The sequence below is a fragment of the Leptospiraceae bacterium genome (genome assembly GCA_016708435.1).
In the GTDB taxonomy this organism is placed as follows: domain Bacteria; phylum Spirochaetota; class Leptospiria; order Leptospirales; family Leptospiraceae; genus UBA2033.
This window is the reverse complement of the sequence record JADJFV010000004.1, coordinates 288,357-403,699: the sequence shown is the minus strand read 5'-3', so window position 1 is coordinate 403,699 and position 115,343 is coordinate 288,357. Positions and strand designations below refer to the sequence as shown.

Below are 115,343 nucleotides of genomic sequence, written 5' to 3'. Positions count from 1 at the left end.
ATCAGATTTTTGAAAAAAATGATAAGTCTTGGAATGAATACTTTGTTGAATTAAAAAATCAAATCGAACAAGGAAATTTCAAATCTACAGATGAGAATGGAAGGGTCACTAAATTATATAAATGGTTTACGCGGCAAAAACAAAATACAAAGAAGGAAAATTAGAAAAAGAAAAAATTGATCTTTTAAAAGAAATTGGCTTTGATTTAGAAAATGATTCGGCGAAAGAAAAGTTATGGGATGAAAATTTTATAGAACTAAAAGATCAAATTGAGAAGGGAATATTTAAGTCTGCTGACGAAAATCGAAATCCTACAAAAATTTATGGTTGGCTAATGCGGCAAAAGGCAAAGCATAAAGATGGAATGCTTGAGCAGGATAAAGTTGAAAAACTAAAAGGGTTAGGAGTGATTTAGTGAAAGGAAAGTAAGTATACTTTAATTCAATTAAAACGAACTCTGGAAATAGATAAAATATGGGAACTCCCAAGCCTCACCTTAAGATGCTCGGCAGCAGCAAAATCCTGCCAATCCTATAAATCCTGATTCAGACAATGAGTTTAACAACCGAGATAGAGTAATTCTTTTCCCATATTGCTAAGAAAAGAAGAGAAAGAATAAACCTATTCAAAATATTTCAAGTGATTCAATAATCCGCCCTGGTGTAAATAAATTCCTTTTCCTTTGAGCTTTTGCTTCTTGATATAATCAGTAACGGTAAATAGTGTTTTGCCGGAGTAGACTGGCTCTAATGGGATTTGTTTTTCTTTCCATACTTTACGAATCCAGTCTTCGAGTGTTTTATTCTTACTTGCAAAGGCGGGTGAAGTAGTTGGCTCTAGGATTTTTAGTTTTGAGATTATTGATTTATCTAAGCCTAGCTTTTCTGCATTAGCGGCTAGATCATTTGGTATCTTATCTATTTTATTTCCGATTGCGACACCAATTAATTGAATCTCTTTTTCTTTGAAGTATGCGAGTGCGGATAACACAGTAAATCCGGTTCCAATATCAAAGAACAAATAGTCAGGTAAGTTTGTTTCTTCCAAATCCTTCCAAAGGAGGTTAAGTCCCTTTAGCCCCGCTTCATGAATTCCAAATTCAGGAATTACAAATCCATTCGGAAATCCTTTTTTAAATTCATTGATATAGAACTCTCGATTTGACTTAGAGCCGGTATGAATTACCGTATCTGAAAATCGTTTACTTAAAATGGAATCAGCAGTGATTAGATTCCGATCATTCGTGTAGAATAAAGTATGAACCGTAAATCCTTTTTGTTTAAATACAGTAATGAATGTCGCCATAAAATTAGAATGTGGATTTCCATAGATAAGCACATCTTTGATATGACCGCGCTCTAAGAATTGAATCAGTCCGTATATCTTCTTTAGCTTCACTCCAAAACCTGCAAAGGTCTTGTCTTCTCTTTTGATATAGAGTTCAAAACTTGGATAAGATTCGAAAAGTTCTATAGGAGTTTTCTTAAAATAGTTTATCATCTTACTTCAAATACCACTTCGTCTAAAATTTTGTCCTTTTTATTTTTAATGGATAATTTGTATTTGCCTGTCTTTGGATGCCAGAGATAAATCCCTTTTACTTCTTCAAGCTTTTTACCATTTAACACCCAGTAAACGCTTTTATCTGTTTTGCTTGATTCAAAAAATATAGCCTGGTTGTTCTCCGGTATATCAGGATCTACCGCAATAATAGTATGATTTGCTGGATACGTAATTCTCATCAGGCTAGTTTTATTTTGAATTTCTGATTTAATAAATACATTCTCGCTCTTAGGATGTTTCGTTTGTTCTACTAAGATTTCTCCTTCAGAAAGCCGATTCATTATATCGCGCCAAGCAGGAGCTGCTCCCGTAACACCGCTTACATTCCACATAGGCTCACCTGAAAAATTTCCTACCCATACTCCCACCGTATACTTATGATTATACCCAATACACCAATTATCTCTCATATCTTTGCTAGTTCCCGTTTTAACACTGCTAGTATGTCTTGTTACGAGAGGGTTTTCTAATCCAAAGCTAAGCGCCCTTGCTTCTTTGTCAGAAAGAATATCACTGATTATTTCCGTTGCTTCTTTGGTAAAAATTTTCTTCGTTACACTCTTAGGATCATCTTCTTTAATTCGAATTTCAGAATAGACTCCTCCATTGGCTAATACTCGATATGCGTTCGTCAATTCCTTTAAGCTAATATCTAAAGAACCTAGAGCCAAAGACAAACCATAATAATCCGCTTCTCTTAATTCAGTAAATCCCAACTCTCCCAACTTAAATACAAATTCATCCAGGCTTAACATTCCCAATACTTTCACAGCAGGAACATTCAAAGAAGAAGCAAGAGCTATTCTAGCAGAAACATCTCCGTGAAAAGCATCCTGATAATTCGAAGGACTATAAATTCCTGTTCCTACATGTATATCAACCGGATTGTCGTTTAATATCGTGTTATCCGTTATGATTTTATTTTGTAAGGCAAGCCCGTATATAAAAGGTTTGAGCGTAGATCCAGCCTGCCTTCTTGATTTTACTCCGTCAATTTCATAGGCAGAGGAAGTATCTCTTCCTGCTCCACCAACATAGGCAAGCACATTACCGGTGTTATTCTCTAATACCAATACTGCTCCGTCTTTTACGTTTTTACTTTTTAGATTTAGTAATTGTTTACGAAGAATTTCTTGTGAAAAGATTTGAATGTCTTTATCAAGTGTAGTCTTTAACTCTTGCACACCTGTTTGATTTAGTTCGTGCGCAATATGATAGGTAAAACCATTTCGAGGTTTTATATAATATGTCCTCGAAAATATTTCTCGCACTTTTCCTTTAATCTTATCACAGTCTAATTCTTTTTCTTGCTCTCTTGCAATATAACAGGCTCTCTCTACAATGCGAGATTCTTTTCCCGAAGGAGATTTAAAAAAAGACACAATGATGCTAGATTCTATTTCATTTAATCCATGCGCTTCTTTTTGAAAGAGTGCGCGAGAGGCTGCATCGATTCCAACTAATTCTCCTTTAAAGTTCACCAAGTTTAAATAGGCTTCTAAAATTTCTTCTTTCGTCCATGCTTCTTCGATCTCTTGCGCATAACGGATTTGGTCCCACTTCTGAGAAATAGATCTACCTCCCGCTTTTCCTTTTAGCCTTATATCAAGAATGGAAGCGAGTTGCATTGTAATCGTGCTACCTCCCCTTTTGCCTCGAAAGGTAAAATACCGTAATGCGCCATCGGTAATAGCTTTCCAATCCACACCTTTGTGTTCAAAGAAACGTCTATCTTCTGCAATGAGTAGAGAATGAATGACTGCCGCAGAAATGCCATCTAGACTCACCCAATTCATTCTACGGCTGATTTTATTATTTCGTATTTCATGGAGCGGCTTACCATGCCTATCCAAAAGTATCAATTCAGAAGATCGAACAGATTCCTTCACAGTTCCAAAATCAGGAATGTCCTTTGATAAAATGGATTGAACAACAATCAAACATACAAAGCCTATTCTAGGCAAATACTTGGGAGTCATAGCCATAATAGTCATCTATGGACTTTGCCAGCTTTTTCCAATCCATTTTCTAAACTATTCACCCTCCCGAGTAATTACAATCGAAAGGAAACGTTAATTTTGCTAAAAAAGTTCTGGAAAAAGTTTGTATTAGTTTTAAAACTATCTTTTGTAGAGGAAATATTGAATATTTTAGATTATTCGAACACTAAAGAATATCCGGTTGCAATAGAATTTTATGAAGCAGGTGGTCCGGTTGCATCTGGGTATAAATATCTCACGCAAGTTAAAGTATTCAGCAAAGCGGAGAAGATTTTTTTGAGCTATAAAGAGGTGAGAGACTTTGTAAGTCCGAAGCCTCGGCTTGTTGTTTCTAATGAGAAAGAACTTTCGCTCGAGGTGTATAAAGAAATTTTAATCGATCTAATGAATCACCAAGTAACGAGCCTTAACCACAACTTTATCTCTGATCTATCAATTGAAGTGAAACCAAATTTCTTTTCCTTTACGTTAGGCGATACTATTAACGTTCGATTTGATTACTTACTCTCTCATAAAGACACTCCAGAGTTTGAACCATATGAGGATATAATCCAATCCATGAAGAATCTACTCTTTTCCAATTTAAGATAACGCTTATAAGAAAGGCCTATGTCGAAAAATGGTTTGTCCCCACAAGCTAAGACCTTAGTTTTCAAGTCGATTTGAATTTTTAATTGAAATCTGAAAGTATAGCATTAGCTAGTTGTTAATCTAAGAACAATTACATTGATTAAAAAAAAGAAAGGAGGAGATATTGAATTTATCTTTTCTCTTTTGCATGGAAGGAGTGATTTATGAAATTTATTCAAAAGCATACTTTATATTTTTTTATTGCATTTCCTATAGTAAGCTGCATACCGAATTTGTCTCCTGATTTGGCTAATATCGCTTATCTTTCATATCTCCTTCGGGTTCCTACATCTGTTTCGAGTTCAAGTTCAGCTCCTCTTACGCAAACTGCTATTCCAGGCAGTATTACTCTTACGCCCACAGCAGGACTTATTACAACGGAATCAGGACTCACTGCGAGTTTTACAGTCGTATTAGATTCTCTACCAACAGCTAATGTGGTAATTCCAATTTCTAGTTCCAATACCGCAGAAGGAACAGTTAGCATAACGAGTCTAACTTTCACACCGGCTAATTATAATACTCCACAAACAGTTTTTGTAAATGGAGTCAATGATGCAATTGCCGACGGAAGTATTTCTTATAAAATTTTGACCGGAAATGCAATTAGCACAGATGCAAACTATAACGGATTAGATCCATCTGATGTAGATGTAATTAACGCCGATAACGATTCTATTGGAATAACTGTAAGTGCCATCAGTGGAAATACAAATGAGTCTGGCCTCACTGCAAGTTTTACAGTTCGACTAAATTCTGCGCCGACTGCCAATGTGACCATTCCCATTTCTAGTTCCAATACCGCTGAGGGAACGGTTAGCACTGCAATTTTAACCTTCACACCGGCTAATTACAATACTCCACAAACAGTTTTTGTAAATGGAGTTGATGATTCCGTTGCAGACGGAAATATTAATTACAACATTGTGATTGGTAATTCAACCAGTGGTGATGCGAGTTATCATGGACTCAATCCAGCGGATTTAACTCTTACAAATATGGATGTAGGAGAAAAACGAACATTTATTTCTTCCTCTACTTTGAATGGAAACTTAGGTGGAATCGCAGGAGCCGATGCACTCTGTAATTCAGATGGAGCAAAGCCTTCCATTCTGCCGCATACATACAAAGCAATGATTGTGGATGGGACGAATCGAAAGGCTTCCAATACAGCAAATGCAGGCGATGGTCAAGTTGATTGGGTTTTTTACCAAATACTAGTTATTTTAGAACTGACGGAACAACTCTAATTAAGACAACCAATGCAAATAGTATTTTTGTGTTTCCTTTGACAAACTCCTTTGATACTCCGGGCATTCCTTATTGGACTGGTCTTAATACAGACTGGACAACTTCGTCAAACCGTTGCGCTACTGACTGGACATCGACAACGGGTAATGGGCAAGCTGGTCAAGCAACAATGCTCACAGTCGCAAGTATCAGCGGAGGTGGTCCCCCACCATGTAATGCAGCCCTCCCACGTTTACTTTGCGTCCAGCAGTAAACAACAATTATCCACTAATCCTCTTCTAAACCAAGTAGGTCTTCCGGAAGTGCTTTGCTTCCCTTGCCACCTAGGCTTTCAATCTTCCGTGCACGATTGATTAGATTTCCTTTTCCCGTAGAAAGTTTATTAAAGGCAGAATGGTAAACTTTGTCTGTATTCGCAATAGAGTCTCCGATTTTTTTCATGTCCTCTACAAATCCTTGAAACTTATCTAGCATTCCACCTGCTTCTTTTGCAATTTCATTTACGTTTCGATTTTGTTTCTCTTGTTTCCAGATAACACTGATTACGCGCAAGGCTCCGATTAAAGTTGTAGGAGTCACGAGTAAAATATTTTTATCAAAAGCATGATTGTAGATTCCTGGGTCTTCATGCATAGCGAGTGAAAAGGAAGGTTCTATTGGAATAAACAATAAAACGAAATCAGGAGTGTTGAGTCCTTTTAGTTTAAAGTATTCTTTTGCGGAAAGCATTTTAATCTGATTATATAAAGAATCAATATGATCTTTTAGGTATTTGGCTTTTTGTTCTTTGTCGTCTGTGCTACAATAATTATCATAAGCAACAAGAGAAACCTTGGAGTCGATAATCAGATTTTTGTTGTCGGGAAGATTTACAATTACGTCAGGGGTATAACGCTTTTCATCTTCAGAACTAAACTGTTGCTGGATAGTATAATCTCTTCCTTTTTCAAGTCCTGATTTGTCTAGAATTCTTTCTAAGATTCCTTCCCCCCAATTTCCTTGAGCTTTATTATCTCCTCTGAGCGCATTCGTTAGATTACGCGCTTCTTCTGTCATGGAGGTATTCAATTTCTCCAAAAGAGAAATCTGCTCTTTTAGAGAACTAGTTTCTTTTGCTTGCTCTATACGAGTGCTATCTACTTTCTTCTCGAATTTCTCTAGATTCTCTCTGAGCGGTTTCAGGATAGTATCCAGTGTTTCACCCGTTTGTTTATTAAAGGAAGAAGAATTATTCAGTAAAATTTGATTTGCAATACTCTTAAATTCATCATTGAACTTTGTATTTAGTTTTTCGATTTCTTCTTTTTGTTTTTTCATACTCTCTTCGAGCGTTTTAAATTCTATATTTCTGCCTGAAAGATTTTTCTCTAGTTCAATGGATTTAACCTGAAGCGATTTGAATTCAGAGGTTAAAGAATCATATTTTGCTTCCAATTCTTTATTGCGATCATCGGATGATTTTAACTCAGAGCTTCTAGTTGCCAAATCCTTTCCGAGGTTGCGAGTCATATCCTCTTCTGTTTTAAGAAGACGCTCTTTATCGTTTAAAGACAAAGTCGCCTGCTCTAGCTTAGTCTGTAAAACGGCATTATCATTTCGAAGGGCATTTAACTCTTCCGGGCTAACGCCATTTACTGCTTGGTATTTGAATTTGGCTAAATAAAAGCCTCCTAGACCGAAAATGATCATTACAATCAGGTTTGTGATGAGAACTAGTTCCAAGTATTGCTCCTTTTTATGTCATATTAGTAGGGTATAATCTCTAAAAATACAATTTTTTCTATTATAAAGCTATCGCCGGACAAATTAGAACTTAAAATGAATTTTTTTTGCAACTTTTTGCTCTTAGTTTGCATCTCAAGGAGAAGACGAATAGGGTTAACTAACCCTGTTCAGTTTAAATAGATATAAAAGGTGGGATTAATGGAAACCCAAATAGTAGAAAAAAGCAAAGTAGGATCGTATATTTCATTGGTTGCATTTATACTGATTTCATCATCGGTTTTATTCGTATTCACCGTTCCTTTCACATGGGGACTTTTCTGGTTAGCGGTTGCATCTTATTTCGTAAGAATGTTTGCCGTAACCGGAGTTTATCATAGATATTTTTCGCACAACGCATATAAGACATCGCGGGTAATGCAGTTTATCCTTGGATGGCTTGCTTGCACAACTCAACAAAAAGGTCCACTCTGGTGGGCAGCTCACCATAGAATGCACCATAAGTATTCTGATACAGACAAAGATTTACATTCTCCTAAGCTAACAGGATTTTGGAATTCTCATATGCTATGGTTTCTAAAAATGGAAAATGACGCGTATGATATTAAGCTTGTTAAGGATTACGCTAAGTATCCCGAGATTGTTTGGTTGGATAAATACCACTGGGTCCCAGCTTTAGTATTCGCAATTATACTTGGAATGTTTGGCTTTCCAGCTTTAGTGTATGGATATGCAGTCGCTACTTTTTTCTTAGGACATGGAACTTGGACAATTAATTCTCTAACTCATATCATCGGTAAACCAAGATTTGACGCTGGTGACGAAAGTAAAAACAATTGGTTCTTAGCTATCATCACTATGGGTGAAGGCTGGCATAACAATCATCACTACTATAGACATTCAGCTAACCAAGGATTTTATTGGTATGAATATGATTTTACGTATTATATTCTTAAGCTAATGAGTTTTGTAGGACTAGTTTGGGATTTGAAAAAACCTCCCGTGCATGTATTAGAAGAAGGAATGAAACTAGACGCTTTGAGAAAAGGAAAGAAAGAATTCAAAAATCTTTCTGGAGAGTGGGTTCCTGTTACAGTTAGAATTCCAACAGCGCAAACGTCTGGTTAACCCCTATACATATATTCCATAACCGTATCCACGCTGCCGCTAAATAATAAGAAACGGATTACCAGGCGAAGGCGAAGGTATGGAATACTTGGAGCGAAGGGTGCACTGTCCCCCCTTCGCTCCAAGTATTCGCGACAAACGCCTTCGCATGTTCATCGGTGGTAATCTTCAAAAATTCAACTTATTATGAAAAAATGTGGGTAAAGTTATATGGGAAGCCGGGGAGAGGTCATAGGTCAATATTCTCAGGATAAATTTCTTCAGGAACAATATAAGACATTCTAAGCTTCGGATCTCTCTTAATTGAGATTTTAGATTTTGTGATCACCTTTTTGGATTCTTTCTCTTTCGAATCATCCTCTTCTTTCTTTGTAGTCTCTATTTTAGTTAATGTTTCCATTTTTTTCTGCCTACCTCAATAAGGCGGAAATCATTCTATTCATTATGTCAAATTAGTCAACATAAAATTGTCTATAATTTATTGACTTGGTAGGTATTTTTATTACTTATTAAAAGTCTCTTGAATGCTATGAACATGATTTATAGGATTTTTCTGCTCGAAATATAATACTATTCTATTAAGAATATAATAACTAATAATAATTTTTTTACTAATTCTTTTCGTCATATATGAATAGGAAATATATTATGAAACGCCGCTTCTTAGAATTATATAAATGGACTTCACTAATTTCATTAATTTTAATTCCGTATTATATTCACAGCGCGCGTATTGATAGAATCCTAAACAACTATACTCAAAAGTCTAATGCAATTTATCTGATAGTAAAGAGTCAGAAATCTACTTCCATTGATATGAATCGAAGTATAGAACTTATTCATTCAGAAACCGGAAGCATAAACCATTTACAAATAATCATTTTTTATTCTATTACAGAAGAATTTAAAAGTATTTCTCGCACTCGAACTTTCTACATAAACTCAGATATTCCACCTCCTCCTTCCTTCGTTTGATTCATTACAATTAGCTTAGCCTCAATTTACCTTATAACGTTAAGGACAGGGCACATCACGTAAATCAAATGCATAGGAGTTACCAATGAATTCATATCCCTTGAGAAAAACAAAAAAATATTCTCATACACAAACTATCAAGAAAGGAATTAATTTTGCCTTTATCCTCATCATAGGCTTATCATTTTCCAATTGCACTGCTTGGCCAGCTATAGCAGCCCTAATTGGATTAACTGGCAAATCCAGTAGCACTCCGCCTCTTATTTTTCCTCCGGGTAGTTCATCCACTAGTCCCACAGGAAATGCAAATACTCCAACGCCGGAGAATCCGACTACGACAACGCCAGCTACACCAACAATACCTTCCAATACTCCAACACCAGCACCAGAAACTCCAACGGTTATTACAACCCCAACAGCGCTACCAAGTAATATAAAACTTGCGACAACTGCGACTACCGGGTATTTTGCGGAAAATGCAACAATAAATATAACCGTTCAATTCGCCGAAGCAGTTACTGTCACAGGAACCCCCCGTTTAACATTAAATAATTCTGTGAGTATAAACTATCTTTCAGGAACTGGAACCGATACATTGACTTTTACCTACACTGTGCAGGCAGGAAATGGAGAAGATATTGTAGGACTAGATGCAGCAAGTCAAACTGCTCTTAGCCTGAACGGAGGCACCATTCAATCAGTAGCGACTAATACTGATATGACTCTAACTCTCCCTGCTCCCGGAGCGACCAATTCTTTTGGAAATGGTAAAATTATAGTAATCGATACAGCCGTCCCGTTTATTACGGGTATAACATCAAGTTCATCTGACGCAGTATATGGATTAGGCGCTATTATCACAATTCAAGTATTATTCTCAGAAGTAATCAATGTTGCGGGAGGAACACCGCAGTTAACATTGGAAACTGGAACAACCGATAGAACAATTAATTGTAGTTCTGGAACAGGAACAAATACTCTTAGCTGTATCTATACAGTTCAAGCGGGAGATGCAAGCGCAGACCTAGACTATATCGCTACAAATTCATTTTCTTTAAACGGCGCGACTATTCGAGATGGAGCATTACATAATTCAGTTTTAACATTAGCCACTCCAGGTGGGACAAACTCGCTAGGTGCAAACAAAGCAATTGTGGTTAATACAAATTTACCTTCTATTGTAAACGTTTCATCTTCTCTGGCTAATGGTGCTTATACAATAGGACAAATTATCCCAATACAAATTACATTCAGTCAAGCTGTGAATGTAACAGGAACTCCTCAATTGACTTTAGAAACTGGTGCAACAGATTCTATTCTTAATTACACTTCCGGAAGCGGAACAAATACACTTACCTTTAATTACACTGTCGCGTTAGGTCATGGAAGTCTAGATTTGGATTACATTTCTACCTCTGCTCTAACACTAAACGGTGGAACAATAAAAGATTCTGGAAATGTAAATGACGCAATATTAACATTAGCCGCACCCGGTGCAGCAAATTCTTTAGGAGGAAATCGATCTATTATAGTAGACACAAATAGTCCAGCAGTATCTGGCGTAACGTCCTCTACACCTGACGGAAGTTACAGAGCAGGACAATCCGTTTCAATTCAAGTCAACTTCAATGAAAGTGTAGTAGTAATTGGAACTCCGCAATTAACTTTAGACAACGGAGCAGTCGTAAATTATTCATCCGGTAGCGGAACATCTACATTAACCTTTACTTATACAATCGGTGCAGGACAAACTTCAAACGATCTAGATTATCAGTCATCCACTGCACTTTTTCTCAATGGGGGAAGTATTTCTGATTCGGCGGGCAATGCTGCTAGTTTGACATTAGCCGCACCAGGATCTACAAACTCTCTAGGATCAAATAAAGCAATCTCAGTAGACACAACTTCAGCCGCTGTGACTAGTGTTAATTCTTCTACCTTAGACGGAAGTTACAGGTCAGGTCAAACTATATCTATTCAAGTAAATTTTTCAGAAAATGTAACTGTAACAGGAACTCCAAATCTAACTCTTGAAACAGGAGGAACTGACGCTGTTGTTAACTACTCCAGTGGCAGCGGCACATCGACATTAACCTTTACATACACAATTGGAGCAGGACATACATCGAATGATTTGGATTATGCATCGAATGCAGCACTAACCCTATCAGGTGGAACAATCAATGATTCAGCGGGTAATAGCTCTAATCTCACACTCCCGACACCGGGAACGACTAATTCTCTTGGTGCAAGCAAAGCAATCGTTATTGATACGACTTCCCCTACAGTAACAAGCGTTAATTCTTCAACTCCAAATGGGACATACAAAACGGGAGACGTAATTTCAATACAAATAAATTTCAGTGAGAATGTAACAGTAACAGGAACTCCTCAGCTCACACTGGAAACAGGTGGAACAGATGCAGTCATAAATTATGCAAGTGGAACCGGCACATCATCATTAACCTTTACCTACACAGTTGTCGTAGGCAATGCATCGAGTGATTTGGACTATGTAAACACGACCTCACTTGCCTTAAACGGAGGAACAATAAGCGACGCTGCCAGCAATGCTTCTACGTTGACATTAGCCGCTCCCGCAACAGCAAATTCTCTCGGAGCAAACAAAGCAATTATCATAGATGCAACCTCTCCAACAATTACAAGTGTAAATTCCTCTACCGCAAATGGAACTTACAAAGTAGCACAAACGATTTCGATTCAGATAAATTTTTCAGAAAATGTTACCGTAACAGGAACTCCCCAAATTACTTTAGAAACCGGCACTACAGATGCTATTGTTGATTATGTATCCGGTAGCGGCACATCGGCATTAACCTTTACATATACAATTGGAGCTGGGCAAACGTCCAATGACTTAGACTATCAATCGACAACAGCCCTAGCATTAAACGGAGGAACAGTTAAGGATAGTGCTGGTAATGACGCAATATTAACATTAGCCTCACCATCAGCAGCTAATTCCCTAAGTTCAAATAAGGCTATCGTAATCGACACATCTTCTCCGAGCATAACCGGTGTTACTTCATCCACAGCAGACGGGACTTATGGAGTTGGACAAGTAATTTCAATCCTAGTTAGCTTTAGCGAAGCTGTAACAGTAACAGGAACTCCCCAGATTACACTCGAAACAGGAACTACAGATGCAATTGTAAACTATGCTTCTGGTAGCGGCACATCTACATTATCCTTTACCTATACTATCGGAACAGGACATGCCTCTGGCGATTTAGATTATCAATCTACAACAGCTTTAGCGTTAAACTCAGGGACAATTAAAGACACGGTTGGCAATGACGCAATATTAACATTAGCCACACCAGGAGCGGCAAATTCTCTTGGTGCAAACAAAGCCCTTGTAATAGATGCAGTTTTCCCAACTGTGACAGATGTAACTTCCTCTACAGGGAACGGAATGTATGGGATTGGACAAAGTATTTCGATTCAGGTATCATTTAGTAAATCTGTTACAGTCACAGGCACACCTCAATTAACTCTCGAAACAGGTGGATCTGACGCAGTAATAAATTATGCAAGTGGAAGTGGAAGCAATACATTAACATTCACTTATACAGTAGCCTCCGGACATACTAGTGCAGATTTAGATTACCAATCTACAGCAGCTCTTACACTTAACGGTGGAACGATTCGAGATAGTGCGAACAATAACGCAACATTAACATTAGCCGCCATGGGTGGATTAAATTCATTAGCCGCAAACAAAGCTATAGTAATAAATACTACTACACCCGCAGTTTCCTTTTCTGCTGCAACGTCTTCCGCAACAGAGACAACAACAACTGTAACAATACCTGTGATTTTATCAGCAGTATCCGCATTATCTGTTACTGTAAATTATACTGTAACTGGAGGAACTGCAACAGGGGCTGGAACAGATTATACTCTTGCAAATGGAACCTTAACTTTTGCACAGGGAGAGACTTCGAAGGACATTACAATAACAGTTGTAGATGATGCGCTAAGAGAAGCGGATGAAACAATTATTCTAGGAATTTCAAATCCCGCGAACGCAACCCTAGGTGCTACCACTTCTCATACATATACGATTAACAACGATGATCCGCTACCAACCGTTCAATTTTCCGCTGCGACTTCTTCTTCGGGAGATGAATCTTCCACCACTCGAACTGTAGAAATAACTCTTTCCGAGGCTTCCGGGCAGACAGTTACAGTATCAGTTTCTGATTCAGGTGGAACAGCAACTTCTGGAACAGACTATACTTCTCTTGGCTCTCCGGTGACAGTAACTTTTAGCGCAGGTGTGATAGCGCAAAATATAAATATTCCGGTATTACAAGACTTAGAGTATGAAGGCAATGAAACGATTCAATTAACTTTATCCGCACCTTCGAATGCAACGCTAGGAGGAACGACTGCTCATACTCTTACTATAACAGATGATGATGTAGGAATTGCTTCCGCCGAAACAATGGATGCGGATAACGACGGTAAGATTGATCATTACAAGCTAACCTTCTCAGAAGCTGTAAATGATTCAACATTTCCTGGATATGCTTTGAATAGCCTTGGAACTGCTCAAACTAATTGGTTAGTTACCGGTTACTCAGGAGTAGTCTTAGCGCATGGCTCTGCTGCACCAGAAGCAGATTCTTTAAATGATTCGATAATTTATTTAAGGTTTAACGAAGGAGCGATAAGCGATACAGACGCAAAGCCAAATTTAACAACGACAGCGACCCCCAATCTTATAACTGCTGGCAGCAAAACAATTGGTAGAATCTATACTGCAACCGTAATAGAAGCAGATAGAGCAAAACCAGTATTAGTCTCAGCAAACGGACAAACTGGGACAACTTTAATAACACTAACCTTCTCTGAACCGATATGGACGGCAACTGGAATGCCTGCTTGTGGAGCGGGAGGGGAATTAGGATCGGCTGATTTTATTTATAATAATGTGAGTGGGAATAATGCTTCTAGTTTGGTTAGCATGGGTGCGGATACTTGCGGAACTGATTTGGTTGTAAGCGTAAATTCAAATTCAGCCTTAATGCCAGCGGATAACACAGATACTATCGTAGCGACCTCTGGAATTTTTGATGCAGCGAATAATAATGGTAATCCGACCGTTAGAGCAATAGTAGTAACTGGCGGGCCAACCATTAGCAGTATCGACTTATATGATACAAATAAAAATGGAAAGATCGATCAAGCAAAGATTACATTTTCGATTAATGTAAATGATGCAACGATAGACGACGCCGATGCTTCTCGTTTTACCGTTGGGGGCATTGCTGCAATCAAAGTGGATACCGCCACAAGTGGAACAGGACTCAATGCTTCTCCCAATAATGATACAGGAACTCCAAATGATTCTGTTGTCACAATTTTTACAGATGACTTCACACTTTCAGGAACTGACCTAAAATCGATTAGTTTCTCACAAAATACAGGAAGGTGGATGGGCAATGGCACAGAGTTAGCAACGGTTGCCATTTTAACATCTGTAACTAACGACAAAGCTCCTCCTGTTATTCTAACCGCAGTAGCAGCAGAGAATACAATCGCATCTGCTAGTGTAGACAATGATGATACTTTAGTGATTACATTTTCAGAAAGCACAAACAAGCCTACAATTAATTCTGGAAATATTGCCAGTATCTTAAATCTTTCTAATTCGCATGTCTGGGGTAATGTAACTTCCGCAACTTGGAATGGTCCGGGCGATATACTCACTCTTACGTTTGCAGGCACAGGGAGTCCTACGGTTGCAGTTGGAGACTATATTACAATTGTTGGAACGATAACCGACACAGCTACAGTCCCAAATACATCTGTAAATATTCCATCAGTAAATCCAATCAGTGGAAACTTTAGCGTGCAAGCACCTTCTATAAGCTCTGCTTCTTCTACTAGCGCTACTACAATCCGTGTTGTATATAACGAGAATGTTAATAATGCAGAAGCAACTACACTTGGAAATTATAAAATAGCATTATCAAGCGCAGTTACTGGAAATTGTAATGACAATTCAAATTTCTCATCTGCTGCCAATTTAACATTTTCTGCCATTGTGAAAGTCGATGATAAAACCTATGATTTCACTACATCTAATCAAACAAGTGGAACAAGCTATACAGTCTTAGCAAATAAGAACAATATACATCATAAAGATTATCCTTCTTATACTATTACCTGTCCTAACAATGCAAACTTTATTGGTCAAGAAAAATTACGAGTAACAAGTGTTACCTGCTCATCCCTGACTTCTCTTGTGGTAACATTTTCGAAGCCAGTAAATTCTGGAATGAATGTATCTGGCTCTGCTGAATGTAATACAACAACAGAGTGCAACAAACGTTATGTGATAAAAGGTATCGTAAGTGGCACAGAAGTTGGCAGCATGTCACAGGCAAAGATTTTAGATGGAACAGTGTGTGGAGGTCAAACAGCTAGTAGTTCAAAAGTTTGTATTACGCATTCTCTAAATCAGAATGGAAGTATTTATACACTTGTAGCGGCTAACGCAATTGATAGCGATGGATTTAATGATTCGGCTTGGAGTGCAATTCAGTCTACAGCAGAAAATTTACAAGCAAGTCCAAAAGATAGAGCAAGTTTTACTGGATGTGGAACTACTCCGCATAATTTCGTTGACGGTCCTGTTGTCACAGATCCGTTTGGAGATGGAACTACATTTGGATATTTGAACAAATACCAAAATAAAATTTACATAGGACCCAACCAAAAAGGAAATGGAGCAACTCGGTTCGAGGCGGATGACTCTTCTCCTGAGAACCTAACCTTTGAATTATTAAAAGATTCTACAGGCTCTAGAACGTCAGGTAGCACAGCATCAGCACCATTTGCTAGTATTGGTTATACAGGTTGTACGGCAGATAATTCCTCTGCGGTAGGATGTGGACCTAACGATGAAAACGGTAGGGGCTTATTTGCTACTGGAACTTTTGGAGGAACGGAGTATTTATTTATAACCGGTGCAAATACGGCGGGTAATAATGATTATCTGTATTTTACACCTGACTTAGATTCAGTTCTAAACTTTAATTACATAGATGCAAGTTGGGTGTTTGACAATTATGATCCAACTTGTAATGCAACTTGGAGATCTAATGTAACACAAAACCAAGTAACAGAATCCATTCACGTGTTTAATGGTAAAGTGTATTGGAGTGTTCCTGGAGATGGGACTAACAGACCATTTGCCGTTACAATAGGATCTCTTACAAATGAGGTTACTTGTAATAATTCGACTAATGCCTATTTGAATATGCGTTATATGTCAGGGGTTGGAAGACTCCACGCAACTAAACCGGCACAAGCAGATATTATGGGTGGGATTTTTAATTCCTTTAATGATCGTCTTTACTTTGCAAATTCGGGATCCATTTCTTATAATAAAGCATCCTCTCCAGTTTGTATTGAAGGAAGCACTTACTCTGCCGGAGTATGTGAACAGACAGGTGGAATTGTTCGATCTATTAATAATAATCCTGCTGGATGTACGTCCGCAGGCGGTTGTCCTGATTGGGTTGACATTACTCCAAGCTCAGTCGATTACAAAAAGTATTTTACAATTGGACTCGAGGCTATTACCGATTTAATCCCAGCACAAAAACCAATTCCAAATATGGAAACATACAAAAACAATTTTTACTTCATTCGAAATGCATGCACGCAAGCACTTTGGGATGATGGAACTGCCACTGGTGGTGATTCCAATAATAATTGTGGATTTAATGCTTCTTGTGGGACAACAAATAAAAATGATAAGGTTTGTCCACTTGGAGCAGAAATTCCTCAGTTATGGAAATGTGTTCCCAATCTTAGTGGATCAGCTACTGAATGCGATGCGGATGATTGGTCGTTAGTCGCACAAAATGGGACAACAGGTAAAACAAACCTCGGTGATGCGAATAACACAAAAGTTACTATGCTCAGTGCAAATGGAGATTATCTTTATGTAGGTTTTGATAATGCTACCACAGGAATCGAAGTATGGAGAACAAATCTAGCAAACCCTTCTAGTGTAGGAGATTTTTCTCAAATAGGCGGGGACGGTTTTGGAGCAGGAACATCGATTACGGAAGTGTATTCTCACGTTTCCCTTCAAAGTGGATCTATCTATTACTTGTATCTCAGCGTAGGAAAAAATAGTATTCCTGTTCGGGTGCATAGACAACAAAATGAGGCTCCAGTAGTATTTGCTATTGAGTCTATCAATACTATGCTAGCCTACATAAATCAAGGGAATAATGCACAGTATTCGATTGGTTTGGGATTTTTGATATTGGGAATTCTAGCTTTCTTTACATTCAGAAGATTTTTTGGAGAGCTAAATCATGAATAGTCAAATCAAATTTTTAAAACTTTCTCTCATGTTTTGGGTAATACTGGTTAACTCCTTTTACTGCACGGGAGAGAGCGAAGATAGAGCAGACAATGAGAATAGACAGCTAAACTTAGATCCAGCAAGTAGGTCAATATCTCCCCAAAAGGAATACACAAAAGATAAACCGGCAGAGTGGGCTCAAATAGCTAATGACCATTTGCCTGAAATTGTTTTTGAAAAATCAAAATCCAAAGACAATGTAAAGGTAAAAGTCCTTGGTCGGAAATTTTCCGAAAGGCATTATATTGAAATCATTGGACTAATGGACGAGCATAAAGCGGACATTGACATCAAACACTTTGAACGAGGCAACAACCCAATTGCTATACTTACGCTCAACCAAAAAGAGCATAATCCAGAAACAGTAAAAGTTTTTGCTAAATGTAATTTGCACGATCTCTGGACAGTTCCCTTGATTTCAAAAGAAGAATAAATACTCAAGCCCTCATTCCATTAAATAAAACATCTCCCAAAATTTTAATAATACGGGAGTTGTTTTCTGAAATCCATTTGTTTCTCTTCTCGATTGTTAATAGCGACAAACCGTGAATTGCCGACCAGGCAACTAAAGCGAGTTGAATTGCATTTGCTTTTTTTACGATGCCTGCTTTTTGACAGTCCTTAATAGTTTCAACTAAGAGACCAAATGATTTTTCAGAAACTTTTTTGAGGCTCGCATACTTCTTGTAATCCTCTAATACATTGCCAAACATAACCTGTAGGTGATTTGGATTTTCGACAGCAAATTGAACGTATGCTTCTCCAATTGCATAATGTCTCTGGAGTGGATTATTCGGATATTTGGCAATGCCTGCTTCTAGTTTTTGAATAAGCCTAAGAAAACCTTCTTCAGCAATGGCGGCGAGAAGTGCATCTTTGTCTTCAAAATGTCGATAGGGAGCCGTATGACTTACTCCTGCACGCCTGGCTGCTTCTCGCAAGCTTAGATTCTTGATTCCTTTTTCACTCAGTATTTCTACACCTGAATCAATCAGTGCTTTCTTTAAATCGCCGTGATGATAAGAAGAAATGGATTTTGTTTTTTTCATAATGTTTTAATGTTGACAAGAGTAACATAAATATTTACATTGTCAACATTAAACTAGATTTCACAAGGATAAGAAAAAGTCAATGGAAAAAGAAAATCATTTTGATGCAATTATAATCGGTTCCGGAATGGGTGCTCTTACTACTGCTAGCATTCTAGCAAGGCTCAAAAACAAAAAAGTTTTAGTTTTAGAAAAACATTTTAAGCTAGGCGGTTTTACACATACATTTAAGCGAGAAGGAAAATATCTCTGGGATGTAGGTATACACTATGTAGGCGACATGGGCAAAGAAGAAATGCTCCGCAAACTTTTTGATATTGTAACGGAAGGAAATGTAGATTGGAAAAAAATGAACGATCCATTTGAAAGGTTTATGTATCCCGAAATCACATTCGATCAGTATAGCACGGAAGAAAAATTTCGTTCTGATTTAATTGAAACCTTCCCATCCGAGAAAGTAGCTATTGAAAATTATTTTTCCGATGTAAAATCTTTTTCGAATTGGGCTACTCGTCAGTTTACGCTCAAAGCAAAGCCTGCTCTTCTAAATTCAGAATCCAGTAGCTTTAAATTAATCGGAGCAAAAAGTCCCATGCTCACCACCAAAGAATATATGGACACAAACTTCAAAGACCCGGTATTAAAAGCAGTGCTTGTGTCTCAATGGGGTGATTATGGTCTTCCTCCTTCTGAAAGCGCATTCTATATGCACGCTGGACTCGTGGTTCATTATCTGCGTGGCGGCTACTATCCCGTAGGCGGTTCAGGAACGATAGCCGAAAGCGTGAAGCCTATCATTGAAAAGAACGGCGGTGAAATGCATATATTCAGTGAAGTGACAGAAGTCATTCTAGAAAACGGAAAAGCAATAGGTGTAAAAGTCAAACAAACAAAGGGAAAAAGCATTCTCGACAAAGAATTCTTTGCACCCGTGATTGTCTCAGATGCAGGAGTATATAACACTTATACAAAACTCATTCCTAAAAATATTGATCTTCCCAATCGAGATAGTATTTCCAATTTTGTAACGGGGGCAAGTAGTGTTACCCTCTACTTGGGATTTAAAGACGATCCCGCAAAACTAGGATTCAAAGGAGAAAATTACTGGATTTACAATTCTATCGATCACGAAAAGAATTTTGCAGAAAAAGACAATCTACTTCTAGGTAAGCCTACTGCTTGTTATGCGTCCTTCCCTTCTCTCAAAGATCCGAAAGCAGAATCCTTCACAGGGGAAGTCATAAGCTTTGTAAACTATGCTCCCTTTGCCAAATGGAAGAATGGAGAATGGAAAAATCGTGGCTCTGAATACAAAGAATTAAAGGAGAGGATAACAGAAGGTATGCTTAACTTCATGGAAGAGCGCTTCCCCGGTTACAAAGATATGGTAGCATTTAAAGAACTCTCTACTCCTCTGACCAATGAATACTTTACAGACCACAAAGCAGGAACGATATACGGAATCCCCTGCACACCGGAACGTTATACGAAAGACTGGATGGGCGTCAAGACTCCAATCGAAAATCTTTTTATCACTGGGGCTGATGCTTGTTCACCTGGAATCTCTGGCGCTCTTATGGGTGGCTTCGCTGCGGCTACTGTAATTCTAGGATATAACAGCATGATGGGGGTAATGAAAGATTCCGCTAAGCTGTAGAGTGACATCACCAATGCTTGCTCTAAATAACAAGAAACTGATTACCACCGATGAGCACCGAGAGCACCGATAAAAGATACGATAGATTGTCATTCCCAATATGTTTCGACCCTTAGAGAGAAGCATTGAGTTTCGTTTTCTGTCTGGGACATCAATCATTAGATATCCCAGACAATAGCTCGGTTTCTTAAGAGCAAGAGCGATGGGTGGGTGACACTTAGTTTGAATCCATATCTTTTTTTATCGGTATGCATCGGTGGTATTCTTTGAAAGCTTCCTCAACTTGAGTGGCGATAGACGATGCATCAAAGATACTCTAAAAAAACTAACAGTATTCTTCACAGTATCTTTGACAGTATTCTAGACAGTATCTTTCAAACAAAGACAACTAATTGGCAACGGTAAGTGAGCTAGTTTTTTTAGAAATTTGAATTTCCATTGAAGCTTTACTGGTGATTCCATTTGACAAGTTTAAAAGCTTTGATTTGATAGAGATAAATCAAATTGGTCAATTCAATGATTTTTCTCCAAAGAATGAAAAACTTTATACCGAATAACGATGGAATCGACTAAAAAACATTTAATTCTAATCGTAGACGATACCATCAAAAACATTCAGGTATTAGGAAATATGCTTCGTAACAAAGGATATAATATTAGTATTGCTGTTTCCGGCAAAGAAGCACTCGAGTCTGTCAAAATAAAATCTCCCGATTTAATCTTGCTAGATATTCAAATGCCTGAAATGGATGGATTTGAAGTCTGTAAAATTCTTAAATCAAATCCTGAAACAAAAGAAATTCCTATCATGTTTTTAACAGCAGTCACTGATCCAGAAAAATTAGTGTATGGCTTTGAACTCGGTGCAGTGGATTATATTACTAAACCGTTTAATCCTGCCGAATTGTATGCACGAGTTGCAACACATCTAGAAATAAAAATCTCTCGTGAAAAACTCCTTGACCTTTATAATAAAATGGATAGTGACTTGAAAATTGCTACGAAAGCACAAGCTTCTTTGATAACCGATAAATTTCCCATATCAAAATTATTTCGATTTAGTAGTTTTTATAAACCTTTCTATAAAATTGGTGGTGATTTAATTGCCTATGAAGACTATCCATCTGACACTGATCAAAGGATAGATTTATTATTTGGAGATATTTCTGGACACGGAGTTTCTGCTGCTCTCATGTCTGGAATAATACTACTTGCCTTTAAAATTGCTTCCGCTAAAGAAACTACACCGGCGGAGGGGCTATCCATTATTAACCAATTAATTACATCTCTCATTGCTCCCTACTTTTTCTCTGGAGTTTATCTAAAATATTATGTGCATAGAGGAGAATTACATTATTCTTATGCTGGTCACCATCCAATTGTTTCTATGGAAGGGGATGAAATTGTAAATCTATCAGGAAGAGGACCTGTTCTTGCATTAAAACCAAATGCAACATTTAATAATTATACTTTTAAATTAAAAAAAGGAAATATACTTCTTTTATATTCTGATGGAATGTTTGAAGTTTTCGACTCGAATCGTCAACTTTATGGCTTAGACCAATTCAATGAAACTATCAACAAGTTAAAAAATATATCCGGCAAAGAGTGCTTAGCCGAACTTTATGAAAACATTCATAAGTATTGTAATGGAAACTTGCAAGATGATATGACAATGCTTATGCTAGAAATTCTAGAAGAGACATCCAATAAATCCTAATCAAAAAAAACTTAGTCTTCCATATATAATGCTTACAACCATGATTTTATTGAGAAAATTCCATCACAAAATAGTAATTATCCTGTTATTGTTATTTCTATCAAACATCCGTTTATTCGCTGACCAAACAACTGAATCTAGGATTTTATTTCAAAATGAATCAGACCTACTCGTAGTAGGAAAACAAACTTATTTTTTAGAAGACAAAGAAGGAAAACTCTCAATCGAAGACATTTTGAAACCAGAAATGCAAAGCCAGTTCCAACTAAATCAAAATACTGTCTTCACGAAAAGACCAACGTCCAGTGCCTACTGGTTAAAACTCTTACTCGAAAATCAATCAGGAAAAGAAGCATGGCTAGAACTAGGAAGCACCTTTTTATGGACTATTGATTATTATGCAAATCGTAACGGCAAATATGAATTAGTCACAGAAACGGGATCCATACGTCCTGATGCAAACAAAGCATATCCGAGTAATTTATTTTGGCTGCCTTTGGGAAATCAAAAAGAGCAGCAAATCGTATATATCCGCATTTATACCCAAAGACCGATTGCAGTTCCGATTCAAGTCGGAAGCATTCGAACTTTAGGACAGAATAAAACAACGCAAGATTTTTTAATTGCCAGTTTCATTGGACTCATGTTAGGCATGTTTATATACAATCTATTTCTGCTTTCTGTTACAAAGGACATTACCTATCTATGGTATGCCATTTATGTATTTTTCACTACTCCTGCCATCACCTACATCAGCAATTACCCGTTCTTGAAATTTGCATTTAATCCAGAAATATACTCCTTTCTAAACACTCATCCCTATGTTTGGGTCAATTTAAGCTTTGTATTTAGTGGTATTTTTGCGATTTATTTTTTAAACCTAACGCTAAGAAAAAAATATAAAATCTTAGTTCAAGTTATGAGCATATACTCAATGCTCATTATCAGCGTTCTAGATGGTTTTTCTATAGTGCCTCATTTCAAACTGGTAATTCCATATCAGATTCTAAGTATATTGGAAATATTTACAATTTTTTTTATGAGCCTTTATTTAGCCTTTAAAGAAAATAAAAATAATGCCCTTTTTTACATTCTTGCGTGGATATGGATTTTATTTGGATTAGCATTCTACTTCCTGACTATGAATAATATAATTGAATATGCATTCCTAACTCGAAACTCTCTACTAATTGGTGTTGCAATGGAGTCATTGATGTTCTCTCTTGCGTTAGGCGATAGAATCAATATTATGCGAGACGAAAATTTACATCTAGTAAAATCACAAAAAGAAATATTAGAAATGAAAGTAGAAGAAAAAACAAAAGAACTCATTGCAGATATTTCAAAACGGAAAGAAGTTGAGAAGATTCTTTTGGATTTTAAATTTGCCTTAGACAATCATACCATAGTAGCTATTACGGATGTTTCCGGTAAAATAATATACGCTAATGAGCAGTTTTGTGCTATTACGAAATATTCAAGGGAAGAACTTATTGGAAAAGATCATAGAATTATAAATTCTGCGTATCATCCCAAAGAATTTTTTCAAACTCTCTGGGAGACAATCAAAAATAAAAAAGTATGGAAAGGAACCTTTCGTAACAAAGCAAAGGATGGGTCATTTTATTGGGTGCAAAGCACAATAGTTCCTTTTTTAAATACAGATGGAAATATCACTCAATATCTGTCTATCCGCACTGATATTACTGAGCAAAAACTAGCCGAAGAGGAAGTCGTAAAAGCAAAGGATGCAGCCGAAGCGGCTAACAAGGCGAAGTCGGAATTTCTTGCTAATATGAGTCATGAAATCAGAACTCCACTCAATGCGATAGTAGGCTTCTCAACTATATTGCAGGAGAAATTGGAAGGGAATAAGGTATTTACAGATTACTTAATTAATATTATCCAAAGTAGTAATGTGCTTCTTAATTTGATTAATGATATATTAGATATATCTAAAGTAGAAGCAGGTCGTTTAGTTGTAAATCCACAACCTATAAATTTAACTACTCTCATGAAAGAAGTTCAATCTATCTTTTTAATGAAAGCAACGGAAAAGGGAATTGATATAACTTTTACTATTTCGCAAAATACTCCTAAAAGAATTCTGATAGATGAAAAATATTTAAGGCAAATATTATTTAACCTCATTGGAAATGCTGTCAAATTTACACATAAGGGAAGTGTAGAAATAAATATTAAAACTTTTGATGATCCAGAAGACACCAGTAAAATAACCTTACACCTCTCTGTTACTGATACAGGAATTGGAATACCAAAAGAAGAATTGAATCGCATCTTCGAACCCTTTACGCAAGTGGCTAATCAAAATTATACTCTTTACGGTGGAACTGGACTTGGATTAACTATCACTCAAAGGTTAGTAGAGATACTCGGTGGAAATATTTCATTGGAAAGTGAATATCAAAAAGGAACTACTTTTATTGTATCTCTTTTTAATATCCCGGTAGGAACTTTAAACTTTGAAGAAGAAACGAAACAGAATAAGAGTTGGCTAAAAGAAATTCAATTTAAAAATCCGCTTATCATAATCGCAGAGGATATTTCTATCAATCGTAAATTATTGAAAGATTACTTGAAACCATCTAATGTTACAATTATTGAAGCAGAAAATGGAGAAGAATGTATAAGCATTGCCCGCAAAAATCGTCCTGATATAATTCTCATGGATATGCAAATGCCGATTATGGATGGTTACACGGCATCTAATATCATAAAGTTAGACAATGATTTAAAGGACATTCCAATTATAGCAATTACTGCATCGGGCAGTCAATTAAACAAAGAAAAGTTTAATAGTATAGTAAATGATTTTTTATTAAAGCCAGTTTTCAAATTTGACCTTTTAGAACTTCTCATAAAATACTTACCATATGAAAGAATAACTGAAAAGAATGGCGATGTAATTGATAATAGTCTAATATCTATTAGCTCCGAAGAAATCTTACCGAAAGAGGATAAGACTGAATTACTTCAATCTTTTATGCCCCAAATTTTAAGAATACAGAAATCATTAATCCTTGATGAATTAACCGAATTTGTTAATAGATTAGAAACATTTGCGGATAATAAGAATAATTCAAAACTAAAAGAATTCTGTTCACGATTGAACATTAGTATTGAGACATTCAATGTAGAAGATATCTACAAAATTTTAGGGCAATTAACTATCTACCTAGGCAAGGAGTAAATATGGGATCAACCAAAAATATTCACATTTTATCATAGATGATATTATAAAAAATCTATCAGTATTCTTAACAGTACAGAAAACAATAACTTATCCAAATTAAATTGGCTATTAATTCACATATGAGCCTATTTTTATAGCGAATCAATTCTTTCAGCTACAAACGCAATCGTTTCCAATTGACAAGCAGGCAAGCTTTGATTTGATAGAGATATACCAGAATTGGTTAATTCAATGATTTTGCAGCAAAGAATAAAAAGCATTATACCGGCTATCGCATTTTTTTTATTGTTTTCATTCGGAGATAATTTATTTGCAGACCAGACCACTGAAAATGCAATCCAATTCCAAAACGAATCAGACCTACTATTAGTAGGAAAACAAACTTCCTTCTTAGAAGACAAAGAAGGAAAACTTTCCATCGAAGATATTCTGAAACCAGAAATACAAAGTCAGTTTCAGTTAAATCAAAACACTGTATTTACGAAAAGACCGACCGACAGCGCGTTTTGGCTTAAACTGAATATCGAAAATCAAACAGGTAAAGATGCATGGTTAGAACTAGGAAGCACATTTCTCTGGACCATAGACTATTACGCTTATCGAAACGGCAAATATGAATTAGTCACAGAAACAGGTATCCTGCGTCCTGAGGCTAACAAAGCATATCCTACAAATTTATTTTGGTTGCCATTGGGCAATCAAATAGAAATGCAAATTATTTATATCCGTATTTATACCCAAAGACCAATTGTAGTTCCCATTCAAGTGGGAAGCATTTTATCATTAGGTCAAAATAAAACCAAGCAGGATTTTTTAATTGCAAGCTTTATTGGATTAATGATTGGTATGCTTTTATACAATCTATTTCTACTCTTTGTTACGAAGGACAATACCTATTTATGGTATGCCATGTATATTTTTTTCACTCTCCCGTCCGTTGCTTTTATTCATAATTATTCTCTTCTGAATTTTGTTTCCAATAAAGAAATCTATACTTACCTAAATTCTCATTCCTATGTTTGGATCAATTTTAGCTTTGTCTTCAGTGGTATCTTTGCCATTCATTTTTTAAACTTGAATCGAACACCTATTTTTAAATTTGTAGCTCAATTGTTGAGTATATATTTAATGCTCATTATTGTATTTCTAGATGGTTTTTCAATTATCCCGCATTTCAAATTGGTATTACCTTCTCAAATTCTTAGCTTATTAGAAATATTTATCCTATTTTTTATGAGTGTATATTTATCAGTTAAGAACTCGAAAACGAACTCTCGTTTTTACATTTTCGCTTGGATTTGGGTTATAATAGGTTTAATGTTTTACTTTATGACAATAAATGGAATTGTCGAATATAATTTTTTTAATAGAAATGCACTTATATTTGGCATTGGAATGGAGTCCTTGATGTTTTCGATTGCGTTAGGCGATAGAATTAACTCAATGCGAGAAGAAAATTTACATCTCGTTAAAAATCAAAATCAAATTTTGGAAAGGAAGGTAGAAGAAAAAACAAGAGAACTTATCGAAGATATTTCAAAGCGCATGGAAGTAGAGAAAATACTTTTAGATTTTAAATTTGCATTGGATCACCATACGATAGTTGCAGTAACAGATACTTTGGGCAAGATCACTTACGCAAACGAACAGTTTTGTAAGCTTTCGAAATATGCAAGAGAAGAAATTATTGGGAAAACCCATAAAATTGTAAATTCAGGATATCATTCAAAAGAATTTTTCCAAGATCTATGGGAGACAATTCAAAGTAAAAAAATTTGGAAAGGAATAATTCAAAATCGAGCAAAGGACGGATCTCTTTACTGGGTTCAAAGCACGATAGTTCCTTTTTTAGATCAGAATGGAAATATTGCTCAATACTTTTCTGTCCGCACGGATATTTCAGAGCAAAAGCAAATAGAGGATGCGTTACGTGATAGCGAACAAAAGTTTCGCATTCTAATAGAAAAAATGCCAATTGCTATGGGTCTTGCAAATTCTAAAGATGAACTCTTTTTTATCAATGAACGATTTAAGTCCACATTCGGTTATACTCTCGAAGATACTCCCAATTTCGAAAAATGGTTGGAACACGCCTATCCAGATTTGGAATACCGAAACTGGGTTATGAACACTTGGCTAGCCGCGTCTCTAAAAGCAGAGAAAGAAGGGACTGACATCGAGCCTTTAGAGTATAACGTTACTTGTAAGGATGGAACTGTGCGCACAATGGTAATTTCCGGTATGAGTCTAGCTGATAGCAGAATTCTTACATTCGTAGATGTAACCGAAAGAAAGAAAGCAGAAGAAAAACTACAGGCTGCTCTGCAGAAAATAAATACTCTCATTTCGAATCTAAATTCAGGTATATTATTAGTAAGCGAAGAAGGTCGAGTTGAATTTGCCAATCAATCCTTTTGTGACCTATTTGATTTGACAGATTCGCCTGATAGTTTGCTGGGACTTACAGCAAAGGAAATATTTACTAAAACTAGAAATATAACAGAATTTCCCGATAAATCTTTTGCCCGTATTCTTGAATTAGTAAATCAGGGATTGCCAATAAAAAATGAAGAAGTCGCTATCAGTGGTGGAAGATTTTATGTTCGGGACTATATTCCTATCTATATAAACGGTAAAAGGTATGGCCGAATCTGGCATCATATTGATATTACTTCTCGTAAGAAAGCAGAACAGGAAATTCTGAAAGCGAAGGAAGATGCTGAATCAGCGAATAGAGCCAAGAGTGAATTTCTTGCTAATATGAGTCATGAAATTCGAACACCGCTCAATGCTATTGTAGGTTTCTCTACTCTCTTACAAGAGAAAGCAGAAGAAAATATAGTTTTTACAGAATATTTAAATAATATTATTCAAAGTAGCAATGTTCTTCTAAACTTAATAAATGATATATTAGATATATCTAAAGTAGAAGCTGGTCGGATTGTTGTAAACCCGCAACCTATAAATTTAAATACTCTATTAAAAGAAGTGCAATCTATTTTTCTAATGAAAGCAACAGAAAAAGGAATTGGCTTAACTTTTACTGTTTCACAAAATACTCCTAAAAGTATTCTCATAGATGAGAAATATTTAAGGCAAATACTATTTAACCTCATTGGGAATGCTGTAAAATTTACTCATAAAGGTGGTGTTGAAATAAATATTAATACTAATTTTAAAGAAGAAGACACAAGTAAGGTTAATTTGAATTTCACTGTTACTGATTCAGGAATTGGAATACCAAAAGAAGAATTGAATCGAATCTTTGAACCGTTTACACAGGTGGCTAATCAAAATTATACTCTCTATGGAGGAACTGGTCTTGGATTGACTATCACTCAGCGATTAGTAGAGATTCTAGGTGGGAAAATTTCAGTGGAAAGTGAATATGGAAAGGGAACTACATTCCTTGTTTCTCTCATTGATATTCCGATTGGGAATCTAAACATCGAAAAAGAAACAGAACAAAATAAAAGTTGGCTAAAAGAAATTCAATTTAAGAATCCCCTTATCTTAATCGCAGAAGATATTTCTATCAATCGGCAAGTTTTACAAGGGTTTTTAAAACCATTTAATGTTACAATGATTGAATCAGAAAATGGAGAAGAATGTATTGACATTGCCCGCAAGCGTCGCCCAGATTTAATTCTAATGGATATGCAAATGCCCGTTATGGATGGTTACACAGCAGCGAATATTTTAAAGTTGGACAATGATTTAAAAGATATTCCAATTATCGCAATCACTGCCTCTGGAAGTAAATTTAAAAAAGAAAAATTTAATAATGTAGTAAATGATTTTTTATTAAAGCCAGTTTTCAAATTTGACTTATTAGAACTTCTAATAAAATATTTACCTTACGAAAGAAAAGCAGAAAAGAAAGAGAAATCAATCGAAAAAGAATTAATCTCTATTAGCTCCGATGATACCTTACTAATAGAGGATAAGACTTATTTGCTTCAAACCTTTATGCCCCAGATTTTAAGATTACAAAAATCATTAATCATTGATGAGTTGGTTGATTTAGTAAAGAATCTTGAAGTATTTTCGGAAAATAAAAATAATACTCAATTGAAAGCAGCATGCAAAAAACTAAATGAAAGCATTGCTACATTTAATATTGATAGAATTTTCGAAATATTGCAAGAGCTATCAGAATATATTAGTAAATAAGAATGCCTAAGAAAATAGTGTTCCAGCGTGGCATTTTTAAGCGAGGTAGCTACAATAAAATGAAAGTATACGGACGAATTATTAAAAAATGAAAACTATGAAAGAATCCTCTATTGTAATTCCTGATCCACTGATAGAAAAATGGCAAGAACTAGCTGATCTATTAGCTGAGATTGTAGATGTTCCGGCTGCTCTAATAATGAAAATGGAAAACGAATCTATGGAAGTTTTAACTTCTAGTAAGTCAAAGAATAATCCCTATCAAGTCGGTCATGAAGAAAAATGGTATGGACTATATTGCGAAACTGTAATAAAGACTCAAAAGAAGTTGCTCGTCCCTAATGCTTTAATGGATAAGAATTGGGACAAAAATCCTGATATTAAACTTGGAATGATTAGCTATCTAGGCTTTCCTATCAATCTACCCGATAATCAACCGTTTGGCACAATTTGCGTTTTAGACAATAAGGAGAATTATTTTTCATCGCAGAATGAAATGCTATTGTTACAATTCAAAAAAGTAATCGAATTGGATTTGTCCCTGTTGCATTCTAACAAAAACTTAAAACAGAGCAATCTAAAATATGAAACAATGAATGAGGAACTTTTTGAAGCAAAAGAAAAATACAGACTGCTTGCAGAGAATATTTCTGATGTAATTTGGATTCAAAATCATACACAAAACAAAATGACTTATGTAAGTCCATCTAGTATTCATCTATCTGGACACACTGTTGAAGAAGCAATGCAATTGAACATTGAGAACAGTTTAGAAAAAGAATCAGCTGAAGCAACTAATAAGCTTTTGCCCGAATTGCTAGAAGAATTTTTACGAAACCCAAATCAAAAAAAATACAAAACTATTGAAGTTCATCAAAAATGTAAAAACGGAAACAACATTTGGGTTGAAATTACTGTGCACCTTCAACATGCTTCTAATGGCGATATTGAATTAATGGGAATTTCTAGAAATATTGAAAAGCGAAAGGAACTCGAAAAAGCTCTTTTAGATTCTAATTCTGCATTAGCTCATAGTAATATTTTTAACATCAGCATAATCGATTCCCTTTCCCAACACCTAGTTGTGCTTGATTCAAACGGTTTTATAATTACTGTAAATAAAGCATGGAAAAAATTTGCTCTTGAAAACGGATGCTCTCCCAAAGTCAATTTTATTGGTATTAATTACATTGATGTATGCTCCAAAGCTCCCGATTACGCAAACGGAGAAGAAGCTGATGAGGCTAATAAGGGAATCCGCTCAGTAATGAATGGGGAATTACCCGAATATAGTTTAGAATATCCCTGCCATTCACCGATTGAAAAGCGTTGGTTCTTAATGCGTGTGCGTCCCATATTAGGTCAAGGAAAAGGTGTGGTAATTACACATGCAAATATCACAGAGCGCAAACTAATTGAAGAGTCTCTAAAAAAAGCAATGAAAGCAACCGAAGCGGCTAATAATGCGAAATCTGAGTTTCTTGCAAATATGAGTCATGAAATTAGAACTCCTATGAATGCAATTCTGGGATTTTCAGAATTACTTCATTCTAAACTAGAAGATAAAAACCTAGCATATTATGCAAATTCAATTTCAATCACCGGTCAAATGCTATTGCGGCTAATCAATGATTTCCTCGATTTATCGAAGATTGAATCTGGTAAGATTGAAATGAATTATAATCCATGCAATCTAAATAGAATTTTGGAAGAAATGAAAATCATTTTTTCTTATAATATCTCTCAGAAAAATATCAGTCTTGCAATTGAAATCGAACCAAACGTTCCAAAGACTCTCCTTCTAGACGAAACAAGATTAAGACAAGTTCTATTAAATCTAATTGGAAATGCAATTAAATTTACAGACGTTGGATCTGTAAGAGTATTCATCTCGGCGGAATCTGAGGAAATCAAACCGGAGACAATTGACTTAATTATTAAAATTGAGGACACTGGAATTGGAATCCCGAAAGATGAGCAAGATGAAATTTTTGAATCATTCTCACAAGTTAGAGGACAGAATTCTAAAAAATATGGTGGAACAGGACTTGGACTTTCTATTTCAAAGAAATTAATTCATTTGATGGGAGGCAATATTTCATTAACCAGTGAAACCGGAAAAGGAACAACGTTTACTCTTACTCTGCAAAATGTAAAAGTAGTCTATGATTTTATAAAGAGCGAAGAACCATTAAGAAATACTGTAATTTCAAAAAAGGAATTAGGACTTTTCGAAATAGAAGATTCTATACTTTTGCATGAATACAGAACAGCTCTAATGCAAAAATTTTTACCCAGAGTTACGAAACTGAAAAAAGTATTAGTCATTGATGAACTGATTGATCTTGTAAAAGAATTGGAAGCATTTGCGGATAATAAAAATATTCCTCAATTGAAAACATTCTGCCAGCAATTAAGAGAAAGCACCACAACATTTAACATAGACAGCATTTATAGTATTTTGGGACAACTATCAATTTATATAAGTAAGGAATGACAATGGAATCAAAGAAAAAGCCTTTAATTTTAATTGTTGACGATACAACAAAGAACATTCAAGTATTGGGCAATATGCTTTATAGCAAAGGCTATAATATAAGTGTTGCAACCTCTGGCAAAGAAGCACTCGAATCAGTAAAAGCAAAAACTCCCGATTTAATTTTACTTGATATCCAAATGCCCGAAATGGATGGATTTGAAGTATGTAAAAATCTAAAGTCCGATCCTTCAACAAAAGAAATTCCTGTAATATTCTTAACAGCAGTCACTGAGCCAGAAAAAATAGTGCATGGTTTTGAACTCGGCGCAGTGGACTATATTACGAAACCTCTTAATCCTGCTGAACTATTTATGCGAGTAGCCACTCATATTGAAATAAAAGAATCTCGAACAAAACTAGAAGAACTCAATGCTACAAAGGATAAGTTTTTTAAAATAATTGCGCATGATCTGCGTAATCCATTCGCCGGTATAATGGGATTATCCGAAATCATGGAAAATGCATTAAAAGATAGTGAAAGGCTAAATGAGTCAACTTTCTTACAATATAGTCAACTGATATTCAGTTCCGCAAAATCAGCGTTATCTCTTATTGAAAATTTAGCGCAATGGGCAAAATCACAAACAGGCGAAATAGTCGTTAGCCCAAGAAACTTGTCTTTTAACAAACTTTTATGCTCTACCATTCCTATTGTTACTAGCAACGCATTTAACAAGAATATTACCATCGAAAGAAACCTCACTGATCAAGATACTGTGTTTGCGGATGAAGCTTTATCCAATACGATCGTTCGCAATCTATTAACTAATGCAATCAAGTTCACTCATCCTGGAGGCAAAATAATAGTATCCACTAAAATAGAAGGAGATTTTTTAGAAATTTCCATTTCAGATACAGGTATAGGAATTAGTCCCAAAAATCTAAGTAAAATCTTTAGAATAGATTCTAAATTTAGTAGTCTCGGAACGGACAAAGAAAAAGGCACAGGACTCGGACTGATTCTATGTCAAGAATTCGTAGAAATACAAGGTGGAACGATTCGCGTAGAAAGTGAACTAGGCAAAGGATCTACGTTTACTTTTACTTTGCCGCTAGGAAAAGAATAATAGTTTACCATTGATGTTTTAAGAAAGCGAAATTTGATAATTTCACCTTTATATATTTCGCTTCACTTTTGTTCTTCCAGCACTACTACTTTGTCATATACATCATTTAATTGTAAAATACAATCTATCGAGGCTAATTTGATTATACCCGAATCATCTGATTCAGAAAACATCCATTTGTCAACCAATGATTTAGTAAAAACTTCCACTTATTTATGCTTCTGAATCAAAATAACCAGTCTATGTTTACTTGCCTTCTAGTTTTTTCATGAGTTCTTGGATCAGTCTGTCTTTTTCTTCGATTGTCCTTTCTTTTTCTTCGATTGTCTTTCTGCTTTCTTCAATTGTCTTTCTGCTTTCTTCGATAGCCCTTTCCTGATTCTCAATTTTTCTTTCTAGGTCTTGAAGCTCCATTAGAATTTCTTCTTCCAAATCCATTTGACGCTTCAGTTTTTCATCGGATGCGGCATAATTGAGTCGGCGCACAATCTTCTGTTGGAGTTCATCATCGAGAGGATAATCATAATATACTATATGATCTTTCAACTTCTCCGCCGCCTGACTAAAAATGCTGAGAGCTTTTTCTAGACGATTTCTCATTTCTGTCTTCAATTCATAGAGCTGGATTACAAACGAGTCATGAGTTAGACTGTCGATAAATTCATTCTTTTGTCGGTCGGCTACATTTCCAGTCAGACGATCACGGAACATGCGGGCAACTTCGATTACCTTCGGAAGATTTCTGTCAAATGCATAACCGATAAAATAAATCGTAATGATTGGAAGAGAGTCTTTGCTGTATTGTTCACCTAGGTATTTTCTAAAACGCATGATGTCCGTGGAAAGTTTCGCCTTTTGCAGTTCAATTAGAACTTTCTTTACGCCTTCGCTCGTTTTGATTTCTGCTACGAAATCTAATCGATATACTGTGAGAAAAGATGTGTGCTCTCTATGTTCTTCTTGGACTTCATTTTTTTCGGCAACGCCCGATTGCTTTTTGTCTACTGTGACCGTGCTCTCTTGTGGCTTTACTTCAATGGAAAGTATTTCCTGATGGATAATTTCCGAGATAAGTTCGCGTGCAATGTCCATATCTTCCAGAAGGAATTTGAAAACAGTGTCATAGATTGGATTTGCTAGAGCGATTGCCATAAAGCGAGTCTCTCGGATGTCAGAAGTTTTGTCAACTGTCTTAGTTTAGCTGAAAGTGGAATTACATGGAATTTATTTACCGTGCCTTTGCTTCAAAGCGTGGTTGTGGAAAAATCCCCCGTTGCCGCTTGGGGGATTTAGTAAGGAAGGAAAACTTATTTCTTAATGCTAACTAATTCAGATTTGTTAATCTCCATTGTTTTACCGTCTTGCGCTGTAATTAAGACAGTAGTTTCTTTGATAGTTGCTTTTACATTTCTGTAAACTATTCCGTTCTTTAGAGTAACGGTATCAGAGAAACCTTCAATCGGGAGTGGACTGCTTGGATTAATGGTATTAGCCGCTGGAACAACTGTATTTGTGTTTGGAGTTACAGTATTTGTAGAAGAAGGAGCAACAGCGTTTTCTTGTCCAACTGTATTAACAGGAGGAGCTGGTGTTAAGGAATTACCAGAAGCATTTACTCCACCTATAAGAGGTTTAATCACTTCTGTGTTGATTTGGAAATACTTTGGTATGCTTACTAAGTTCCATTCTCTATAATTGAGTTTTGCTTTTTCAACATCTACAACAGAAGATGCGATTTTAGTTTTTTCCCCTTCTAGAGTTGTTCCTGTCTTAATAACAGTCGATCTCATTTTGTCTTTGAAGGTTTGTATTTCAGAAGCTGTTAGAACAAATTTCTTAGGACTTTTTTTATCAACTGGTGCTTTGTCGTTGTTCTTTTGGTATTCCGCAATGATTGCATCTAGCTTTTTCTTGTTAGCTTCTCTTACATCTTTTCTAACAACTTCGTCTACAAAACTGCAAGGCTCTTTTGTCTTGCTGTTTTGATTACAGATTTGTTGAATAAATGGCTCAATATAAACTAATTCTAAATTGATAGAAATATAGGAATTATTTTGAGGAAGCTCGTTTAATTTGATAACTTGTGGAACTCTTTCTTTCTCAGTATAAATTTTGCTTTGGTAGCTTGTAGAAACTTCTGGATCTAATTCTCTTTTGCCAGATTGAGGACGAACAGGAGTTTCAAAACCATCTTTGGTTCTTACAATCTCTTGTGTATTCTGATAAATCTTTTTCTCTACAGTCGAAAAGGCTTGAAAGTTTACAACATCCGAGCCGATGATTTTTCCTGTGTTATCGCGAACGATAATATTGTTATCTAAAATCTCTCCCGCTTTAATGGCTTCAATAACGGAAAGTCCAGAATTTTCATAGTTCAAATTCAGGAATAGATAGTTGTTTCCATCTGAGCCTTTGTAAACACCCAGCGGCTCGGTTGGCAATTCATTGATTGACTCAACTTTCACTTCACTGAGATTGATTTTTTCTGGGTAAATTCTTGGTGCTACATAAGCAGGAGGAGCTGGTGGTGGTGGACTTGCGAAAAATTTAGAAAAGGTGGAACAGCTTGAAAAAAAAGGAGCGAGTAGAATGAGTAGTAATAAAGAGTTTTTCATTATGATTTTTTCCTCGTAATTGGTGACGAATTTTAAATTAAAAATGGTTAAGCTTATTGGCAACCCTTTTTTGTCTCCTTGTTACAACAAGTTAATAAATTTACTATTTACAAAAGCACTTACTAGCTATTCATTGAACAATATACTCAAAACAACTCTCCTATTGGAGTGAATTCGACTAGCTGACAAAAAAAATAGGTTGTCATTTGGAATGTGCATAACATGAATTTCTTTGTTTTTACACATTCCAATTTAAAATTCTTAGGCAACTACTTGCAAATCACGCGTTGCTGAGATCGAATTGACTGAAGAAAAAGAGATATTAGTTTAGAGTAAATTCCTAATAAGGTTATTGTAAATGAAACGTATACCTAAACTTTGCTTTCTCTTTTTATTCTCCTACTCCTTTTTATACGGAGACGCGAACACAGATTTATTGGAGTCTGCTAGCAGTGGAAATTTAGATGGAGTAAAAAAATCACTCTCAGAAAAAGCAAATATTAATTATAAAGACTCTCTCGGAACAAGCGCGCTAATGTTTGCGGCAAATAATGATTATTTCCCAATTGTAAAATTTCTAGTCGATAACAAAGCAGATGTGCTCGCTAAGAATACAAACGGTTGGACGGCGGCAATCATGGCAGCGGCGAGAGGAAATAGAATCATCAAAGAATACCTGGAGAGCGAAGAGCAAGCTGTTAAGAAGAGCGGTGCAACGGCAATCGTCTTGACTGTAGTGGGAGATGTTTCCTCTGAAAACAAAAAACTACATGTCGGTGATATGGTATTAGAAAATCAAACCATCTATGTTGGAAAAAAATCCAATTGCGAAATCCAGGTAAAACAATCTCAATCAGAATTTATCATTCGACTCAGAGAAGAAACTCTTGCAACTTTGAAATTTAAAGAAACACCCGAAGAGAATATTTTTTCTGGTTTTGTTAAACAAGGCTCCGCATTATTTAAAGTAGAAAAAGTATTTACTGGCGAGAAGATACAGGCGATTACCCCCACAGTGACGGCCGGAGTAAGAGGAACAGCATTCGATGTAAACGTAGCACCAGATGGTGGAACTAAGATTGAAGTATGAAGGAGTGGTTCAAACAAGAATAAGAGCACCCGGAATAGAAGAAGATGAGGTAATAGAGAATACCCCCGAAATTCAAAAATTAGTTTCTAACTTAGAACATAATTCACAAAATGTAGGTGCAGGAAATTCCATTGAAGTAACACCTAAGCGACAAGCAGATATTCTAGAAAAAGCAGATGCAGAAGGTTTAAGAAGAAGAGCAATGCGCACAGAATACTCCACAGCACCTATTCCAACTTTAAATCTCCGATGCTCAGAAAAGCCTTCTGTTAAAAAAGCCGAGCCAACAAGCGAAGCAGATGCTACAGCTAAAAAAGTTGAAATGGATAATTTAGTTGGAGTCGAGGGAGCAAAGTTACGCAATACATGGGAAACACCTGAAATACTCACTCTCATTGATAACAGAAAAGAAGAGAAAGCAATTCCTAATCTTCAGCCCGAAGTATTAAAACTTCCTGACTTTCCAAAGCAACCAGAAGCTGCCTTATTAAAAAACGGCACTCTTATAAAAGGTTCGATTTACCAAATGGGAAAGAAATATGTTATCTTTACTAACTCCGGCAAACAGGTAGTAAACGAAGAAGATGTGGATAGATTTATCTTTCAATAAGGCTCTGCTATGAGATTTATAAAATGTCTTTCTCTTTTTTTTCTTGGAATTAGTTTTCAGGGTATAGTAGCTGAAAGCATTTCAACAGATCCGATCCTTCGAGTCAATGCAGGAATGCACACTGCTGTCATTCGAAGGATTAGTGTGGATAGAGACAATCGCTTATTAGCCACAGCATCTACTGATAAGACTGCAAAGATATGGGAGCTATCAACAGGAAAGCTCATTAAAACAATTCGTGTTCCCGTTGCTGCGGGACATGAAGGAAAAGTAAACGCTGTTGCTCTTTCGCCTGACGGTAAAACTCTCGCAGTAGCAGGCTGGACAGGTATGGAAGAAGCTGATGGATACTTTATTTATATATTCGATACAGAAACAGGAATTTTAAAGAGAACCATTCCTTCTGTAAATGAAATCATTTTTCATATGGCGTATTCTCCCGATGGGAAATACCTAGCCGCCAATTTAAGACTTGGATTTAAACTCTACAATGCAACTAATTTTAACTTAGTCGCAGAAGATTTAGATTACAGAGATAGAAGTTACGACACAGGATTTATTCTACACAATGGTTCACTTAAAATCATAACAATCTGCCTGGATGGGTCAATTCGTTATTACGCGCTAGAAAGTGGAAAGTTAAAATTAGTAGATAGGAAAACAGGCCAAAATGGAAAAACACCTATCTCGATGAGAGTATCGGGGGACGGAAGTAAACTTGTTGTTGGATATGAATTTGGAACTCTAGTTGAAGTATTTGATATTACAGCAGATAGCATCAACTATGCATTTGCCCCTTCTACTTCTGGAGTAAGCAATGGAGATTTAAGCAAGGTCACCTGGTCTGAAGATGGACAATCTTTGTATGCAGGAGGAATGGCGCAGAGAAATGGTAAATTCCTGACACACCTGATTTTAGAGATGGACAATCCAACTTTTTAGTTTCCGAAGATGGAAAGAAAGTTCAATTTGGATTTGCTCAATTCGGAAGAGAACTCGCTCAATTCTCCATTATTGACAAAAGGTTATTTTAGATGAGCTAGATACAAGTGGAATGGATGCACCCGACACAAGTTCCCTTAGAGTATCCAACTGGAAAAATAATACAGCCCTCAAATCAAAGGCAATCGAATTGTATTGGAAGACCATGAAACATCTAGATGTCTTTCCATTCGAGATGATAATTTTATTCTAGGAACAGAATGGAATTTGCGTTATTACAATAAATCAGGACAGGAGATTTGGAAAGCGCCTGCACCCGGAATTGCATGGGAAGTAAACCTTACCCGTAACGGTAAATTTGCAGTAGCCGCCTTTGGAGATGGAACGATTCGTTGGTATAAAACAGAAGACGGAACAGAATTACTTTCTTTATTTCTGCATAAGGATAAAAGAAAATGGGTAATCAGCACTGCTTCCGGTTACTATGATACAGCCCCTGGAACAGAAGAATTTTTAGGATGGAATGTAAATAGAGGAAAAGATCATGCTGCCGATTTCTTTCCACTCGCTAAGTTTAGGACCAAATACTACCGACCAGATATCATTGACAAAATCTTAGACATTGGAAATGAACAAGAAACTATTTCTAAAATGAATGAGGATTCCGGTAGAAAAAATGAAACAAGTAAGTTAAATGATCATTATCCGCCAGTGGTAGAAATCATTTCTCCGAAGAGTGTATTTAAAACGGCAAATAGACATTTAACCATTCAATACAAAGTAAGAACTCCTTCCGGAAATCCAGTTACAAGCATAAAAGTATTAATCGACGGAAGACCAATCTCGGGAACAAAAGGTATGAATCTAGTCTCGATAGAAAAAGACAGTCCACCAAAAACTATTACAATTGACATTCCGCCGCGCGATAGTGTTGTTAGCCTCATCGCACAGAGTAAATACAATACTAGCGAGCCAGAAAATCTAATAATTGACTGGGAAGATAAATCAGAAAAACAAATTCAAAAACCTAGACTATTTATTCTTGCAATTGGAGTAAGTGATTACAATGAATCAGATTTAAAATTACAATTTGCTTCGAAAGACGCTACTGATTTTGTAAAGACAATGGAAAAACAAGAAGGCAAAATGTATAGTGATATTACAGTAAAGACATTGCTAGACAAAGAGGCGAATACGAGTAATATACTAGATGGTTTGGAATGGATTCAAAACGCAACGAAGGTAAATGACTACGCTATGATTTTTATTTCAGGACATGGAGTAAACGATGCCTTGGGTAATTACTATTTTCTTCCATCTAACTTTGATCCAAACAAATTTAAAAGCACTGGCGTTTCCTATTTAGAAATTAAGAATACACTAAACTCAATTCAGGGGAAGGTAATCTTCTTTGGAGACACCTGTCACTCGGCGAATGTTTTCGGAAAAGGAAATCCATCTGATATTACCATTTTAATCAATGAACTATCCGACGCAGAGAACGGCATAGTAGTGTTTACCTCTTCGACAAAAAACCAACTCTCTCTAGAAGATAAAAGTTGGGGCAACGGGGCATTTACCAAGGCTCTAGTAGAAGGGTTAAATGGAAAAGCAGACTACTCAAAAAAAGGGCGAATTACTATTAATATGTTAGATTTGTATTTATCAGAAAGAGTAAAAGAACTCACAAAAGACAAGCAAACGCCGGCAACTTCTAAGCCTGATACCATTGCTGATTTTCAAATTGTAGATTTAAAATAAAAAGGAGAACAAATATGTTTCAATTAATTGGAATGATTATAATAGGAGCAATCGCTGGTTATGTTGCAGGGCTTTTATTTAAAGGAAAAGGTTTTGGATTTTTAAAGAATATGCTCTTAGGTATTGCTGGCTCCGTTGTTGGTGGATTTCTCTTGCGGCTAATAGGCTTTGCCTCCTTCGGCATCATTGGCAGTCTAATCTCAGCCCTACTCGGCGCACTCGCACTTCTATGGGTATTCAATACCTTTTTGAATAAAAAATAACTTTTAAAAGATTACCACGGATGAACGAAAAAGGATTTTTACAGTCATTTCGAACATCGCTTGCAGGCTGGATTTGCGGCTAAGCAAAAGGGTTGATGTGAGAAATCTATTTTGCTTAAAACGATACCATTAAGTAAAATAGACCTCTCACGATTTTTCCGCCCTGCGCTTGATCGCGCCCTTCGCCTTCGCATGTTCGAGGTGACAGGGGTAAATAACTCTTATCCCATTTACATTAAATGAAAACAGTTTTAATCAGTTATTATTAAAATACAATGAACTTATTTACTCAAAAAGGGGCTTATAATGTTTTGCCGTATGATGGGATTGCGGAATACTATGGAGTTATATTCGATAAGATAGAGGCAAATGAGTATTTAACCAAGCTCCTAAATACTATCGAGTGGAAAAACGATGAAGTCATTATTTTCGGAAAGCATATCACCACTAAAAGAAAAGTAGCCTGGTATGGAGATGCAGGTTTCAACTATTCCTATTCAAACACCGAAAAGAGAGCATTGGAATGGACAGAGGAGCTAATTATACTTAGACGCAAAGTTGAAGAATTATCCGGTATCAAATTTAATTCCTGTCTTCTAAATCTATACCATGACGGAGACGAAGGAATGTCCTGGCATAGTGACGATGAGAAATCGCTTGGGGAAAATACTTGTATTGCGTCATTAAGTTTTGGGGCAGAGCGCAAATTTTATTTTAAACATAAAAAGACTAACCAATCTTTATTCGTAACACTTGAGCACGGAAGCCTGCTGGTAATGAAAGGAACAACCCAAACAAATTGGCTACACGCTCTTCCCAAGTCCAAAAGAATTCATAAACCTAGAATTAATCTAACCTTTCGAACCTTTGTCCATGTTTAAAATTACCATTGACATTTGGGAATTGGTAATTAGATTGGAAGTGTTATGAATGAGAATAAAAATATATCTAAGGAATCAAAAGAAAAATCTTCCGTTCGTAAAAAGAAGAATTTCCTAGTTGTATCTTCAGATTGGATTGGTGAATTCGATCCAGTAAAGCTAATTCAAAAAGCACGCAAAAAAAGAGAAATTACCATTTCCAAATAAAATCCATTTGCAAAACCTAGAAGAACAATTATCATCCGTATTTCGCCTATCGTCCTTTCGAGATGGACAAAGGGAGGCTATTAATGATTTGCTTTCGGGCAAAGATGTAGTAGCCGTTATGCCGACAGGCGGAGGAAAGTCCCTACTCTACCAACTTCCTGCTAGCATAAAAGAAACAGGCGTATCGATAGTAATCTCTCCCCTGATTGCACTTATGAAAGACCAGGTGGAGTCTCTCAATCGAATCGGTGTCCCTGCTCTATTTTGTAATTCCTCTCAGGATGAACTAGAACAGCTTACAGCGATTAGCCGAGCAGTGACAGGAAAAATCAAACTACTTTATATCTCACCAGAGCGGGCGCTTTCCTCATATTTCACAACGATGCTAAAGAAAATGAAGGTTAATTTCTTTGCTGTAGATGAAGCTCATTGTGTTTCACAGTGGGGACATGACTTTAGACCGGAATATAGAGAGCTTCACCGGCTACGCCTCATTCACCCAAAAGCTCCTTTTATTGCACTGACTGCAACTGCAACAGCAAGAGTTTTACAGGATATACAAAACTCTCTCAATCTAAACAATCCTTCACTCATTAAAAAAAGTTTTCTTCGACCCAATCTTTCTTTTCAAATCGAATACCTACGAACAGAAACTGAAAAAGATACAAAGCTTTTAGAAATTCTTGAATTGGAAGAAGAAAAAAATCACAAAGGAAGAATTATCATTTACTGTGCAACTCGGAACAAAGTAGACGAAGTTTGTAAATATCTACTGGATAATGGTCATAAGGCGGCGAGATACCACGCAGGTAAGACCGACTCCATGCGCGAAAAAACACAAAATAATTATTCATCTGGAAAAGTAAAGATACTTGTAGCTACTAACGCATTTGGAATGGGACTTGATGCACCTGACGTGAGACTGGTTTTGCATTATCAGATTCCGTCTTCGGTAGAATCGTATTACCAGGAAGCAGGACGTGCAGGTAGAGATGGGAAGCCTTCTAGATGTATTTTATTTTTTCAAAATGGAGACTTAGCAGTTCAGAGTTTTATCATCCGAAAAGAATCCAACCGTAAGGGAGGAGAAACACTATTAGACGCAATCAAGGCTTACGCCTACTCTACCGTTTGTAGGCAAAAATTTCTATGTGACTACTTCGGCGAAGTAATTGAATCCTGCGGGATATGCGATATTTGCCGCTCTAAGACAAAAGATACAAAGCATTCTTACTTAGAAGAATTAGAAGACAAAAAACAAAAGAAATTAGAGAAGAGCAAATACGAATTTACCGCTGATGAACTAAAGACAATCAAAGAACTATTGGTTTATTATCCGGGAGTATTTGGCAAAAAGATTTTAGTAGGAATTTTGCGGGGATCAAAATCAAAAGCAATACTCAGAATGAAAGTAGACAAGTCTCCTTTTCATGGAAGGCTATCTAAAATTCCAGAAGAAGCAATTCTTGCAAAACTAGAAGACTTAACTTTTACAAAAGAAATTAAAATTGCAGGGCAAAAATATCCAAAGCTTTATTTGGCAACTCATCCGCCGATTTCTAAAAAAGAGAAAATAGAATCCGAGATTGCGTCTGGCACAAGAGTCCGTAAGATTCAGACTCCAAGCCAAGCACTCGTGAAGGCGTTAAAAAATTACAGAGATAGAGAAGCAAGAAAATATAGGTGGAAAAAATTTATGGTTCTGCATAATGCAGTCATCACGCGAATTGCAAATCTAAAACCTGAAACCAAACAGGACCTAATTCATATCAAAGGTCTTGGCGACGCTAAGATAGAAAAATTCGGAGATGGAATTTTGGAGACAATAAGAAAATATGGCTGAAGAATCAAGATTTAATACGTATAGAAAAAGAGTAAAAAACTTCCTTACTTTTAAAAACTTTAACAACCTTCCGAATTTCATTGAAATACTCGAAAAGGGATTAGAGAAGGAACTTTCCTTTAGTGCTTCTAAATCAGATACTCCCATTCCAGTAGAAGAACTTCCAATCGATTTAAGTTTACGCAAATCAGGTATTATCCGCAAGGTATATGAAAAAATATTTCCAGTTACCCATGTATTTCAGATTTCTTATAAATTCAACGGTGTGTTTATGGAAAATTTCATGCCGATTACAAATGATGATTTCATAGGGCGAGGTGGATATAAATTCGTTTACAAACTCCCTTGGAACCAAGTAGTAAAGGTAGGCAAATCGAAATTAGGCTCTGATCCACTATTCGGTTCCTTATTTAAAGAAGTTTCTAAGAACTTAGAAATGTATTTAAAGCCAGAAGAGATGGAGCTAAAAAATTATCTACAGAGTAGATGCTTTAAACATTCTTCGAAAGAACTTCTAGATTTTAAATTCAAACGACTCGGTCTAGAAAGACTTCATTACTGGAAAGTAAAGACTCTACTTCCTGATTTAGTATTGCCGACAAAATTTTTCATGGGACTTAGAAGCAGACGAACGCCAGTCGGTATACCGCAAACTACGATTACCCCCTGTGATAATCAAATACTCATTCCAGGAAAGCATCTTAAAGAATTTGTAAAGCTAACCGAAAAAGTAAAACAAAATCCGCTCGAAGATAAATTTCTACCGAAGTGGAAATTAAACTTTGATACACATAAATTTGGAAATGTTCCTGTTTCTAAACTGAAAAAAATTGCATTTAACTTTCATCGAGTCATAGAGGCTACTCGGTATTTGGCTCAAAAGGAAAAATTAATCCTAGACTTACATTCCGAAAATATTATCATCATGCTTCCTGAATTTGAACTTCGCATATTTGACTTCCATGTATTCGATGAGCATTTGTATGATCCGGGCGAAAATGGATTATCGCCCGAAGAAGAGCACATCAATACAATCAATGAATTTATTAATTCGTTTGAATTAGGGAAACATCCAGAGGAGTAGTGCCGTCATTAACTAAGCACGCTCAAAAGCTTTCGTTTGAGAATTTCGCATTCCTCATCCGTTAGGCGATCTCGCTCTGGTGTGCATAACAAAAAACTATCGCGTATCTCTCGACTTCCTGTCTTTGCAGTGAAAGAAATAATATTCACATTCATCAGATAGAGAAGTTGTGATATTTCATAAAGAAGCCCCGGTCTATCGAGAGTTCGAATATCCAATACAGTCGAATCAATCGACGGCGGATTAAACAGATTAACCGTAGAATTGAAAGGTTGCTTATACGAGTCAACGTCTTTGCCGGATTTTTCGAGATAATCAATGACAGACATCCCTTCATAAAAAAGGGAATTTAACTCCGCTTTGATTTGATGCAAAGCCTGTTCTGTCATCTTCTCGCCTTGCAAATTTCGAATGATAAACACATCCTTCACAAGTCTACCGTCTACCGTCTCCGCAACAGCTTCTTCAATGTCCCAACCATGTGCAAAAAGAACAGAGGTCACTTTATAAATAATCCCCTTCTCATTATGAGAAACGGTAACCTTTAAAAGGTAAGAGGAGTTTCCTTTGTTTGTGCAGGTCAAGTCAATCGTTTGCATATTTTTTTTATACAATGTGCTCATATTTTAAACTTCCTTTCTTAAAATTTTACCCTTAATCAGGAATAACGTTTGTATAGATAATATATGCAATAATTGTGCGAGACGTATTGAGTATAACGGAAGTAGTTCGGACATAGAAGCGACATAGAAGCCAAATTCGGCTTCTATGTCGCTTCTATGTGGCTTTTAGATTGGTATTATGTAAAAGGAAAGGATGTCTTTATCTTGTAGAGTCTCGTTCCTTAGCTACTCTCCAGCGATTAATAAGATGTCATTGTAAGTTTCTTTAGAAATTCTAAAACCAAGTTGAACACATAAGTCTTTCATAAACCTGATTCAAAGTATCCATTTTATTTAATTGAAATAAATATTGTAATGGAGATGTATTTACAATAACTTTAGGCATTATTCAAATCAGAAATCAATTCTTCTTTTGTTAAGTTAAAGGTCTCAATTCCATAATCATTGTATTTCCGACGTAATTTCATTTGTCAGACAATTTTAGTGCAAGTAGCCTTTCGTCTGGTATTGGAATTGTTAGGGATTCTTTGACCCCAAAACAAACATAGGATGACTTGACTAAATGAAAGAGTTGTAAAATCTAATCCTTAATATGGCAAAAAAGAAAACGGTAACAGCGCCCACTCTATTTGGGTATTCAATTTTTCATCCTTTGAATTTGATCTTACTTATGAACTGCATTGTGTTTTTAATGCAGTTGAGTGAGAATTTGACGATGACTTATCTTTTTGCACTAACCCCAAATTTATTCTTATCCGGTAGCTATTGGCAGATTTTTACTTATGGTTTTTTACACTCTACTTATTTTGACATAATTCCTTTTCATATTCTCATGAATATGTATGGTTTCTATATGCTTGGCAAATACATTGAACCAATCATCGGAAAATCGAAGTTACTATCTCTTTACTTTCTAGCTCAATTAGGCGGTGGAATTTTTATCATGGGAAATGCGTTAGTCATGAAGTATATCATAGTTCCTGAGAACGTTGAGATGCTAATGAAAATTCCAACAGTCGGCGCAAGCGGTGCAGTATTTGGTCTCCTTGCAGTATTTGGACTCTTATTTCCCGAAGAAGAGTTAATCCTTATTATCCTCCCTATTCGAGCTAAGAACGCAGTATTTGTTTCCCTCGTGATTGGATTTCTATTGGAATTTTTCTATTCTGCCCCCATTAGCAACCTCGGACATTTAGGTGGAGCTATTGTAGGATTTGGTTTTTATTTCTTCGTTATTAAAAGAACAGAACAAAAAATTGTATTTAAAATTACTCTAACCAAGGATGAATTTGCAAAGGCGATAGAATCTAAAAATGAACCTTTCAAAGATCAAATTGCACAAAATGTTAAAATTAGAGAAAGCATTAAAAAAATAAACAACCTAGCGGATAAAGAAGAGTATCTGCAACCGTATCAAATCCCTAATGCAAATATTTGTAGTCCTGCCACTTATAACACAGAAGATGATTTTTGTTTAAGATGTGAATGGTTTGGAAATTGTATGCTTAGAAAATCAAAAATGGAGAATTAACTATGCAACTAAATAACCCTCGTTTAAAAGTTCTACTGAGTCTTCTACTTGTCGGCTTATTGGTATTTGTCCCACTTCTCAGTGAGTCTCTTGAGATTCTCACCGATGATGACAAAGATGGAATCAGCGATGCACTAGAAAAATACGCAGGACTCGATCCCAAAAAAGATGAATGTGATCCAGCCGGTTGCAGTGGATTCTATGGAGATGAGTATTTAGTCATGATACTAGATCAAAGTGGTAGTATGGGTGAAAAACTAGGCGATGATACACGCATGGAAGTTGCCAAAAGAGTTTCTCTTAAGTTAATCGAAAAATTCCCAAATACAGCCGCAGGACTTGGATTTTATTCTTATGGAACTAAATTACCAGAAGGCGAAGAACAAGGAGGAGAGGATAATGGCTGTAAGTCTTTTACAGAATTACAATCTCCATTTCAAAGATTTAATCGCAAAGGTCTAAAAGAGCATATAAGCAATATGAAGCCAGAGCTTGGAACGCCTCTTGCCTATTCTCTTTTAAAATTTAGAGAATCCATTTTGGACAAAAAAGGGAAGTTCAATCTAATCTTAATTACAGACGGTGGAGAGAGTTGCAATGGAGACCCGGTCGAAGAAGCAAAGAAATTAGTGATGCTAAATAGCAAAACACTTGCTATTAAACTTTCTGTCATCGGCTTTGGTGTTGACGATAAGACAGCAGAAGAATTGAAAAAAATTGCTATCGCATCAGAAGGCACATACCAGACAGTAGCCTCAGAAGAAGGACTCGAAGATATTTTCCAAAAGCCAATCAAAGACATCATCGCAAGCTTCCAAGGGATTTTATGTTTACATAAACAATTAGACAAATTACTGTTATGCGAACAAAGCAGAGACAACAAATTGCGAGCAGCATTTAACAGGCTGAACTCCCCTATGTCGAGTCCATTTTCAGACGAAGAGAAGCAAACTCTAATCAAATACTATCCACAAACAGAAAAATACATTCACACAAGAATCCAGGCATACACAAAAATTAAAAAAGAAGGAACGGAAAGTTACATCAAGCGAATTGACGAGATGAGCAAATTGATAGTAGCCCCTATTGACAGAATTAAAAAGAAGAAGTAAATGCTTTTCGTGAAATCCTTTTTTAAAAGGAAGCTAGTTCGCTTTCTGATAATACTGATTATTCTCTACAAGCTCGTATTCAATGCGTATACGGGCGAGTTTTTAATTAAGAAAGGATTTTCCTCTGCGTCTACCGGCTCTATCTCTCTCGATGTAAAACGTTTTTCTCTTTTCTTTGGAATTATCATAAATGATATACTGATTGCATCGGGAGATGACTTTGACAAAAAGCCAATCTTAAAATTAGAACGCTTAGCGGTTGCTTACAATTTGCCGCTACTCTTTACAGGTCGATTAAAGCTAACAGAGATTTCTCTCACCAAGCCAGAAATACATGCATGGCAAAAAAATGGAAAGTGGAACTATGAGACTTTATTTCCTCCCGGTGAGGAAATAAAGGAAGAAGAGAAAAAAGAAGAAACGGAAGGTTCAAATGAACTATCTCTTCCAATTCCAGTCAGTGCTTATTTGAATTTTTTCATTCATGATTTAAAAATCGAAATAGAAGCCGAGAAAGGGGAAAAATACTTTTATGCGTTCCTTGATAATTTTAGTTTTTACTTTCTGTTGAATACAAAGCGGTTTTCTACTCTACCTTATTCGACAAAAGCAATTTCAATCATAGACGAATTAAATATCCAACTCAATCCTACTGATGATATTCAAATCTCGATGAAGGATAATATCGCTTCGCTGCAAACAGATTTAAAACTTTCGCTTCTTCTAAATAATAACAATTCAGGCGATGTGCCAATGCTAAGTTCTAGCTTAAACATTGGCTCAGAGCATATCCCAATCAAAATGAAAACGGGAAATATCCAACCGTTTAATTTTAAAATCGGTTATGATCTAAATTACACACCCGACACCGATAAGGTAGAATTAAAAGATTTAATCATTTCTTTTGCTGGCGAAAAATTCCTAGTGGGCAAGGGGGAAATTCTAGATGCATTAAAAGAAAATCCAGAAGTTCATTTTGAAGTAACTGAATCCAAGATAGATTTGGATAAGGTAGAGCGGATAACAGACACTGTTCCCATTATACCAGCTATGAACTTGAGTGGTATTTTTAGTTTAAAACCTTTAAGCGTAAATGGTAAACTAGACAATCTAAAAGTAGATAGCGGAATTCATGGTAAAAACATTATTGTCGAATTGTTTGGTGCTATTCACAATATGCCAATCATCGACTTAGATGTTGTAGCTTATTTGAATTTACTTACCAAAGAAATATCTTCGCATAATAACCTTTTGCCCATACTTACCAAATTGGAAATTCACAACCTAGAAGGACAATACAATGGAATCGTTCTCAAGATTAAAGGAGAAGTCTCTCCGCAAGAAAAAGTAGAAGTAAATTTAGATTTAGATAAAGTTATCATTGAAAAATTTGTTCCAGACGTTATGGGACGAGCCCATTTATTTATCAAGGTTACAGGAACGAAACTGGCATTGCTTAACATTGATCTCAAAGCCGGTTTACGAGGCTTGAGATATAAATTGGGAAGAGGACTTTCTGGAATCAACGAAATAGAATTGAAATTAAAGACGTTAGTTGACTTCGATGGCGGATTTCAAATCGAAACACTAAAAGTAGAACCACTGACACTAACGGTTAAAAATGAAAACAAAGAAATCGCAGCAAGTATTGATTCTGTTCTAGATTTGGATATGACAAAAGGCACAATCGCCAAGCTCGACAAATTGAAAGTAAACGCTAACGTCACTCACCTAATTCCTACAGTGCCTGTTGCTCTTCGCGGAACAATTGCGGGACTTCGAAATAGTCTAGGAAATCTATTGACTCTAAATGGAAACGCTAACTACAAAGAAGACAAATCCAAGAAAAGAATTGATATTGGGTTAAATGCAAGTTTGCCGGCACTAGAACTGACTGACCTAAGTATTGCGAGCATAGTCGAAATTGCAAAAGACGAAAAGGAAACTCTTACTATAGACAATATTACTCTCTCTGCTTTTCAGAATAAATTCAAAGGACTCTTTAAGGGTAATTTTTATAAGCCGCGCACTGCAAGTCCTCCTCTTGGTGAATATGCTGGAGAGTTAAACGGAAATTTAACCCTAGAATCGGATATTTTCCGTTATGTGCTAAAAGGAATGTCTTTTAAGGGAGACCTGGATATTGACATCAATGTAAAAGACAATCTAATCAAAGGTGCGCTACGCTCGAATGATTCTTCTATTGTCTACAAGACAAGCACCTGCCCCGGAAAAGGTTGTCAGGTGTATGAAGTCAACGGGCTAAAGATGAATATCCCCTTCTTGCATGACATCAACGACAAGACAACAGAAGATCTTTTGAATGGAAATAAAACTAATTTCGTAAAGACCTATGGACAGGATGCACTACCAAATCTATCTATTCAGTCCATTACAGGAACTCATCCTTCTTTAGAAAATGCAAAACTTGATTTTGTAAAACCTATTGCGGATAATCCTGGTTTTGTGGCACGAATAGATTATATCGAAAATTATTTGACAATTGACAATATGAAAATTAGTTCGATGAATGGATTTATTTATGGAAAGGATATTTTATTTAACATCGGAAATGGTGATCCGTCTAAGATTGAGTATACTGCAGTGCTACAGATTAGAGACATTGACTTAGGAGAGCTTTTACCCAAAGAAATGCAAAAGAAAATTGATGATGGAAAAATAAAACTAGATTTGAATGTTTCTGGAAAAAATCTAAATGACCCAATTGAAAATTTAGATCTTTTTTTTAGCACCTTTTACATTGGAGAAGATTTTGGTAAGAGCGCAATTCGAATTGTAAGTCCGAGAATTGGATGACTGATCGGATTATTAATAGTTACCGCGTTGATAAAATTGAAGTCGAGCTTACTAAGGGTCTAGTCTACGCAGTAATCAAATTTCAAAAATCAGTGTTTAACACTCTGGTGTTTAACGTTGAGAAGGATATGATTTCACAAGAAAGAATTCCGCTTGCCAGTTTTTTAAAGCGGACAGAAACGGAATTATCTACCTACAAATGATAATAACTGATTCTTACTGATTAGCACGGATGAATACAGATGAACATGGATAAAAGAAAGATAAAAATAGCATGGAAGCAAATACAAATATTTAGATTCACTTTACGGGACTTTGTAAAAGCACAGATTTTTCAGCGCATAATGCAGAGAAGTCAAACTCTGTGCCTCTGTGGCTCTGTGGCAATATTGTTACTCAGTTCCAATTGCACTACACTTAGACCACCAGCTATTACATTCACCCAATCCCAAACTGCCGCAGAGAGACAGATGATCGGAGAAGGAAAAGACTTAGAGAAAGATGGGTGGATAATATCGTCTATCCGCACATCAGCTTCCGGCTCGGACATCTGGGAAAAAGAAATATTAGACAAAGAAATTCCAGAAGGTGAATTAGACGAGGCAACTTATACTGCTTTAAAAAGAATAGCATACCTTTCAAAAGATGTAAGAAATTTCAAAAAGAAAGATTTCATCGGAGAAGCATTAGATGGGCAAATCAAGATTAACCCATTGGTTAATGAATCTAGATTTAAAAAGGAATTTCCAGAAAATAAATCTAAAATTGAAGAGCTATTAAAATTAGTCAATGAATCTAGGAAAATTATCTACGAAAATAAATTACAACGATTATCCAGTGCAAATCTGAAGGAACAAGAACTAATCAAGAAAAAGGACGCTCTCCTACTTACGTATTTTCAAACCGTTGAAGACGGCGAATACTACGAAGCCAAACGCGGCAAATGGGGACGCAAAGAGTAATGGAAAAAGATTACCACGGACTTGCACTGAGCCCGTCGAACGTGTGGACACCGATGAGCACCGATGTTATTTTTGATATTTTAAAGAATATGATAACAGTCACCTCGAACCATCTATTGCGTTGGATTAAATCTCTGAAAATAAATGGTGAGAGGTCTATTTTGCAAAAAAACGACAAAGCTAATTTATTTGTTCTAAGAAAAATAGATTTCTCAATCATTTTCACAGTGATTATATCCGTGTAGCCAAAGCTCGCGAAATGACAGTAAAACCTCTTCTTTCTTGTTTGTCAATGTTCTCTCTTGACCTATCGCACTTCCGAGGTGAAGCAGAATGAATTTCAGTATACAAATATCAGCAAAGCACATTTCACGCCTAACAATGAAAAGCCGTTTCCGCTAACGGTGCGAAGGGGAAACAATATTTACAATTCGAGTAACACCTGACGGCAAATACTTGTTCTTCGCAAGTGACTCTTCTGGAAACTTTGACTTATATTTGAGAGACCTACAAAGTTCTGCCGTATTGCCTGTAACAAGCCATCCAGCACCACAGTATAAACCGGCTATTAGCCCCGATGGGAAACGACTTGCCTTTGTTTCCGAGCGATATGATTCCGAGGGCGACATCATGGTCATCCAAGTTAATCCTGACGAGATGGTAAAATCCCTTCTGAGCGGAACGTATACAATCGAAAACTATAAACAAGATGTAATTACAAACCCCAATTTTGAAAATGCTTCTAAGATTGAACGAGTAATGGATAGTGATCCTGATTGGTCCCCAGATGGAAGATACATTGCATTTACCACAAAACGATTTGGTGGAAAGTTTCCGAACATAGGAATTATTGATACAAAAAATAAAAACACAATTACACAAATTACTCAGGGTGGAGGAGCTACTCCGCGTTTCTCTCCAGATGGACGTAAGATTTATTTCCTCTCGTTTAAAGATGACCCGTTAGGCGAAATATACTCTATTGATATAGCAAGCAAAGTAGAAAAAAGACTTACCTTTGATAAATTTATGGACTTTAGCCCTTCTGTCTCCTTTGATAATAAATATCTATACTACACTTCCATTCGTCGTGATACAAATTGCAATAAACGACTCGATGAATTGGATAATAGTTTTATTATTCGTTTGGACTTACAGACATCTGAATCAGTAGCGCTGACTGCCGGTAACTTATCCTTATTCGATACTAAGTATTCTAGCTTAAATGGAGGCTCAATTTTATTTAGTGCATCGCTTGAAAATGCTCTCAATATTTATTACATTCCAAAAGAAGGTGAAATTCCAAAACAAGAAAATATTACAAAGCAATATGATCTAGCTAGGCTTTACAAATCTCGCTCCATGGATTACTTTAAATTAGCGTTTAAATCCATGTATTTACATTTCGGAGATGATCCTCTTTATCCTCTCTATCGTTCTCGCGCAGACAAGCAATTAGCCGCTGACTATTTAGACGATGGCGAAGACAAAGAAGGCGAAGCTTTATTAGCCGAAATGACGAAGACAAAAGGAGATAGATTAAATGGATTATCTTATGCTCTTGCCATCCAGCAACAGGCAATGATAAAAAATAAAGACCCTGTTCCAGAGCTTACGACCTATTACGAGTCAATGAAAAATGAGAAAGACATTCACCCACAAATGCTTCCTTCTTTACTTATGGTAATCGCTGACTATTATACAGAAATAAAAGACACAAGCCTCGCCGAAAAAACGTTTCAAGAGATAAGGATTAACTATCCATCCTTTTACAGGATAATGGAAGTTAAGCGTAAAGAAGGAAAATATGAATATCAAATGGATGCGAGTAAAATTCCAGAAAGCTTTATTGAAATCATAAATAGTCCCAATTCTAGTAGAGAAGATAAAAAATTTGTAATGAATGATATCATCAAGCGTCTAGGTGGACAAGATGATCTAGATCGTAAAACAAGGTTAATAGACTCTTACCTCAAAGAACAAAAACTAGAAACAATTTGTCCAGAATTGGCAGGTCTTTTGAAATATACAAGGGCACTTATTCTAAATGAGCAGGATAAGTTTGAAGAAAGCAATAAGATAATTGATTCCTATTTACCTTCCATTAAAATTGGTTCTTTTGTATATTTGAAAAGCAAATTACTACAAGCAGACAACTACAAAGACAGTGGAGATGAAGAGAAGTCAAACCAAGAGCTATTGGCATTTGTCGAGAACTATGATTATTTTTCGGGGATCGAAATTACAGAGGAAGATTTGGAAAATTCTTTCTTCTATTTTGAAACAAGTGCAAGAGAATACGAAAGAAAAGGAAAGCTCAGAAAATCCGTTCAAAATTTTATTTATAATAATTTACTCCTATCACTCGCGAAAGAGCGTAAACTTCCGATAGGAAAGACTTATCGCGATTATTCGGTATTCTATCAAAAGATGATGATTGACAATTCATTTAAGCATTCGCAAAAATTAAAGGATAAAAGCTCAAACAACATTTTAAACAAATTTAACTTACTCGGCAAACGGCAGTTAGACGTTAGCGGTAGGCTCACCGAATCACTTGCGTATTTTTTTAGATGGAAATACTTTCGTATCTTCGGAGATTTTAGAGACTTACAATATTTATCTCCTCTTGAAGAGGAAGCATTTCAACCAGCAGAGGATTATTTCAAAAAAAGAATAAAGATTGCTAGAGAAAATTTAGATTATGCTACTATCTACGGATATGCATATTATATGGTATCACGCGCGGTGCAATCAGAGTCTTTTCATATAAACGAAGAAACTTTAACCCGTTCAAGAAAAGCCCTGGTATTGCAAGAATTAAAGCAAGCCGAATACGACTTGCAGTGGATAATCTACGCTAACCCCAATTATACAGATGCTTATTTACTTCTAGGCTGGCTTTATCAATATATAGATGTCCGTAAAAAGGGAGTCACCTTTCCAGAAGGAGAGCCAGATTCAGAAGTGTATGAAGCGTTATACGCTCGTTATTTTCCCTATAAATATTTAGAAGAAAACATTGAACTATATAGCCAAATACTTCAATTCATAGGACCAAATCACGATAACAAAAAAGCACTTTCCGATATTCATTTGAATATGGCTAACAACTATTTTCTCCTCTCCAATTATCCAAAGGCATACAGAGAATACGAAGAAGTCGAGAAATTATCAAAATATATTTTAGAAAAAAACCGCTTTGAAAATTATAAGCAGCGCGCCGTGTATTATTTTAATCTGGCGAGAATCAATGTTTACAACGGAAAGACAAGAGAGTCCATTCCCTATTTAAAAAATGCATTAGAGTTGTATTATAAGAACGAATACTTTCCATTACTCGCTAGAATTGGAACTAAAAATATTCCAGAATTAAATTCTTACTTAGAGGATGTTAAAAAGAAAATCGCTCTTCTAAATGCGCTTCTCGGTCTAGTTCAAATGGAATTGGAAATGTATAGAGATGCGATTACTTCTTTTTCAACGGCAGTATCTATGAATGGCAAGTCCGACTACATAAACGATATTAGCCTCTACAACTCACTCGCATTCTGCTATCAAGAATTAGGCGACTACAAAAAATCAGAAGCGAGTTTAAAATTAGCGGATAAAGAATACAATCGCAAGAAAAGAAAGCTTTCTGAAATATTTTCTTTTTCTCTGAGTGAAAAGTTTTGGAATTATGCACTACCTGATTCAGCACGTATACAGGGGGATGGAAGATTCCCTGGAGAAATTCCACTCGATTTTGAAAACTTAATTACCAAAGGAGTGAGAATTACCAATAGCGCTGATAAGAATGAATTCAATGAAGTATCGAATTTAATTGAAGAGAGAAGTCAATTTATTAAAGACAAGAAGTTAGACAGAACACTAATTGGTGAAAGAATTTTAAACAATAGACTCGGTGAATTGGGATTAAATGAATTCTCTCGCGGCAACTATCACGAAGCCGCTATCATCTATACAGAAGAATACGAAGAACTTAAGAAAAAAGGAAATTTAAAAGCTGCATTTCAATCTTATATTAAATCAGATATTTCTCTTTATTCCCACATCGAGCAAAATGCAGAAAAAAAAGATGTATTACTCACGGAATTACAAGCCAATATCAAGTTTTTAAACAAATTCAAAAATGACGAAATGGTTTCTTGTTTAAAGACTTACAAATTCGAAGACAACACAGTGGATATTAGAAAGGAAGATATTTGCAAAGAGAAGTTTTATACTGATTATTATAATTACGATCCATTTCTAGGGAATAATTACTTTTATGCGGCAGAAATATATTTAACTCAAAAAGAATACGAAAAAGCATTCACTTATTTTGGCGTAGCACTTTCCCTTTTTAAAAATCCTTCTGATGTGAAAGACGAAGAGATTGGTTTAGAAAAAGACTTCTTTAGCAATAAAGAAAGAACTAGACTAAAAATTCTAACAGCCATCTTTTACTTGCGATTAGGCGAAGTTGATAAGTTTGAGAAAACTTTGCGAGAAAGCTATTACCTAGCAAATGAATTTCAATTAGAAAGGGAGTTGATTACTTATTATATTCTGGAAGCAGAATATAATTATCGAATAGGAAATTTTAAGAAGTCATTAGAATTTAGTGAAAGAGCAGAGAATGCATTAAAGTCCAGTCCTGGACTTTGGTATGAAATTGATGAAATCACAATCAATTATATTTACTCTTTACGCTCAGCAAATTTGATTAAACTTAAGAATTACAACGAGTTGCCGGTCAATCGAGAGAAATTATATAGTGCAGTATTTTTTAGACAACTCATCATAAATGAATTACGTTTCCAAGACAAAGAAATATTTCAGACTGTTAATAATTTACAACTTCATGTTTGGGAAGACAAAGAATATATCTACAAAATTGAAACTGCTAACCTCAGTGGGAAAGATGCAAAGGATTTAGTGAATAATAAAGCAAAAAATTTTGAACATATTATAAAAGAATTAAATACTTTATCAAAACTACTTCCTAAAGGTATGGACGCTCTCAGTTGGCATACAGGGAATAATAAGTATTTACCGAAACTAAAAAAAGATGAATTACTTATTGAATACTATACGACTGGAATGGAAGGGACACAAATTATTTCACATGGTGGAAACACTGAGATCAATGATTTTAAACTCACTGATAAGAAAGATACAAAGACTCTTTCTAACGAATTGGAAGGAATCCTAGCTCATTATCCAGATGTAAGGAAACTTGTTATTATCCCATCTCCTCTCATGTATAACATAAACTTTCGAAAATTGGAATATAATACTAAGAGTTTAAATGATTCCTACGAAATTCGACATCTATTTAGGAGAAGTCAATTGGAACGAGAAGCGGATACTGAGTTTTCCCGCTTAAAGAGAATAACAAGTGTTAACCCGATAACAAAATCAAATAAAGAAACAGGTATCGATCTCAATCCAATCAATCTGGTATTGCCTAAAGTTGAACCTAAAAAAGACCCGAAAGAATTAAACCTTAGAATTATTCTTTCCAATGAATTAAAAAACTATCTTACTGATACAGATATTTTAGAAGGACCGACTGATTTTACAAATAGAAAGCAATACATCGGAGAGAAGAAGGCCGGTTTAATCAGTATGAAAGAAGTGGTAGAAGACCAATGGACGATTCCATTTTTAATTCTTACCAATTATTCAAAGAGTATGGACAATTATATTAAGACAGGATTTCTCTACGACATATTACAATTTGCCGGTGTTCAGTCGATTATACTTTTAGAGCCAACAGCAGAGAACGCAAAGATTAGGGACCATTTAATTTCAAATATCAAAAGCGCGAATAGACTGATTAAGGAAGAGAAACTACATCTCGTCGGTGAGTATATCAACGAGTATCCGGATAATCAGAAAATATTTGAAAGTGAATTCAAAAAATACACTGCACTTGCGATCAAAGAAGAGCGTAAGAGAAATTATCTTCAATCTATGAAATTTCTATTGCAGGCTAATTCTGTTTTGCCGGATAAGAATGTAGAATTCTTAATTCAATCAGAATTAAACTTAGCAAAATTAAAAACAAAGACATTCCCGAGTGTAAGCAATTACTTAAACCATTATGAAAATCTTCTTACTCGCTTTGCAATTAATTCAAAAGAGGAAGAGGCAATTACCTATGAACTTCTGCTAAGTTGTTATGAAGCTCCCATTGATGTAGACTGCGAAAAATACCAAACCCGATACAACACTTTACCGAATGCCACAGAGGACAAAAAGTTCGTAGTCAATTACTATAAAAATTTACGCGCAGGTAATTTGAGTATAGTCGATCCTGAATACAAAAAATTTATTTCGATCAACTCAGAAGAAGACCCGTATTTAAAAAATATGCGACTAGCGACACTTTTCTCAAGAGGTTTTATTTGGGACAAAGCACGATTACACGCTGAAACAGCAAAGAAACTAGCTGAATCAAAACAGGAAATCAAATATGCAGAAAATGCGATATCCGACATAGAGTATGAAATTTTCTTTATTCAGGGAATTGATCCGGCTACCGTTCAAGAAGATAAAATTTATTTCTTTGCAACAAATCGTATTTGGGATGCCTATCGCCAAAAAGCAAAAGAGCTTTCTCTTCAACAGTCTGATTCAACGCGAAAAAGTTATCAGTCAAGGCTTCTAGATGCCTATGACTCAATTGAAAACAAAGCGGACTTTGAACCAACCACTCTAGGTCCACTCTATTTGAAAGACGGTCGCCCCGCGCTTTATCTACTAAAAGAATCCGACAGAGATTTTTTATTTCACTTACTTTTAAAATCAATCGTGACGCAAACAGGGGAAGAGTTAAACAATCAATTTGATTTGCTGATTGAAACTGAGTTCCGGCTAAAGAACCGTAACCGCGCACTCTGGATGCAAATACAATGGGCAGGTGCTTTGTATCATCGAGGTGATTACGAAAGTGCAAAGAAATACTACAATGACTTTGATAAAAACTTCAAAGAATATTATCCCGAAAAAAGCTTAGTCAAGACTTTTTATACAGTGAAATATAAACTCTCTCGTGTATTTCCAGAAATAGAATTTGCGGCTAACGAGCGTGAGTTCGTGAAGGAAGAATTTAAAGAATGGTTCAAATACTATGAATTATGCGAAACACAGAAGCCCACAGAATATCTCGCAACCCTTAACCAATTAATTAACTCTAAGAAAAAAGAGAAATTGGATTTATTTAACGCAAGAGAGTTAGATGACTTTATTAGCTTCTTACAATTGGAATCTTTAGAAAAGAAAGACTACGCGGTGTTTGCCGATCTTGGTTTTGCTAGAGACAAGTATAAATCCATTAACGATAAAGTATTCGCCAGACAAATTCTATTTTCTGATTTGCCTGAATTCAAATCCATTTCTAGGCAGCTAGTAGCAAAACTTCCTAAAGAGCAAATATTCTCTGCTATCGTTGATTTAGGAATTAAATCTTACATTGTAAAGATGAAAGATGGACAAATAACAAATGATCTCGGCTTTGCGGATAACAGAGATATTAAGTATGCAATTTTAGATTATTATTATACAATCAAAGACGGTGGAGTTTCTATTGTGAAACAAGAATCCATCGAAGCTAGATACAAAGAGATTTTAAAATTTGCTAAAAATAAAATCGACTATATCTACTTGCCTTCCTATCATTTTAAAGCAGTCATTGAACCAGAAGAGCAGGATTACTTCTATTATGTGCTAAGTCCTGAATTACTCCTTGACCGTCCTGTATATGATACATCGCAGGATTTTGTTCCAGGCTTTAAAGTAGAAGCAAAGAATACTTCTAATTATGCGCCAAAGTGGTGGAAGATGATCCAGGACTTAGAAAAGTATGAACTACGAAATGTTTCTGGTGTAGGCAAAGGAAATAGGATTATCATTTCTCAAGAAGACTTGCGATTAGACAAAGGTCGCAAGTTAGAATATGCAAGCCTTGGGCTAAATGAAATTAAGCGCATGGAAAAACGAAAAGGCGTATGGGTAATGACTGGTAACCTCTTGTCTGAGTCTTCTGTTCAAAACGATGACTTCGTCAATTCCCTAAAATACATTGACCAATTGCACCAAGGTCCAGGCGTTGTATTCGCAGGACTTCATAATGCAACTGCAACAGCCTATTTCATGAAAAACTTCTTTAAGAATTTGAATTATCGGTATCCTTACGTAGAACGTTATTATGATGCATTCACTGAGACACAAGAAGAATTTCCGTATGATAAATACTGGAATGGATTTAGACCTTACACGAATGTGTTTTTGAAGTAGTGAAAATCAGAAACTAACGTTTGTAAAGACGATAAACAGCAATAAAATGTAAATCTTTTTTCTGTTGGTGCCTTAGTCTTTAATCGGTGGCATTTTTTTAATTTTTTTCTTAGCGCAAATTAACTTGAATTAGGGCTTGCCATTTTAGGAATGAATTTTAGAATAATAAATCTATGATTCTTCTGATTGACGGATTTAATTTGATATACAAGTTTCCAGAATTGGAAGCATTGATGTATGAAAGCAAATTAAATCTTGCCAGAGAAGGTTTGCTGAAAATATTGAATCAATACAAAGTAAAACGCGGTAACACGGTTATGCATGTATTCTTTGATGGCAAAAAAGATTTGGGAAGTGAAGTGCGTCACGATGAATATGGTGGAATCAAAATCTACTTTAGTCATGATGTCACCGCTGATTTTTTGATAAAAGAATATATAAAACGAGACCCTAACCCGTCAAACTTATATGTAGTTACTTCTGATAATGATATTTTATTTTATTGCAAACGCTTTAGCTGTAAGAGTCAAAAATCAGAAGACTTTGCAAAATGGGTAGATAGGTTTTTATTTGCTCCAGTGGATAAGGAAGATAAGCCGACAGATGTAAAACTCTCCGGTTCAGAATTAGAATACTGGCAAGAATTATTTAAAAAAGATAAAGAGAGAATTAGCTTGGCTAGCAAAAACAAATAGATAGAAGAGAAGACTTTGAAAAACTCTTAAACGTTTTTAAAACAGGAAATGATTTTATCCTAACAACGCATAAGAGTTGCGATCCTGACGGAATTGGCTCGGAGCTTGGTTTGTCTTATCTATTGTCTAAACTCGAAAAAAAACATTCCATACTCAATCCGGATAAGATGCCGGAGAAATATAGATTTATAGATCCACAATTTAAAGTTAGAAATATTGATCCTAACATTCTACAAAATTTCACATTCGACAAAACTGTCGTAGTAGTGGATAACTCAGATTTACCTCGAATAGGAGATGTGAATCAATTTCTAAAGCCAGACAAATCCAATTTAATTCTAGTAGATCATCACGATAATATCGACCCATTTCCTGGTCTTTTTTCTTTTCCGGAAATTGGCTCTACTTCTGAAATCATTTACGAGATCATAGAGCTTGCCGGAATTTCATTGGATTATAACACAGCAATCGCATTGTATCTGGGAATTGTTATGGATACAGGGCAATTCAAATACAGTAAAACTCGTCCGCGAACACATGAGATCGCAGCAAAGTTAGTCCAATACAATTTTCCAATTGAAGATTTGCTTCGTAAGATGTATGAAGATTTTCCAATTTCTGTTTTGCTATTAAAGAAAGACATTTATTCGAGTATCGAAATTCACCAGGCATATCATCTAGTAACAATCGAAATCACAAAGTCCATGCTAGGTAAATATAATTTTAACTCTAATCCACTCGAAGGAATTACGAGTGAACTCTTAGGTCCGAGCGAAATTTACGTCTCTGTCGCTTTTACAGAAGGCGAAGAAGATTTTGTAAAAATTAGTTTTCGTTCTAAGGGGGACTATGATGTTTGTAGTGTGGCAAAAGAATTTAACGGTGGCGGACACAAGAATGCAAGCGGGGCGATGATTCGCGGCGGGCTCAAGAAAGTAAAAGAAGATGTAATGAACCGATTGATTTCTCTTTTGAAGATTTAAAGAAAGCCTATGTTATTTAACACGATTCCTTTTTTCCTTTTTTTTACTGCTGTCTATTTTATTTACTGGAATATTGGTAAAAAACTAAAATATGATTTTCTCATCTTAGCTGGTGCAGCGTTTTATTTCTATTATTCGCCACTCTTCCTACTTCACTTCTTAATTGTAATCAGTATAAATTATTTTTTCTATTACCAAATCTACAACGGAAACAAAAGCCTATTCGTCAAACTTGCAGTTATATTCAATTTACTCAATCTTGGTTTTTTTAAATACTTTTACTTTTTTACAGGTGCGTTAAGCGATATAACAGGTAGCCTTTTCTTTAAAGATGCATCTGAAGGAAGATGGATTCACATCACTCTTCCACTCGCGATTAGTTTTTATTCCTTTCAAATGATTGCCTGCGCTGTTGATACTTACCGCAATACCGCAGACGAAGAACTTTTAAGTTTCAAAAAGTATTTACTCTTTGTATTATTCTTTCCTGTTTTGATTGCAGGTCCGATTATGCGAAAGAAAGATTTCTTTCCTAATCTTGAAAGGGAAGTTCCACAGAAAGATGATGTCTATAAAGCTTGCTTTCTTATGATGTCGGGGCTAATCAAGAAAATCCTCTTAGCAGATCCAGTGGCTACAATTATAAATCCAGTCTTTGCAAATCCAAATGAATACACTGCCTTTTCTCTTTTCATGGGCGGAATTTTATACACCATTCAAGTCTACGCAGATTTTTCGGGACTGACAGATATGGCTCGCTCTGTTGCCTATTTTCTAGGTTTTCAAATTCCTGAAAACTTCTATGCACCTTTTTTCTCTACGAGTGGAAGAGAGCTTTGGAAGAAATGGCATGTGACTCTTTCTTTTTGGTTAATGGAGTATATCTATTTTCCGCTCGGTGGAAGTAGAGCGGGTGAAATGAGAACTTACCTAAATCTAATCATTACCATGACACTGGGAGGATTTTGGCATGGTGCTGATTATACATTTGTGGTTTGGGGTTTCTATTGGGGATCAATCCTTTGCGTAGAAAGATATTTAGAGGAAAAGAAAGGTTTGCCGCTTACTCCTCAAAAAAGTTTTCCTCTAAAGCTTTTCAAAGCAATGATTATCTATGTATTATTCTCAATTAGTGGACTCATGTTTCGCTCCAACAATACTCAGTCCATGGTTGATTTATTTGCTGGTCTATTCACCAATTCAGAAAATTATTTAAGAGGTATACTGGCAGTAAACGGTAGCGAATGGATTGTTTCAGGAATGGACTTGGTGCAAAGCGAACCAGCTTTTTTACTCAATACGGTTAAGAGTTACGAGAGTGTGGCTTATATGTATTTGGCGTTCTTGTTCTTTCACTTTGTTCAATACAAGCCAGAGGCACTCGATCGATTCAAGAAATACAATCTCCAACTCGTTTTACTCTTAGGAGTGATTACGATATTCTTACTAACTACACTTTCTCATGATGGAGATAGTTTTATTTATACTACGTTCTAGATTATGTTAAAAAATAAATTTTTACTCATTCCTGTTTTGATTTTTTTAATTGCACTTGCAGTTGATAGAATCCTCATGCTTGAAAAAATACAAACGTATTTCACAAAGACAGTCTCCGAGATCAATTACTTTCACAAGCCCGTTTTATTCCAAGAGTTGAAGGAATATTTGCAAAAGCCAGATCGAAAAAAAGTATTCGTATACTTTGGAAATTCACGCGCCCTTCTCTTTGATAACAAATACATTGAAGAGCATTATCCCGATTGGATTTTATTTAATTTTTCTGTTCCAGGAGGAACGCCTGATTATTTTACTTTTTGGTTAGAGCAATTCAAAGCGGATAATGTCAAACCAGACTTTATTTTGGTTGATAATTCAGTAGAAGCATTTAACTTTACAGCCCGCATTAAGATTGATGAGGTGCTTGTCAATGGACTGGATTTCCCTTTCATTTTAAAATATCGTTCTAGATACACCTCAAAAGAAATCACAAACTTCATTGCCAAGCGTTTATTTAAGACATATCAATACAGACCGAAGCTAGATACAATCCTACAAAGATTAAGAAACAATTCGGAAATTGCTAAGCATTATCGTCAATGGCGAATTCAAATTGCAGGTAAACTAAAAGAAGAAAGAGGAAGTGCTTCTTCAGATATATCGGCTAACGCTACTTCTAGTAAAGAGTTAGTATTAAAATATTCCGAAGGAGATTTTCATTCCTATATAGATCCTTTCACATTCAATGAGAATATGCTCGCATTCCAAAAAGACAATTTTAGAATTCTAAAAGAATTAGGCGTTAGCCACTCTGCAATCTGGGTGCGAGTAGCTCGACCATATTTTCAATACATCCAAACTAGAAATGCTGTTTTACCAATAAAAGAACAACCAATTACGGCTTACTCCATTTGGTATACGAAGCTAAACGCAGCACACACAGAATTTGGAACACATCTTTTTAATATGAACGAAGACAAAGATTACACTTGCGATTTTTTTACAGATGCAAGTCATATGTCTACCAAGTGCTTTCCTGATTATACTGATTATATTTTTGAACGAGTCATTGGCGTTAATAAGAAATAATTAAAAGTTGCCCTAAATAAAGTTTCTTTGCTTTATGGAATGAAGATACATCTTTTTTCAATAGTAAGTGGAGGAGAGAAGAATGGAAATTATAATTTCTAGGAGGCTAACTATGAAAATCCTCATCGTTTTTTTATTGACCGAGCATGTATCGTTTTCCTTAATAAGTTGCACGGGAAAGGCAAAGCCTAAACTTTTAGGCTTTATTAGCATTGTGAACAACAATTCTTCGTCTGCAACAACTGTTACGGCTACTCCAACAACAACATCGACTACTCCGACTACTACCGTCACTCAAACAACTCCATCCATTACCTATCTAGGAAGTCCGTATTCCTTTACATCCACTGTTTCTATTACTACAATAACTCCAACGGTATCTGGCACAATTACTTCTTGCTCCTCTAGCCCACCTCTTCCGAGCGGATTAACACTATCAGCCGCTTGTGAAATATCAGGGACACCCAATACAGTTACAGCCGCTGCGAATTATACCATTAATCCTACTATGACAAGCGGAACTGCGACAGTCACTATAAGTATTTCTGTATTAGTTAGAAAGTATAAGATATTTATAACAAGTGCAGCTTATACTGGAGATTTGAAGACATTGGGTTCTGCTGCCAATGGACCGTTAGGTGCGGATAATCTTTGTAATGCGGATTCGAACAAGCCTAGTTCTGGAACCTATAAAGCGATGATAAACGATGGAGCAAATCGGGATGCATGTAATACGAATTCAGATTGCACAAATCCTGCAGAGAATGTGAATTGGATTATGATGGCAAATACTGATTATGTGCGAGCAGTTGACAGTGCAACTTTATTCACAACCAATTCTGCTGGAATTTTTACAAATTGGAATATGCCAAATTCATTCGATGCAGGTGCAGCAATACAATACTGGACTGGGTTCAGTAATGGAACTATCTGGGGACATTCTACAACAGACTGCAATCTTTGGACAAGCAGTTCAAATGCAAACACGGGTCGAATTGGTCAAAGCAATTCACTCAGTTATAATGACGCAATCAGAGATGCGAGCACTAGTCCAACTTGTGATTTACCTCAACATCTACTCTGCGTGGAACAATAATGTTATCCGCATGATAAATACGACGTTTCTTCATTTTACAGGAATAGGTAGAAAGAATGTAGAAAGACTTCATTCTATTGGGCTAAAAGACTGGGATAGTGTATCGGATAATCCTAATTTGCTTCCCTTCTCCGATAAAATGAAAACTAAATTACTAGTCGAGCTTTCTATTTCTAGAGAGAATTATGAAAACAAGAATCTGAAATACTTTGCAGAGAAATTACACCCGACAGAGAAATGGACTCTTCTTGCAGAATACTTCGAAGAAGCAAGTTACTTTGACATTGAGACTAATGGAGAACCATACGGAGACAATATCACATTAATCGTATGTTATCACAAAGGTAGAATTTATAAATTTCTAAATGGAGATAATCTGGAAGCATTTCTTGAATTGCTAGATGATATAAAACTCCTAGTCTCTTTTAACGGAACCTCTTTCGATGTTCCTATGATTCAAAACTATTTTCATATCCCTAAAATTCCCTGTGCTCATATCGACTTACGCTGGTTAGCCTATCATGTAGGTTATAAAGGCGGACTAAAAGAAATTGAAAAATCAATTGGAATTCGAAGACCTCCCGATTTAGTTGGGATCAATGGAATGGATGCAATTCTTCTCTGGATGGAATGGAAGAATTATCATAATCAAAAAGCTTTAGATTTACTAATTCATTATTGTTGTGCAGATGTTTTATCATTACAACTACTTGCAGGAAAAATTTTAGAGAAACATAAAATGTCTGTAAAATATCCTAGCCCGGAAGAAATCTGGTCAATGAAGTGAGGAACTCCGTATGAAAGCAGTCGTATTTCGTGCCTATGGCAAGCCTGAAGAAGTTTTAAAATTAGAAGAAATTCCTACTCCCATTTGCGGGGACGAAGAAGTCTTAGTAAAAATCAAAGCTCGCTCTGTAAACCCGTCCGATCTTTACACCATCATGGGTCTCTACGGGGTTAAACCAAAGTTACCCGCTATACCTGGGAATGAAGCTGCTGGCGTCATTGAAGAAGTAGGCAAAAATGTAAAAGGATTCTCTATCGGAGATCGTGTCACTCTCACGATAGGCGCAGCAGGAAGCCTTGGAACATGGAAGGAGTATACGACTGTTACCCCCGATCAGATCATGAAAACCCCCGATGCGTTGTCCGATGAAGAAGCAACCAGTGTATGGGCGAACTTTCTCACCTCCTGGATACTCGCAGTAGATGAACTAAAAATCAAACCTGGCGAACAATTACTAGTAACCGCTGCCTCTTCTCACCTGGGCAGAGCGATGATTCAAATATCTAAGATTCTTGGATTTAAAGTGGTAGGAACTGTTCGTAAAGAAGAACAAAAACAAGAACTCCTAGACATGGGAGCAGAAGACATCATCGTTACTGATACAGAAAACTTCATAAAGCGAGCCCGCAAAATTACAAATGTAAAAGGATTTCCCTATGCCATTGATGCAGTCGGCGGAAAAGTAGGAAATGAGGCTATGCAGTCTTTGGCGCCAAAGGGAACGATTATAGTATATGGATTGATGAGTAATGAACCAATTATCGTTCCGGGGTCTATCATATTCACTGAGATTATAATTCGTGGATTCTGGCTTATGAAATGGATGCAGAATACACCAATAGAACAAAAAGAAAAATCGGCACGTGAATTAATTAAACTATTTGAAGAGCGCAAGCTGGTTTCGCAAATTGATAGTAAGTTTGATTTAGCGGATATTCAGGGTTATCTATCAAGATCAAATACACCGGGAAGAAGTGGAAAGGTAATCATTACTTCCAATTGATCGGAAGTAATGTTAAATCACCATTAGCCACTACCACTTTGCAGGCATTGTCTTGAGTTTCGGAGGTTGAAACTCGGATGATTTACAAAAAGGACAAATAGATATACTTTTACCTTTTTCGACTTTCGATTCGCGTAAGTTTGCCTTCATTACTTTTTTACACCGGCAGCATTGTAATAAATTATCTACGATCATATTCAATCCCTCTCTTTTTTTAATTGGAGGGTATCAGTATTCAGTATCTAACTTGGTTGTAAAGAAATTAATTCCTTTAGTGAGCCTGTAATTCTTTTTAATTCATCCACGAGAGCAGATAATTCCATTGAACTCATCATTATATTTTCTGACTCCTGTGAAACATGCTGGGTTTTCATAGTAATCTGATGAACTGCCTCTGTTTGCTCTAAGGAAGCATTTTTAATTTCTGCTGCTTCTCTTTTTACTAATTCAAGACTTTCCGCAATGTTTGTAGCAGTAAGAGTCTTTGTGATGACAGTTTGCGCATAACGACTCAAAAATTCTTCCAATTTCTCTGTCCACGCAAGCATATCTCGAATAGTATCAGACGTTAGTTGCAAAGTTTCCATACCAATTTGAACTTCGTGAGCTGTATTTTTCACGAATGTCTCAATTTCTTTTACACTGATTACTGTTCTTTCAGATAATTTTGATATTTCTCTGGCTACTACTGCGAAGCCTCTTCCTTTCTCACCTGCCCTTGCTGCTTCAATAGAAGCATTCAACGCAAGTAGATTGGTTTGATCCGAAATTTCATTTATATTAACTGCAATTCCTTTTATCTTATTCGAAGAGTCTGCAATGTTCTTCATAGCAGCGTTAGCCGAAACAACTATCTCACTTCCTCTTTGAATTCGACCTGTAAACATTTTAGAATCAGATGATAGATTAGAGATATCTTGACTTAGTGCTTCCATAAAGAGAATAAAGCTATTTAGGTTTACATAAACATCTGATAAACTTCCTACCTGTTTTTCTACATAAGAGTTTATACTGTCAAAGGAAGCTCTTAGCTCTTCTGTATTAGCCGCAACATTCTCTGTAGACATGGATTGTGCTTCAGCGACTTTTCCAAAATTCACAGTGAATTCATTCATTGAATCAAGAGTAGAGGCTTGCTGGACAAGATTAAATTCTATTTGGTGAAATGCATCTACATATTTTTCAAAGATATGAACTAATCCTGAGTAGGCGCTAAATCCTTGCTCGTCACTTAGATTCTTTTCAATAAAGGATGATGTGATTTGAGTTTCCGATTCTTTATCTATAGTTCCACGTTTTAATGCTTGTGAAAAATTAAAAAGCTTAAGGGTAAATTTCTTATAACTGTAAAAATACCAAAGAGCAAATAGAACACTAGCTAGAATAAAACCTATAAAAAATCCTAATATAAAACCCATTCTAGCCTAGTAAGAATATATGCTCAGAGAGCATCTGCGAGAGGATAAAGAACATTATTCTCTTTGTCAATTCTGCCCTTTAATGCAGAAATAATTCCCTTTGATTCCTGAATAAACTTTTCTGGGTCAGCAGCAATATTCTTAGCAAGTGACCAGGAATGAATATATTTCTCTACAACTTGTTTAATGCCTCCAATTTCAGTCATGTAATCTTTGGCAATCTGAGAAGTCTTTGCATTTCCAGAAGCAATTAGTTTCGGATAAAGCGCCTTATCCTCCATCGTTAAATGCATATTCAATTTGCTTGCAAATTGAGAAAGCACGGAGACGATATCACCTGCCTCTTTAATAACAACATCCTTTGAAAGTTTTCCTGAAAGTTTTACAGCTAAATCCAACAACTCAATATGTTGTTTTCTATAAGAATCAGTCATTGCCATATTTTTATGTCCTCCATAAAAAATTTTGAGATAAGTATATTCAGAATACATGAATTGTAAAGAAAAAAATATTGGAATAGAAAGAAGCTACAGCAATATAGTAAATTATGCAATTAACTCGTTACACGGACTATTCGCTCAGAGTCTTGATCTATCTTTCTGTGAATTCTGAACGCAAAATTACAATTAAAGAAATATCTTCCAGTTTTAAAATATCCAAAAACCATTTAGTAAAAGTTGTTCATAAACTGTCCACATTAGGTTATCTAGAAACAATTCCTGGTGCAAAAGGAGGAATTAGTCTAGCAAAGCCTCCTAGTAAAATAAATCTTTCCGATGTTATACAAAAGATGGAACCAAGTTTTTATATGGCGGAATGCTTTAATCCCAGCGGCAAATGCGTAATTAGCCCCATATGTGAACTACAATCAGTTCTTGCAACTGCTTTAAATGCATTTATTAAGGCTATTAGCCATTATACTCTTGCTGACATTACCAAGAAACCTAACGCATACAAAAAGCTTTTAAATGAAAATGGAGGATAGAATTGAAGTTAAAGTCTTTCGATAGTCGAAATGGAGCCAGATTGACGAAGTAAAAATTTATATTCGCAGCGTGGACATTGTTGCTTTCCCTGTTTGCGAATGCGAATCTTTGAACCGCAGTTTCCACAATTCACAACTAGCACAGTAAAATTTGTATCAGTAGCTTGTGATAAGGTGCTTACATCATATCTTTCCGTATGATCTGTTTCAAAGTCAGTGATGCTATCCATGATAGTTGTCTTGGCAGGATTTGTTTCTGTGCGAGTAATAAAAGGAAGTTTAATTTTGAGTTCCGAATACTTAGGAGTGATCGATTCTAGGATTGGCTCAGCCTGCACTGGCTCAATAGAAGATGTAGGAACAGGTTCATCCTCTACTACAGGATAATCCTCTGTGATAGTAAGGCGATTTGAAATAATTTTCTTAGCAATTTCTGGCTCTAAAAGAGAAGCTATTCTTGCTTCTGAAACCTGAACTTGAATTGGTTCCTGCTCTTTTGTATCCATTGCAGGAGACTTATCTAGATTAGGCGCTTCTTTTTCATCAATAGCATCGGAGTGAACAGAATAGATGATTTCTTCTTCCGAGAATTCATCTTGACCGGGATTGAGCAATTTTAGCGCGTTAACAGAAGTATCCGCAATGGGAAATTCCTTCTTGAGTCCAAAAAAATCTAATACAAGAGAAATTTCTTTGTTAAAAGCAAAGTAAGCCAGAATTGATTTCTTTTCTGCAAGTTTATGCTGGAGGCGTATCATAATAGAAATTCCAGCTGATGAAATATAGTCTAAATTAGAACAATCTACTATAAATTTGCGAAACCCTTTAATGAGTTCTGCGTTGATGAAATCATAATAATCAATTGCTTTTTCGGAATCCAACGCTCCTTTTAGATTTACGAATACAACTTGTGTTTCGCTTAAATGATTTTGGTTAATTGATACATCTAGCATTAGTCAAGGTATATTGCATCAAGAGCTTCCGTTGGATTCGCAGGCTTATTGTTATTAGCCGGTTGCTTTCCATTCCCATTACTTCCGTTTATCTGCGTATTTTCTAACTTGGGCATCTTAGCAGTCGTTTCATTTTCTGGATGAACGGGCGGTTGTTTAACAGATGTTATGCTCTCTACATTTAAAAGAGTGCTATCTAGCTTTAGAGGGATCGGAGTTAAATAACGTTTAATCGTTTCTTCTTGTTTTTCGAAAATGGTTTCAATCTTAGCGAGAGTCTTCGGAAGTTCAGGCTCAGGGATATTCGCCGTATTGCGCCCACCTTGTTTGTAGCTTCCAAATAAAAACATTGTATAAGCAGACCATAAAGCAATACTAACTAGGATAGAAATTCCAATGTAGTTGAAAAGCATCCAGAAAAAGATTTCCTTTTGACTTTCCATAAAGAATAAAACATTGCCTCTGTTGTAAATGAGATGAATCGACCCAACCGTTTCCAATTTTTCCATATGATAGATAGGAGCGGATAACAGAACTGTCTGGTATTTTAGTTCTGGGAATAACCGCATAACAAGGCGACCATAAAAACTTTCTTCGCCTTTGTATTCTTGACCAAATGTTTGCGGAGTTGGGAGTTGTCCCTTTCTCATTCGAAGGGCACGCATATAGTAAGGCTTATTGTATTTGGCTGATGGAGTGCGAGAAGTAATCTCTCCAGTCGCTTCCGATGGATTGCTATGAGCGAGAACAACGCCCTCTGGTGAAATTAAAAAAACTTCTTTGATAGTAAACTTATCCAAATCTTTCTCGGATTGTTTAATCATACGAACGAAGAAGTCATTCATTTCTGAATAGCCTTCTGAATTCATTTTAGTCTCTGCTACACGAGCAACCGTAGCGAGAATATCGCGGGCTTTGTTGTCCGAAGTGTATTTGAGAAGATTAAGAGAAGAGTAAACAGACTCATAAAATGACCAAGATACTGCGGAAACAGCAAGACTGCCGCAAAAAAATATAAGTAGCAAGAGGTATGCAATTAGCCGAATAATCATCATAAACTTTCTCCTACAATTGTCGGAATTTGTAACATCAAAAATAACCTATTCCCTCAATTTAGATAAGGGTTATACATTTTTTCCCTATATATGACACTTGACTCACCATGACCTGGTATGACAAGCGTTTCATCTTCCAATGTCAATAATCTAGTCTGAATTGACTTAATTATTGTCTCATAATCTCCACCCCATAGATCTGTGCGCCCAATGCTTCCAGAAAAAAGAGTATCTCCCGAAAAAACAATATGCTTGTCAGAGCCGCGTAAAACAAAACAGACCGAACCAGGACTATGACCGGGGGTGTGTAGAACTTCCATATTGGTCGCATTTCCAACAGAAAGAATTTGGTTGTCCTCTAAAAAATAATCTAGGTCTCTTATGTCGCCTTTAAAATCTACGCCAAACATTTCGCATTGCATAGGAATATTCTGGTAAAGCTTTAAATCATCTTTATGAAGTCCGATCTTACAACCTTCATATGCATCTGCAACCGTCTTAGTTCCCAAGCAATGATCAAAATGCGCGTGTGTGTGAATGATCTGAGTAACTTTCAAGTCTTTTGATTTTAAATATTTAAAAATCTGGTCCTCGCTTCCACCCGGGTCAATCACAATCGCTTCCTTTGTCTTATCACAAGACACAATCGAACAATTACAGCCCAAAGGATAAACAGGAAATGTTTCTATTTGAAAACTCATACATCATGGAAATTTTTAATTTCATAAATGTAAACTAATAAAAAAAGAACTGATTATCCTTCGCCCAGAAGAGTTCGGGAATTTTCTACTTGACTGTTTTAAAAAAAAGGTAACAATCTCTCTCCATGAAAATGAATAAAATTCCCCCTAGAAAAATCCTATTATTAGTTTCCCTTTGTTCCTTTTTGTTTTCTACTCTGTATGTGCATTCGCAAGAATCAGCCAAAGATATTTTACAAAAACAGAAAGATAAGAATAATAAAGAACTTTCTGATCTCAAAGAAAAACTAAACAAACTCCAAGAAGATATAAAAGCAAATAATTATAGTTTCAAGGTAGCCATTACAGAAGCTATGAAATATGAAATCTCACAGATTGCATCTACCAAAGCTCCACGCTCGATTGATTACGCAAAAGTAAACAAAGAAGCACAGAAGCGCTTAAAGATGGAAGGCAAAAGAAAAAAACAAAAGAAGAAAGTAAAATTCACAACTGATGATTTTGAGGAAATGGAAGAAATCATTTTTGATGAGAATGATCCACTTCCAGATGAATACGCAGACATGGAAGATTATAGCCAAGATGATCCCTACCAACAAACCGAAGACCAAGGCTATATTGAACCACCTCCTCCACCAAAGAAAAACGAAGCTAAGTGTAAAGTAGAATTAGCCGCTTGGGACTGGAGAGCAGAAGGGAAGGTAACGCCCGTTAGACAACAAGGCTCCTGCGGAAGCTGTTGGGCATTTACCACTACGGCAGCCTTCGAGTCTAGCTATTTAATTCAAAATAATAAGACCATTGACATGTCCGAGCAGCAACTAGTGAATTGCTCCCGTGCAGGTAGTTGTGCAGATGGTGGCTGGCCTGGTAATGCATTTGAATTCATGCTTATGAAATCAGCAACTGCTACAGGCTCTAAAAGTGGAGTAGATGAAAGTGCAGAGCCTTATAAAGGAAAGGATATGCAGTGTAAGCCTTACAAAACGACTAACTACCAAACAGTAGCCTGGGGATATGTGGCTAATGGCAATAGAACCCCAACTGTCAAAGAAGTAAAACAAGCCCTCTGCAAATACGGACCGTTAGCCAGTGCAGTCTATGTTACACCTCATTTTCAAGCTTATGCAGGTGGAGTGTTTAATGAGAAAGTAAAGACTTCTAGCTCAAATGATGTGAACCACGCAATCACAATCGTAGGTTGGGATGATAAACTCAATGCCTATCTAATTAAAAATTCATGGAGTGATAGATGGGGCATCAAAGGTTATATGTGGATTGATTATAAATCAGCCAATATTGGTTACGGAACTATGTGGGTAGTTGCCCGCAGTGAAAAATAATAAGGCAAACACAATGAACAAAATCTTAAAAGTAGTCTTAATCCTTTCTTTGATTGTAGCGACTAACTCTGCTTTTGCGACATCCAAGAAAAGGATTGTAAAAAAAGTAAATCATATCACTACAATCGAAGAAGACACAGATGCAATCACTATAAAAGTAAAAAAAGGGAAGCTAGAAGGAATCAAGCTTCCCGTAAAAATGGCTACCGGTTATAGCTGGAAGTTACGCAAGCTAGCGGATAATCTAAAACAGCCGTTCAAACCAAGAGTCATTCAACCAAAGAAGACAGATGATAAAGAAGTCAGTATCCAGGAATACCAAATCTTCTATATCCGCGCTCTAGAAAAAGGAGAAGGCAAAGTCGAATTTGAATACAAGCAACCATTCGACAAAGACACTCCACCAGAGAAGCAAGTTATTGTTACGATTGAGGTAGAATAAGCAGTCGGCACTTCGATACAAAATTTTTCTATCGAAGTGCCCTCAACACCTGAAAGTTCTAATTCAACGAATAAATCCAATTACCCGTATCACTGAATCCCGAACCAACCACCGGTATCACCGCCTGCCCAGCAATTCTTAACACAATTGGGAATATGCTTATTACATAGATCTTTGAATTTTTGTTCGGCGCTGATGTCTTTGTTTTCAAATTGATCGGGTTTGCAAACTCGCTCGTCGTATTTACCTTTTACTCGAATTTGTCCCATGACGAAGATTCCATCTCCAACAGAATAAATTCCCTTTTCTGAATCGCGGGAATAACAGGCGATATAACAACCGGGAGTTTTTTGGAATAGATTTCGTGTTGTGAGGGTTTTTTCTGTTAGCCCCTGCACGGGATGATTGACTACTCCGTGATTTCCTGCGTATACTTTAAAATCTTCGGGAAGGAGAAAACGATTTCCTACTTCTTCCTGGGATAATAACGATAAGCCGATCAACAATCCTCCGAGAAGGATTGTTGTTAGAATGTTTTTATTTAGTTTCATTTATTTTGGACCAAACTGACTCTTGTCGATTTTATTTTTGTTCTTCATCTCTTCGAGTTCGCTATTGCCTTTGCCTTTTACTTCATCGGTTTGTGCTTTTGTTTTATCTTTGATCTCGCTCTTTTGTTCGTTTGTCTTGCCTGTTGTTTCATTGATGAGATCTTTGTTTTTTTGTTTTTGTTCATCTAGGAGTTGTTGATTTTTGTCTTTTAAATCATTGAGTTCAGTGGAATTCTTTTGCATTTGCTCTTCGAGAGTATCACGATTGATTTGTTTTTGATCGTCTACTCCGCGGATAATCTCTTCCATTCTCTTCTTGGCATCTTCCGTGATAGAAGAAATCGTTTGGGAATCTTCCTTTAGTTCAGCTAATTCTTCTGGTGACAAATCTTGACTCTTAATGGAGTCCTTTTCAACTACACCTTTTTTTCCTTTTTCGATCACTGATTCTTTTCCAGAAGGATTTCCACTTTCATCGAGCGTATCTACAGCGACGGAGCCATCGGATACAAGGGTTTGATCTTTGCCTTCGGAATCTTCTACTATAAATTCAGTTCCACGAATTCCAGCTGTAAATGTAGGTGTCGATATTTTAAAAGAACTGTCGGCTCCTAATTTTTTATCTGTCTTAGCAAATACTTTTCCTGCTTCTAGTGCAAGCTTTGCATTGATTGTGTTGCCATTATCCCCTACTATAATGTCCTGTAATTTTAGTTTTGAATTTTGTTTAATTCGAATGACCACTCCATCGGCTAATTGAATATCAACGATTCCGTCTTTACCTGTCACAATAATATCATCTTTAAAGAAGAACATATCCTTCTGGATTTTTTTTTCTTTTCCATCTTTAGATAATAACTTAACGTCCCCTTTGCTAAAGGTAACAATTCCAGCCTGCAAGCTTTTGTTTTCTTTCTTTTTGTCTTTGCAATCTGACAAAAAAACAAAACTAAATAGTATGCACAAAATCAATAGTATGCGTTTCATAATTTTCTCCAATTAAAAGTTCAGGGTTAACACCCTACTCAGAAATTATTTTAAAGCACTATTTAGTCAATGATAACTTGACTTGCGAAAAGTTCTTTTTGCCACAGAGACACTGAGTCACAGAGGGATTTGGGATTGCGCTAGTTCTATTTATGCGCGTCAATTCAAAGAGTGCTTTTATTCAGGTTTTGCGTAAAAAGAACTTGAAATAGAAAAATAAGCATTATTTTATTACCCCAACTCTCTTTAAATTCCTCCGTGTCTCTGTGCCTCCGTGGCAAATTCTTATCCCAGTGTTTGGAAACTCAATAGACTTGTCATGAATATATGGGCGGTTTCGATTCGTAAGATATTTGTGCCGAGAGAATAGGATTTTGCTTTTGCATTTTCGAGCATTTCTAATTCTTCTTTTCTAAATCCGCCTTCCGGACCGATGACTGGAATTAAATTCCAATTCGCATTCTCGGATAATGGCTGTAAGGCATCAGGATTTAGAAGTAGAACATTCTCATGCTCTTTTAAGAAATTTTCCAATGAATTGTAAAGCTTGATACTTGGAATGGAATGACGTTTGGATTGAGAGCAGGCTTCGAGGATAATCTTATTACACCGCTCAGTATTCAAATCGCGCCTTTCAGATTGAAAGAAATTAATAAAATAAAAATCAGTAATTCCAATCTCAGTGCTTTTTTGTAATAGAAAATCTAGCCGTTGTGCTTTTGGAATTGCAGAGGCAACTCCTATTTTGCGCTCGGACAAAACAGTCGTTCGCTTTTCAAGTAATTTGCCAGATTTGCTCTTAGCCCCTACTTGGAAAATATAAGAATTTCCAAGTCCATCTCTTACTTCAATTTCTTTCTCTATATCATTCATACGTAGACTACGAAGATGCTCAATCTCTTCTTTTGTAAGAGTGATTTCATTTTTATATGTTTCATTGGGTCTAAAAAAAAGCATTTCTAAGTTGTCTTTTCCTTTTAGGATACTCGGCTCATGCTGTTCGTCCATCTAAGCCTGTCAAATGCTTTTCGGTTTAAGTCTACTCATTGAAATATTAAATATAGGTTAACGATACACCTTGTTGCAGTTCTCCTTGCAGTTCATGTTGCAGTTTAATCTTACTCACCAATTGTCAAAACCCCTACATGGACTGCTACTTGAACTGCAAGGGGAACTGCTAGATGGGGTATAGTTTACAAACAGTTAAAACAATATCGATTCAAACTCTAGAAGATTATTAGATTTAAATCATCCAATATAGCGAACAATCCTCCAATTCATTCATTGACAAATAATCAATTCTATAGGTTTATATAATTGAGGAATAAAAAAATGAAATTTGAATCCTATAGAGAAATCCCATACAATTATACTTCCGCCGATGATAAAAAAATTATCGAGATTTTGTTTTCAGAAGAAATGTGGAATGTTCTCGAAAAGCTACGCAGAGAAAGAGTCACCGGGCGCTCTGCACGTTTGTTAATGCGGATAATAGGAGAACTATTCATCCACTTCAGAAACCCTTATCTAAAGCACCATCTAGTAGAATCCTTTCGGATGAAGAAAAATTTCTTTACTCAAATCGATCATGACTTCGCGATTGTAAAAAAACAATCCAATGAAAACAAAGATGTCCTACATGTAATCCAAGAAGTAGAAAGTAAAATCAACGAGCTAAAGTCGGATATCAATGAAACCATTTCAAAACAGGAAAAAATTTCAAAAGAGCTAGGTGGAATTTGCGGAAAAGAAAATATCTTCTTTGATCCGTTTACTATTATTAGTCACGCGACCGATGCAACCGATTGGAGACTCCATCTTCCGTTTGCCGTTATCCGCCCATATTCAACTCTTCAAATCCCTGCAATCCTAAAAGCAATTGATAAGATTGGTTACAAAGTAATCATCTGTGGCGGTCTTACTGGACTCACAGGTGGTGCCGTTCCTTTAGCGGCTAATTGCATTATCCTCAACACAGAAAAATTAAACAAAATATTTCCTATTGCAGATAAAGTTCTAAAAACAAATTCAGGAAACGATATTCATTGTAAGTCAGTAAAAGTAGAAGCGGGAGTAATCACAGAAGACGCTATCAAAGCCATGCATAATTCCGGTTATGTATTTGCAACCGATCCTACGAGTGCATGGGCATCCACCATTGGCGGCAACATCGCAGAAAACGCTGGAGGCAAACACGCTGTTAAATGGGGAACTACGATAGACAATATTTTATCCTATGAATTTGTATCTCCACAGGGCGATACACTATCGATAGAAAGAACCAATCATCAATACAGAAAAATTATGCATGAGGATACTGTATTATTTCGCGTAACCAATAAAAACAAAGGCAACCAAAAAGAAATAAGCCTGCGCGGGGATGAGTTAAGAAAGCCAGGACTATGGAAAGACATTACAAATAAAGTGCTCGGAGGAGTTCCGGGACTACAAAAGGAAGGAACCGATGGAGTCATCCTGAGCGCAGAATTCATATTATACCCTACTTATATTTTTGAAAAAACATTTTGTATCGAATTCTTTGGAGAAAACTTCAACGAAGCAGGTAGAATCATTGTTGAAATATCTAATTCCTTTTCATTAGAAAGTAAAGCTTCCTTGCTTGCACTAGAACATTTTGACCAAGAATACATTAAAGCAATTAATTACAGGGTCAAATCAGACGTAAACCAAACACCTAAAGCAGTTCTATTAATTGATATGGCGGCGAATAAGGAAGAGGATTTGATCGCAGGAGTTGATAAGCTAATTAGCATTATCCACCAAAACGACAATACCAAAATTCATACCGCAAAAGATAAGCGGGAAGGGAATTTGTTTTGGAATGATAGAAAGCATTTAGGAGCAATTGCCAAAAGAACCAATGCATTCAAGCTAAATGAAGACATAGTGTTGCCATTAGCCTCTATTTCAGAATTTTGTAATTGGGTAGATGAAATCAATGTTCGAGAAGAAAGATTTATTCAAAATAAATTTCTAAATACATTCGAAGGACAATTGCATCATATCCAGCATTCAATTAAACAGACTGAGATTCACGATAAGATTGATGCACTCCTGAAAATTACCAAGGAAGCAAAAGAAAAAATTCTGCATCTAGATAAAAATGAAATTCAAAGCAGATCAGCTATGTTAGAATTTAGAACGGAATTAAAAGTAATACTCAGAGGTTACGAATCCTGGATAGAAAAATTTCAGACTACCTTCACAAATACAATCAACACTGTATTAATCATCGCAACACATATGCATGCAGGTGATGGAAACATCCATGTAAATATTCCCGTCTTTTCAAATGACTTAGAGATGATGAAACGAGCGGAACATTTAGTTGATGAAGTAATGGAAAAAACAGTCGAGCTAAAAGGTGTTGTCAGCGGCGAACACGGAATAGGCATTACAAAAATTAAATACTTAGAAGACTCAACCATTGAAGAATTAAAAAAATACCGCGCCGAGATAGATCCGAAAGGAATGATGAACCCAGAAAAGTTAGTCAACAAATCCATCATCAACAAAGTATTCACTCCTTCTTTCAACTTATTAGAATTAGAAGCAAGAATTTTAAAATACGGAAACCTAGAAACACTCGCTACAAAAATTGCCAACTGTGTTCGATGCGGAAAGTGCAAAGCAGATTGTTGCGTATTTCATCCAGCGCAAAATATGTTTTTCCACCCAAGAAATAAAAACCTAGCGATAGGCTCTTTGATTGAAGCGGTATTGTTTGAAGTCCAACGATACAGAAATATTTCCTTTGAATTGCTACGTCATTTAGAAGAAATAGCGGATAACTGCACGATCTGTCATAAATGTAAAATCCCTTGCCCTGTAAAAATTGACACAGGAGAAATATCTATCTTAGAAAGGAATCTACTCGTTCAAAAAGGTATCAAACGTAGTTCTGCGGTTACTGAGCTTACCCTCGACTATCTATCTTCTACTTCACCTGCCTACAACCGTTTGATTCACTCTACCGTTCTTGCAGTGGGTGGCAGATTACAAAGCATATCCTCCTATCTAGCTTCTCCGTTTCAATCCATAAAACCAATTTCCAAAACCTATGCGATGAGAATGTTGCAAGTGCCAATGATGAAATCATCTTTCAAAATCCTGCATGATTATTTACCTGAATGCAATTCAAATCAAATATTGATGTTTGAAGGAAGTGATGCACCTGAAAAAACAATCTTCTATTTTCCAGGCTGTGGCTCAGAAAGAATGTTCTCGGATATATCCTTAGCAGGACTTTACTTATTATTAAAATCGAAGGCTAGAGTTATTATACCTCCGCCTTATCTATGTTGTGGATTTCCATTTAGTGTGAATGGAAAAGAAGAAGAGCATTCTAAAATAGTTTTACGAAATCTAATTATCTTCAATCAGATAAAAGAAATGTTTAAATACTTAAACTTCAATGCAGTGAGTGTAACTTGCGGCACATGCAAAGAAGCCTTAGAGCATATGGGTGTTGGAGAAATCTTTGAGACTAAAGTAAATGATATTTTGAATGTAGTGGATGTCGCAGTCAATACTGGCGAAAAAGTTTTATACCATCGTCCCTGCCATGATTCTTTAGAGAACAAAGGAATTGAAACAATAAAAGAAAAAATCGGATGTGAAGCAACTCTTGTTCCTCATTGCTGCTCGGAAGCCGGAACACTTGCACTCAGTAGACCTGAAATTTCTTCCAATATGCGAAAGAGAAAAACAGAAGCTTTGAAAAATGCGTTAGATACGGATAATACCAATAATGTGATTCTAACAAATTGTCCTTCCTGTGTTCAGGGACTTGGAAAACAAAGAAGAACCGGAATCAAAGCAGAGCACGTCATGGTATACATGGCACGTAAACAAGGCGGAGAAGATTGGAAAAAGGAAGCAGTCTTACTCTTAAAAAATTTTGATAGGGTTACTTTCTGAAATCGGAGAAAGGCAAGGCTTACTCTAAATAGTCGTGACAACAAGCGATTCTTATTGAGATTGAAAAATTCACTGTGCGTAATAAGATGTTATTATGAAAAAGACTAATGAAGAACTTCTGAAAGAGCTAGAAGAGTTTCGAATAGTCAATTCTCAGTTACAAACAAAAATTCTAGAATTAGAAGAATCCCAAAAAGATTTAAAAGAAATTTCGGATAGATGGCAGTTTGCAATAGAAGGTGCGGATGATGGTGTATGGGATTGGAATGCTAAAACAAATATAGTCTTCTTCTCTAAAAAATGGAAATCCATGCTCGGATATGAAGAGCATGAGATTGGAAATACTCTTGAAGAATGGGATAAGCGCATTTATCCGGAAGACAAAAAACAATGCCATGAAGATTTAGAGAAACATTTCAACAAAGAAACTCCTATCTATAAAAATGAACACCGCGTTTTATGTAAAGATGGAACTTACAAATGGGTATTAGATCGAGGTAAAGTAGTCGAGTGGGATGAAGAAGGAAAACCACTTCGAGTAGTCGGAACTCATGTAGATATTACATCCCGAAAACAAATTGAACTAGCATTACAAGAAAGTGAATCTCGTTTTAAATCTATGTTCGAGAAGCATAATGCGATTATGCTCCTTGTCGAACCGGCAACAGGTTTAATCATTGATGCAAATGATTCTGCGTGTAATTTCTACGCCTACAGCAAATCACAGTTATGCGGCATGTATATAACAGAAATCAATGCATTGCCTCCTGAAAGAGTAGCACTAGAAAGACAAAAAGCAATTGAGGAAAAGAGAAATTATTTCATATTTCCACATAAATTATCTACTGGCGAAGAGCGCATAGTAGAAGTTCACTCCTCACCCATTGAAGTTCAAAAAAAGAAAATTCTGTTTTCTATCATTCAAGATATCACAGAGCGTATGCAATTAGAAAGTGATTTATTTGAAAGTGAAAAAAAACTAAAAGCTATCTTCGATATTCTAAACGTTGGTATTTCGATCACGGATGAAATGGGCAATATCATTGATTGCAACAAAGCTTCCGAGCGAATCTTAGGAATTACGAAAGCAGAGCATCTTGCTAGAAATTATGCTGGATACGAATGGAAAATTCTTCGTTCCGATTTATCCATCATGCCTCCCGAAGAATATGCAAGTGTTAGAGCCATGAAAGAAAAACGATCTATCGTGGACGCAGAGATGGGAGTGCAAAGACCAGATGGAACCATCTCCTGGATAATTGTAAATGCAACTCCGCTCAATTTACACAATTATGGAGTAGTAATATCCTTTGTAGACATTACCGATCTCAAAAAAAATGAGCAAGAAACTAAACTACTTTCTACAGAAAGGCAAACCATTCTAAATAATATGGGAAGCGGAGTTTTCTTTTTAAAGAATAGAATTGTTATCTGGGCAAATCAAAAAGCAGAAAAGATATATGGATATTCATTAGAAGAGATAACCGGCGAAAGCACTTTAAAATTTTATTTGAATGAAGATGACTATACCAGATTCGGAGTAGAGGCTTATTCTGCTTTAGCCCAAGGAAAACTTTATTCATTTGAGATGAAACAAAAAAAGAAAACCGGGGAAGAATTTTGGTGCTCTTTAGTGGGACAAGCAATCAATCCAAACAATCTAGATGAAGGAAGTATCTGGATAACGGAAGATATAACAGAAAGAAAGCAATTGGAAAATACAATTTTAGAGAGTGAATTGAAATTTCGCACCGTTGCTGATTTTACCTATGATTGGGAATATTGGATCAATGAGAAGGATGAAATTGTTTATATAAGTCCATCTTGCGAGAGAATAACAGGATATTTGCCTGAAGATTTTTTAAATGACACTACCCTATTAAATACAATCATACATCCAGAAGACTTTACCTTGATGGAAAATCATTTGAGAAAGTTTCATACGCTTGCAGGTCGAAATGAAATTGAAACATTTGATTTTAGGATTATTAAAAAGGATTCTTCTATTCTTTATATAAATCATATATGCAGACCAGTATACAATCAGAATAAAAAATACATTGGTCGTAGAGCTAGTAATAGAGATGTCACAGAACGCCTGCGAATGGATGAGAAAATTAAACAGCAAAACAAAGAATTGCTGGATGCAAATGCATCGAAAGATAAATTCTTTTCGATCATTGCGCACGATTTAAAAGGACCATTCATCGGATTCTTAGGTTTAACGGCAATGATGCAAGAGCCTGATATTAATCTCGAAGAGATGCGCAATATCGGTAGTATGCTCAATACTTCGGCTAATAACGTGTATAGACTACTGGAAAACCTCTTAACATGGGCAAGAATACAAAGAGGGGCAATTGAATTTAGTCCGGTCATTCACAATTTATCTTCTACTGCAATTCAGAGTATAAATGTTCTAAGTGAGACTGCGAAACAAAAAGAGATTGATATCATCGAGAGCATTCCCAAACACTTAGAGGCGTTTGCTGACTCTTCTATGCTTGATACAATCTTTAGAAATTTAATTACTAACTCAATCAAATTCACCAAGAGAGGAGGTAAAATAACCGTATCCGCAAAAGAGAATGAGACAGAAATTCTTATCCAAGTCCAAGATACAGGAATTGGAATGAATGAAAAAATACTAGAAGGTCTATTTAAAATAGATCAAAAAATAGCACGCCCCGGAACAGAAAGAGAGACGAGCACAGGACTCGGTCTCCTTCTTTGCAAAGAGTTTGTAGAAATACACAAAGGAAAAATCTGGGCAAAAGCAATAGTGAAGTAGTTTACATAACGGAAGTGTTTTTTTGATTTTTGTAATCCATTAAACAAAAATTCTTTCGCATTCAATAGTTTGATAGTTCATTGTTGACCAAAAATTTCAAGTATGATAAAAATGAAATAAATTGACTTCCATGAAACAAAACCTTTTACAATTCGTATTGCATTTTATAATATTCGCATTCTTATTAACCGTATCTCCTCTTCTTTCCCTAGAGAGAATTGATTTAGTAAAAATATGCGATAGTTCCAATACCTGTAACACCCGTTCCTGGGAGATTACAGATTCTTTTTCAGAAGAATATCTTAAGCCAGAATTAAAAAAAGAAAATTGGAAACCAATATTGAAATTTCCAGTCGCAGTGCAAAGTATTTATCCACAAACACAAAGCATGGATTTCACAATGAGATTGGAATTCAATATTACAGAAGATTATCGCAAAGAAGAAGTAATCTCAGGACTTTATCTAGATGCAATTGGAGATGCGTATTCCATTTATTTAAACGGGCGACTCGTCGGCAAAGAAGGAAAAGTAGAAAACGGGAAAGTCATTCTTAGCCGCTATGGAAATCATCTCAAGTATCCACTTAACTTTTCTTATTTTAAAGAAGGCAAGAACGTCTTAGTTTTTCATATACAAGGCAATCCAAAGTTTAACTTAACAGGACTCTTTCGTGCAAATGGCTATTATCTAGATGAATATGATAAAATTGTAATAGAAAGCAGAGATAGAACTGGGATAATACTGATTTTCCTCTATTTATTTTTTGGGGCGTATCACTTATTTCTATACCTCAAGAGAAGACATGAAAAATACAACTTAGCATTTTCTGTTCTGTCACTGAGTGCATTTATTTACTTAGTAGGAAGAACGGGACTTTTCTTCGAATACGGATTAGATTCAACCATTGGATATAGAATTGAACTCATGTCTGTATATTTTATTCCGCTTTCCCTTGGAATCTTTCTAGAATTACTTTTCTTTGAAAGAATCGGTAGGTATTTTAAAGGATACATCGTATATAGCGCAATCTTATTCTGCCTAACACCATTTATCCCCCAGACTCAAATCGTCTATATACTAAGAGCTTGGCAAATCAGTGCTTTAGTGTCTGCCCTGTTTTTGATCTACGTGTTCCGAGTTGCTATTAAGAAAAAATCAGACTCAGCAAAGCGATTGATGGTTGGTCTCTTTATTATGATAAGTGCTGCCATCTTTGATGTTTTAGATTCTATCTTTTTTAAGACGGGTTTAATTTTAACACGATTCGGATTTTTTTCTTTTATAGTAGGCATTGTAGGAATTCTAGCCAATCGATTTCTCAATCTACATGAGACAGTGGAAAATCTAAATAAGACATTAGAAGATAAAGTGGAACAAAGAACTCGTGAATTACAAGAAACTCTCACCCAAGTCAAACTACTCAAGGAGCAACAAGACGGAGATTATTTCTTGACTACTCTGATTATCAATCCACTCGCTTCTAACAGAGCAAGCGATGAGAGACTAGATCTCAAAATTCTAATTCACCAGAAAAAGAAATTCGAATTCAAAAGTAGAATTCATGAAATCGGTGGAGACATTTGTATTTCAGAAAGTATTTATTTAAAAGGGAAGAAATACACTGCATTCGTAAATGGGGATGCAATGGGAAAATCAATTCAAGGTGCCGGTGGTGCACTCGTATTAGGCGTTGTGTTCAAATCAATTCTCTCTAGAGCAAGATTATTCTCAACCAAAGAAACTGTATTTCCAGAAAGATGGCTCAAAGTTGCATTCCAGGAACTGCAAAGTGTATTCGAATCATTCGATGGCTCTATGATGATTTCTGTGGTAATGGGGCTAATAGATAACGAAAAAGGATTTTTATATTATATCAACGCAGAACACCCATTTTGCGTTCTCTATCGTGACAACAAAGCTTCTTTCATAGAGAAAGAACTCAATTTACGAAAAATTGGAATCATGACGGCAGAGCATTCGGGCGACTTTCAAGTAAATACATTTAAGTTAGAAGACTCAGATGTTATCATACTAGGCTCTGACGGAAGAGATGATATTAAACTCGGTCTAGATGAAAAAGGTGGAAGAGTTATCAATGAAGACGAAAATCTATTTCTTGAAACAGTAGAAAGCGCAGGAGCAGATCTAGAAAAGATATTTGCAATCACACAAAAGAAAGGAGAACTGATAGATGATTATAGTCTTCTTCGCATTGAATACAAAAATCCATATCTATTTGTAGAATACACAGAAGAAGAAGTAAAGGCAGAAGAACTCTACAAGAGCGGCAAATACGTAGAAGCCGAAGCAATCATTGAAGAACTAGTAAAAGCAGGAAAAGCAAGTAAATCCATTTACAAAATCAGAGCTCATATCCCTTTCCAAAGAGAAATGTATAATAAAGCAGCCGACTTAATGGCGGAATATCTAGATTTATTTCCAGAGGATAACTCTGTCCTACTCCAAACGGCTAACAGCTATAAACTCTCAAACAGATTAGACCTCGCAGCCGATTACGCAGAGCGTTTAAAACTAAGAGAGCCTAGAAATCTACAAAACCTAATTTTACTTGCAGAGATTTATTTTGACTTAAAAGCATTTGGACGCGCAAAAAAGATACTAGACAATGCAAGTGCATTAGATTCTGAAAATCAAAAGATAAAGGATTTGAGATTTAAACTGAATCAGATTTAAAATAATTTGATTGACCTGAGTTTAAAAAAATGCATTTACTATTCATAACAATGAAAAGGAAATCTCATGAAAAATCTTAAAAACAAAATTGGTTTTATAATCCTAGCTATGATACTGCCTTTGGCTCTTTATGCAGGACCGACACCTGATACCAAAGGAACGGATATAAATGGAAATTGGGCGGCATTAACTAACACTGCAAAGATTGCGGATCGTCTATACTGGTTATATCTTTCTGTTGATGATGGGCAAGCTTGTCTTCATACTCTATATGTAAAAGGAAATACCTGTCCTTCCAATTGCTATCCAGTAAGCAAAGGAGCATTTGAAGCGGGAAAGGTTCCTTATGCTTTTACTCTAAACGCAAAAGATCAAGTATTAGTAGAATCATGGACAGTAAACAACAAAGCAGACGGTTTAGGTTGGGTTAAATATGAATTACCCGCTACTTGCTCTCATAAGAAAAAATAGACTACTAGCTTTTCCATTGCCAAGGGTAAATACTTGATTTATCTATGGCAATGGCCCCAATAAAAAACGAGGTAAAATCTTTATAATTCTTGAATGCTCATGAGTTAATTATAGGATTTTAATTAAAATCAGTGAGGCGCAAGCCAAATAAGTGATTGCTTTATGAAATAAGTCTAAATACTATCCATGGAAGCTTAGTATGAAACGGAAACTAATACATTTATTCCTATTATTGCAATTCCTGTTTACAAATTCAGCTTTCTCACAGACAGAAATAAAGAATGCGAATGCAGAAAACTATCTACAATTTAAAATACTAGAAAGTGAACACGAAACCGGTAAATATATTACTGGTGATGTAGATAATCTTGGATTCACAGAATATACAGGCAAACAAACACTAGCCGCATTACCCTCAGAAAATAGAATGCTGACTTTGCGCTCTGAATTTTCCATTGATTCTAGCATTGAACAAGAAGAGTGGGTAATCGTTATTCCCCCCATATTCTATGCCTGTAATATTTATCTAAATGGAAAACTAATTGGACAAAGAGGTGATATAAAAAAAGGATACACTAGTCGTAGTCATGATTCGATAAGCATTCTGCTTTCACCGGATATTCTGTATACAAATCAAAAGAATAATTCGTTAGCGATAGAACTACTTCCAAAATTCGAAGAAAAGAATTCAGCGAATGGTTTTTTTATTTCGAACCGTCAGACTGGGGAGACTTATGTATTTTGGAGAAATCTATTTAGCGTTGACTTTATCCGCGCAATGGCATTGGTATCATTTGTTATTTTTCTATATTTCCTAATTTTTTCCTTTAAGAGAAAATCAGAAAATACAACCTACTACATTCACTTTTCTCTCATATGCCTCACTTTTCCTTTGAGCTATCTCAATAATATTATATCATTTAGTTTTTGCGATGCATTGCTTTTAGAAAAACTTTCTCGTTTTGGTTTAGCCTTCTGGATTTTTCTAACACCAATTTATATTTTAGAATTCACAAAGGTTTTTAAAGAGTATAAAAATAGAATTAATCTTGCACTGGCAACTATCTATTTGCCTTTCTTTGTATTAGGTTGGCTTCCCGATACAGTTCAGGGAGTAATCGAATTTTATATTAAATATACTTCCTTACTTGCTCTTGCTACAGGTGCTTTTGCCATAATGATTTGTTTTCTTTTTGCTTACCAAAATAGAACGAAGTATGCAATTATTCTTAGCATGTTGTATTTGCTTACTATTCCTTCTGGTGCACATGATTTATATTATTTTGTTGTATTGCAATCGAAGCCCTATGCACTACTAACACCTTATCTTATGTTTTTAGTTGTAATTGTATTTTTCTTTATCGTTGCTTGGCAGCATTCGGAAGTTTACAAATTAGCCTTGGCTCAATCAAATGAATTAAGACATATCAATGAAAATCTAGAGCAGATAATAAAAGAACGAACAGAAAATTTGCGATTGAGTGAAGAAAAATATCATAGTCTATTTCTTCATTCCAATCTTGGAACCTTTCATTCCAGTTTTGAAGATAGATATATAGAATTAAATCTTACATTGGCAAAAATGCTGGGTTATGATTCACCCGAAGAAGCAATGAATGGTATAACTAGCATTTCTAAACAAGTCTACGCTGAACCATCCAAGCGAGACGCCCTTCTTACCGAAGCATTGAATACAGGCGGGTCTATTAGTATCGAAAATCATTATCGCCGAAAAGATGGAAGTTCCTGGTATGGAATGCTGCATTTGCGAATTGTATTTGATAAGGAAAATAAACCATGCTATTATGAAGGATTTGTCGAAGACATTACATCACGTAAAAATATAGAGTTAAAACTAATCGAGAGCGAAGAACGATTATCCCTTGCACTCTTAGCTACTTCAGATGGACTATGGGATTGGAATTTAGAAACGGATACTGTCTATTATTCGCCAGCATGGATGTCTATGCTGGGATATGCAGAAACTGAATTAGAAAGTAATTTTTCTACTTGGGAAAAATTAATTCACCAAGATGATTTAGAAAGAGTAAAAACGTATATCAAAGAATTTTTAGATAAGAAACATCTCCGTTATGAAATTGAATTTAGAATGATTCATAAAAATGGGCAAACAATCATTATCCTTTCTCGTGCAGTAAAAGAATTTGATAGTCAAACCGGAAAGGTACTGCGTCTTGTCGGCGTGCATATGGATGTGACAGAAATCAGAAAAGCCGAAGCGGAAATTAGAAAACTTTCTGTTGCAGTAGAACAAAATCCATCTACCATATTCATCACTGACACCAAAGGAAATATTGAATATGTAAATCAGAAATTTACAGAGCTTTCTGGATATTCTCTAGAAGAGGTAATTGGAAAAACTCCGCGACTTTTACAATCTGGCAAAACTTCTAAAGAGGTATATGGTGGACTCTGGCAAACGATTCGTGCAGGTAAGACTTGGACGGGAGAATTTATCAACAAAAAGAAAAATGGAGAAGAATTTATAGAGAATTCAATCATTTCTCCCATTTTTGATAAGAATCAAAAGATCACAAACTTCATTGCCATTAAAGAAGACATCACTGCACGTAAAATTGCAGAGCAAAAATTAGTCGAGAGCGAAGAAAAGTATAGAAGTTTGATCAATGGTCTAGGTGAGATGATGTATCGCCTATCGTTACCTAACGGCAAATACGAATATGTCAGTCCATCTGTGATGCAGATATATGGATACTCACAGAAAGATTTCATCGAAAACCCTTTGTTAATTATGAGCATCATCCATCCTGATTACGCAAAGTATTTTTATGATAATTGGATGGATTTATTGCAGGGACATGTTGCACCATTGTATGAATACAAAATCATTGATAGATTTAGAAATGAAAAATGGATACAGCAATCGAATAAAGCGATCTTCAATGAAGAAGGAAAATTAATCGCTATCGACGGTCTCTGTCGAGATATTACATTGCAAAAGAATTCAGAAATTAAAATATTAGAACAACAACAGGAATTAGAAAAGCTAAATGAATTTACTAAAATCATAAACTCCAATTCAAATATTGCAAATATTCTAAAAGAAATTTATGCTTACCTCAGAAAAGAAACCGGATACGAAATCGTATGGATATTGTTAGTCAATAAAAAGCAAGATAAACTTTTTTCTGCTGAAAATCTTTCTGTCTTCGAAACACAAATTGAATTTGATAAAGAATTCTTTTTGAACTTTAGAATGAAGCTTACTGAATCTCTCGGAATTTTATACCACACTTACAAAGAACGAATTCCATTTTATTGTCCCGATATTACTCTATCGAAAAGAAATATCACCAATCATTTTGATGGAAAAGAACACAAATTACACAAAACTGATTTTAAAATACAAAGAAAAGGACTTTTTAAATCAATGCTTCAGTTTCCTCTCTTGTTACAAAATGAAGTAATTGGAATTATCAATCTTACAGCGCACAGTAAACAAGTTGAGATAAGTCCTGCAGGCATTCATAAAATGATGCGCTTTGCAGATCAAATCGCAGGCGTTATACGCAATGCTCATTTACTAGAAGAAGCTGAAGAAGCAAAGAAAGAAGCTGAGATGGAACAGCGAATAGCCGAATTTGCAAGATTGGAAACAGAAAAAGAAAAAGAAAAATCGGAAAAATTACTTTTGCGTATTCTTCCAGAAAAGATTGTGCAGGAACTAAAAGAAACCGGTTCTACAAAACCAATTTCTTATGAATCTGTTTCTGTGATGTTTACTGACTTCAAAGGCTTTACAAAAATTGCAGAAAAACTTTCCCCAAATGATTTAATTACGGAATTGGATGGATGCTTTTCTTATTTTGATTCTCTTGTAGAAAGATACAACTTGGAAAAATTAAAAACAATTGGAGATAGCTATATGTGTGCAGGTGGAATTCCAATCGCAAATAAAACTCATCCAATAGATTCGGTTCTTGCCGCACTCGAAATTCAAGCTATAATGAACCAAGTAAAGACTTTAAAAGAAGGATTGGGTCATCCTTATTGGGAGTTACGCCTCGGTATCCACACAGGTCCATTAGTTGCCGGTGTGATAGGAGAGAAAAAATTTGCCTATGATGTTTGGGGGGATACAGTCAACACTGCTTCTAGAATGGAATCCAGCGGGACTCCCGGAATGGTAAATATATCAAGTGATACCTACGAACTCGTAAAAGATTTTTTTAATTGCGTGTATAGAGGAAAAATTCAAGCGAAACATAAAGGCGAAGTAGATATGTATTATGTTACGGGAATCAAAGAAGAATTGAGTGTGGATAATGACTGTAAAACTCCTTCTTATAAATTCTGGATGTTGCACGAAAGAGTCAAGAACGGAGAAAAAATCAATTTAGATGATTTGAAGGATAGAACAGTAGCCGAGATAGAAATTCAAGAAGGAAGAAAAGAAACAAGAAAAAAGAGTAAATCAAAGAAACCAAAACAAGAAAATGTTGAAATCAATCGCTAATGAATTTTTTTGTCTATCAATCTAAATTTAAAGAAAATAGATATCCGATTTATGTAATTACATCGGAAGATCCTAGAAGAGAGAATGAGTGGAATAATCCTTCCTATGAAAAAGTATTCCTCGGACTTTTCGAAACTTACAAAGAGGCACTTGGTTGCATTCAGAACTTCGAATTAAATTTTTCTCATTATGGAGAGTTGGATGATAGTTATCTCCAAGGGGAAACAGTTTTTACAAGAGTTTAGCTTTGATACGTCGATCAAAAAAATATGTATTAGCTGCGGAACAAAAAGATATATAATAGAGTTGTTGCTAAATTAAAATTGTCATGGTGAGCCTGTCCATACTCAGTATAAATAGCATCCTTCGACACGCTCAGGATGACATTGAACTAAATTTACCAACAACTCTAATGGACTTTAGCGCCGTAACCTTGCCATCAAGTATTAAAAAAATTTTGCCACTGATGTTTTAATTGTCCCCGCCCGCCAAACAGGCTGATAAAGACAGCTCGCATTTACTGAACGCGTTCAATAAATTACTGGACAAATAAATCAGTTTAATTTATGTTAATAATTGAACATGTTCAATTATTAACATAAACGAAGGAATAGGAGAATACTAAAATGAAAACGAACGGATTTCATACAATCACAGGTGCTTTCGGATATTCAGGAAAATACATAGCAAAAAGACTTTTAGAACAAGGAATTAAGACTCGAACGATTACAAATTCCACACAAAGGAAAAATCCTTTTGGGGATAAAATTGAAGTTCATCCTTTTCATTTTGATGAGCCAGAAAAATTAGTAGAATCCCTGAAAGGTTGTGAAGTGTTATACAATACCTATTGGGTGCGTTTTAATCACAGTTTGTTTAATCATGCCTCAGCCGTTTCGAACACAATTCAATTGTTTGAAGCAGCAAAAAAAGCAGGCGTTCAAAGAATAGTTCATGTAAGCATAACAAATCCAGATTCTAATTCGGATTTAGAATACTTTCAAGGCAAAGGTGTCTTAGAAGAAAAATTAAAAGAGTCAGGAATTTCCTACGCGATTCTTCGACCCACTGTATTGTTTGGCGAAGAAGATATTTTGATAAATAACATTGCTTATCTGCTCCGAACCTTTCCCTTATTTCCAATAGCGGGTAATGGCAAATACAAGCTACAACCAATCTATGTAGATGACCTGGCAAGAATTGCCGTAGAAGAAGGAGCCAATCGAGAAAACAAAATTATCAATGCAATCGGTCCTGATACTTTTAGTTTTCAAGAATTAGTAGAAACAATCGCGGAAGCAATCGGGAAAAAGCCAATCGTGTTTCACTCGCCTGCCGAATTAGTTTTCTTGTTCGGATGGATTTTCGGAAAAGTAAAAGGAGATATTTTACTAACCTATCCTGAATTCAAAGGCTTAATGAGAGATCTTTTATTTGTAACCACTCCTCCTACCGGAAAGGTTTCTTTAAGGAGTTGGCTAAAAGAAAACTCTTCCTTGCTCGGTAAACAATACGCATCCGAAGTCGGTAGGAGAAAAGACAGAGTAAACGCTTATCTTTAAATACAAATTCAACTTTTCTTTTATTTTAAACTGATGTATAGAATTTTTTTGGAAGGAACATCGTAGATTTCCATGACTTCTCTTGGTTGATAGTTGTGCTCTTTACGAAAGGCTTCCAATTTTGGATATACTTTCATGATACCCGCGAAGATTGAGAATTGAGTATTGAATGGAAATTCCACGACGATTGCTTCGGTCTTGGGAAATTCTTTTATCTTAAACTGTTTTGCTTTTAGTTCTTCTACTTTACTCAAATCTTTTTCTTCTAAAATACATCCTATCTCACTTCTCAATTTTTCTTTGGGGACTTGTTGCGGATTATCGTAATATATCCCAAATCCTTTAAAGGTTTCAATTTTATTTTCATTCAACAACGCATAATATATCTTATCCTGAACCTTTGGTGTATTTTTGTAATCTCCTTGAAATTCTTCGTATACCAAAGTATAAGGACCAACGTTTTTTTCTTGAACTGTGACAGTTGTAAAGAAACCAGCATGGAATAGAAACAAAATAAGTGCTAGTATTAATAGAGCTACGACTCCAATTGCAATTTTCATTTAATTTTCTCCTAGTAATAGTTTTAAAAATACATTTGTATTGATTTCTTACCATTTTTTAGGAAATATATTTTTGGCAATTTTCTTTCTTGTGTCTTTCTGATTGAATTGCATCTCAGTTTTACTTCTACCTTTTAACTCACCTAGCTCCTTTTGATTTTAAATATTCTCGAATCTCTAAATCTACATTGTATGTTTCGCAAAATTCTAGATAGGAAATGTTCAGTGAGTTTTGATGATTTACATTCGCTCCTTTTTCTACCAGTAGCTTTACCAACTGCAAATGATTTTGAATAATTGCTTCATAGAGTGGTGTATTAGCTGAATTATCTTCTCCTGCATTATTTACATCTGCTCCATTTTCGATTAAGTATTTTGCTAGTTCATAATTGCCCGTGCGAACTATCGAATTAAGCGGAGAAAAAGAAGAATCTTTTCGATAATTCAAATCAAATCCAGAATGAATTAAATCTTGCACTACCGAATAATCATCTCCAAAGGAAAGAGAATAATTTATTTTCTTGGAAGCCAGTAGAAGTATTTTATTTCGATCGAATGAATGATTCGGTTTATTCAGTTCAGTTGATAGTTCTTCGCTATCCTCAATTTTCATACTTATAAATTCTTTTAATTTTGAAAAACTATATAGGTCTGTTCTACTTCCTGATTTTAAAATTAAAAATGCACAATGCTTTCTCATCTTTGTAAAATCTGTTTTAAATTTTTGAATCGACTTATCTATTTCGGATGGATTAACAATCGAGTCAATTCGAAGATCACAGACTCTTGAACTAAAATAAGAAAGGATAAGAGGATGTTGGCTCCGACGTTTCTTTGCATCAGCGATTAGAATTTTATAAAACTCATCCGTGGTAATCAGATTTGCTAATGGAATTTTCTTTTCCAGAGTATTGGAATTTATAATCTTATATAAATCATAAGAGTGTAAAAAGTATTTGGAAAAATTATCTTCTATAGCCCAGGTTCCGATTAAATTTTCAAAATCAATTGTTAGTTCATTCTTATTGTATCGAAAATTTTTATTGTGAATTTTTATTTGTGTATCGGAAGTATTTTTAATTTCTACGCGAGCTTCGTTAGTAACAATTTTTTCTGATTCCGACTTTTTCTCTTCATACGCTCGAAGCCTAAATGGAAGCGATGCCCAATCAATAATTGTAACAGGAAAGCTATAAACAAAAGTAAAAAACGCAATGGCTGTATAGGTCAAAAAATCTTTATCCTTTACCACAAAGGGAATAATTCCTCCAACTATATAAAAGGAATCAGATAGTTCTTCCTTCACAAAATACGTAGAATCAAAATTGGTTTCTTTTATTTTCTTTGTAATTTTAATTTTCTTCACAGATAAGATAATAGAATCCTGATTTATTTTTTTATTTCCCTCCGGCAAAAACTCTTCTTCGACCGTTTCATACTCTCTAGTTGAGATTTCTTTTTTTTGGATGAGTTCTCGTTTGCTTGTGATATCTAGCAGCACACAATTGCTAAATTGAAATAGAATCAAGAAGAGGAATAGAGTTTTCATTCTATTTTCATAAAGGACTTTTATTGGTTTGTCAATTTAATTTATTCAAGTCTTTACAGAGTATAATGACTATTATAGTGTGCTTGTCGAATTCAGCCTTCATTTAACACAGCGCACATGCATAATATCCGTCTTATCAGTAAAATCTGGATAGCCAGTCTCTGCATCATAATAATGTGCCGAAGCTTCAGAATATTCTTCCAAAGTCCAATACCAATTCCCGTCTTTCTTCCAAGACTCAGTTCCCTTTTCCTTGTATTCCAAGTCGAACTCTTCTCTTGTAGGTAATCGCATTTTACCGCTTGCACATTTTGCTTTTGCATTATGCCAATTCATTGAGCCTTGATAGTCGCTCCATTTCGTTTGTTTCTTTTTTAACGTAGTATCTTTTGCAAATAGACCTGTGAAGCAAAAAAGGATTATAAGAATTGCAATGGAGATATTTTTGAATCTAGTCCATCTAGCATCCTTCCCAGCCAATGGAATCATAGGTATGCAACATTGGATAGATCGACTACAATATGTTTTATAAACAATATTTTGCAGGGAACAAAAGCCGGTGGCGTGAATGTAGCAAACGATACATTCCGAATCAGTGTGAATGGCAATTTTAATCAAAATGGAACCACGATTTCTGTATTAATACTCATCTATTAATTTCGCTCCAAGTTTAAATAGAGGCTTTAAAGAGGTTATAGTAACTGCGCTTACCACAGCAAATCCAATTAGTAATTTATCGTAATCAAGCAAGGAGTTGTATTTGTTAAAAATGATATAGGATCCGAAAGGCAAATTTAACATCAATCCTGTAATCGTTCCAGGTGAATATTTTTTCAGAACAATTGTGGCTAATAAATGGGGAAATATAGAATTAAAACACATCATCAATACAAAACCTAAATAAGCATATTTGATAATTGGAAAAAATTCTCCATAGATTGAAAAAATAAATGTCAATAGGTATCCACATACTGTGACAATTAATAATGCGAAATGAAATTCGTTCCTACTAACAGGAGGATGAAAATTCTTTGCATATTTAGACCAATCAGGAAGCCAGATTCCTTCTTCAATATTGTGCAAAGTAAAAGCCATTAAAAATAAAACTTCATGCATATTGCTAAATTTTTAATTCCTCCCTTTTTAGCAAATCATTTCCTCTTAATAATCCCATCGCGGAGTAATTGCTCGAAGTGATCGCATACTGTTTGTTTGATGCTGGTGAAATTCAATCCGAGATCTTTTGTGGTATAGGAATTATCGTATTTAACAGAGGTACCTACATTTTTTTCTACATACTCATGACTGAAACCTAGAATAGGACCAAAGAGCCAAACCATAAAAAAAGGAACAGTCCATTTTGGAAATGGATAGGCTTCTCCGAATTGTTCGCGAAGATGAGAGGCTAATGTATATAATTCACAAGAGTCTGTGCAAGAGATATGTCTGCCTTTTGCAGTTGGAGTAAAGCCTGCTAAAATATGAGCGCGGGCAACATCTCGAACGTCTGTAATTCCAAACCAGAGTTCGGGAACTCCGAAAGAAAAAGTTCCATTACCTAGTTGAATCATCATATTGATACTAGTTGAATCGGTTCTCTTAGTAAGAGAAGGACCTAATACAAAAGCGGGGTTAATCGTGAGTAAATCCCATCTACTTTGAGCATTCGCAATCTTCCATGCTTCCTGCTCCGCAACAGTCTTGGAATAGGAATAAGGACTATGCGTTAGGGAACTAGTTGTATTCCAATACTCTTCTGTGAAAATCTTATCCTTTGTTTTGGATATATCGCAATTATCCCCATGAATCGCGGCAACGCTAGAAGTAAGAACCACTCTCTTTACAGTGGGAGTTGCGTTAACCGAATGAAGAACATTAGCCGTTCCTTCCTTCGCAGGATCAACCAAATCTCTTTGTGCATCTTTAATTCCTACGACAAAAAAAGGAGACGCCATATGAACCACAAGCTCGCAGTCTTGCATCGACTCCAAGAAAGAATCTTTCTTCATTAAGTCTGCTTCAAATACTACTAATTTGCCTTTCGAGTTGTTTGCGATTTCTTCTAGATGAATATACTTATCCTTCTTCGACTTATCACGAACAGTCGTGTGAACTGTATGTCCTTCTTCTAAAAGATATTTGATAACCCAGGATGCGATATAGCCGCTCCCGCCGGTAACTAGGATTGGTTTAGATAAATTAATATTCATACTTACACATGACTTTTAATCGAAAAAATTACAATCTTAAATTAATTGACTTTATAAATCTATGTTCCACTTTTACCCTATGGATAGTTTAGCACGCAAATTCTACACTGAATCAGAATACCTTGCACTAGAAAAATCGGCTGAATACAAAAGTAAACAATCTAAAGGACTCAGGTAAAATGATAATTTGAAACTAATCCGTATTATCCTTCTGGCTTATAGCTTTTCCCTTTTTTCCCAATTACTTGCTATCGAATTTCCGAAAGAACATACTTTTCACAAAGACTTTGCTTTAGAGTGGTGTTATTTTATTGGAAATCTAAATACAAAAGACGGAAAGGAACTGGGTTATGAACTAAGTTTTTTTAAAGCCAAATTAAATGGAAAAGAAGAAATCTTTCCTGTTCATTTTGCGATTTCTGATATTTCAAACAAAAAGCATTATACAGCACAGACAATAGAACGAAAGATTGGAAATCTTGCGGCTTACAATGATTTACTCATACGAAGTGGTGATTATAGAATTGAAATTTTAGGAGAATCAGAATTTAAAATCGCAGCCAATCCAAGAAAAGAAAATATTTCTCTAGAGCTTCATTTATCTGCTCCCAAAAAAGAAATTCTACTGCATGGAGATAAAGGTTTATCAATCAAAAGCAATCAAGACAAAAATATCTATTCGTATTATTACTCTATTCCAAGGTTAACCACAAAGGGATATCTAAAAATCGGGGAGCGCAAACTAGAAGTAGCCTCTGGAACTTCCTGGATGGATCATGAATGGAGTATTCCAATTTCTGATTTGGATAAGAATCGTGACGCCAAAAAAACTCTGGCATCAGAAGAAAATTCCTGGGACTGGATTTGTTTAAACTTTGAAGATGGATCAGACTTAATGCTTTTTAATTTCCGAAAGACAAAATCAGATTCTTCCGAAACATTTGGAACACTGCGATTGCCTAACGGAGAAATAAAACATTTTCAATCCAGAGAAGAAATTAAACTGGATGCAAAAGAAACTATTTGGAAGAGCAAAGAGACTAATAAGCGTTATCCAACGAACTGGAAAATTGAGTCGAATGACTTGAACCTAGAAATTGAAATGCGATTTCCCGAACAAGAATTTATTGCCTTTTCTACAACAGGAAATTCCTATTGGGAAGGATCAGTCACAGCAAAGGGAACATACAAAGGTAAGCCAGTAGCGGCTAAGGGCTACTTGGAGATGAAGGGGTATTAACCCTGTCACCTCGAACCTGCGTGAGAGAATTGCGCAGCGTATAGCGGAAAAATTGGTGAGAGGTCTATTTGACAAATTTAGCGATAGGTTAATCTATACTATGCTTGCCAAATAGACCTCTCACGGTGAAACTGTTCGAGGTGACTGGAGTAAATATGAACGAACAAATAAAACTAACAATTCCTAAAATGGATTCATCTATTTACAATTCTATTAACAATTCAAATCACAAATCTATCTCTCTCTGCCGACTGTCGTCTTTGTCCGGAGATAACTGCGGTGAAAATTCTATTGCGAAATGGTGTTAGCTATATAGGGCATATAGCCATTAACCCCGAAGAAGAAATTTCTACAAAACCAGATAGAATAATGGAAGTGACAAGAAGAGCTGAAACGCTTCGGCTTTACTTAAGCCTCGATTCCCTTACAGATTTGAACGCACAAATGCCTCATGTTCTACATGAAAAAGTCTATATAGACTTTCGATATAAAGATATTGCAAAGATTGAACTATTGGAAACCTCCCCCCCCCCCCCGCCCCCCCGGGGCCCGGGCTTCTGCCCGGGGCCTCCGTTCCGACTCCCCAGAAAATATTGAACCTAATGGCAAGAGAAAGAATTAAAATTGGTGTAACTGATTCAGGGTTTGGCGGATTATCCGTATTAGGCGAACTAAGTAATACAATCCCCGAGGCAGATTATATTTATTATGGAGATCTCTTGAATGCGCCTTATGGCAATAAGCCGCCAGAACAAGTATATGGATTTTTAGATGAAATTTCCCAATTTTTCCTAGGACATGGAGTCAGCGCCATAGTAGTTGCTTGCAATACCGCAACGTCAGTCGCTATAAGTAAGCTTCGAAAAAAATATTCTGTTCCAATTTTCGGAATGGAGCCAGCCATTAAACCCGCAGCCTTAGAAAATCCCGACCAAACAATTGCAGTTCTTGCCACTCCTCTTACTTTAAAAGAAGAAAAATTCATGAGCCTTGGAAAATCTTTAGAAAAACACGCTACTCTAAAACCAATTCCCTGTGATGGACTTGCAACTATTATAGATACAGGAGATATTGAAAAAGCGAAAGAGTATTTGCAACCGATATTTAAAAATCTAGAGGAAGAAAAAATCGATCTTGTTGTGCTCGGTTGCACTCATTACGTTTTAGTAAAATCTCTTTTTTACGATTGGAACAAAAACGTCAAGCTATACGATGGCAATAAAGGAACTGCAAACCATGTGCGGCGAACAATCATTCCCCTCCCAATCGAAGGGGAAAGCAAACTAGATTTATTTTTAAACGGCGGACGAGAAGAAGACTTTGAAATCGCCTACAATTATTTAAACAATCAAAATACAAACGAGAGAAACTATGTCAAATAATCCAATTACTTATAAAGATGCAGGAGTCGATACAGAAGCAGGAAGAAGCTTTGTAGATTCCATCAAAAAAAATGTTCACTCTACTCACAATGCAAGAGTCCTTGGAGGATTAGGCGGATTTGCCGCTGCCTATGATGTTTCCTTTTTAAAGAATTACAAAGAGCCAATTTTATTATCCTGCACAGATGGAGTTGGAACCAAATTAGAACTCGCTAGACTATTAGACAAACACGATACGATAGGAATTGACTTAGTAGCCATGAGCGTCAACGACTTATTAGTCTCAGGTGCTCGTCCAATGTTTTTTTTGGACTATATTTCCTGTGGAAAATTAGATATTAAGAAAATGGAACAAATCGTTTCTGGAATTGTAGCAGGTTGCAAACTCTGTGGCGCTGCACTCGTAGGCGGTGAAACAGCAGAGCATCCAGGCACAATGAAACCTGATGAATATGATCTAGCTGGATTTGCAGTTGGAGCAGTTGAGAAATCAGAAATGATCGACGGCAAAAATATCCAGGTAGGAGATGTAATCATCGGAATCGAATCGAGTGGTCCGCATAGCAATGGCTATTCCCTACTCCGAAAACTCTATTTGAAAAACGGAGCGCTTCCAAGCGACAAAGAGACATTATCCTTTATAGCTGATTATCTTATGAAACCAACTCATATCTATGTAGAATCTATTTTGAAATTGCTTTTGAAAGAAGAAATAAAAGGAATGATTCATATCACCGGCGGAGGGTTTTACGAGAATATACCACGTATCCTCAAAAAAGAACACGCCGCACGAATCCTCAAAAAAGATTTACCAGAAAGTTATGTATTTAACAAAATCAGAAAAGATCATTCCCTCGATGAGCGCGATATGTATTCTACTTTTAATATGGGCGTAGGATTTATCCTGATTATCCCCAAGGACAGAGTTTCAAGTGCATTACAAGAATTATCCGCTCTTGGCGAAGCAGCAAAAGTTATTGGAGAAGTAATTTCCCGCAAAGATGAAGAAGTGGAGATGATATAGGTATTGAGCAAATTTTATAAATGTATATTAATTAGCATGAGTTTAGTTTAAGGATTTTTCTGCTCTGTCACCTCGAACATGCGAAGGCGAAGGGCGCGTATAGCGCAGGGCAGGAAAACCGTGAGAGGTCTATCTTGCAAATATAGTAAAAGTTTATTCTTAACTACATTTGTAAAATAGACCTCTCACCGGTAATGCTGGTTCGAGGTGACTGTATTCTTACATTGAGCGATGTTCGAAATGACAGTATAAGTCTTTCACAGACCTTAATTTAATCATACTATACAAAAGAGTAAAACTATGTTTAGAAAAAAGATAAAAAAGACACAAGATAAAATTTCAATTTCTCTTAAGAATTGGGATCCAGATCCGCAATGGTATACACCCATTTTTCTCTATACAGTAATTGGCATTTCTAAGTTTATCATGAAAGTGTTAAACAAAATAGAAATTGTAAACGAAGACATTTTACAAAGTCTGCAATCACGAAATAATCGAGGACTTTTAACATTCAGTAATCACAACTCTTTATTTGATGATCCTTTTTTAATTTCTTGCTCTGCTCCTATAAGTATAGTCCGACAGAGATACATTGCGACTGACGCACAAAACTTTTTCAGTAAAAAACTTACAGGCTTTATTTTTAGCCAGGGGCAATGTGTCCCTATTGTAAGAGGCGCAGGAATCAATCAGCCAGGTTTTGAATATTTAAAAAAGATTCTTGCAGGAAGGAGGCTGGGTTCATATATTTCCAGAAGGAACTAGAAATAGAAAACCCGAACTCGGTATTCAAAATAATTTCACCCAGGGAATCGCACATTTACTATTAGCCGCAAACCCGATAGTTCTACCTTTCTATCATTCCGGTATGGAAAAAATTTTACCGGTAGGCGCCATACTACCGAGGGTCGGGAAAAAAGTAAAAATTATTTTTGGAGAACCAATTCTATTCGATGAACAATATTCCAAAAACATTCTAAAAGAAAATTCTTTGAATACTTCTAATGCAAGAGAATCCGTGCAAGTTATCACAGATTGGACTTTTCAGGTTTTGAAAAGATTAGAGCAATAAAAATGACTTGCCAATTCAGTTCCAATAGTCAAAGATTATGCCATGGACTATCGAACTAGAATTACATCTGATCCAGGAATAATGCTTGGAAAACCAATTATTAAAGGAACTCGAATCACAATAGAATTGATATTGCGTAAACTATCCGAGAAGAATTCTATCCAAAAAATATTAGAATCCTATCCTCATCTAGAAGCCGCAGATATTTACGCTGCTCTTAGTTATGCGGCAGATATGCTTTCCAAGGAAGAGCTAATTGCAAGTTAGAATTATCGCCGACGAAAATATTGATGCTTACATTATTGAGTCCTTAAGAAATGCGAATTATGAAGTTTTATCTATTCGCGAAAGCTATAGAGGAATTAAAGATATTGAAATAATCGTTATGGCAAATGAACGGGAGTGCTTGATTCTAACTGAGGATAAAGATTTTGGAGAATGGATTTTTTCCCATAAATCAGAATCAGCAGGCGTTATTTTTCTAAGATATGAAGATAAAGACATGGATGAGATTATAAATGCCGTAAAAAAAATCCTTTCTGAATATGGAGAAAATCTTTATGGGAAATTTAGCGTTGTAACTAAAAATAAAATTCGTATTCGAGATATTATTGATAGAATACTTTAACTTGTATTTTGAACCGGATGATATGAGAGTAAAATATAAATTAGCCACAAGTAATATTTTTATTATCCTTTTTTTACTTACAAGTTTTCATTTTTCTTGTAAAGATGAAAATCCTTTTATGGCAGACTATCTAAAAATTACAGATTCAATGGAAGAGTTGGAAAAAAAAGTAACTCTTTTGAATAAGCTAAGTAATGAAGATAAATTCAAATTTATAAATATCCTTCTTCCTAGAAAAATTTTTACATACCCTCCCAATGAATCTTTCTTATTTAAACAGACGGGAGAATTATTAATTGAAAGTTTTGACTCACCAGAAGTGATGAAGTATAAGTGGACAATTAAGAATAACTCCTTATTAATAACTACAGAAAATAAAAAATATTCCCAAGTATTTGGAAACAAAAAATGGATTAATCCAACGTTTTCATTAAGTATAATTAACAAAGGAAATAAACTTGAAAAGAAACTCTTTATAATAGAAGTTTTCGATGAAATAGAAAAAGATGAAGCCGGTATTCAATTAGGTCTTCGCCCTGAATATTTCGACCAAGATGAGTTTTAATGAAGAAATATTTTTGATATTAAAACTTGCTTCTAAAACGAATCTTCTCAAATTGTAAATATGAGTTCTAGTTATTTTAAAATCACGGGTAAAAATCCGCTATCGGGAACGATCACTCCACAGGGAAATAAAAACGAAGCACTTCCAGTTCTAGGTGCAGTCTGCATGATACCAGGCATTGTCCGCCTAGAAAACGTTCCGATGATTTCGGATGTGTTGATGTTAATTGATGTTCTTCGTTATCTTGGATTTCAAATCACAAATCCAGAAACAGGCGTATTTACTTTTCAAAGACCGCAAGAGTTAAAGTCTGATTTACCGCAAGAGTTGTGCAGTAAAATTCGTGGAGCGGTAACACTCGCAGGACCAATCCTTGCTAGCACAGGAAGAGTATTTCTTCCTCGCCCGGGTGGAGATAAGATCGGTAGACGTAGACTAGACACTCACCTACTCGCTCTCGAAGCGTTAGGCGCTAACATTGAAGTATTTCCTGATGGGTATGAAATCAAAGCAAATCGGTTAATCGGGGATGATATCTTACTCGATGAAGCTTCGGTTACTGGGACAGAAAATGCGGTCATGGCAGCCTGTCTTGCGCAGGGAACAACGATTATCCGCCACGCTGCCTCCGAGCCTCATGTGCAGGGACTATGTAGACTACTCAATTCTGCCGGTGCTAAGATTTCTGGAATCGGCTCTAATATTCTTACAATCGAAGGTGTGACTTCTCTTTCGAATCCAACCGGAACGATTACTCATCGCATTGGCTCGGATTACTTAGAGGTAGGAAGTTTCATCTCATTAGCCGCAGTTACAGGTGGAGAACTTTTTATTAGAGATGTAAATCCTGATGATATAAGAATGATTCGACTCGTCTATTCCCGTCTTGGTATTGAAATTAGATTTGCTGATGGTGGTGTTGTAGTTCCTGCCGGACAGAAAATGGAGATTATCCCCGACTACCACGGTGCTACTCCTAAGATAGACGATTCCCCCTGGCCTGGATTTCCGGCGGATATGACTTCTGTCGCTCTTGTTACCGCTACTCAATGCAAAGGAACAGTGATGATTCACGAGAAGATGTTTGAATCAAGACTTTTCTTTGTGGATAATATCATCAGCATGGGAGCACAGATTATTCTATGTGATCCGCATCGCGCAGTCGTCATCGGCAAATCGCAATTATACGGTAGCAAAGTAGCGTCACCCGACATACGCGCAGGCATGGCAATGATAATAGCGGCATTATGCGCGGAAGGATCAAGTAATATTCACAATATCATCCAAGTAGATCGCGGTTTCCAGGACATAGATGTGCGGCTAAGATCAATTGGCGCTCAGATAGAGAGACTAGTGGAGTAGTTGTTTTGCCACAGAGGCACAGAGTTTAAGAAAGGTGGCTTGGAAAATTAATCTTTGTTTTTAATATTCAGAAGTTAAAATTCTGTCTATCAAAAGGAAATGATTTGTTCAAATATTTCAAAAACCCTCTTTAGAATGATGCACAAATAAAAAGAAATATTACGAAAACCCTCTGTGTCTCAGTGCCTCTGTGGCAAATGAATCTTACTTATTCTTCTCGACTCTAAGGAACATCTGGGTGCCGGAATCGTCGAAGCCTACTTCAGATGTAAAATTCTTTGGAATATCTTCGAGTAGCTCAAACATAGACTCTTCGTCGCGATAATATAGAACCCAGTCCATAATGTATTCCATATATTTGCGAGTTTCGTTTTCAACGTGATAATTTCCGATGATTAAAATTCCGCCGGGACAAAGCATGGAATAAAGTTTTTCAGTTAAGACTTTTGCTACTGAGTCTGTTAAATAATCATAAAGTCCCATCGAATAAATAAAATCATATTGACCAAATTTTATTTCAGGGCTTCCTGTTTTTAAGATAGTTCTAACTGATTCTTTTATAAACTCTACTTGAAAAGGTTTATCGGTAGGAATAGAAGCAATCCCCGAACGTGCTTCGCCTAACGCTTCTTCGTCTTGATCGAGTAGAAAAATCTTTGCTTGGTGCTTATATGGACTTTCTCTTAGGAAGTCTTGCATTTCCCAAGCAGGTCCGCAAGCAATGGAAAGAATTTTAAAATCCTCTTTACCAGAAGTAGAAAGTCTCTGCGACATATACTTGTTAATCAGTCGTCTTCTATTGCGAACAGCATCAGCAGCCTTTGTATCACAGGGATGTTTGTGAAAAATTTTACCGAAGGAAGACTTACCAATGTATTCATTTCGGTAAAGCATTTCCATCATAGCGGAATCTCCAGCGTAGCCTCTCGGTTTTAAATTAGTGCGTTTGATGAAGTCTGATTCTAGGATATAGTGCCAAATTGATTTTCTTAAATAAAAACCATATTTTTCATTTTCTAATTTAGTATATTTTTTTGTAATTGCGGTAATATCTTTGACTTTTTCGGTCAAGTATTGATAAAACTCAGCACCGAATCCTTTTAATACTGACTGGAATAAGGCTTCTTTTAATTTAGCTGGCTCTTTTTCGAATTTTCTATCTAAATCGTCTAATGCAATTTTATAAAGTGATAGCCCATAAACAAAATTAGAACAGAAATGTAAAAATTCAGGCGTAATTCCTTCTTGAATAGAGAAATGCATTCTGATTTTTTTGATTTCATCTTCTTGAAGGAATAATGACTGTTTGTCCATAAGCGTATCCATATCGACAAACTCTCTTTCGAGAAACAAACCTAGGAAAATTTCATTTTTTCCTGTCTCTAAGTGAACCACTTTTCCTTTGCCTAGTTCTCTTTTATGACCATAGGCAAAGATTATACAATTATTAATTGGATGTGTCTTTTTGATGAACGAAGCTTCTTCGATAGGGACACATATACCAAGTCCGAATCGGGAATAGTCATAAATTTTCCCTCTTATTTCTCTTCCTTCAAAGACTAAATGAATGTAGGAATTCTCTTCATCATGAAGACGAATGCGAATATTATCTCTGCGCTCTTTTGATTTCAAAATTACTCTTTAAACCTTTCGTAGCAATACTAAAGTAATATCATCATCTTGTAAATCTGTTTTTGACAATGCATCTTTAATTATATTTTCAACAATTTCTCTTCCCGAGAGGTGGCTATACTTAAGTAAACTCTCAATAAGTCTTTCTTGCCCATACATGTCAACGCCATTGTATTTTAGTTCGGTAATTCCATCTGTAAATAATAAAACTAAATCTCCTTGCTCAATCGGTATACTATAATTTTGCATATAAGCTTCAATGTCATCTAGCATTCCAACCCAGGTTCCATAAGTTTGGAAAACCTCTACTGTTTTTTTGGCATTTCGATATACGAGAATGTCCTGATGAGAACCCGCAAAATATAGGCTATCCGGAAATAAACAAATTCCAGTAATTGTCATATACCGGTCTACTTTCAAAAGAGCAATATTTTCTTTGATAACTTTATTCAATTCGATGAGGAGCCTATTTGGTTTTTCGGCTGGATTATTAGATAACACAGTTCGAATGCATGTTTGTGCCATCATCATAATGAGACCTGATTCAACCCCATGCCCGGAAACATCACCGATCAATACCCAAGGATTTTTATCTGTGCGAATTATATCGTAATAATCCCCACCAACTTCCGTGGCAGGAAGCATGGTTGCAGAAATTTCATAGCCACCCATTGTATCATCAGGAGGAGTTAGTGCAGTTTGAATTCTCTTTGCCACTTCCATTTCACTCCAAAGTGCATCCCTTGCCTCTTGAAGACTTTTTCTACTTTCAAATTCTTTTCTTACAAGGACATACTTTACATGATTAATGCTAGTCGCAATAACCACTGTTGAACTTAAAAAATAGAAATTATTGATTAGATTGTATAAATGAAAATCCTTTCCCCAAATAAAATTTAAGACCAAATACAAAAGCACGGTTGCCAATCCATTCAATGCAGAATGAATTGCTTTCCAGGGCAAAAGAAGATTAACCGCGATGATTACTAGATTTAGTCCGGCATAGTAGGAGGAATTGAACCCTCCCAAATCTACTGTCATTAAAACTATAGCAAGACTTGCGGCAAATGTAAACAAATATCCATGAATAAAGGAGTAAGGAGATGCTTTTAGCTTTGAAATTAAAACATATTGGATAATGATAAAACCAGTAGCAGCAAAACGATAGGCGGCAAACCAAGGTAGTAAATACTTCTCATTAGACGGAATTATGAAAATATCAAGAATAAAGAAAATCGGAAATAAAGTAAATCCTAAAGCAGTTAATATCTTTAACCAAGAGTGCAAAAGAGAATCTAAATAATCCGGAAAATTATCAATCGAATCTAAAGACTCTAATGTTTTTTGTGTAACAGTAGTTTGACTCATTCCAATTAAATTCCAACCACTTCAATTAAATCAGGTATATTAAAAACTCTAAGTGCCGCAAAACTCAACTCTTGCCACTTCAATCCCTTCTTATAATGAATTGTAATTTTGCGATTTTCTTTTTCGCACGTTCCAATTGTTTTACTATAGGCGTTACGGTAGAGGAGTTCATATATTCAAAGTGTGTAAAATCCATAATCATTGGTATAGTGTGGCTCTTTGCATATATAGCATCGAAAATTGGTGTTAAGAACTTGATTGGTTCTCTATCTTTGCTCTCACCGAGCCACCGAATGATGATTTGAGATTCCCCAAAATTTACTTCTAATTTTAGACGATTCTCTTCGTATGTTTTAATTTCGCTCATTTTTCCCTCAAAAATTAATATTGGTAAACAGCAGAAACTGCCAATAAATTGTTTTCATTCACATAAAAATCTAAGATTGACTGGCCTTCGTAAGCTATCCGAACAAGACCTAACCCACTTTCACCGTCTGCCAAAGTCTTATTCGAAATCTCTTTTAATTTTTCAACGTAGGCTTCGAAAGGATTCTGGTATCCACGAATCCATTGAATCTTAGCATCAAGCCTTTTTAAATGTTCTAGCTCCGAATCTTTGATTTGGTTTTTTACTTCGATTAGAATCCGGTTTCTTTTTTTTCTCAGTGATAGTTGGAAGGTTGATTCAGGTGTCGGAAAGTATCCATATTTAATTCCATTTTCTACTAACTCTGTTACCACCATTTTTAAAGCATCAAAATCATCTCTATTAAACGAAGGCTCGTTCAAAAACTTTTCTAATAAATCAGAAATCTTGTCCAATTCTGACCAATCAGGTTTTAAATCTATTACTAACGAATTCGATTCCATGTTTAGCATAATTCAATCGTCAGCCTAGTCTCTGAAAAAGGAGTGTCAAGAGGTTTTTGGAAAACATCTTCCAAAAGAGGTTTCCTAATTCTCATTTCAAAAAAACAATGCATTATGAAATCCTACATCCTTTTTTTTGTTTTCATTTTCCTATCCTTACAGTCATGTAACACTATAACAACAGGAGTTACTGAGCAAATTGTCCGTCCCCCTAAACTGCCGTCTAACGTAACCTTTGCAGGAGAAAGAGTTCCCCTAGAAGACCAAGATGTGCTTGAACGCTTAGATAGGGAAATGATTGTAAATCAGAATTATCACTCAGCAACAATTCTAATTTATAAAAATGTAAAGCGTTATAAAGAACCAATTGAGAAGATACTAAAAGAAAATGGAATTCCAGAAGACTTCTTTTATCTAGCTGTTGCAGAGAGTGCCCTAAATCCAAATGCAACTTCATCTGCCAACGCTGCTGGACTCTGGCAATTCATCCAAGGCACAGCAGAAGGATACGGACTAGAAGTAAGTAATTACGCAGATGAGAGAAGACATTTTATAAAATCCACTCGCGCTGCTTGTAAATACTTACTCGATGCCTACAAAGAGTTCGGCAACTGGACATTAGTCGCTGCTGCTTACAACAGAGGACAACGTGGAATGAAAGATGCTGTTACTTCTCAAAAGATGAATAATTATTATAAGCTTTATTTGAACCAGGAAACAGCCCGTTATGTATTTCGAATCATTGCATTAAAGCTAATACTGAGTAACCCACAAGAGTATAATTTTGATTTGTCTGAGAGTATACAATATCCTTCTTACAAATTAAAAATAGTTCCCGTTACAGAATCAATCCCTAGCCTACCCGACTTTGCTATTGCAAATGGAACTACCTACAAGGAGTTAATCCTGCATAACCCCTGGATTCGCACCGGCAAATATAATTTTGACATTCCTACAGGAAAGACTTATGAGTTTTTAATACCGGAGAAATGATAAAAAAAAGTAAAATTGTTTTCATCGGATATTAGTCCTCAGATTATTTCTTCGTAGAAATATAATTTTTCATCTTATCCCAATAAAATTCCTTCCAGCCTTTTTCTATGCCCGGGATTAATTTTTTAGGAACACCTCTATGCGTGAGAGTAAGCTCTGTTCCACCGTCTTTAGTAGGAACCAAAATAAACGTAGCCATTGAGAAAATTCCTTCCGAAAAATCACTTCCCCTCCATGCTTGCACAATTCTTTTAGCTGGAAGCAAATCTACATTAACCCCTGTAATATACCCATCATACGCAGAAAAATTTCCACCAATCTTATTACTGATAATCGCCTTTTCCCCCGTAACCGCCTGGTGCTTTTTTGAATTTGCTAGAAGTTCATAAATAACTTTGGGTGATGCTTTAAATTTTACTTTCTGTTTGATTGTCTTGCACATGGGTAGTCCTTTGTATTTTTTTCTTTAACGTCTGATTTTTTATAAACTTCCTTTCAAGCTAAGAAATTTTTATAGAGCCTTAGGTCTTCTTACTCTTTCTAACAAAAATTTTTGCGTGAATAAAATCTTCGAAGCTAAATTCTATTTCTTGCCCACAGTGTTTGCATTTACCATTTCCACCACCATAGAGTATTTTATCATACGTTACTTCACAATCAAAAATTATACTTAATGTTTCCGGTGAACCAGGAATTGTGGAGTCATAGGTAATAGAATTGCAGACATCGCAGGACATTGATAGCTATATAAACTAAAAATTATTTCTTTCGTCCAACGAATCGTATCACCGATCCTACACCATTATGAAACGAACCTTCACTTAGTTCAATTTCTTTTTCTATTAACTCAATGACTTCATAATTTGCAAAGTCGGATTTGATTTCGTCAATTGAGAATAACGATTGTATGTCTCTTGGTCCACCGACTTTTTCATTCTTAGAAATATATTCAAGGTGCTTCTTGCTGAATGCTTCAAAGATAACAATGCCGCCTTTTCGTAAGTATACATTGAGTGCTTTGTGGTAAAATGATTTATTCTCCGCTTGGAAATGAGCATAGATTAAAGCAACTGCATCAAATTCTTCCGATTGAAATTGCAAGGTTTCCAATTCACCAACTCGATAGTCGAGTGTAACTTTATTTTTTTCGGCAAGCTTTTGTGCTTTCTTTTTTCCTTCGACACTAATATCAAAGGCTGAAACGTCCCAACCAAGTCTAGCGGCAAACACCGCGTTACGCCCTTCGCCTTCTCCTCCAAATAGAATTTTTCCTGTAGGGAGCTTTTCTAATTGTTCTTTCAAATAAAGATTTGGTTCCTCTCCATAAGCAAACTCTTCAGCACTAAATCTCTCATTCCATCTTTGTGTCCAAGTATCAGTCATTTTTTGTTTTCCTTCTGTCTCTCATTGCAACAATATTGTGCCACTCTTTCTTTTGCAATCCATATACCTACAATGCTTCATCTCCGGTCTAGCTACGCTTATAGCTACGGTCTAACACCGGATAGCCACCCCAACTTACACCGCACAACCACCGAAGATATAAGCGTAGCTAGACCGGAGATGAGTAAACGTTACTTTATAGTCATTACATGATTCACAGTATAAAATAAGCCATCGTATTGAGTTGGAGATTTTCCACCATTTACCATGACAGCGATTGGTTTACCAGCCGGAAGATCTTGCTTGGCGATGTAAGATAAAAATTCTCCATCTGTATGATAGCTATTTCCAAAGCCAGCAAGAACAAATACATTTTTATATTTTCCTTCTGCGAGGACTTCGTTTACAATCTTTTGAACAGATTCTGTTTTACCCTGTGCGTAATTGATTGGAAATATGAGTCTATTCGTTAATTTTCCATCCTTATCTTCAACGTTAATTCCTCTAACTTGAGTAGGCGGTAGACTAACTGTTTTAGCCGCACCCTTTACAAAAAAATCAGGACTTGCTGAAATCACAAACACACGGAAATCTTTTTGAGTTCGCATATGATTAAAAATCTCAATACTTTGTTTAAAATAATATTTCTGAAATGCATTTTCAAACTGAATAGCAGAAAATGCTTCCATTTTTTTTCTATCTTGCCCTTTGTAAATTTGGGCTAGAAATTCATAGGCTACGAGATGTCCTTTGCCTAAATCCAAACGTTTATATTCTTGCTCAAAATCCTCAAACTTATCTTTTGCGAATACTTCTGAGTAACCGCCCTCGATAGCAAGCTGATCCATGCCTTTGTAGATTTGCTTTCCATCTTCTACTAGACCTTCGCTACAATCTCCTTTTAAAATCGTTCCATCAAAATCCCAGAAACTTAAAAAGAGACAATCTCCTTCATTCTGACAAAGACGTTTTCCATCTTTTTGGAATTCTAATATTTTACTTTTTGTATCTGATATCCGAGAAATAATTTCTGCGGCTTGGGTGTCCGGTTTTTGTGTATCTGTTTTTTTATTGCAGTCTATTAGTAAAAATAAACTTAGAATAAAAATGATTTTTGTAGCGATTGGTTTTATTTTCATGCAAAACTCCTCTGTTTAGGACAACACTAAGAATTTGCAAAGAAATCGTAAATCAATTTCCGAAAATAGTTATCCTTTACAAAAATAAAAATATTAAATAGGGAAAGATTTATATCTATCTCAGGCTTTGAAAAATTTTAGTATAAGATATTACTAATATATTTTATTACTGTTAAAAATTACTTAGCATTTGAGTTCAATCTATATGATTTGATTTATCTATAGGCGTATGAATGATATATTTATTAAATGCTAATTGTAAAATATAAGAAAATATCCAGTTGCCCAGAAAAAAGGTTAACGCTAAGTATGCGATAAGACCAAACAAGGCAAGAAAAAAAGATAGTAGGATTAATGGAATAATTAAGACAAATCCTGCTAAGCCGCTATTTGAAATTTGACTCTTAAAAAAATCACTAGCCCAGTTTGCAATTAATTCTAATACGAATGGTAAGCCGATGGCAGTAATCAATATGGTTAAAAGAATTGCGAATATTCCAATAACTATATATTGAAGAGAGCCTAGCCAGAGAGGCTTTTCTTTTTCGAATAGGTATCCCATCAAAATACAAGTAGCGACAAAGGAAACTAAGCCGCTCAGAAGGGGAGCCACCCAACTTTCATTGCCTATAACAAAGCTTAAAATAGAATGAAATATTCCACTCAAAAATCCCAATGCAAAAACATAAATTGTGGACTCTTTAAAAATTTGCAATTTTGTTTTCATTAATCCTTTTCCTTTTGTGCCAAGTGGCTAATTAGATGTAGTTTCTGGATGTGTTCTTTTACTGTTTCGTTCACTGTTGAATGAAAAATGATTTTTTCTTTCATAATATCTCTATTTTTTTTTCGAAATATCAAAATCCCATGGATTTACAATAGATAAATTATCAATCCACAAAAAATCTTTTTCATTACGGGTTACTAAAAATAAATTATTTGCGTTAGCCTCAAACCAATCTAAAACTTTTTTCTCTGGCTCATTGCGCATTAATTCAGAAATAACATTTGTATCCAATAGAAATTTTTAATTCATTACTAATTAAAGTTGATTGGATTTCTTACTACATTTCTTTGTGGCAGGACTACATCATCAAAGTTTAAATTAGCAAATCGCTCTCGGATTTTTCTGACGATATTAATTTGCTCTGTTGAATGCTTATTTTTTTTCTGTTCTAAAAACTCAGCAAAATCTAATAATTCTAATAACATATTGGGAGGTAATTCTTGACTAATTTTATAAACATGCTCGGCTATTGTCATTTTTTATTCCTCCTAAATCAGATTTTTATCCTATTCATTTTATTCTAATGAGTCAATCCATTTTTATATTAATATCCAATCACTTCTTCGATTCCAAATAATCTGTTAAGACTTTTTTAGCGAAAGATTGCCAGGCGGAATAACCTTCCGTATGCGCTCGCTTTTTTATTTTTTCTAAAAGGATATTTGAAAATCGAATGGAGATAATATTTTCTTTCAGAGTAGGATCTTTCTTGGGTCTTCCAAAATGTTTTGCTATTGCATTCTTAAATTTAGTATGCTGAGAATTAGAAACCTTTTTAAAGCTCTTTAATTGAGATTGGTTTAGTTCAGGCAGGTTTTCAAAATCATAACTCTTCCATACTTTTTTTTTCAAATTTGGTGACTTCTCTAGCGGAGATGATTTTGATAATTTCTTCTTGATTTTCTTTGATTCTGTAGCAGTGGACGACAAATAGAGTTTGTTCTTTTTGGGATCGACCGAGCGCAATGAATCTTTCTTCTTTGGATTGTGAGTCGTCTTTCGATATTCTAAGGAAGGGATCGCTAAAGACTGAGGTTGCTTCTTCAAAGTCGATTCCATGCTTTTTGATGTTTGCTTGGTTTTTATTTTCATCGTATTCAAATACCATAACTATACTTTCTGTATATACTAAAAGTATTTACAGAAATGTAAAGAGAAATTTTCTACTTGAAAAGATTCCCTTGTTTAGCAGTTTGTAGATATATGCAAAACTTATTTTTTGGATTTCTATTCGTATTCCTATTTACTCAGTGTAGTTCGATTCAGTATGTAAAAAAGTCTCCGAACCTTGCGGCGGATGTGACAACTACAAAACGGATTTTAATTTTACCTTCTAAAGACAACCAGATTTCGAAAGAAGAGAACGCAATGCTACATGATATAATGCGTCAAGAGATTTCGCATCACTCACTTTTTATTGTGTATAAAGCACCGGCGAAGTTTAAGAATGTTTGCTCTCTAAAAGAATTTCCTAAGATAGAAGGAATTTTAACCGCCGAGATGCGAGAAACTCCAATGGGCGGTAAATCAGAGTTTGCGCTCAAAGGAATTTTACAGAAATGTTCCAACGGTGTAGTGATTTGGGAATCTAAGGCTATAGATAAATTGCCTTTAGAGGCTACTGCGAATATGTCGCTCATCAAAACATACTCCGAGAAGTATGGCGAGAAAGTAGCCAAGAAAGTAAACGCTTATTTTCAATTAACAAAAGATTTGGTCGCTGAATTAAAAGGACCGGAGAAATTAAATGAAGAAGAAGAGTTAGAGAAGATTGAAGTGGAGTCGGAGTGACAAATAGCTGTCAAGTTAAGGAAATTAATTGGTAGGATAGGCATCCCTGCCTGTCCATTGAACGGGCAAGCAGTTGTTAGGGATTAATTGCGGATACATCAAATATACTGCTAACTATAGTCCTAGGTATAGTGGTAAGTATAGTCAGAAAAATCTTTTCAGTATTGTTGGCACTAAACTTACCACTATAGTTGATAGTATTGGACTACTGCATAAAAAGTGGACACGATTTTAGGTTTCCCAAAGGAGACCGAGATGAGAGTATACACAAAAGAGTTTAAATTAGAGTCAGTAAGACTTTACATTGCAAATGGGAAGAATAAAAAGAAGACAGCGCGGGAATTAGGAATAACCGCAGTAACTTTAAATAATTGGATTGGAAAATATATGAACGAATCATTGGACAAATCAAAAGAGAAACCCAAGAAAAGAGATTATGAAAAAGAATTGAAAGAGAAGGATAAACTCATTCAAAAACTTGAAGACGAGGTATCGATTTTAAAAAAGTCAATAGGCATTTTTGTAAGAGACCCGCAACAAAAATAAATAAGTTTTCTTTCATAAAAGAAAATGAAAAAGTTTTTGATGTGACAAAAATGTGTAAAGCGTTAGAAGTCTCACGAAGCGGTTTTTACAGTTGGTTAAATAGGAAAGAGAGTAAGAGAAAACAGTATCATCGTTTTTTAATTTCCTGGATCTTAGAAATTCATACTGAATCTGATGGAACTTACGGAGCAGAAAGGATTCAAGAAGGTCTATACGAGATCGGAATAAAGTGTGATGTTCGCGTAGTATCCAGGCTTATGAAGATCGCGAAAATAAGCAGTAAAATAAAGGCTGGATTTAAACCATCAACAACAGATTCGAATCATACTAATAGGATTTCGCCTAACCTTCTAGAGAGGAATTTTTATATTAATAAACCAAACCGAGTGTGGATATCCGATATTACCTACATATTCGTAGGCAATACTTGGATGTATTTATGTGTTATCATTGATCTTTTTAATCGAGAAATAATCGGTTGGCATTTTGATGATAATATGGAAACACCTCTTCTTATTAAGGCATTTGAAAATGCGGTTAACACTCGTAAACCTGAAAAGGATTGCATTTTCCATTCAGATAGAGGAGTGCAATATACAAGTAATGAATTTAGAAGTTTATTAGAAAAAAATAAAATGCGTCAAAGTATGAGTCGAAAGGGAGACTGCTGGGATAATGCAGTAGCCGAAAGTTTCTTCAAGACTCTAAAAGTAGAAAAAGTAAATCATATGAAATATGAAACTAAACAGGAAGCGAAAACAGATTTATTTAGATACATTGAAGTTTTTTACAATCGAAAAAGATTTCATTCAACTTTAGGCTTTACAAGCCCAGTCAGTTTTAGAATACAATATGAGAAGCGGATTGCCTAAATCTGTGTCCACTAAACATGCAGTAGTCCAGTATCTTTGATACGAAGGAAGGTAAACGGAAGAAAATAACTTAAAAAAAACACTTGCTTGTTT

Annotated in this window: 95 protein-coding genes (1 of these 95 only partly in view); 60 read left to right on the top strand and 35 right to left on the bottom strand. The window is 35.7% G+C overall.

Features of this window, described 5'->3' with window-relative positions; all coding sequences use genetic code 11:
• Both IPH52_10050 and IPH52_10045 read left to right on the top strand, forming a co-directional pair.
• Window positions 1-164: the 3' portion of a Helicase associated domain protein gene (locus tag IPH52_10050; GenBank protein ID MBK7055381.1), read on the top strand. It extends 3,448 nt beyond the left edge of the window; only the last 164 of its 3,612 coding nucleotides appear in the window; its start codon lies off the left edge, out of view; its stop codon occupies window positions 162-164.
• On the top strand, window positions 122-415 hold the full coding sequence (locus tag IPH52_10045; GenBank protein MBK7055380.1) for a hypothetical protein: 294 nt from the start codon (window positions 122-124) through the stop codon (window positions 413-415). The genes IPH52_10050 and IPH52_10045 overlap by 43 nt, the downstream gene beginning before the upstream one ends.
• A 206-nt stretch (window positions 416-621) precedes the next feature.
• Here the strand turns inward: IPH52_10045 and IPH52_10040 are convergent, their stop codons facing one another.
• Complete coding sequence (locus tag IPH52_10040; protein MBK7055379.1) at window positions 622-1,500, bottom strand: pyridoxal-phosphate dependent enzyme; 879 nt, start codon at window positions 1,498-1,500, stop codon at window positions 622-624.
• The gene (gene pbpC / locus IPH52_10035; GenBank protein MBK7055378.1) at window positions 1,497-3,557 is read right to left on the bottom strand and encodes a penicillin-binding protein 1C; all 2,061 of its coding nucleotides are present in this window, start codon (window positions 3,555-3,557) and stop codon (window positions 1,497-1,499) included. The genes IPH52_10040 and pbpC overlap by 4 nt, the downstream gene beginning before the upstream one ends.
• An 84-nt stretch (window positions 3,558-3,641) precedes the next feature.
• Between pbpC and IPH52_10030 the strand changes: the two genes are divergently transcribed.
• The 3 genes from IPH52_10030 to IPH52_10020 all read left to right on the top strand — a co-directional run bounded on the left by IPH52_10030 (window position 3,642) and on the right by IPH52_10020 (window position 5,697).
• Window positions 3,642-4,154, top strand: coding sequence for a hypothetical protein (locus tag IPH52_10030; protein ID MBK7055377.1), 513 nt, complete (start codon window positions 3,642-3,644; stop codon window positions 4,152-4,154).
• 203 nt (window positions 4,155-4,357) lie between these two features.
• Window positions 4,358-5,443 carry a DUF1554 domain-containing protein gene (locus IPH52_10025; GenBank protein MBK7055376.1) on the top strand — a complete coding sequence of 362 codons (1,086 nt, stop codon included), beginning with the start codon at window positions 4,358-4,360 and terminating at the stop codon, window positions 5,441-5,443.
• On the top strand, window positions 5,392-5,697 hold the full coding sequence (locus IPH52_10020) for a DUF1554 domain-containing protein (GenBank protein ID MBK7055375.1): 306 nt from the start codon (window positions 5,392-5,394) through the stop codon (window positions 5,695-5,697). Before IPH52_10025 ends, IPH52_10020 begins: the two co-directional genes overlap by 52 nt.
• A 14-nt stretch (window positions 5,698-5,711) precedes the next feature.
• On the opposite strand, the gene rmuC is transcribed toward IPH52_10020, so the two are convergent.
• A complete protein-coding gene (gene rmuC / locus IPH52_10015) occupies window positions 5,712-7,166 on the bottom strand; it encodes a DNA recombination protein RmuC (GenBank protein ID MBK7055374.1) in 1,455 nt (484 codons plus the stop codon).
• Between the two features lie 201 nt (window positions 7,167-7,367).
• Between rmuC and IPH52_10010 the strand changes: the two genes are divergently transcribed.
• On the top strand, window positions 7,368-8,294 hold the full coding sequence (locus IPH52_10010; GenBank protein ID MBK7055373.1) for an acyl-CoA desaturase: 927 nt from the start codon (window positions 7,368-7,370) through the stop codon (window positions 8,292-8,294).
• A 229-nt stretch (window positions 8,295-8,523) separates the two neighbouring features.
• Here the strand turns inward: IPH52_10010 and IPH52_10005 are convergent, their stop codons facing one another.
• The gene (locus tag IPH52_10005) at window positions 8,524-8,694 is read right to left on the bottom strand and encodes a hypothetical protein (GenBank protein MBK7055372.1); all 171 of its coding nucleotides are present in this window, start codon (window positions 8,692-8,694) and stop codon (window positions 8,524-8,526) included.
• Window positions 8,695-8,942: 248 nt separating this feature from the next.
• Between IPH52_10005 and IPH52_10000 the strand changes: the two genes are divergently transcribed.
• From IPH52_10000 to IPH52_09990, 3 genes are all read left to right on the top strand, one after another.
• On the top strand, window positions 8,943-9,269 hold the full coding sequence (locus tag IPH52_10000; GenBank protein MBK7055371.1) for a hypothetical protein: 327 nt from the start codon (window positions 8,943-8,945) through the stop codon (window positions 9,267-9,269).
• An 85-nt stretch (window positions 9,270-9,354) separates the two neighbouring features.
• Entirely contained in the window at window positions 9,355-17,643 is an 8,289-nt protein-coding gene (locus tag IPH52_09995) for a hypothetical protein (GenBank protein MBK7055370.1), read from the top strand.
• Window positions 17,636-18,118 (top strand): hypothetical protein, encoded by a 483-nt coding sequence (locus IPH52_09990; protein ID MBK7055369.1) that lies wholly within the window; start codon window positions 17,636-17,638, stop codon window positions 18,116-18,118. The genes IPH52_09995 and IPH52_09990 overlap by 8 nt, the downstream gene beginning before the upstream one ends.
• A 4-nt stretch (window positions 18,119-18,122) precedes the next feature.
• On the opposite strand, the gene IPH52_09985 is transcribed toward IPH52_09990, so the two are convergent.
• A complete protein-coding gene (locus IPH52_09985; protein MBK7055368.1) occupies window positions 18,123-18,734 on the bottom strand; it encodes a TetR/AcrR family transcriptional regulator in 612 nt (203 codons plus the stop codon).
• An 82-nt stretch (window positions 18,735-18,816) separates the two neighbouring features.
• Between IPH52_09985 and IPH52_09980 the strand changes: the two genes are divergently transcribed.
• The 6 genes from IPH52_09980 (at window position 18,817) to IPH52_09955 (ending at window position 33,104) form a co-directional block, all read left to right on the top strand.
• A complete protein-coding gene (locus IPH52_09980; GenBank protein MBK7055367.1) occupies window positions 18,817-20,391 on the top strand; it encodes an NAD(P)/FAD-dependent oxidoreductase in 1,575 nt (524 codons plus the stop codon).
• A 559-nt stretch (window positions 20,392-20,950) separates the two neighbouring features.
• Window positions 20,951-22,111: a SpoIIE family protein phosphatase gene (locus IPH52_09975; protein MBK7055366.1), complete on the top strand. Its 1,161-nt coding sequence runs from the start codon at window positions 20,951-20,953 to the stop codon at window positions 22,109-22,111.
• 88 nt (window positions 22,112-22,199) lie between these two features.
• Window positions 22,200-25,322: a response regulator gene (locus tag IPH52_09970; protein MBK7055365.1), complete on the top strand. Its 3,123-nt coding sequence runs from the start codon at window positions 22,200-22,202 to the stop codon at window positions 25,320-25,322.
• Window positions 25,323-25,562: 240 nt separating this feature from the next.
• Window positions 25,563-29,498, top strand: coding sequence for a PAS domain S-box protein (locus IPH52_09965; GenBank protein MBK7055364.1), 3,936 nt, complete (start codon window positions 25,563-25,565; stop codon window positions 29,496-29,498).
• An 88-nt stretch (window positions 29,499-29,586) separates the two neighbouring features.
• The gene (locus IPH52_09960; GenBank protein ID MBK7055363.1) at window positions 29,587-31,995 is read left to right on the top strand and encodes a PAS domain S-box protein; all 2,409 of its coding nucleotides are present in this window, start codon (window positions 29,587-29,589) and stop codon (window positions 31,993-31,995) included.
• A 2-nt stretch (window positions 31,996-31,997) separates the two neighbouring features.
• A complete protein-coding gene (locus IPH52_09955) occupies window positions 31,998-33,104 on the top strand; it encodes a hybrid sensor histidine kinase/response regulator (protein ID MBK7055362.1) in 1,107 nt (368 codons plus the stop codon).
• Window positions 33,105-33,166: 62 nt separating this feature from the next.
• Here the strand turns inward: IPH52_09955 and IPH52_09950 are convergent, their stop codons facing one another.
• From IPH52_09950 to IPH52_09940, 3 genes are all read right to left on the bottom strand, one after another.
• Window positions 33,167-33,313 carry a hypothetical protein gene (locus IPH52_09950; protein ID MBK7055361.1) on the bottom strand — a complete coding sequence of 49 codons (147 nt, stop codon included), beginning with the start codon at window positions 33,311-33,313 and terminating at the stop codon, window positions 33,167-33,169.
• A 37-nt stretch (window positions 33,314-33,350) separates the two neighbouring features.
• Complete coding sequence (locus IPH52_09945; protein MBK7055360.1) at window positions 33,351-34,256, bottom strand: hypothetical protein; 906 nt, start codon at window positions 34,254-34,256, stop codon at window positions 33,351-33,353.
• Window positions 34,257-34,411: 155 nt separating this feature from the next.
• Window positions 34,412-35,719, bottom strand: a complete 1,308-nt coding sequence (locus IPH52_09940) for a hypothetical protein (GenBank protein MBK7055359.1) — start codon at window positions 35,717-35,719, stop codon at window positions 34,412-34,414.
• A gap of 358 nt (window positions 35,720-36,077) precedes the next feature.
• Between IPH52_09940 and IPH52_09935 the strand changes: the two genes are divergently transcribed.
• The 9 genes from IPH52_09935 to IPH52_09895 all read left to right on the top strand — a co-directional run bounded on the left by IPH52_09935 (window position 36,078) and on the right by IPH52_09895 (window position 44,400).
• Window positions 36,078-36,809 carry an ankyrin repeat domain-containing protein gene (locus IPH52_09935; GenBank protein MBK7055358.1) on the top strand — a complete coding sequence of 244 codons (732 nt, stop codon included), beginning with the start codon at window positions 36,078-36,080 and terminating at the stop codon, window positions 36,807-36,809.
• Window positions 36,799-37,419, top strand: a complete 621-nt coding sequence (locus IPH52_09930) for a hypothetical protein (GenBank protein ID MBK7055357.1) — start codon at window positions 36,799-36,801, stop codon at window positions 37,417-37,419. The genes IPH52_09935 and IPH52_09930 overlap by 11 nt, the downstream gene beginning before the upstream one ends.
• A gap of 9 nt (window positions 37,420-37,428) precedes the next feature.
• Entirely contained in the window at window positions 37,429-38,361 is a 933-nt protein-coding gene (locus IPH52_09925) for a hypothetical protein (GenBank protein MBK7055356.1), read from the top strand.
• A gap of 195 nt (window positions 38,362-38,556) precedes the next feature.
• The gene (locus IPH52_09920) at window positions 38,557-40,122 is read left to right on the top strand and encodes a caspase family protein (protein MBK7055355.1); all 1,566 of its coding nucleotides are present in this window, start codon (window positions 38,557-38,559) and stop codon (window positions 40,120-40,122) included.
• 14 nt (window positions 40,123-40,136) lie between these two features.
• Window positions 40,137-40,385, top strand: coding sequence for a GlsB/YeaQ/YmgE family stress response membrane protein (locus tag IPH52_09915; GenBank protein ID MBK7055354.1), 249 nt, complete (start codon window positions 40,137-40,139; stop codon window positions 40,383-40,385).
• Between the two features lie 275 nt (window positions 40,386-40,660).
• Window positions 40,661-41,266 (top strand): alpha-ketoglutarate-dependent dioxygenase AlkB, encoded by a 606-nt coding sequence (locus IPH52_09910; protein MBK7055353.1) that lies wholly within the window; start codon window positions 40,661-40,663, stop codon window positions 41,264-41,266.
• 45 nt (window positions 41,267-41,311) lie between these two features.
• The gene (locus IPH52_09905) at window positions 41,312-41,473 is read left to right on the top strand and encodes a hypothetical protein (protein ID MBK7055352.1); all 162 of its coding nucleotides are present in this window, start codon (window positions 41,312-41,314) and stop codon (window positions 41,471-41,473) included.
• Between the two features lies 1 nt (window position 41,474).
• A complete protein-coding gene (locus tag IPH52_09900) occupies window positions 41,475-43,316 on the top strand; it encodes a RecQ family ATP-dependent DNA helicase (protein MBK7055351.1) in 1,842 nt (613 codons plus the stop codon).
• On the top strand, window positions 43,309-44,400 hold the full coding sequence (locus IPH52_09895) for a hypothetical protein (protein MBK7055350.1): 1,092 nt from the start codon (window positions 43,309-43,311) through the stop codon (window positions 44,398-44,400). The genes IPH52_09900 and IPH52_09895 overlap by 8 nt, the downstream gene beginning before the upstream one ends.
• Window positions 44,401-44,408: 8 nt before the next feature.
• Here the strand turns inward: IPH52_09895 and IPH52_09890 are convergent, their stop codons facing one another.
• The gene (locus IPH52_09890; protein ID MBK7055349.1) at window positions 44,409-45,023 is read right to left on the bottom strand and encodes a hypothetical protein; all 615 of its coding nucleotides are present in this window, start codon (window positions 45,021-45,023) and stop codon (window positions 44,409-44,411) included.
• A gap of 592 nt (window positions 45,024-45,615) precedes the next feature.
• On the opposite strand from IPH52_09890, the gene IPH52_09885 reads away from it, so the two are divergent.
• From IPH52_09885 to IPH52_09825, 13 genes are all read left to right on the top strand, one after another.
• Window positions 45,616-46,554 carry a rhomboid family intramembrane serine protease gene (locus IPH52_09885; protein MBK7055348.1) on the top strand — a complete coding sequence of 313 codons (939 nt, stop codon included), beginning with the start codon at window positions 45,616-45,618 and terminating at the stop codon, window positions 46,552-46,554.
• A gap of 2 nt (window positions 46,555-46,556) precedes the next feature.
• Window positions 46,557-47,666 (top strand): VWA domain-containing protein, encoded by a 1,110-nt coding sequence (locus tag IPH52_09880; protein ID MBK7055347.1) that lies wholly within the window; start codon window positions 46,557-46,559, stop codon window positions 47,664-47,666.
• A gap of 9 nt (window positions 47,667-47,675) precedes the next feature.
• Window positions 47,676-50,483, top strand: a complete 2,808-nt coding sequence (locus IPH52_09875; protein MBK7055346.1) for a hypothetical protein — start codon at window positions 47,676-47,678, stop codon at window positions 50,481-50,483.
• Window positions 50,480-50,686: a hypothetical protein gene (locus IPH52_09870; protein MBK7055345.1), complete on the top strand. Its 207-nt coding sequence runs from the start codon at window positions 50,480-50,482 to the stop codon at window positions 50,684-50,686. The genes IPH52_09875 and IPH52_09870 overlap by 4 nt, the downstream gene beginning before the upstream one ends.
• A 177-nt stretch (window positions 50,687-50,863) precedes the next feature.
• Window positions 50,864-51,445 (top strand): DUF1318 domain-containing protein, encoded by a 582-nt coding sequence (locus tag IPH52_09865; GenBank protein ID MBK7055344.1) that lies wholly within the window; start codon window positions 50,864-50,866, stop codon window positions 51,443-51,445.
• A 498-nt stretch (window positions 51,446-51,943) separates the two neighbouring features.
• Window positions 51,944-59,734 (top strand): PD40 domain-containing protein, encoded by a 7,791-nt coding sequence (locus IPH52_09860; GenBank protein ID MBK7055343.1) that lies wholly within the window; start codon window positions 51,944-51,946, stop codon window positions 59,732-59,734.
• Between the two features lie 173 nt (window positions 59,735-59,907).
• Window positions 59,908-60,429, top strand: a complete 522-nt coding sequence (locus tag IPH52_09855) for an NYN domain-containing protein (GenBank protein ID MBK7055342.1) — start codon at window positions 59,908-59,910, stop codon at window positions 60,427-60,429.
• Between the two features lie 122 nt (window positions 60,430-60,551).
• A complete protein-coding gene (locus IPH52_09850) occupies window positions 60,552-61,412 on the top strand; it encodes a bifunctional oligoribonuclease/PAP phosphatase NrnA (GenBank protein ID MBK7055341.1) in 861 nt (286 codons plus the stop codon).
• A 9-nt stretch (window positions 61,413-61,421) separates the two neighbouring features.
• On the top strand, window positions 61,422-62,909 hold the full coding sequence (locus IPH52_09845; GenBank protein MBK7055340.1) for an MBOAT family protein: 1,488 nt from the start codon (window positions 61,422-61,424) through the stop codon (window positions 62,907-62,909).
• Between the two features lie 3 nt (window positions 62,910-62,912).
• Window positions 62,913-63,998: a DUF1574 domain-containing protein gene (locus tag IPH52_09840; protein MBK7055339.1), complete on the top strand. Its 1,086-nt coding sequence runs from the start codon at window positions 62,913-62,915 to the stop codon at window positions 63,996-63,998.
• 82 nt (window positions 63,999-64,080) lie between these two features.
• Window positions 64,081-65,094 (top strand): DUF1554 domain-containing protein, encoded by a 1,014-nt coding sequence (locus IPH52_09835; protein ID MBK7055338.1) that lies wholly within the window; start codon window positions 64,081-64,083, stop codon window positions 65,092-65,094.
• Window positions 65,095-65,104: 10 nt separating this feature from the next.
• Window positions 65,105-65,881: a ribonuclease H-like domain-containing protein gene (locus IPH52_09830; protein MBK7055337.1), complete on the top strand. Its 777-nt coding sequence runs from the start codon at window positions 65,105-65,107 to the stop codon at window positions 65,879-65,881.
• 10 nt (window positions 65,882-65,891) lie between these two features.
• Window positions 65,892-66,884: a zinc-dependent alcohol dehydrogenase family protein gene (locus IPH52_09825; protein MBK7055336.1), complete on the top strand. Its 993-nt coding sequence runs from the start codon at window positions 65,892-65,894 to the stop codon at window positions 66,882-66,884.
• 242 nt (window positions 66,885-67,126) lie between these two features.
• Here IPH52_09825 and IPH52_09820 read toward each other — a convergent pair whose 3' ends face one another.
• Both IPH52_09820 and IPH52_09815 read right to left on the bottom strand, forming a co-directional pair.
• Entirely contained in the window at window positions 67,127-68,302 is a 1,176-nt protein-coding gene (locus IPH52_09820; GenBank protein MBK7055335.1) for a hypothetical protein, read from the bottom strand.
• 23 nt (window positions 68,303-68,325) lie between these two features.
• Complete coding sequence (locus tag IPH52_09815; GenBank protein MBK7055334.1) at window positions 68,326-68,793, bottom strand: hemerythrin domain-containing protein; 468 nt, start codon at window positions 68,791-68,793, stop codon at window positions 68,326-68,328.
• A 56-nt stretch (window positions 68,794-68,849) separates the two neighbouring features.
• On the opposite strand from IPH52_09815, the gene IPH52_09810 reads away from it, so the two are divergent.
• Entirely contained in the window at window positions 68,850-69,287 is a 438-nt protein-coding gene (locus IPH52_09810; GenBank protein ID MBK7055333.1) for an Rrf2 family transcriptional regulator, read from the top strand.
• A gap of 8 nt (window positions 69,288-69,295) precedes the next feature.
• Here IPH52_09810 and IPH52_09805 read toward each other — a convergent pair whose 3' ends face one another.
• From IPH52_09805 to IPH52_09795, 3 genes are read right to left on the bottom strand one after another with little or no spacing between them, the layout of a single operon-like run.
• The gene (locus tag IPH52_09805) at window positions 69,296-70,240 is read right to left on the bottom strand and encodes an STAS domain-containing protein (GenBank protein MBK7055332.1); all 945 of its coding nucleotides are present in this window, start codon (window positions 70,238-70,240) and stop codon (window positions 69,296-69,298) included.
• Entirely contained in the window at window positions 70,240-71,295 is a 1,056-nt protein-coding gene (locus IPH52_09800; protein ID MBK7055331.1) for a hypothetical protein, read from the bottom strand. The genes IPH52_09805 and IPH52_09800 overlap by 1 nt, the downstream gene beginning before the upstream one ends.
• A gap of 53 nt (window positions 71,296-71,348) precedes the next feature.
• A complete protein-coding gene (locus IPH52_09795; protein MBK7055330.1) occupies window positions 71,349-71,996 on the bottom strand; it encodes an MBL fold metallo-hydrolase in 648 nt (215 codons plus the stop codon).
• 131 nt (window positions 71,997-72,127) lie between these two features.
• Here IPH52_09795 and IPH52_09790 point away from each other — a divergent pair, with 131 nt between their 5' ends.
• Window positions 72,128-73,339, top strand: a complete 1,212-nt coding sequence (locus IPH52_09790; GenBank protein MBK7055329.1) for a Cathepsin L — start codon at window positions 72,128-72,130, stop codon at window positions 73,337-73,339.
• A 13-nt stretch (window positions 73,340-73,352) separates the two neighbouring features.
• On the top strand, window positions 73,353-73,781 hold the full coding sequence (locus tag IPH52_09785) for a protease inhibitor I42 family protein (GenBank protein MBK7055328.1): 429 nt from the start codon (window positions 73,353-73,355) through the stop codon (window positions 73,779-73,781).
• Between the two features lie 89 nt (window positions 73,782-73,870).
• On the opposite strand, the gene IPH52_09780 is transcribed toward IPH52_09785, so the two are convergent.
• From IPH52_09780 to IPH52_09770, 3 genes are all read right to left on the bottom strand, one after another.
• A complete protein-coding gene (locus IPH52_09780; GenBank protein MBK7055327.1) occupies window positions 73,871-74,332 on the bottom strand; it encodes a hypothetical protein in 462 nt (153 codons plus the stop codon).
• A complete protein-coding gene (locus IPH52_09775; GenBank protein ID MBK7055326.1) occupies window positions 74,333-75,319 on the bottom strand; it encodes a FecR domain-containing protein in 987 nt (328 codons plus the stop codon). It lies immediately after the preceding gene.
• Between the two features lie 285 nt (window positions 75,320-75,604).
• Window positions 75,605-76,327 carry a 16S rRNA (uracil(1498)-N(3))-methyltransferase gene (locus tag IPH52_09770; protein MBK7055325.1) on the bottom strand — a complete coding sequence of 241 codons (723 nt, stop codon included), beginning with the start codon at window positions 76,325-76,327 and terminating at the stop codon, window positions 75,605-75,607.
• A 324-nt stretch (window positions 76,328-76,651) separates the two neighbouring features.
• Here IPH52_09770 and IPH52_09765 point away from each other — a divergent pair, with 324 nt between their 5' ends.
• From IPH52_09765 to IPH52_09735, 7 genes are all read left to right on the top strand, one after another.
• Entirely contained in the window at window positions 76,652-80,260 is a 3,609-nt protein-coding gene (locus IPH52_09765; protein ID MBK7055324.1) for a DUF3683 domain-containing protein, read from the top strand.
• A 94-nt stretch (window positions 80,261-80,354) separates the two neighbouring features.
• Complete coding sequence (locus tag IPH52_09760) at window positions 80,355-83,051, top strand: PAS domain S-box protein (protein ID MBK7055323.1); 2,697 nt, start codon at window positions 80,355-80,357, stop codon at window positions 83,049-83,051.
• A 130-nt stretch (window positions 83,052-83,181) separates the two neighbouring features.
• On the top strand, window positions 83,182-85,746 hold the full coding sequence (locus IPH52_09755; protein ID MBK7055322.1) for a SpoIIE family protein phosphatase: 2,565 nt from the start codon (window positions 83,182-83,184) through the stop codon (window positions 85,744-85,746).
• A 66-nt stretch (window positions 85,747-85,812) separates the two neighbouring features.
• On the top strand, window positions 85,813-86,217 hold the full coding sequence (locus IPH52_09750) for a hypothetical protein (protein ID MBK7055321.1): 405 nt from the start codon (window positions 85,813-85,815) through the stop codon (window positions 86,215-86,217).
• A 199-nt stretch (window positions 86,218-86,416) separates the two neighbouring features.
• Window positions 86,417-90,715: a PAS domain S-box protein gene (locus IPH52_09745; protein ID MBK7055320.1), complete on the top strand. Its 4,299-nt coding sequence runs from the start codon at window positions 86,417-86,419 to the stop codon at window positions 90,713-90,715.
• The gene (locus IPH52_09740; protein MBK7055319.1) at window positions 90,715-90,960 is read left to right on the top strand and encodes a hypothetical protein; all 246 of its coding nucleotides are present in this window, start codon (window positions 90,715-90,717) and stop codon (window positions 90,958-90,960) included. Before IPH52_09745 ends, IPH52_09740 begins: the two co-directional genes overlap by 1 nt.
• A 381-nt stretch (window positions 90,961-91,341) precedes the next feature.
• Entirely contained in the window at window positions 91,342-92,277 is a 936-nt protein-coding gene (locus IPH52_09735; GenBank protein MBK7055318.1) for an NAD(P)H-binding protein, read from the top strand.
• A gap of 20 nt (window positions 92,278-92,297) precedes the next feature.
• Here IPH52_09735 and IPH52_09730 read toward each other — a convergent pair whose 3' ends face one another.
• The 5 genes from IPH52_09730 to IPH52_09710 all read right to left on the bottom strand — a co-directional run bounded on the left by IPH52_09730 (window position 92,298) and on the right by IPH52_09710 (window position 96,596).
• Window positions 92,298-92,837: a GyrI-like domain-containing protein gene (locus IPH52_09730; GenBank protein MBK7055317.1), complete on the bottom strand. Its 540-nt coding sequence runs from the start codon at window positions 92,835-92,837 to the stop codon at window positions 92,298-92,300.
• Window positions 92,838-92,976: 139 nt separating this feature from the next.
• Entirely contained in the window at window positions 92,977-94,386 is a 1,410-nt protein-coding gene (locus tag IPH52_09725; protein ID MBK7055316.1) for an ankyrin repeat domain-containing protein, read from the bottom strand.
• 99 nt (window positions 94,387-94,485) lie between these two features.
• On the bottom strand, window positions 94,486-94,875 hold the full coding sequence (locus tag IPH52_09720; GenBank protein ID MBK7055315.1) for a hypothetical protein: 390 nt from the start codon (window positions 94,873-94,875) through the stop codon (window positions 94,486-94,488).
• Between the two features lie 150 nt (window positions 94,876-95,025).
• The gene (locus IPH52_09715; protein MBK7055314.1) at window positions 95,026-95,502 is read right to left on the bottom strand and encodes an HXXEE domain-containing protein; all 477 of its coding nucleotides are present in this window, start codon (window positions 95,500-95,502) and stop codon (window positions 95,026-95,028) included.
• Between the two features lie 35 nt (window positions 95,503-95,537).
• On the bottom strand, window positions 95,538-96,596 hold the full coding sequence (locus IPH52_09710) for an NAD-dependent epimerase/dehydratase family protein (GenBank protein MBK7055313.1): 1,059 nt from the start codon (window positions 96,594-96,596) through the stop codon (window positions 95,538-95,540).
• A gap of 187 nt (window positions 96,597-96,783) precedes the next feature.
• Between IPH52_09710 and IPH52_09705 the strand changes: the two genes are divergently transcribed.
• From IPH52_09705 to murA, 9 genes are all read left to right on the top strand, one after another.
• Window positions 96,784-97,836, top strand: coding sequence for a carotenoid 1,2-hydratase (locus IPH52_09705; GenBank protein ID MBK7055312.1), 1,053 nt, complete (start codon window positions 96,784-96,786; stop codon window positions 97,834-97,836).
• A gap of 602 nt (window positions 97,837-98,438) precedes the next feature.
• Window positions 98,439-99,218: a glutamate racemase gene (gene murI, locus IPH52_09700; GenBank protein MBK7055311.1), complete on the top strand. Its 780-nt coding sequence runs from the start codon at window positions 98,439-98,441 to the stop codon at window positions 99,216-99,218.
• The gene (locus tag IPH52_09695) at window positions 99,208-100,242 is read left to right on the top strand and encodes a phosphoribosylformylglycinamidine cyclo-ligase (protein MBK7055310.1); all 1,035 of its coding nucleotides are present in this window, start codon (window positions 99,208-99,210) and stop codon (window positions 100,240-100,242) included. Before murI ends, IPH52_09695 begins: the two co-directional genes overlap by 11 nt.
• Before the next feature lie 300 nt (window positions 100,243-100,542).
• Window positions 100,543-101,007, top strand: coding sequence for a 1-acyl-sn-glycerol-3-phosphate acyltransferase (locus IPH52_09690; protein ID MBK7055309.1), 465 nt, complete (start codon window positions 100,543-100,545; stop codon window positions 101,005-101,007).
• Window positions 100,964-101,314, top strand: a complete 351-nt coding sequence (locus IPH52_09685; GenBank protein ID MBK7055308.1) for a 1-acyl-sn-glycerol-3-phosphate acyltransferase — start codon at window positions 100,964-100,966, stop codon at window positions 101,312-101,314. Before IPH52_09690 ends, IPH52_09685 begins: the two co-directional genes overlap by 44 nt.
• A 42-nt stretch (window positions 101,315-101,356) precedes the next feature.
• Window positions 101,357-101,581, top strand: a complete 225-nt coding sequence (locus IPH52_09680; GenBank protein ID MBK7055307.1) for a DUF433 domain-containing protein — start codon at window positions 101,357-101,359, stop codon at window positions 101,579-101,581.
• Window positions 101,571-101,942 carry a DUF5615 family PIN-like protein gene (locus tag IPH52_09675; protein MBK7055306.1) on the top strand — a complete coding sequence of 124 codons (372 nt, stop codon included), beginning with the start codon at window positions 101,571-101,573 and terminating at the stop codon, window positions 101,940-101,942. Before IPH52_09680 ends, IPH52_09675 begins: the two co-directional genes overlap by 11 nt.
• A 22-nt stretch (window positions 101,943-101,964) precedes the next feature.
• Window positions 101,965-102,507, top strand: a complete 543-nt coding sequence (locus IPH52_09670; GenBank protein ID MBK7055305.1) for a hypothetical protein — start codon at window positions 101,965-101,967, stop codon at window positions 102,505-102,507.
• Between the two features lie 60 nt (window positions 102,508-102,567).
• Complete coding sequence (gene murA / locus IPH52_09665) at window positions 102,568-103,869, top strand: UDP-N-acetylglucosamine 1-carboxyvinyltransferase (GenBank protein ID MBK7055304.1); 1,302 nt, start codon at window positions 102,568-102,570, stop codon at window positions 103,867-103,869.
• A gap of 204 nt (window positions 103,870-104,073) precedes the next feature.
• On the opposite strand, the gene IPH52_09660 is transcribed toward murA, so the two are convergent.
• From IPH52_09660 to IPH52_09645, 4 genes are all read right to left on the bottom strand, one after another.
• Window positions 104,074-105,501 (bottom strand): class I SAM-dependent methyltransferase, encoded by a 1,428-nt coding sequence (locus IPH52_09660; protein MBK7055303.1) that lies wholly within the window; start codon window positions 105,499-105,501, stop codon window positions 104,074-104,076.
• Window positions 105,502-105,510: 9 nt separating this feature from the next.
• Entirely contained in the window at window positions 105,511-106,869 is a 1,359-nt protein-coding gene (locus IPH52_09655) for a SpoIIE family protein phosphatase (protein ID MBK7055302.1), read from the bottom strand.
• A 79-nt stretch (window positions 106,870-106,948) separates the two neighbouring features.
• Window positions 106,949-107,236 carry a hypothetical protein gene (locus IPH52_09650; GenBank protein MBK7055301.1) on the bottom strand — a complete coding sequence of 96 codons (288 nt, stop codon included), beginning with the start codon at window positions 107,234-107,236 and terminating at the stop codon, window positions 106,949-106,951.
• 14 nt (window positions 107,237-107,250) lie between these two features.
• Window positions 107,251-107,739 carry a sensor histidine kinase gene (locus IPH52_09645; GenBank protein ID MBK7055300.1) on the bottom strand — a complete coding sequence of 163 codons (489 nt, stop codon included), beginning with the start codon at window positions 107,737-107,739 and terminating at the stop codon, window positions 107,251-107,253.
• 114 nt (window positions 107,740-107,853) lie between these two features.
• Here IPH52_09645 and IPH52_09640 point away from each other — a divergent pair, with 114 nt between their 5' ends.
• A complete protein-coding gene (locus IPH52_09640; protein ID MBK7055299.1) occupies window positions 107,854-108,732 on the top strand; it encodes a lytic transglycosylase domain-containing protein in 879 nt (292 codons plus the stop codon).
• A gap of 43 nt (window positions 108,733-108,775) precedes the next feature.
• Here the strand turns inward: IPH52_09640 and IPH52_09635 are convergent, their stop codons facing one another.
• The 9 genes from IPH52_09635 to IPH52_09595 form a co-directional block, all read right to left on the bottom strand.
• Window positions 108,776-109,174, bottom strand: a complete 399-nt coding sequence (locus IPH52_09635; protein ID MBK7055298.1) for an SRPBCC domain-containing protein — start codon at window positions 109,172-109,174, stop codon at window positions 108,776-108,778.
• Between the two features lie 79 nt (window positions 109,175-109,253).
• Entirely contained in the window at window positions 109,254-109,469 is a 216-nt protein-coding gene (locus tag IPH52_09630; GenBank protein ID MBK7055297.1) for a hypothetical protein, read from the bottom strand.
• A 22-nt stretch (window positions 109,470-109,491) separates the two neighbouring features.
• Window positions 109,492-110,115 (bottom strand): class I SAM-dependent methyltransferase, encoded by a 624-nt coding sequence (locus IPH52_09625; protein MBK7055296.1) that lies wholly within the window; start codon window positions 110,113-110,115, stop codon window positions 109,492-109,494.
• 191 nt (window positions 110,116-110,306) lie between these two features.
• A complete protein-coding gene (locus tag IPH52_09620) occupies window positions 110,307-111,254 on the bottom strand; it encodes a haloacid dehalogenase-like hydrolase (GenBank protein ID MBK7055295.1) in 948 nt (315 codons plus the stop codon).
• Window positions 111,255-111,450: 196 nt separating this feature from the next.
• Window positions 111,451-111,981, bottom strand: a complete 531-nt coding sequence (locus IPH52_09615; GenBank protein ID MBK7055294.1) for a hypothetical protein — start codon at window positions 111,979-111,981, stop codon at window positions 111,451-111,453.
• A gap of 111 nt (window positions 111,982-112,092) precedes the next feature.
• Complete coding sequence (locus tag IPH52_09610; protein MBK7055293.1) at window positions 112,093-112,272, bottom strand: hypothetical protein; 180 nt, start codon at window positions 112,270-112,272, stop codon at window positions 112,093-112,095.
• A gap of 20 nt (window positions 112,273-112,292) precedes the next feature.
• Window positions 112,293-112,517 (bottom strand): DUF2281 domain-containing protein, encoded by a 225-nt coding sequence (locus tag IPH52_09605; GenBank protein MBK7055292.1) that lies wholly within the window; start codon window positions 112,515-112,517, stop codon window positions 112,293-112,295.
• 79 nt (window positions 112,518-112,596) lie between these two features.
• Window positions 112,597-112,893, bottom strand: a complete 297-nt coding sequence (locus IPH52_09600; protein ID MBK7055291.1) for a hypothetical protein — start codon at window positions 112,891-112,893, stop codon at window positions 112,597-112,599.
• Window positions 112,865-113,149, bottom strand: a complete 285-nt coding sequence (locus IPH52_09595; GenBank protein ID MBK7055290.1) for a BrnT family toxin — start codon at window positions 113,147-113,149, stop codon at window positions 112,865-112,867. Before IPH52_09595 ends, IPH52_09600 begins: the two co-directional genes overlap by 29 nt.
• A gap of 95 nt (window positions 113,150-113,244) precedes the next feature.
• On the opposite strand from IPH52_09595, the gene IPH52_09590 reads away from it, so the two are divergent.
• The 3 genes from IPH52_09590 to IPH52_09580 all read left to right on the top strand — a co-directional run bounded on the left by IPH52_09590 (window position 113,245) and on the right by IPH52_09580 (window position 115,250).
• The gene (locus IPH52_09590; protein ID MBK7055289.1) at window positions 113,245-113,832 is read left to right on the top strand and encodes an MXAN_6521/LA_1396 family lipoprotein; all 588 of its coding nucleotides are present in this window, start codon (window positions 113,245-113,247) and stop codon (window positions 113,830-113,832) included.
• A gap of 255 nt (window positions 113,833-114,087) precedes the next feature.
• Entirely contained in the window at window positions 114,088-114,378 is a 291-nt protein-coding gene (locus IPH52_09585; protein ID MBK7055288.1) for a transposase, read from the top strand.
• On the top strand, window positions 114,324-115,250 hold the full coding sequence (locus IPH52_09580) for an IS3 family transposase (GenBank protein MBK7055287.1): 927 nt from the start codon (window positions 114,324-114,326) through the stop codon (window positions 115,248-115,250). The genes IPH52_09585 and IPH52_09580 overlap by 55 nt, the downstream gene beginning before the upstream one ends.
• The last annotated feature ends 93 nt before the right edge of the window (window positions 115,251-115,343 follow it).

Bases quoted from the DNA above. Each gene is read 5' to 3' on its own strand.
- IPH52_10045 (MBK7055380.1), top strand. From the start codon at position 122: ATGGTTTACGCGGCAAAAACAAAATACAAAGAAGGAAAATTAGAAAAA.
- IPH52_10040 (MBK7055379.1), bottom strand. From the start codon at position 1,500: ATGATAAACTATTTTAAGAAAACTCCTATAGAACTTTTCGAATCTTAT.
- pbpC (MBK7055378.1), bottom strand. From the start codon at position 3,557: ATGACTATTATGGCTATGACTCCCAAGTATTTGCCTAGAATAGGCTTT.
- IPH52_10025 (MBK7055376.1), top strand. From the start codon at position 4,358: ATGAAATTTATTCAAAAGCATACTTTATATTTTTTTATTGCATTTCCT.
- IPH52_10010 (MBK7055373.1), top strand. From the start codon at position 7,368: ATGGAAACCCAAATAGTAGAAAAAAGCAAAGTAGGATCGTATATTTCA.
- IPH52_10005 (MBK7055372.1), bottom strand. From the start codon at position 8,694: ATGGAAACATTAACTAAAATAGAGACTACAAAGAAAGAAGAGGATGAT.
- IPH52_10000 (MBK7055371.1), top strand. From the start codon at position 8,943: ATGAAACGCCGCTTCTTAGAATTATATAAATGGACTTCACTAATTTCA.
- IPH52_09995 (MBK7055370.1), top strand. From the start codon at position 9,355: ATGAATTCATATCCCTTGAGAAAAACAAAAAAATATTCTCATACACAA.
- IPH52_09990 (MBK7055369.1), top strand. From the start codon at position 17,636: ATGAATAGTCAAATCAAATTTTTAAAACTTTCTCTCATGTTTTGGGTA.
- IPH52_09985 (MBK7055368.1), bottom strand. From the start codon at position 18,734: ATGAAAAAAACAAAATCCATTTCTTCTTATCATCACGGCGATTTAAAG.
- IPH52_09980 (MBK7055367.1), top strand. From the start codon at position 18,817: ATGGAAAAAGAAAATCATTTTGATGCAATTATAATCGGTTCCGGAATG.
- IPH52_09975 (MBK7055366.1), top strand. From the start codon at position 20,951: ATGGAATCGACTAAAAAACATTTAATTCTAATCGTAGACGATACCATC.
- IPH52_09960 (MBK7055363.1), top strand. From the start codon at position 29,587: ATGAAAACTATGAAAGAATCCTCTATTGTAATTCCTGATCCACTGATA.
- IPH52_09955 (MBK7055362.1), top strand. From the start codon at position 31,998: ATGGAATCAAAGAAAAAGCCTTTAATTTTAATTGTTGACGATACAACA.
- IPH52_09945 (MBK7055360.1), bottom strand. From the start codon at position 34,256: ATGGCAATCGCTCTAGCAAATCCAATCTATGACACTGTTTTCAAATTC.
- IPH52_09940 (MBK7055359.1), bottom strand. From the start codon at position 35,719: ATGAAAAACTCTTTATTACTACTCATTCTACTCGCTCCTTTTTTTTCA.
- IPH52_09935 (MBK7055358.1), top strand. From the start codon at position 36,078: ATGAAACGTATACCTAAACTTTGCTTTCTCTTTTTATTCTCCTACTCC.
- IPH52_09925 (MBK7055356.1), top strand. From the start codon at position 37,429: ATGAGATTTATAAAATGTCTTTCTCTTTTTTTTCTTGGAATTAGTTTT.
- IPH52_09915 (MBK7055354.1), top strand. From the start codon at position 40,137: ATGTTTCAATTAATTGGAATGATTATAATAGGAGCAATCGCTGGTTAT.
- IPH52_09910 (MBK7055353.1), top strand. From the start codon at position 40,661: ATGAACTTATTTACTCAAAAAGGGGCTTATAATGTTTTGCCGTATGAT.
- IPH52_09905 (MBK7055352.1), top strand. From the start codon at position 41,312: ATGAATGAGAATAAAAATATATCTAAGGAATCAAAAGAAAAATCTTCC.
- IPH52_09895 (MBK7055350.1), top strand. From the start codon at position 43,309: ATGGCTGAAGAATCAAGATTTAATACGTATAGAAAAAGAGTAAAAAAC.
- IPH52_09890 (MBK7055349.1), bottom strand. From the start codon at position 45,023: ATGAGCACATTGTATAAAAAAAATATGCAAACGATTGACTTGACCTGC.
- IPH52_09885 (MBK7055348.1), top strand. From the start codon at position 45,616: ATGGCAAAAAAGAAAACGGTAACAGCGCCCACTCTATTTGGGTATTCA.
- IPH52_09880 (MBK7055347.1), top strand. From the start codon at position 46,557: ATGCAACTAAATAACCCTCGTTTAAAAGTTCTACTGAGTCTTCTACTT.
- IPH52_09870 (MBK7055345.1), top strand. From the start codon at position 50,480: ATGACTGATCGGATTATTAATAGTTACCGCGTTGATAAAATTGAAGTC.
- IPH52_09855 (MBK7055342.1), top strand. From the start codon at position 59,908: ATGATTCTTCTGATTGACGGATTTAATTTGATATACAAGTTTCCAGAA.
- IPH52_09845 (MBK7055340.1), top strand. From the start codon at position 61,422: ATGTTATTTAACACGATTCCTTTTTTCCTTTTTTTTACTGCTGTCTAT.
- IPH52_09840 (MBK7055339.1), top strand. From the start codon at position 62,913: ATGTTAAAAAATAAATTTTTACTCATTCCTGTTTTGATTTTTTTAATT.
- IPH52_09835 (MBK7055338.1), top strand. From the start codon at position 64,081: ATGGAAATTATAATTTCTAGGAGGCTAACTATGAAAATCCTCATCGTT.
- IPH52_09830 (MBK7055337.1), top strand. From the start codon at position 65,105: ATGATAAATACGACGTTTCTTCATTTTACAGGAATAGGTAGAAAGAAT.
- IPH52_09825 (MBK7055336.1), top strand. From the start codon at position 65,892: ATGAAAGCAGTCGTATTTCGTGCCTATGGCAAGCCTGAAGAAGTTTTA.
- IPH52_09820 (MBK7055335.1), bottom strand. From the start codon at position 68,302: ATGGGTTTTATATTAGGATTTTTTATAGGTTTTATTCTAGCTAGTGTT.
- IPH52_09815 (MBK7055334.1), bottom strand. From the start codon at position 68,793: ATGTATTCTGAATATACTTATCTCAAAATTTTTTATGGAGGACATAAA.
- IPH52_09810 (MBK7055333.1), top strand. From the start codon at position 68,850: ATGCAATTAACTCGTTACACGGACTATTCGCTCAGAGTCTTGATCTAT.
- IPH52_09805 (MBK7055332.1), bottom strand. From the start codon at position 70,240: ATGCTAGATGTATCAATTAACCAAAATCATTTAAGCGAAACACAAGTT.
- IPH52_09800 (MBK7055331.1), bottom strand. From the start codon at position 71,295: ATGATGATTATTCGGCTAATTGCATACCTCTTGCTACTTATATTTTTT.
- IPH52_09795 (MBK7055330.1), bottom strand. From the start codon at position 71,996: ATGAGTTTTCAAATAGAAACATTTCCTGTTTATCCTTTGGGCTGTAAT.
- IPH52_09790 (MBK7055329.1), top strand. From the start codon at position 72,128: ATGAATAAAATTCCCCCTAGAAAAATCCTATTATTAGTTTCCCTTTGT.
- IPH52_09785 (MBK7055328.1), top strand. From the start codon at position 73,353: ATGAACAAAATCTTAAAAGTAGTCTTAATCCTTTCTTTGATTGTAGCG.
- IPH52_09780 (MBK7055327.1), bottom strand. From the start codon at position 74,332: ATGAAACTAAATAAAAACATTCTAACAACAATCCTTCTCGGAGGATTG.
- IPH52_09775 (MBK7055326.1), bottom strand. From the start codon at position 75,319: ATGAAACGCATACTATTGATTTTGTGCATACTATTTAGTTTTGTTTTT.
- IPH52_09770 (MBK7055325.1), bottom strand. From the start codon at position 76,327: ATGGACGAACAGCATGAGCCGAGTATCCTAAAAGGAAAAGACAACTTA.
- IPH52_09765 (MBK7055324.1), top strand. From the start codon at position 76,652: ATGAAATTTGAATCCTATAGAGAAATCCCATACAATTATACTTCCGCC.
- IPH52_09760 (MBK7055323.1), top strand. From the start codon at position 80,355: ATGAAAAAGACTAATGAAGAACTTCTGAAAGAGCTAGAAGAGTTTCGA.
- IPH52_09755 (MBK7055322.1), top strand. From the start codon at position 83,182: ATGAAACAAAACCTTTTACAATTCGTATTGCATTTTATAATATTCGCA.
- IPH52_09750 (MBK7055321.1), top strand. From the start codon at position 85,813: ATGAAAAATCTTAAAAACAAAATTGGTTTTATAATCCTAGCTATGATA.
- IPH52_09745 (MBK7055320.1), top strand. From the start codon at position 86,417: ATGAAACGGAAACTAATACATTTATTCCTATTATTGCAATTCCTGTTT.
- IPH52_09740 (MBK7055319.1), top strand. From the start codon at position 90,715: ATGAATTTTTTTGTCTATCAATCTAAATTTAAAGAAAATAGATATCCG.
- IPH52_09735 (MBK7055318.1), top strand. From the start codon at position 91,342: ATGAAAACGAACGGATTTCATACAATCACAGGTGCTTTCGGATATTCA.
- IPH52_09730 (MBK7055317.1), bottom strand. From the start codon at position 92,837: ATGAAAATTGCAATTGGAGTCGTAGCTCTATTAATACTAGCACTTATT.
- IPH52_09725 (MBK7055316.1), bottom strand. From the start codon at position 94,386: ATGAAAACTCTATTCCTCTTCTTGATTCTATTTCAATTTAGCAATTGT.
- IPH52_09720 (MBK7055315.1), bottom strand. From the start codon at position 94,875: ATGATTCCATTGGCTGGGAAGGATGCTAGATGGACTAGATTCAAAAAT.
- IPH52_09715 (MBK7055314.1), bottom strand. From the start codon at position 95,502: ATGCATGAAGTTTTATTTTTAATGGCTTTTACTTTGCACAATATTGAA.
- IPH52_09710 (MBK7055313.1), bottom strand. From the start codon at position 96,596: ATGAATATTAATTTATCTAAACCAATCCTAGTTACCGGCGGGAGCGGC.
- murI (MBK7055311.1), top strand. From the start codon at position 98,439: ATGGCAAGAGAAAGAATTAAAATTGGTGTAACTGATTCAGGGTTTGGC.
- IPH52_09695 (MBK7055310.1), top strand. From the start codon at position 99,208: ATGTCAAATAATCCAATTACTTATAAAGATGCAGGAGTCGATACAGAA.
- IPH52_09690 (MBK7055309.1), top strand. From the start codon at position 100,543: ATGTTTAGAAAAAAGATAAAAAAGACACAAGATAAAATTTCAATTTCT.
- IPH52_09680 (MBK7055307.1), top strand. From the start codon at position 101,357: ATGGACTATCGAACTAGAATTACATCTGATCCAGGAATAATGCTTGGA.
- IPH52_09670 (MBK7055305.1), top strand. From the start codon at position 101,965: ATGAGAGTAAAATATAAATTAGCCACAAGTAATATTTTTATTATCCTT.
- murA (MBK7055304.1), top strand. From the start codon at position 102,568: ATGAGTTCTAGTTATTTTAAAATCACGGGTAAAAATCCGCTATCGGGA.
- IPH52_09655 (MBK7055302.1), bottom strand. From the start codon at position 106,869: ATGAGTCAAACTACTGTTACACAAAAAACATTAGAGTCTTTAGATTCG.
- IPH52_09650 (MBK7055301.1), bottom strand. From the start codon at position 107,236: ATGAGCGAAATTAAAACATACGAAGAGAATCGTCTAAAATTAGAAGTA.
- IPH52_09645 (MBK7055300.1), bottom strand. From the start codon at position 107,739: ATGGAATCGAATTCGTTAGTAATAGATTTAAAACCTGATTGGTCAGAA.
- IPH52_09640 (MBK7055299.1), top strand. From the start codon at position 107,854: ATGAAATCCTACATCCTTTTTTTTGTTTTCATTTTCCTATCCTTACAG.
- IPH52_09635 (MBK7055298.1), bottom strand. From the start codon at position 109,174: ATGTGCAAGACAATCAAACAGAAAGTAAAATTTAAAGCATCACCCAAA.
- IPH52_09630 (MBK7055297.1), bottom strand. From the start codon at position 109,469: ATGTCCTGCGATGTCTGCAATTCTATTACCTATGACTCCACAATTCCT.
- IPH52_09625 (MBK7055296.1), bottom strand. From the start codon at position 110,115: ATGACTGATACTTGGACACAAAGATGGAATGAGAGATTTAGTGCTGAA.
- IPH52_09620 (MBK7055295.1), bottom strand. From the start codon at position 111,254: ATGAAAATAAAACCAATCGCTACAAAAATCATTTTTATTCTAAGTTTA.
- IPH52_09615 (MBK7055294.1), bottom strand. From the start codon at position 111,981: ATGAAAACAAAATTGCAAATTTTTAAAGAGTCCACAATTTATGTTTTT.
- IPH52_09605 (MBK7055292.1), bottom strand. From the start codon at position 112,517: ATGACAATAGCCGAGCATGTTTATAAAATTAGTCAAGAATTACCTCCC.
- IPH52_09595 (MBK7055290.1), bottom strand. From the start codon at position 113,149: ATGGTATTTGAATACGATGAAAATAAAAACCAAGCAAACATCAAAAAG.
- IPH52_09590 (MBK7055289.1), top strand. From the start codon at position 113,245: ATGCAAAACTTATTTTTTGGATTTCTATTCGTATTCCTATTTACTCAG.
- IPH52_09585 (MBK7055288.1), top strand. From the start codon at position 114,088: ATGAGAGTATACACAAAAGAGTTTAAATTAGAGTCAGTAAGACTTTAC.